74 protein-coding genes and 2 tRNA genes (1 of these 76 running past the window's edge) are annotated in these 85882 nt (G+C 66.4%); 44 read left to right on the forward strand and 32 right to left on the reverse strand.

All coding sequences use genetic code 11. The features are described 5' to 3' along the window. Together AC6A67_RS06110 and AC6A67_RS06115 are read left to right on the forward strand one after the other, a co-directional pair. Positions 1–201, forward strand: the final stretch of a protein-coding gene (locus AC6A67_RS06110) for a TIGR00645 family protein (protein WP_498035658.1). Its footprint begins 405 nt before the window's first position; the window shows 201 of its 606 coding nt (coding positions 406–606); its start codon lies off the left edge, out of view; it ends in the stop codon at positions 199–201. Positions 202–498: 297 nt separating this feature from the next. Further along, a complete protein-coding gene (locus AC6A67_RS06115; protein WP_498035659.1) occupies positions 499–1359 on the forward strand; it encodes a DUF6159 family protein in 861 nt (286 codons plus the stop codon). A 148-nt stretch (positions 1360–1507) separates the two neighbouring features. Here the strand turns inward: AC6A67_RS06115 and AC6A67_RS06120 are convergent, their stop codons facing one another. From AC6A67_RS06120 to AC6A67_RS06130, 3 genes are all read right to left on the reverse strand, one after another. Further along, positions 1508–2686, reverse strand: a complete 1179-nt coding sequence (locus tag AC6A67_RS06120) for a CaiB/BaiF CoA transferase family protein (RefSeq protein WP_498035660.1) — start codon at positions 2684–2686, stop codon at positions 1508–1510. A 114-nt stretch (positions 2687–2800) separates the two neighbouring features. Further along, positions 2801–4021, reverse strand: a complete 1221-nt coding sequence (locus AC6A67_RS06125; protein WP_498035661.1) for an acyl-CoA dehydrogenase — start codon at positions 4019–4021, stop codon at positions 2801–2803. A gap of 222 nt (positions 4022–4243) precedes the next feature. Continuing rightward, positions 4244–4966, reverse strand: coding sequence for an SGNH/GDSL hydrolase family protein (locus tag AC6A67_RS06130; protein WP_498035662.1), 723 nt, complete (start codon positions 4964–4966; stop codon positions 4244–4246). A 756-nt stretch (positions 4967–5722) separates the two neighbouring features. Between AC6A67_RS06130 and AC6A67_RS06135 the strand changes: the two genes are divergently transcribed. Beyond that, positions 5723–7396, forward strand: coding sequence for an AMP-binding protein (locus AC6A67_RS06135; protein ID WP_498035663.1), 1674 nt, complete (start codon positions 5723–5725; stop codon positions 7394–7396). A 290-nt stretch (positions 7397–7686) separates the two neighbouring features. Here AC6A67_RS06135 and hmpA read toward each other — a convergent pair whose 3' ends face one another. Continuing rightward, entirely contained in the window at positions 7687–8898 is a 1212-nt protein-coding gene (gene hmpA, locus AC6A67_RS06140; RefSeq protein WP_498035664.1) for an NO-inducible flavohemoprotein, read from the reverse strand. A 219-nt stretch (positions 8899–9117) separates the two neighbouring features. Here hmpA and AC6A67_RS06145 point away from each other — a divergent pair, with 219 nt between their 5' ends. Next, entirely contained in the window at positions 9118–9579 is a 462-nt protein-coding gene (locus tag AC6A67_RS06145) for an Rrf2 family transcriptional regulator (RefSeq protein WP_498035665.1), read from the forward strand. A 358-nt stretch (positions 9580–9937) separates the two neighbouring features. On the opposite strand, the gene AC6A67_RS06150 is transcribed toward AC6A67_RS06145, so the two are convergent. Next, positions 9938–11179, reverse strand: coding sequence for an aspartate kinase (locus tag AC6A67_RS06150; RefSeq protein WP_498035666.1), 1242 nt, complete (start codon positions 11177–11179; stop codon positions 9938–9940). 307 nt (positions 11180–11486) lie between these two features. Between AC6A67_RS06150 and rplS the strand changes: the two genes are divergently transcribed. Then, the gene (gene rplS / locus AC6A67_RS06155; protein ID WP_498035667.1) at positions 11487–11861 is read left to right on the forward strand and encodes a 50S ribosomal protein L19; all 375 of its coding nucleotides are present in this window, start codon (positions 11487–11489) and stop codon (positions 11859–11861) included. A gap of 215 nt (positions 11862–12076) precedes the next feature. Here the strand turns inward: rplS and AC6A67_RS06160 are convergent, their stop codons facing one another. Further along, the gene (locus AC6A67_RS06160; RefSeq protein WP_498035668.1) at positions 12077–12490 is read right to left on the reverse strand and encodes a hypothetical protein; all 414 of its coding nucleotides are present in this window, start codon (positions 12488–12490) and stop codon (positions 12077–12079) included. A gap of 266 nt (positions 12491–12756) precedes the next feature. Between AC6A67_RS06160 and AC6A67_RS06165 the strand changes: the two genes are divergently transcribed. The 4 genes from AC6A67_RS06165 to leuD all read left to right on the forward strand — a co-directional run bounded on the left by AC6A67_RS06165 (position 12757) and on the right by leuD (position 15622). Further along, the gene (locus AC6A67_RS06165) at positions 12757–12921 is read left to right on the forward strand and encodes a hypothetical protein (protein ID WP_498035669.1); all 165 of its coding nucleotides are present in this window, start codon (positions 12757–12759) and stop codon (positions 12919–12921) included. A 198-nt stretch (positions 12922–13119) separates the two neighbouring features. Continuing rightward, entirely contained in the window at positions 13120–14523 is a 1404-nt protein-coding gene (gene leuC / locus AC6A67_RS06170; protein ID WP_498035670.1) for a 3-isopropylmalate dehydratase large subunit, read from the forward strand. A 74-nt stretch (positions 14524–14597) separates the two neighbouring features. After that, positions 14598–14987 carry a metallopeptidase family protein gene (locus AC6A67_RS06175; protein ID WP_498035736.1) on the forward strand — a complete coding sequence of 130 codons (390 nt, stop codon included), beginning with the start codon at positions 14598–14600 and terminating at the stop codon, positions 14985–14987. 26 nt (positions 14988–15013) lie between these two features. Beyond that, positions 15014–15622 (forward strand): 3-isopropylmalate dehydratase small subunit, encoded by a 609-nt coding sequence (leuD, locus tag AC6A67_RS06180; protein ID WP_498035671.1) that lies wholly within the window; start codon positions 15014–15016, stop codon positions 15620–15622. A gap of 187 nt (positions 15623–15809) precedes the next feature. On the opposite strand, the gene AC6A67_RS06185 is transcribed toward leuD, so the two are convergent. The 4 genes from AC6A67_RS06185 to AC6A67_RS06200 all read right to left on the reverse strand — a co-directional run bounded on the left by AC6A67_RS06185 (position 15810) and on the right by AC6A67_RS06200 (position 18798). Further along, a complete protein-coding gene (locus AC6A67_RS06185; protein ID WP_498035672.1) occupies positions 15810–16361 on the reverse strand; it encodes a disulfide bond formation protein B in 552 nt (183 codons plus the stop codon). Between the two features lie 11 nt (positions 16362–16372). Then, a complete protein-coding gene (locus AC6A67_RS06190; protein WP_498035673.1) occupies positions 16373–16531 on the reverse strand; it encodes a DUF5993 family protein in 159 nt (52 codons plus the stop codon). A 391-nt stretch (positions 16532–16922) separates the two neighbouring features. Beyond that, positions 16923–18059 carry a 3-dehydroquinate synthase gene (gene aroB / locus AC6A67_RS06195; protein ID WP_498035674.1) on the reverse strand — a complete coding sequence of 379 codons (1137 nt, stop codon included), beginning with the start codon at positions 18057–18059 and terminating at the stop codon, positions 16923–16925. 109 nt (positions 18060–18168) lie between these two features. Beyond that, on the reverse strand, positions 18169–18798 hold the full coding sequence (locus AC6A67_RS06200) for a shikimate kinase (protein ID WP_498035675.1): 630 nt from the start codon (positions 18796–18798) through the stop codon (positions 18169–18171). A gap of 552 nt (positions 18799–19350) precedes the next feature. On the opposite strand from AC6A67_RS06200, the gene AC6A67_RS06205 reads away from it, so the two are divergent. The 5 genes from AC6A67_RS06205 (at position 19351) to AC6A67_RS06225 (ending at position 28916) form a co-directional block, all read left to right on the forward strand. Next, positions 19351–20412 (forward strand): site-specific tyrosine recombinase XerD, encoded by a 1062-nt coding sequence (locus tag AC6A67_RS06205; protein ID WP_498035676.1) that lies wholly within the window; start codon positions 19351–19353, stop codon positions 20410–20412. 326 nt (positions 20413–20738) lie between these two features. Continuing rightward, positions 20739–21953 carry an efflux RND transporter periplasmic adaptor subunit gene (locus AC6A67_RS06210; protein ID WP_498035677.1) on the forward strand — a complete coding sequence of 405 codons (1215 nt, stop codon included), beginning with the start codon at positions 20739–20741 and terminating at the stop codon, positions 21951–21953. A 197-nt stretch (positions 21954–22150) separates the two neighbouring features. Beyond that, positions 22151–25300, forward strand: coding sequence for an efflux RND transporter permease subunit (locus AC6A67_RS06215; protein ID WP_498035678.1), 3150 nt, complete (start codon positions 22151–22153; stop codon positions 25298–25300). 106 nt (positions 25301–25406) lie between these two features. Beyond that, the gene (locus tag AC6A67_RS06220) at positions 25407–28139 is read left to right on the forward strand and encodes a DUF3772 domain-containing protein (RefSeq protein ID WP_498035679.1); all 2733 of its coding nucleotides are present in this window, start codon (positions 25407–25409) and stop codon (positions 28137–28139) included. 240 nt (positions 28140–28379) lie between these two features. Next, a complete protein-coding gene (locus AC6A67_RS06225; protein ID WP_498035680.1) occupies positions 28380–28916 on the forward strand; it encodes a CAP domain-containing protein in 537 nt (178 codons plus the stop codon). A 19-nt stretch (positions 28917–28935) separates the two neighbouring features. On the opposite strand, the gene AC6A67_RS06230 is transcribed toward AC6A67_RS06225, so the two are convergent. Further along, positions 28936–29235 (reverse strand): BolA family protein, encoded by a 300-nt coding sequence (locus AC6A67_RS06230; protein ID WP_498035681.1) that lies wholly within the window; start codon positions 29233–29235, stop codon positions 28936–28938. A 491-nt stretch (positions 29236–29726) separates the two neighbouring features. Here AC6A67_RS06230 and AC6A67_RS06235 point away from each other — a divergent pair, with 491 nt between their 5' ends. The 3 genes from AC6A67_RS06235 (at position 29727) to cobT (ending at position 33716) form a co-directional block, all read left to right on the forward strand. Next, the gene (locus tag AC6A67_RS06235; RefSeq protein ID WP_498035682.1) at positions 29727–30329 is read left to right on the forward strand and encodes a J domain-containing protein; all 603 of its coding nucleotides are present in this window, start codon (positions 29727–29729) and stop codon (positions 30327–30329) included. A 355-nt stretch (positions 30330–30684) separates the two neighbouring features. Beyond that, on the forward strand, positions 30685–31671 hold the full coding sequence (gene cobS / locus AC6A67_RS06240) for a cobaltochelatase subunit CobS (RefSeq protein ID WP_498035683.1): 987 nt from the start codon (positions 30685–30687) through the stop codon (positions 31669–31671). Positions 31672–31826: 155 nt separating this feature from the next. Then, entirely contained in the window at positions 31827–33716 is a 1890-nt protein-coding gene (gene cobT, locus AC6A67_RS06245; protein WP_498035684.1) for a cobaltochelatase subunit CobT, read from the forward strand. A 287-nt stretch (positions 33717–34003) separates the two neighbouring features. On the opposite strand, the gene rpmB is transcribed toward cobT, so the two are convergent. Then, positions 34004–34291 (reverse strand): 50S ribosomal protein L28, encoded by a 288-nt coding sequence (gene rpmB / locus AC6A67_RS06250; protein WP_498035685.1) that lies wholly within the window; start codon positions 34289–34291, stop codon positions 34004–34006. An 821-nt stretch (positions 34292–35112) separates the two neighbouring features. Here rpmB and AC6A67_RS06255 point away from each other — a divergent pair. Both AC6A67_RS06255 and AC6A67_RS06260 read left to right on the forward strand, forming a co-directional pair. Next, positions 35113–37419, forward strand: a complete 2307-nt coding sequence (locus AC6A67_RS06255) for an NADP-dependent malic enzyme (RefSeq protein WP_498035686.1) — start codon at positions 35113–35115, stop codon at positions 37417–37419. 206 nt (positions 37420–37625) lie between these two features. Further along, positions 37626–38156, forward strand: a complete 531-nt coding sequence (locus AC6A67_RS06260; protein ID WP_498035687.1) for a hypothetical protein — start codon at positions 37626–37628, stop codon at positions 38154–38156. Between the two features lie 190 nt (positions 38157–38346). Here AC6A67_RS06260 and AC6A67_RS06265 read toward each other — a convergent pair whose 3' ends face one another. The 3 genes from AC6A67_RS06265 to trxA all read right to left on the reverse strand — a co-directional run bounded on the left by AC6A67_RS06265 (position 38347) and on the right by trxA (position 40368). Then, complete coding sequence (locus tag AC6A67_RS06265; RefSeq protein ID WP_498035688.1) at positions 38347–38568, reverse strand: Trm112 family protein; 222 nt, start codon at positions 38566–38568, stop codon at positions 38347–38349. Positions 38569–38676: 108 nt separating this feature from the next. Next, positions 38677–39345, reverse strand: a complete 669-nt coding sequence (locus AC6A67_RS06270; RefSeq protein ID WP_498035689.1) for an LON peptidase substrate-binding domain-containing protein — start codon at positions 39343–39345, stop codon at positions 38677–38679. Between the two features lie 132 nt (positions 39346–39477). After that, positions 39478–40368 (reverse strand): thioredoxin, encoded by an 891-nt coding sequence (gene trxA, locus AC6A67_RS06275; RefSeq protein ID WP_498035690.1) that lies wholly within the window; start codon positions 40366–40368, stop codon positions 39478–39480. Positions 40369–40651: 283 nt separating this feature from the next. On the opposite strand from trxA, the gene AC6A67_RS06280 reads away from it, so the two are divergent. Both AC6A67_RS06280 and AC6A67_RS06285 read left to right on the forward strand, forming a co-directional pair. Then, positions 40652–40726 (forward strand) — tRNA-Gly (locus AC6A67_RS06280). A 327-nt stretch (positions 40727–41053) separates the two neighbouring features. Next, positions 41054–41128, forward strand: a tRNA-Gly gene (locus AC6A67_RS06285). Between the two features lie 174 nt (positions 41129–41302). Here the strand turns inward: AC6A67_RS06285 and AC6A67_RS06290 are convergent. Together AC6A67_RS06290 and AC6A67_RS06295 are read right to left on the reverse strand one after the other, a co-directional pair. After that, positions 41303–42310: a linear amide C-N hydrolase gene (locus AC6A67_RS06290; RefSeq protein WP_498035737.1), complete on the reverse strand. Its 1008-nt coding sequence runs from the start codon at positions 42308–42310 to the stop codon at positions 41303–41305. A 228-nt stretch (positions 42311–42538) separates the two neighbouring features. Next, complete coding sequence (locus AC6A67_RS06295) at positions 42539–42748, reverse strand: heavy-metal-associated domain-containing protein (protein WP_498035691.1); 210 nt, start codon at positions 42746–42748, stop codon at positions 42539–42541. A gap of 372 nt (positions 42749–43120) precedes the next feature. Between AC6A67_RS06295 and AC6A67_RS06300 the strand changes: the two genes are divergently transcribed. Beyond that, positions 43121–45727, forward strand: a complete 2607-nt coding sequence (locus AC6A67_RS06300; RefSeq protein ID WP_498035692.1) for a heavy metal translocating P-type ATPase — start codon at positions 43121–43123, stop codon at positions 45725–45727. Continuing rightward, the gene (gene cueR, locus AC6A67_RS06305; protein WP_498035693.1) at positions 45724–46146 is read left to right on the forward strand and encodes a Cu(I)-responsive transcriptional regulator; all 423 of its coding nucleotides are present in this window, start codon (positions 45724–45726) and stop codon (positions 46144–46146) included. Before AC6A67_RS06300 ends, cueR begins: the two co-directional genes overlap by 4 nt. Before the next feature lie 56 nt (positions 46147–46202). Here cueR and AC6A67_RS06310 read toward each other — a convergent pair whose 3' ends face one another. The 3 genes from AC6A67_RS06310 to AC6A67_RS06320 all read right to left on the reverse strand — a co-directional run bounded on the left by AC6A67_RS06310 (position 46203) and on the right by AC6A67_RS06320 (position 48179). Continuing rightward, the gene (locus tag AC6A67_RS06310; protein ID WP_498035694.1) at positions 46203–46652 is read right to left on the reverse strand and encodes a hypothetical protein; all 450 of its coding nucleotides are present in this window, start codon (positions 46650–46652) and stop codon (positions 46203–46205) included. 53 nt (positions 46653–46705) lie between these two features. Then, positions 46706–47389 carry a DNA oxidative demethylase AlkB gene (gene alkB / locus AC6A67_RS06315; protein WP_498035695.1) on the reverse strand — a complete coding sequence of 228 codons (684 nt, stop codon included), beginning with the start codon at positions 47387–47389 and terminating at the stop codon, positions 46706–46708. A 124-nt stretch (positions 47390–47513) separates the two neighbouring features. Then, positions 47514–48179, reverse strand: a complete 666-nt coding sequence (locus AC6A67_RS06320; RefSeq protein WP_498035696.1) for a TetR/AcrR family transcriptional regulator — start codon at positions 48177–48179, stop codon at positions 47514–47516. A 117-nt stretch (positions 48180–48296) separates the two neighbouring features. On the opposite strand from AC6A67_RS06320, the gene AC6A67_RS06325 reads away from it, so the two are divergent. Further along, complete coding sequence (locus AC6A67_RS06325) at positions 48297–49802, forward strand: MFS transporter (RefSeq protein WP_498035697.1); 1506 nt, start codon at positions 48297–48299, stop codon at positions 49800–49802. Positions 49803–50074: 272 nt separating this feature from the next. Beyond that, a complete protein-coding gene (locus AC6A67_RS06330) occupies positions 50075–50440 on the forward strand; it encodes a YbaN family protein (RefSeq protein WP_498035738.1) in 366 nt (121 codons plus the stop codon). An 80-nt stretch (positions 50441–50520) separates the two neighbouring features. On the opposite strand, the gene AC6A67_RS06335 is transcribed toward AC6A67_RS06330, so the two are convergent. Further along, positions 50521–51780, reverse strand: coding sequence for a Glu/Leu/Phe/Val family dehydrogenase (locus AC6A67_RS06335; RefSeq protein WP_498035698.1), 1260 nt, complete (start codon positions 51778–51780; stop codon positions 50521–50523). A gap of 334 nt (positions 51781–52114) precedes the next feature. Beyond that, positions 52115–52609 carry a peptide deformylase gene (locus AC6A67_RS06340; RefSeq protein WP_498035699.1) on the reverse strand — a complete coding sequence of 165 codons (495 nt, stop codon included), beginning with the start codon at positions 52607–52609 and terminating at the stop codon, positions 52115–52117. A 593-nt stretch (positions 52610–53202) separates the two neighbouring features. Between AC6A67_RS06340 and nspC the strand changes: the two genes are divergently transcribed. The 3 genes from nspC (at position 53203) to tenA (ending at position 56620) form a co-directional block, all read left to right on the forward strand. Next, positions 53203–54303 carry a carboxynorspermidine decarboxylase gene (gene nspC / locus AC6A67_RS06345; protein WP_498035700.1) on the forward strand — a complete coding sequence of 367 codons (1101 nt, stop codon included), beginning with the start codon at positions 53203–53205 and terminating at the stop codon, positions 54301–54303. Between the two features lie 41 nt (positions 54304–54344). Then, on the forward strand, positions 54345–55583 hold the full coding sequence (locus AC6A67_RS06350; protein ID WP_498035701.1) for a saccharopine dehydrogenase family protein: 1239 nt from the start codon (positions 54345–54347) through the stop codon (positions 55581–55583). Positions 55584–55915: 332 nt separating this feature from the next. After that, positions 55916–56620, forward strand: a complete 705-nt coding sequence (gene tenA / locus AC6A67_RS06355) for a thiaminase II (protein WP_498035702.1) — start codon at positions 55916–55918, stop codon at positions 56618–56620. Positions 56621–56629: 9 nt separating this feature from the next. On the opposite strand, the gene AC6A67_RS06360 is transcribed toward tenA, so the two are convergent. Continuing rightward, a complete protein-coding gene (locus AC6A67_RS06360; RefSeq protein ID WP_498035703.1) occupies positions 56630–56920 on the reverse strand; it encodes a helix-turn-helix transcriptional regulator in 291 nt (96 codons plus the stop codon). Between the two features lie 241 nt (positions 56921–57161). On the opposite strand from AC6A67_RS06360, the gene AC6A67_RS06365 reads away from it, so the two are divergent. The 8 genes from AC6A67_RS06365 (at position 57162) to AC6A67_RS06400 (ending at position 65785) form a co-directional block, all read left to right on the forward strand. Then, positions 57162–60152 carry a monovalent cation/H+ antiporter subunit A gene (locus tag AC6A67_RS06365; RefSeq protein WP_498035704.1) on the forward strand — a complete coding sequence of 997 codons (2991 nt, stop codon included), beginning with the start codon at positions 57162–57164 and terminating at the stop codon, positions 60150–60152. Beyond that, positions 60152–60490 (forward strand): Na+/H+ antiporter subunit C, encoded by a 339-nt coding sequence (locus AC6A67_RS06370; RefSeq protein WP_498035705.1) that lies wholly within the window; start codon positions 60152–60154, stop codon positions 60488–60490. Before AC6A67_RS06365 ends, AC6A67_RS06370 begins: the two co-directional genes overlap by 1 nt. Then, entirely contained in the window at positions 60487–62175 is a 1689-nt protein-coding gene (locus tag AC6A67_RS06375) for a monovalent cation/H+ antiporter subunit D (RefSeq protein ID WP_498035706.1), read from the forward strand. The genes AC6A67_RS06370 and AC6A67_RS06375 overlap by 4 nt, the downstream gene beginning before the upstream one ends. Next, positions 62172–62675 carry a Na+/H+ antiporter subunit E gene (locus tag AC6A67_RS06380; RefSeq protein WP_498035707.1) on the forward strand — a complete coding sequence of 168 codons (504 nt, stop codon included), beginning with the start codon at positions 62172–62174 and terminating at the stop codon, positions 62673–62675. Before AC6A67_RS06375 ends, AC6A67_RS06380 begins: the two co-directional genes overlap by 4 nt. A gap of 2 nt (positions 62676–62677) precedes the next feature. Then, positions 62678–62959, forward strand: coding sequence for a K+/H+ antiporter subunit F (locus AC6A67_RS06385; RefSeq protein ID WP_498035739.1), 282 nt, complete (start codon positions 62678–62680; stop codon positions 62957–62959). After that, positions 62956–63378, forward strand: coding sequence for a monovalent cation/H(+) antiporter subunit G (gene mnhG, locus AC6A67_RS06390; RefSeq protein ID WP_498035708.1), 423 nt, complete (start codon positions 62956–62958; stop codon positions 63376–63378). The genes AC6A67_RS06385 and mnhG overlap by 4 nt, the downstream gene beginning before the upstream one ends. A 118-nt stretch (positions 63379–63496) precedes the next feature. Next, positions 63497–64417, forward strand: coding sequence for a sugar transferase (locus tag AC6A67_RS06395; protein WP_498035709.1), 921 nt, complete (start codon positions 63497–63499; stop codon positions 64415–64417). Positions 64418–64462: 45 nt separating this feature from the next. Further along, a complete protein-coding gene (locus AC6A67_RS06400) occupies positions 64463–65785 on the forward strand; it encodes a UDP-glucose dehydrogenase family protein (protein ID WP_498035710.1) in 1323 nt (440 codons plus the stop codon). A gap of 249 nt (positions 65786–66034) precedes the next feature. Here the strand turns inward: AC6A67_RS06400 and AC6A67_RS06405 are convergent, their stop codons facing one another. The 4 genes from AC6A67_RS06405 to rfbA form a co-directional block, all read right to left on the reverse strand. Next, positions 66035–67258 carry an acyl-CoA dehydrogenase family protein gene (locus AC6A67_RS06405; RefSeq protein WP_498035711.1) on the reverse strand — a complete coding sequence of 408 codons (1224 nt, stop codon included), beginning with the start codon at positions 67256–67258 and terminating at the stop codon, positions 66035–66037. Between the two features lie 469 nt (positions 67259–67727). Beyond that, the gene (locus AC6A67_RS06410; RefSeq protein ID WP_498035712.1) at positions 67728–71321 is read right to left on the reverse strand and encodes an ATP-binding protein; all 3594 of its coding nucleotides are present in this window, start codon (positions 71319–71321) and stop codon (positions 67728–67730) included. Beyond that, entirely contained in the window at positions 71321–72631 is a 1311-nt protein-coding gene (locus AC6A67_RS06415) for a metallophosphoesterase family protein (RefSeq protein ID WP_498035713.1), read from the reverse strand. The genes AC6A67_RS06410 and AC6A67_RS06415 overlap by 1 nt, the downstream gene beginning before the upstream one ends. A gap of 273 nt (positions 72632–72904) precedes the next feature. After that, the gene (gene rfbA, locus AC6A67_RS06420) at positions 72905–73813 is read right to left on the reverse strand and encodes a glucose-1-phosphate thymidylyltransferase RfbA (RefSeq protein ID WP_498035714.1); all 909 of its coding nucleotides are present in this window, start codon (positions 73811–73813) and stop codon (positions 72905–72907) included. A gap of 86 nt (positions 73814–73899) precedes the next feature. Between rfbA and AC6A67_RS06425 the strand changes: the two genes are divergently transcribed. Continuing rightward, on the forward strand, positions 73900–74253 hold the full coding sequence (locus AC6A67_RS06425; protein ID WP_498035715.1) for a hypothetical protein: 354 nt from the start codon (positions 73900–73902) through the stop codon (positions 74251–74253). Between the two features lie 29 nt (positions 74254–74282). Here AC6A67_RS06425 and AC6A67_RS06430 read toward each other — a convergent pair whose 3' ends face one another. Further along, positions 74283–74462 carry a hypothetical protein gene (locus tag AC6A67_RS06430; RefSeq protein WP_498035716.1) on the reverse strand — a complete coding sequence of 60 codons (180 nt, stop codon included), beginning with the start codon at positions 74460–74462 and terminating at the stop codon, positions 74283–74285. Between the two features lie 346 nt (positions 74463–74808). On the opposite strand from AC6A67_RS06430, the gene AC6A67_RS06435 reads away from it, so the two are divergent. The 7 genes from AC6A67_RS06435 to rutD all read left to right on the forward strand — a co-directional run bounded on the left by AC6A67_RS06435 (position 74809) and on the right by rutD (position 80971). Continuing rightward, positions 74809–75855 carry an ABC transporter substrate-binding protein gene (locus AC6A67_RS06435; RefSeq protein WP_498035717.1) on the forward strand — a complete coding sequence of 349 codons (1047 nt, stop codon included), beginning with the start codon at positions 74809–74811 and terminating at the stop codon, positions 75853–75855. 232 nt (positions 75856–76087) lie between these two features. After that, positions 76088–76774 carry an isochorismatase family protein gene (locus AC6A67_RS06440; RefSeq protein WP_498035718.1) on the forward strand — a complete coding sequence of 229 codons (687 nt, stop codon included), beginning with the start codon at positions 76088–76090 and terminating at the stop codon, positions 76772–76774. Positions 76775–76931: 157 nt separating this feature from the next. Continuing rightward, positions 76932–77318: a Rid family hydrolase gene (locus AC6A67_RS06445; protein ID WP_498035719.1), complete on the forward strand. Its 387-nt coding sequence runs from the start codon at positions 76932–76934 to the stop codon at positions 77316–77318. Positions 77319–77321: 3 nt separating this feature from the next. Next, positions 77322–78146 carry an ABC transporter permease gene (locus tag AC6A67_RS06450; RefSeq protein WP_498035720.1) on the forward strand — a complete coding sequence of 275 codons (825 nt, stop codon included), beginning with the start codon at positions 77322–77324 and terminating at the stop codon, positions 78144–78146. 72 nt (positions 78147–78218) lie between these two features. Next, the gene (locus AC6A67_RS06455; protein WP_498035721.1) at positions 78219–79079 is read left to right on the forward strand and encodes an alpha/beta fold hydrolase; all 861 of its coding nucleotides are present in this window, start codon (positions 78219–78221) and stop codon (positions 79077–79079) included. Further along, a complete protein-coding gene (locus AC6A67_RS06460; protein ID WP_498035722.1) occupies positions 79066–79860 on the forward strand; it encodes an ABC transporter ATP-binding protein in 795 nt (264 codons plus the stop codon). The genes AC6A67_RS06455 and AC6A67_RS06460 overlap by 14 nt, the downstream gene beginning before the upstream one ends. A 328-nt stretch (positions 79861–80188) precedes the next feature. Next, on the forward strand, positions 80189–80971 hold the full coding sequence (gene rutD / locus AC6A67_RS06465; RefSeq protein WP_498035723.1) for a pyrimidine utilization protein D: 783 nt from the start codon (positions 80189–80191) through the stop codon (positions 80969–80971). A gap of 56 nt (positions 80972–81027) precedes the next feature. Here the strand turns inward: rutD and AC6A67_RS06470 are convergent, their stop codons facing one another. The 4 genes from AC6A67_RS06470 to AC6A67_RS06485 all read right to left on the reverse strand — a co-directional run. Further along, positions 81028–82029, reverse strand: a complete 1002-nt coding sequence (locus AC6A67_RS06470; protein WP_498035724.1) for a 3'-5' exonuclease — start codon at positions 82027–82029, stop codon at positions 81028–81030. A gap of 234 nt (positions 82030–82263) precedes the next feature. Beyond that, positions 82264–83013 (reverse strand): ligase-associated DNA damage response endonuclease PdeM, encoded by a 750-nt coding sequence (pdeM, locus tag AC6A67_RS06475; protein WP_498035725.1) that lies wholly within the window; start codon positions 83011–83013, stop codon positions 82264–82266. Positions 83014–83397: 384 nt separating this feature from the next. Beyond that, on the reverse strand, positions 83398–84483 hold the full coding sequence (locus tag AC6A67_RS06480; RefSeq protein WP_498035726.1) for an NAD(P)/FAD-dependent oxidoreductase: 1086 nt from the start codon (positions 84481–84483) through the stop codon (positions 83398–83400). Then, the coding region (locus AC6A67_RS06485; protein ID WP_498035727.1) for a LodA/GoxA family CTQ-dependent oxidase at positions 84480–85882 on the reverse strand (1403 nt) is incomplete at its 5' end. The genes AC6A67_RS06485 and AC6A67_RS06480, both read right to left, overlap by 4 nt.

Consider the following 85882-nt stretch of genomic DNA (forward strand, 5'->3'; position numbering starts at 1 on the left):
ATCATCGGCATCTCGTCGATCCATCTGCTGCGCACCTTCATTGAGGCCGGCAATCTGGGCGTGCCCGGCAAGGCCAATTACACCGAGACTGGCGTCATCCTGCAGACGGTGATCCATGTGGTGTTCATCCTGTCGGCCATCGGCATCGCCTATGTCGACCGCCTGAGCCACCCGCCCGTACATCACCGCCGCGATCACTGAACCATGGCGCGCAAGACGTCGCGCCTGCGCATGGCGCTACGCTGAACATCACACGCCCGGCGAAAAGCCGGGCGTTTTGCTGTGTGCATAGGGTCCCCCTGGCCCGTCAGGCGGGCTGGGGCAAAAAGACTGGCCGCCCATTGAACCTGACGCGGGGCTTGCGCGACAGCAGCTTGAGCGGTTCATTCTGGACCAGATCGTGCCGGTTTGGGCCTCGTGGGCGGCCAAACCTGGGCAGCACGCATCGTCGCCGGTGAGCAGGCCGGTTCAGCCGGTGACACAAGCGGGGGAAGAGCCATGTCGTTTGGACAACGGATGCGCAACAGTTGGGCCATGCTGAAGGCCTGCATGGACATTCTGAAGAGCGACGTCCGTCTGCTGGTGTTCCCGCTGATGGGCTTCGCCTCCGTGCTGCTCGTCGTGCTGCTGTTTATCGCGCCGCTGTTCATGGCGATGGTGTGGGGCGCCTCGGCCGACCAGGATGGCGACAGCACGCTGCTGTTCTATGCGGTGCTGTTCGTATTCTATGTCGCGACCTATTTCACCGGCAGCTTTTTCTCGGTCGCTTTGGTGGCCACCGTCATGCGCCGGCTGGCCGGCGAGCCCGCAGGTCTTGGCTATGGCCTCGCCGTGGCGCGCAGCAAATGGCGACACATCCTCGGCTATTCGATCGTCGCGGCGACCGTTGGCGTGGCGCTGCGCTTTGTCGCCGAGAAGGCTGGCGTGCTCGGCTCGATCGGGGCCAGCCTCGCTGGCGTGGCCTGGGGACTGGCGTCGTTCCTGATCATCCCCGTGCTGGTGATGCGCGACCTCAGCCCCATGGATGCGGTCAAGGAAAGCGCCAGCCTGTTCCGCCACACCTGGGGCGAAAGCGTCATCGGCGTCGCCAGCATCGGCCTGATGTTTTTCCTGCTGCACGCTTGCGTGTTCGTGGCGGGCGTATTCTTCGCCATCACCATGTTCGCCAATGGCCAAAACGGCGGCGGCATGTTCGTCATCGCGCTGATGTTCTGCGGCTGGGGGCTACTGGCCACCGTGCAGGTGGCGCTGTCGGGAATCTATTCCGCCGCTTTGTATCGCTACGCCACCACCGGCCAGGGCTTTGGCGCCCTCGACAGCAACACCCTCGCCCACGCCTTTGCGCCAAAGAACGCCTGATACCAGAACCCGATGAGCTTCACTCACCGGGTTCTGGCCAGGCCCGTGCGTCGCCTGAGCATTTAAGGATGCGGAAGCGTCAGCATCTTCGCATCCTGGTATGAGCCGCGCGGCCAGCGTCACGACTCCAGCGGCTGATGGGGCGGCGTCAACCGCCCCAGGCCGGATCGGCGAGGATGTCGTCGCCATCGCCACCCAGTTCAGGCGAGGCGCGCATCGCCACGACGGGTTCGCCATCCATGACGATCGGCGAGCGCACGGCGGGCACCATGCCGCCAGCGGCGTTGGCGTGCGGCAGTTCGATGCGCAGGCCGCGATGCAACACCTGCGGATCGGCGAACACATCGTTCAGCCGGTTGATCGGACCGACTGGCACGCCAACCGCCGTCAGCTGCGCCAGAATATCGTCGCGGGAAAAGGTCGCGGTTTTCGCCGCCAGCAGCGCCGCCAGCTCGTCGCGATGCCTGATGCGATCGGCGTTTTTCAGGAAGCGCGCATCGGTGATCAGCTCTGGCAGGCCGAGCACGGCGCAGATGCGGGCGAACTGCAGATCGGTGCCTGAGGCGATGATGAAGTGGCCATCGGCAGCCGGGAACACCTGGTAGGGCGCGACATTGCTGTGGGCGTTGCCAACCCGCGGCGGGTTTTCGCCAGACACCAGATAGTTCATCGCCTGATTGCCAAGCACCGCCACCTGGGTGTCGAGCAACGCCATGTCGATGTGGCAACCGACGCCGCTCTGCGCCCGGCCCTGCAAGGCCGCGAGGATGGCCACCGTGGCGTACATGCCGGTGAAGATGTCAGCGTAGGCCACCCCGGCCTTGACCGGCTCGCCATCGGGCTCGCCGGTGAGCGACATGACGCCGCCCAGCCCCTGGATCATGAAATCATAGCCCGGGCGCGGCGCGTAAGGCCCATCCTGACCGAAGCCAGTCACCGAGCAATAGATCAACGCCGGGTGGCCGGCGCGCAGGCTGGCGTGGTCGAGGCCATATTTTTTGAGACCGCCGACCTTGAAATTCTCGATGACGATATCGGCGTGGGCGGCGAGACGGCGCACCAGCGCCCGCCCCTCCTCCGTCTCGAAATCGACGGCGATCGAGCGTTTGCCGCGATTGGCGGCGTGATAATAAGCGGCGGAGAGGTCGCCGCCGTCAGCCGCGGCGACGAAAGGCGGGCCCCATTGCCGGGTGTCGTCGCCGACGCCGGCGCGCTCCACCTTGACCACATCGGCGCCGAGATCGGCGAGCAATTGCCCGGCCCAGGGGCCGGCGAGCACGCGCGCCAGCTCGAGCACGCGCACGCCCTTCAGGGGTTGTGGAGCCATCAGCCCCTCCATGCTGGGCGCGCCGGCCCCTGTGCCGAGGCCTTTACCCAAGGCCTTTACCGGCGCCTTTACCAGCGCCCTCGGCCCCAGCGCCTGCGCGCGCCGTTGATGAAATCAGTAGAACGCCTGGATGCCGGTCTGGGCGCGGCCGAGGATCAGCGCATGCACGTCATGGGCGCCCTCATAGGTATTCACCGTCTCCAGATTCTGCGCATGGCGCATGACGTGGAACTCCTGGTGAATGCCGTTGCCGCCGTGCATGTCGCGGGCCATGCGGGCGATATCAAGCGCCTTGCCGCAATTGTTGCGCTTGACGATCGAGATCATCTCCGGGGCGATGCGGCCGTCATCGAACAATTTGCCGACGCGCCACGAGGCGAGCAGCGCCAGCGAAATCTCGGTCTGCATGTCGGCCAGCTTCTTCTGCACCAATTGGGTGGCGGCGAGCGGGCGGCCAAACTGCTTGCGGTCCAGCGTGTAGGCGCGCGCCCTGTGCCAGCAGTCTTCCGCCGCGCCCATGGCGCCCCAGGAGATGCCGTAGCGGGCGCGGTTGAGGCAGCCGAACGGACCCTTGAGGCCCGAGACATGCGGCAGCAGCGCCTCCTCGCTGACCTCGACATTGTCGAGCACGATCTCGCCCGTGATTGAAGCGCGCAAGCTGAGCTTGCCGTCGATCTTCGGCGCGGACAGGCCCTTCGTCCCCTTGTCGAGCACGAAGCCCCGGATGTCGCCATTGTGGGCGGCGGATTTGGCCCAGACCACGAACACATCGGCGATGGGCGAATTGGAGATCCACATCTTCGCGCCATTGAGGCGATAGCCGCCGTCGATCTTTTCGGCGCGGGTCTTCATGCCGCCGGGGTCGGAACCGGCGTCGGGCTCGGTAAGGCCGAAACAGCCGACCCATTCGCCGCTGGCCAGCTTCGGCAGATATTTGCGGCGCTGCGCCTCGGAGCCATAGGCATAGATCGGGTACATGACCAGCGACGACTGCACGCTCATCATCGAGCGATAGCCGCTGTCGACGCGTTCAACCTCACGGGCCACGAGGCCATAAGCGACATAAGACGCGCCGGCGCAGCCATAGTCTTCCGGCAGCGTCACGCCGAGCAGGCCCAGCTCGCCCATCTCGTTGAAGATGGCGCGGTCGGTGAGTTCATGCGCGTAAGCGTCGATGACGCGCGGCAGCAGTTTTTCCTGAGCGTAGGCCCGGGCGCTGTCGCGGATCATCCGCTCATCATCGCTGAGCAGATCATCCAGCAGAAACGGGTCTTCCCAACTGAACGCGCCGCGATCACCCGGATTGGCGCCGGCGGCGAAACCATGTGAACCCATTGATATTACTCCAATGCGCAAGCCCGGCGCGCCTTCCGCGCCAGCGACCTTCCCGCGCTCAAAACTGCACGGCGACTCAGGGCAGGACCTGACCACTAGAGCATGATCCGCCCATTCTGAACCTGACCAGGCGGCAATTTTCATCCGCCACCCGCCTCCGTTCCATGCCGCGCGCCTGTTTGACGTCGCCGCGCAGCGAGGCGCCTGACAGGCTAGCGCCAGCTAATGCGCCGCCGTTCCGACGCCCCCGGCTTTGCCACCGCTCCGGGCCGTCAGGGCGAAGGCGTTGTCGATGGCGCTGCACAGCGTCTCGTCATAGCGCCGGGCGTAGCGGCGAAAGTGAAGACCGTCGGCCATGGCGCCCGTGCGGGCCAGACCGAACATCGCCTCCGCCCGGTCTGCGGCGTACAGGTCGATCATCACACAACTGGCCAGATCTGCGCAGGCGCGCCTGATTTCCGCGGTGAACGCCGCCGTCTGCTCCAGCGCCAGAAACCGGCCCGTGGAGGCGGCGGCGGGCGGAATGGCGCTGACCGCGACGACCTCCGCCCGTCCAGCCATTTCGCCGAGCAGCCGCCGGATGTCGGCGGCGAAACGGTCCGGACTGTTGTGGCGTTTGCGCAGCAGGTTGTTGACGCCGATGGTGAGGATGATAGCCCGCGCCCGCGCCATGGTGAGCCCATGCCACAGATCCGCGCACCCCCGGGCCGTGGCGCCGCTGACTCCAGCGTTGAGCACAGGCCGGCCACACAGGCCCGGCAGCGCCGGCGTCAATTCAGCATGGCTATCGCCCGCCACAATGATCGCGCCTGGCGGCGCGCGATCAAGATGCGCCTGGATTACCCGGGCACGTCCCAGGGCATATTGATGCGCGGTGAAGCCGTCGCTGGAGCGCCAACGCATCAGTTCCACGCCCAGAAGGCCGCCCCCTGCGCCCAGCGCCATGCCTGCCACGATCCCCGCGACAAGAAAAATGGCGCGACGCCGGCGCGGCGCACGCCAGGTGCGCAGCCGACGATGGCGCCTGCCCGCGCTGTTCATGTCGCTCCCACCCGGGAGAGGCGTGCATGCCAGGCGCCATCGGGGGTCGCCGACGGGCGCGTTGCTTCTGTCGCCCGCTGCGGTCGGGGGGCGCCATCCTGGCGATGGCGCGAGATTTTCGGACCGACGGTGCGATGTGACAAGAATAGCTGCCCAGTACAATCATATCTATAGTGAACAATCCGGCACATGCGCTGGATTTTGCGACACAGTTCGTGCGCAAATTCATAGACACATCGCCCGGACACCGGCGATTGCCGCCGGGGTTAATTTTATTTCCCTTAAGCTATCGTGGCGCGCCCTGCGGCTGACGACATACCCCCGACGGCGATCGCGCCAGCCCCAAGGGGTGACAAACGGTCACGTAAACCAATTGACTAGAACAGCCATGATTGTGTTGGCCGCTGCTGCGTGGCATCGCACGCCGATCAGGTCGCTGGCGGAGCGGGGCGAGAAAGCGGATGTCTGTCAAGAACTTGTCAGGATATTCCGTTGCATCCGCACCTTTTTGCCAGCGCGGCGCCGGAAAGCAGCCCCATCGAGGGGTGGCCAACTGATGCAAGGACCAGCAAGCTTTGGCGGGGGGGCCGGCGTGACGCAGCCTGCCGCGCCAGGGCCTTGCATGCGCTCCCATGCGGGAGCGGATTACGGGAGACGACGATGACTGCAGCGCGCAGCCAGGCCACGTTCGGCGATTACGCCGGGTTCCTGGACACCTTCAATGCCGAAAACCTCTGGCAGGACGTGACCGCCAATGCGGACGTGGTCAACGCCTGCGTCGCCTGCTGCGACCGCTGGGCCAACGATGGTCGCGTCGCGCTGATCCATGACCGGGGCGGCGTCGTCACCGAATACACCTACGCCGACCTGCAGCAGCGCGCGGCGCGCTTCGCCAATACATTGACCCGGCTGGGCATTGGCAAGGGCGACCGCATCGCCGCCATGATGCCGCGTAACGTCGACATGCTCACCGTGCTGCTGGGCGCGTGGCGGGCTGGCGCGGTCTATGTGCCGCTGTTCACCGCCTTCGGCCCCAAGGCCGTGGAAAGCCGCGTGCATGGCGCCGACGCCAAATTGGTGGTCACCGACGCCGCCAACCGTCCCAAGCTCGACGGCGCCGACCGCATGCCGCCCATCGTCGTCATTGGCGGCGGCCAGAAGGCGATTGACGCCGGCGACGTCGATTTCGCCACCGAGATGGCGCAGAGCTCCGACGTGTTCGCGCCGGTCGCGCTGGAGCGCGACGACCTGATCATGATGCTGTTCACCTCGGGCACCACCGGCTCGCCCAAGGGTGTGCGCGTGCCGATGTTCGCGCTGGCCGGCTTCCTCGCCTACATGCGCTATTCGGTCGACCTGCGCGAAACCGACCGTTACTGGAACATCGCTGATCCGGGCTGGGCCTACGGCCTGTATTACGCCGCCGCCACGCCGCTGCTGATGGGCCAGACCACGCTGTACAGCGAGGACCCGTTCACGGTGGACAATTTCTACCGGGTGCTGAAGCAGCACGGCGTCACCAATCTCGCCGGTTCGCCGACGGCGTATCGCCTGCTGATGGCCGCCGGCGAGGATGTCGCCGCCCAGGTCAGGGGCCAGCTGCGCGCCGTGTCCTCAGCGGGCGAGCCGCTCAACGCCGAGGTGATCCGCTGGTTCGACCGGGCGCTCAACGCCCCGATCCGCGACCATTACGGCCAGACCGAGACCGGCATGGTGCTGTGCAACCATCACGCCCTCGCCCATCCGGTGCATGAGGGCGCTGCGGGCTTCGCCTTGCCAGGCTATCGCATCGTCGTCATCGACACGGATGACAATGAGCTGGCCCCGGAGCAGCAGGGCGAACTGGCCATCGACCGCCACAACTCGCCGCTGCTGGTGTTCGCCGGCTATTGGGGCCGTGAGCCCTTGCCCGAAAGCCAGCGCTATTACCGCACCGGCGACACCGCCGAGATCAACGCCGACGGCACCATCAGCTTCTTTGGCCGCGCCGACGACGTCATCACCTCATCGGGCTATCGCATCGGTCCGTTCGACGTGGAAAGCGCGCTGATCGAGCACCCCTGCGTCGCCGACGTCGCCGTCATCGGCAAGCCGGACCCGGAGCGCACCGAGATCGTCAAGGCCTTCATCATCCTGAAGCCGGGCTTCGACGGCACGGACGCGCTGCGCGAGGAGCTGGTGCAGCACGTGCGCAAGCGGCTGTCGACGCACTCTTACCCGCGCGAGATCGACTTCGTCACCGAACTGCCGAAGACCCCGAGCGGCAAGGTGCAGCGCTTCATCCTGCGCGCCGCCGAAGTGGCGAAGCTCAAGGACGCTGGCGTGCAGCTCTAAGGCCGGGGCGGCTGGCGGGCGCTGTCTGGAAGGCTCGCCGGCGCCGTGGCGCTGGGTTTGTGGCGCTGGGGATTGTGACGCTCGGAAGACGTGGATGCCCGTGACGAGCACGGGCATGACGGCGGGGGTGACCTGGCGCGTGTGGGCCTGGGCGCGAGCGCTTGCGGGCGTGAGCACGAGCGTATGAGACAGGCGGGGCTGGCCAGAGCTTCTGTCTTGCGATGCACCAAAAAAGCAGGCGCGTCCCGGTTGGGGCGCGCCTTTGTCGTTTCACAGGCGTTGGCGGCGCCTCAGGCGGCCAGCGCCTCATCGGCCGGGCCGAAGAACTCGTAATGGATGCGCGCCGTTGGCACGCCAGCCGCCACCAGAGCGGCGATGACGTCGCGCAGCATCTGGCGCGGGCCGCAGATGTAGTAGTCGGCCTCGCGTATGGGCGTCGCGCTGGCCAGCCATTGCGCCGAGATCACGCCGCTCTCGTCGAAATCTGCGCCGGCCACCGAGGCCGGGCTCGGCGCCTCGTGGAAGAAGATCGCCTTGCCATTGGGCAGCGCCGCCACAAGCTCGCGGACGTGGCCAGCCATGGCCTGGGCGGAGGCGTCAAAGGCGCCATGGGCGAACAGCACCTGCTGCTGCGGATGGGTGGCGACGATGCTTTCCAGCATGGCGACCATGGGCGTGAGGCCGACGCCGCCCGACAGCAGCACCACCGGCCGGTCTTGCGCTGGCGACAGGAAGAATTCGCCCGCTGGCGCGCCGACCTTGAGCCGGTCGCCGACCCTGACCCGGTCGTGCAGCCAGCGCGAGGCGAGACCGCGCGGCTCACGCTTCACGGTAATGCGGTAACCGGCGCCGTCCGCAGCGGATGAGACGGTGTAATTGCGCTTCAGCGGCGGATGGCCGGGAATGTCGAGCCACAGGGTGAGATATTGCCCCGGCTTGTTGCGCACCGCAGGTCCACCATCCGCTGGCCGCAGGATGAAGGATTTGATGACGCTGCTCTCGGCGACAATGTCAGCGACGGTGAAATCGCGCCAGCCGTTCCAGCCGCCCACAGAGCCGGCGATCTCCTGATAAATGGCGCGCTCGCGCTCGATCAGCACGTCGGCGAGGAACCAGTAGGCTTCGCCCCAGGCCTCCATGATGGCCGGCGTGGCGGCGTCGCCGAGCACCGTCTTGATGGCCCCGAGCAGCGCATCCGCCACATAGGGGTAGTGCTCCGGCAGGATCTGCAAGCCGACATGCTTCTGGGCGATGCGCTCCACCGCCGCCGCCAGCACGTCGAGATTGTCGATATTCTGGGCATAGGCCAGCACGGCTGCGGCCAGGGCCTTGGGTTGCGAACCGCCATCGCCGTGGTGCGACTGGTTGAACAGGTCGCGGATCGCCGGATTGCGGAACATGTTGGCGTACATTTCGCGCGTGATGGCGAGGCCGTGCACGGCGAGCACGGGGGCGGTGGCCTTCACCGTGGCGATGGTGGCGTCGCTCAATGACCGCGGCATGGGGGTTCTCCAGGAATGAATGGACGACCGTGCGGTCCTGCAGGCCGCCGGGCGACGCCAATTGATGCATCGCAGATACATCTATTCACCGCACCATAAGTCATGCAACAGAAATGCATCTTTCAAATTGTCGCAGGGCATACCGCCACGCTTGAGCCAACGCCTCCCCGGCCATAACTGAGACGGGTGACCGCCACTGGCGCCTTGAAACGGAAAACGATGCGACTGACGCGCTATACGGATTACGCCATGCGCGTGCTGCTCTATCTGGGCGCGCGGCCAGACCGGCTGTGTTCGATCGCCGAAATCGCCACCGCCTATCGCATCTCGCAGAACCATCTGATGAAAGTGGTCAATGATCTGGCCCGCGCCGGCTATATCGCCAGCGTACGCGGGCGCTCGGGCGGCATCCGCCTCGCCCGGGATGCTGCGAGCATCAATATTGGCGCGGTGGTGCGCCATACCGAGGATGGCTTTGACCTGGTCGATTGCGGCAGCTGCGTCATTGCGCCGGCCTGTGGCCTGACCTCAGCGCTGCGCGAGGCGCTGGGCGCCTTCATGGCGGTGCTCGACAGCTACACCCTGGCGGACCTTCTGGCCAAGCGCGCCGATGTGGCGCGGCTGTTGCTCGGCGTCGCCGCGCCGCCTGAGGCTGAAGCCGAACCTTCTGCACCGCCGTAGAGCGTATCCCGATCTCTCATACCAGACCGCGACGATGCTGCCGCATCCGCCGCCTGAAATGCTCCGTCGCCGCACAAGCTTGGCCGGCGCCCGATGTGGCATGCCATCGGGCTCCGGTATCAGGATCGGCTTATGCCCCCAGTCACCTTGCGGCGCGGAACCTGGCCGAAAAGGTCCCGTTTGAACGCAAGGCGTTGCAAACGCAAAACGCCCCGGCGAGCCGGGGCGTTCTGGCGCAATGACTGCTGTGAGCCTTATACCAGGATGCGAAGCTGCTGACGCATCCGCCTCCTGAAATGCTCAGGCGCCGCACGGGCTTGGCCAGAACCCGATGAGTCACGCTCATAGGGTTCTGGTATTAGCCTTCAGCCTTGTCCAGGCCGTAGAGGGTGTGCAGCGTACGCACGGCCAGTTCGGTGTAGGCTTCATCAATCAGCACCGAGAACTTGATCTCGGAGGTGGTGATGGCGCGCAGGTTGATGCCCTTGTCGGCCAGCGCCCGGAAGGCCCTGGCGGCGACGCCCGCATGGCTGCGCATGCCGACGCCGATGGCCGAGACCTTGACCACATTGGTGGCGCCCTCGATCTCGGTGAGGCCGAGCGCTTCCCGACGCTCCTCCAGGATTGTCCGGGCGCGCTCATAGTCGGCGCCGGGCACCGTGAAGGTGATGTCGGTGGAGGCGTTATCGCCGGACACGACCTGGATGATCATGTCGACGTTGATGTTGGCCTCGGCCAGCGGCACGAAAATATCTGCGGCCACGCCTGGCTTGTCAGCGACGCGACGCAGGGTGATCTGCGCCTCATCACGGGAATAGGCGATGCCGGTGACGACCTGCTGTTCCACGATCTCCTCCTCGTCGCAAATGAGCGTGCCGATACCGGGATTGGCCGGATCGTCGAACGACGAACGCACATAGGTGCGCACGCCGTGAACCATCGCCATTTCGACCGAACGCACCTGCAAAACCTTGGCGCCAAGCGACGCCATCTCAAGCATCTCCTCAAAGGAGACGCGGTCAAGGCGGGCCGCCTTGCTGACGATGCGCGGATCGGTGGTGTAGACCCCGTCCACGTCCGTATAAATGTCACAACGATCAGCGCCGATGGCCGCCGCCACCGCCACCGCGCTGGTGTCCGAGCCGCCGCGACCCAGCGTGGTGACCCGGCCGCTCGCCTCATGCATACCCTGGAAGCCAGCGATCACCGCCACTTCGCCCTGGGCGAAGCCGGCGTTGAGGCGGGCGCCGTCGATGCCGGTGATGCGCGCCGCGCTGTGGGCGTCGTCGGTGAGAATCGGTATCTGCCAGCCCTGCCACGAGCGCGCCTTGAGGCCCATGCCCTGCAGGGTGATGGCCAAAAGGCCAGCCGTCACCAGCTCGCCAGAGGCGACCACGGCGTCATACTCGCGCACGTCGTAAAGCGGCGCGGCCTCGCGGCACCAGGCGACCAGCTCATTGGTCTTGCCGGACATGGCCGAGACGACGACGGCGACGTCGTTACCCGCCTCCACCTCGCGTTTGACGTGGAGAGCGACGTTACGGATGCGCTCGATATTCGCGACGGACGTACCGCCGAACTTCATTACCAGGCGGGCCATGGCTCTCAATCACACTCGTCGGGAGGGAGGCGGACGCCCAGGGCGCCCGTCCATGGAAGAACCGCGCGTATAGGAAGCGGCGTTCAGGCTGTCAATTGTGCGCGTCCCCATCTGGCGCCCTGGCCGCTGGCACGCCCGCGACCAAACGCGCCGTCGCCCATAGGGGGCGTCTATCCGGGCCCCAGTCGCCCGGGCCACACGTCAGCCCCTCGACAGCAGGCGCGCGCTGGTGTAAAGGCGCGACTTCAACTGAAAACAGCGTCGCCGAAACGCTGCGATCGTCAGATCGTATCGGCAGGAGCACCATATGAACATTATCGAACAGATCGATCAGGAGCAGATCGCCCGCCTGACCGCCGAACGCCAGATTCCTGTGTTCGACGCCGGCGACACCCTGCAGGTCAATGTGAAGGTTCGCGAAGGCGAGCGTAGCCGCGTGCAGGCCTATGAAGGCGTGTGCATCGCCCGCGCTGGCGGCGGCATCAACCAGAGCTTCACGGTTCGCAAGATTTCTTACGGCGAGGGCGTCGAGCGCGTGTTCCCGCTGTATTCGCCGATCATCGACTCGATCAAGGTGATCCGTCGCGGCAAGGTGCGGCGCGCCAAGCTGTATTACCTGCGCGACCGTCGCGGCAAGTCGGCCCGTATCGCCGAGCGCGTGGAGCGCAAGCCGGGCGCATAAGGCCCACGCCCCGCGCGATCGGGGCGAGTCTGGGATTTGACCCGCCGTAGCTGCTACGGCGGGTTTTTTTGCGTCTCACGCCAGGGGGCTGTTGCGGAAGCGGGCCTTACTGGGGGCAAGAGAGCCAGGCGCAAGCGAGCCAGGGGCGCCAGAGCCGGGCGGGCGCGCCGCCCCCCGGGGAGGCGGCGCCGGGCCGCCTCAGATGCGGGCGCCGCTCAGGCCGCGGCCTCATCCGCCTCATCGGCCAGCGGGCGGAAGCGGGCGGCGCGGATCGAGATGCAATAGCCGGCCAGCACGTCGATGGCGGCGATCAGCGTGATGAACAGGAACGCAGGTTCGCCGCATTTGGGCACGAACAGGAACTCCACCGCGCAGATCAGGAACACCGCCAGCGACAGGGCGTGATTGACCAGCGAGGAGGTGCGGGCGCGGGCGGTGATGATCTCGACGAACAACAGCGCAAAGGCGGCGACCACAAAGGCGTCGCCGGTGGTGATCGGCCACAATTGCCCGGACGGCAGCGTGGTCTGGCCGACCACCGTGCCCGGCGTCGCCGCGCCAAACACCACCAGGCTGTTCCAGGCGGCGAGCACCAGCGCCAGCAGGGGAAATGCACGCAACACAAACATTCACAGCGCTCCTTGTCGCCTGGCCACGCCGCGCAGGGTGGTGCGCGCATGCAGCGGCGTCAATCTTTGCGCCTTTCAAACCTTCGCAGCAAACCTTCCCAGGCATGAAACCTTCCCAGGCATGGCGCTGCGGGCGGCGCGCCATGGCTGCAGCCCCCCAGGCGCCCGCCGGAACGTCATGCGTCAGACGCCCGGCCGGGCCGCGAAGGCGGCGGAACGCCGCCGTTGTCGCCGCAGACTGGATTTGCTACAAAGAGGCCATGAACATGACCCTGATCCTGTCGACGAGCGAAGTGGACCGCCCCCGGCGGCACGCCGCCGTCGCGCGGCTTGCCGAGCCGGGCAGCATCCTGCTGCATGATCACACGCGCCTGCCCGGCCGGTTTTTCGGCCGGATGACGGCGTCTGTCCAGGCGGAACTTAGCCGCTGAGGCTGGCCGCCGTTGCGGCCTGCCTCGCGCAGGGACCGCCCTCGCCCGCCAGGCCCTGCGACTGACCTCAATTGTCAGTCACAAAGCCAGGCCAGGCCCTCCCGGACCACTGCGCCACTCCCCGTTACCGCCCGTCGATGCGGGCGTCGCAATGTCGCGCGAAAGCGCAGCTGATTTTGAACCGAAACGAGGCCTGCCATGGCTCCCCGCACACTGTATGACAAGATCTGGGACGACCACGTCGTCGACACCCGCGAAGACGGCGCCAGCCTGCTGTATATCGACCGCCATCTGGTGCACGAGGTGACCTCGCCGCAGGCCTTCGAGGGCCTGCGCGTCACCGGCCGCAAGGTGCGCGCGCCGCAGAAGACCCTGGCCGTCGTCGACCACAATGTGCCGACCTCCGACCGCTCGCTGCCCAATCCGGATCCGGAGAGCGCCACCCAGATCGAGACGCTGGCCCAGAACGCCCGCGACTTTGGCGTGGAATATTACTCCGAGCACGACATCCGCCAGGGCGTGGTGCACATCATCGGCCCCGAGCAGGGCTTCACCCTGCCCGGCACCACCATTGTCTGCGGCGACAGCCACACCTCGACCCACGGCGCGTTCGGCGCCCTGGCGCATGGCATCGGCACCTCTGAGGTCGAGCACGTTCTGGCCACCCAGACGCTGATCCAGAAGAAAGCCAAAAACATGCTGGTGCAGGTCGACGGCAGCCTGCCCGAGGGCGTGACCGCCAAGGACATCATCCTGGCGATCATCGGCGAGATCGGCACCGCCGGCGGCACCGGCCACGTCATGGAATACGCAGGCCAGGCCATCCGCGAACTGTCGATGGAAGGCCGGATGACCATCTGCAACATGAGCATCGAGGGCGGCGCCCGCGCCGGCCTGATCGCTCCGGATGAGAAGACCTACGCCTATCTGCGTGGCCGCCCGAAGGCGCCGCAGGGCGCAGCCTTCGATGAGGCCGTGCGCTTCTGGGACACCCTGCGCACCGATGAGGGCGCGCATTTCGACGCCGTGGTGCGTCTCGACGCCGCCAATCTGCCGCCCATCGTCTCCTGGGGCACCAGCCCTGAGGACGTCATCTCGGTGGCGGGCGTGGTGCCGGATCCGGACCAGATCGCCGACGAGGCCAAGCGCATCTCCAAGCATCGCGCCCTGGAGTATATGGGCCTGAAGGCCGGCACGAAGATCACCGACATCGGCATCGACCGCGTGTTCATCGGCTCCTGCACCAATGGCCGCATCGAAGACCTGCGCGCCGTGGCCCGCATGGTCGAGGGCAAGAAGGTCAACGCCAATGTCAACGCCATGGTGGTGCCGGGCTCGGGCCTGGTGAAGCAGCAGGCCGAGCAGGAAGGCATCGACAAGATCCTGATCGCCGCCGGCTTCGACTGGCGCGAGCCGGGCTGCTCGATGTGCCTGGCCATGAACCCGGACCGTCTGGCCCCGCATGAGCGCTGCGCCTCGACCTCGAACCGCAATTTCGAGGGCCGTCAGGGCTTCAAGGGCCGCACCCATCTGGTGTCGCCGGCCATGGCTGCGGCTGCCGCGATCGAAGGCCACTTCGTCGACATCCGTAACTGGGGCTGATCGGGGTGAGCGCTGCCGCAACCAGTCATGCTGACGACGACAGCGCTGACGCCAGCCCGGCGTTCGCCAGCCTGATGGCGCCGTCCATCGCGGATTTCGAGCAGATGGCGAACGCTGCGTTCGCCGAGCTGCCCGATGCCTTCCTGCGCATGTGCGGCGACATCGTCATCCAGATCACGGATTTTCCCGATGAGGAAACCCTGCGGATCATGGAGTGTGAGACCCCCTTCGACCTGCTGGGGCTGTTTCACGGCCAGGGGCTGGCGCAATCGGGCATGGTTCCCGAAACCGGACAGTTCCCCAATCTCGTCTACCTGTATCGCCGGCCCATCCTTGATTACTGGGCCGAGCATGAGGAGCGGCTGGGGGACATTGTGACACACGTTCTCGTGCATGAGATCGGCCACCATTTCGGCCTCTCGGACGAGGATATGGAAGCCATCGAGGCGGCGGCCGACGCCTGAGCGCGCCGCCAGCCTGGAGATACGCCATGCAGAAATTCACCACGCTCACGGGCGTCGCCGCCCCGCTGGAAATCATCAATGTCGACACCGACATGATCATTCCCAAGCAGTACCTGAAGACCATCAAGCGCACCGGCCTCGGCACGGGCCTGTTCTCCGAGATGCGCTACAATGAGGACGGCTCGGAAAACTCCGATTTCGTGCTCAACAAGCCGGGTTATCGCGAGGCCACCATCCTGGTCGCCGGCGACAATTTCGGCTGCGGCTCCTCGCGTGAGCACGCCCCCTGGGCGCTGGTCGACTACGGCATCCGCTGCGTGATCTCGACCTCCTTCGCCGATATTTTCTACAATAACTGCTTCAACAACGGCCTGCTGCCGGCGATCGTGTCGCGCGAAGACCTCGACAAGCTGTTCGATGACGCGGGTCGCGGCGCCAACGCCACCATCACCGTTGACCTCGAAGCTGAAGAGATCCGTGGCCCGGACGGCGGCGTGGTCAAGTTCCAGATCGATCCGCAGCGCAAGCACAAGCTGCTGAACGGCCTCGACGATATCGGCGAGACCGTCGCCACCCGTGGCCCGGCGATCGACTCCTACGAGCAGCGCATCGCTGGCGATCGCCCCTGGCTGTGACATCTGGCGGCCCCGGCGGGCGTCGCCTGCTGGCTGGCCGCTGAACTTGCCTCACACCTGCCCCCTGGCGCCCAATGGCGCGCCAGGGCGCCGCTACGCACGAGATTGCCTGCGGCCACGCATGCCGGGCAGGCGCGCCGCGACCCATATGGCGGCGCCCCATCCCCTCTCCCTGAGGCATGAGCGGTCATCCGCTGTTCGGCGCCGGCTGCAGCAGGCGGTAATGCGCCGGGTTGTCGGGGCACAGGCCAAAGCCGCATTGCAACAAGGTCGCGCCTGCCCCGAGCGCCGCCAGCAAGGCCAGCGGGGCCAAAGCCAGACGGGCCAGACGCCTTGACGGGCGGACGTCCGAACTCTCCCCCAGCACCAGCATCACGGCGGTCAGCACAATCGCCAGAACAAATATCGCAAACGCCCAGCTGTAGAGGTGGACGCCGAACAGGGGCGCGCCATAGCCTGGATCGCCCGGCGTGATGTGCAGCAACATCTGGCGGCCCGAGAAGATCGCCCCAAGCACGGCGGCGAGCAGCGTCAGCCCGTAGTGCCGTGGCCGGGCGCCAAAGGCCAGATTGAGCGCAGGACCTGCGGCCATGGCCAGAAACGCCGCCCGCTGCAGGTTGCACAGGGGACAGGGCAGCTCGCCCCGGGCGAATTGCACCACAAAGGCGCCGGTCAGAATGGCGGTTATGCCCGCCAGCGCCAGCAGATTGGCGCAGCGCGCAGCGCGTTGTCCCAGCATGCGACGCTCCATCACAGCGCCAGCGGCAGCCGCTCCGTGGCGTGAAGCAAATATTCCCCGACAAGGGCGAGCAAGGCTGCGCCCCACAGACCAAGCGCCAGCGGCCGCCGGCCAAAGCCCGTGGCGACAATCGCCGCAACCAGAATAATGAAGACGACGACCTGATCCATGTATTTATCCGAATTGAACGAGCGACACCGCGCCAAATGCAGTAACATGCAAGCCGAAATACTACGTCACATCATAATAACACGGGTATTCATGCAATAGTAGCCAGAACGATAGGCGGGACGGCTATTCGTAAATGCTTTACGGCGCCTCCCCGGGCGACCGCGACATGGCCCATACATCTACGACCTGCACGGCGCGCGCGGCGGCACCGGCCGGACCGGGAGCGCGCAGGTCCATCGGCGTCTGGAACAAAAACGCCGCGCCTTGGGGCGCGGCGATCCTTGGGGCGCGGTGATCCTTTGGGGCGCGGCGATCCTTGGGGCGCGGCGATGAGCACAGGACCTGACGGCGGGCTGTGGGCCGTCTACGCCCGAGGCTGCCGCCCCCCTGTCAGGCCATATCTGCTTCAAGAAACGCCCGTACATCGTCGCGGGGCACGTTCTTCGCAATAAAGCTCTGGCCGATGCCGCGCGCCAGGATGAAGGTCAGCGCGCCGCGCGACACCTTCTTGTCCTGGGCCATGGCGTCGAGCACCGCGTCGACCGTGCCGACGCCGCCAGGAATCTGCGACGGATGAATGGGCAGGCCCGCCGCCGTCAGATGCTGCTCGACGCGGTGCGCGTCGGCCTCGGCGCACAGACCGAGCCTGGCCGAGAAGCGGAAGGCCTGGGCCATGCCGATGGCCACGCCCTCGCCATGCACCAGCCGCGTGGAGTCATAGTTGGTCAGCCGTTCCAACGCATGACCGAAGGTGTGGCCGAGATTGAGCAAGGCGCGGTCGCCGGTCTCGGTCTCGTCGCGGGCCACCACCGCGGCCTTGGCGGCGCAGCTGGTGGCGACGGCATGGTCGCGCGCCGCCGTGCCCTCATAGACGCCGCTCCAGTTCTGCTCGCACCAGGCGAAGAACTCCGGCTGGTCGATCAGGCCATATTTGGCGACCTCGGCATAGCCGGCGCGGAATTCGCGGATCGGCAGCGTATCGAGCACCGCCGTATCGGCCAGCACCAGCGACGGCTGGTAAAACGCGCCGACGAGGTTCTTGCCATGCGGGGAATTGATGCCGGTCTTGCCGCCCACCGAGGAATCGACCTGGGCAAGGAGCGACGTGGGAACCTGGATGAAGCGCACGCCGCGGCGCATGATGGCGGCGGCGAAGCCGGTGAGATCGCCGATGACGCCGCCGCCAAGGGCCACAACCAGATCGCCACGCTCGATTTTGGCGGCCAGCAGCGCTTCAACCACATGCTGCAGTTCGGCCCAGCTCTTGGTGGCCTCGCCCGGCGCCAGCACAATGTTGTCAACCCGCAGGCCCGCCGCCGCGAGGCTGTCGCGCACCCGCTGGCCAATTGCGGCGTCGACATTGGCGTCGGTGACGATGGCGACATTACCGCCTGGCGACAGGCGCGCCGCCTCCGCGCCAAGGCTGTCGATGACGCCGCGACCGATGCGGATGTCATAGGAGCGATCCGCCAACGCCACACGGATCACCCGTTCGGCGGCGCCGTTCTGCTGCTGGCCCTGCTGCATGCTGATTTCCTGATGCTGTGTGGCGTCCGCCCTCAGGCGCTGACGCCGCTATATCGCAGGCGGAGCGCCGCGCGCCGCCGCCCGCCCTGTCCCGGCGAACCTGCCAGCCTTACGGCCCCGGCGTCGCCGCGTCCTGCGCTGAAGCGGGGCGGACCGCCGGCAGATGGCCGAGCACGGCGGCGATGACGTCGTCCACCACCACCTCATGCGGGCTTTCGTGCGAATGCACGGTCAGGTCAGCCTCGGCATAGACCGGGTAGCGCTCATCCATCAGCCGGCGCATGGCGCCTTCCGGATCAGGCGTCTGCAGCAATGGCCGGCCGCCACGCTTGCGCACCCGCTTCATCAGCACGTCGAGATCGGCCTTGAGCCAGACGGAGACGCCGCGCGCCCGGATCAGCGCCCGGGTGCTGGGGTCCATGAAGGCGCCGCCGCCGGTGGCCAGCACATGGCCGCCCTCCGCCAGCAACCGGGCGATCACCCGTCGTTCGCCGTCACGGAAATAGGGCTCGCCATGGGTGGCGAAAATCTCGGGAATGGTCTTGCCAGCCGCGCGCTCAATCTCGGTGTCGGCGTCGACAAACGGCATCTCCAGCCGGTTGGCCAGCCGCCGCCCGACGGTGCTCTTGCCGCTGCCCATCAGCCCCACGAGCACCAGCGAGCGACCGCGCAGCCCCTGGCGCACGCGCTCCGCACCGGCTGCGGCCGCACGGTCATCCTGGTTCGGTTGTAACGTCATAAACTGTCGATAACACGACTGCCGGAAACTGTCTCGGTCGTCGCGCCAGCGCCCCCCGGCTTCTGCGCAGAAGTTTGGCCGTGATGGGCGTTGTCGCCAAAGCCGTTGGCGCGTCGGCGTCGCCGCCGCCGTTAACCCATCGGTGGCAAGCCTGGCCTTATGGTCGCCTCACCTGCAGGCGCCGCCCGGACCGGCGCGAGGCGGCGGCGGTCCATGGCTGCGAGCGCCAGCAGGATCAGGCGCGCCTTGGGGGCGGGCGAGGAGCACATGCCGACGCTATTCCGACTCCTGAGTGTTCTTGCCGTTATCGGACTGATAATCGCCGCCGCGATCGTGGCGCTGGCCACGCTGGTGGCGCCTGGCACGCGCGAAATCCGCGCCCCGGTCACCCTGCCCCGCCAGGGCGCTGTGAGCGACGGCATGGGCGAATGGTTAGGGGCCGCAACCGCGTCAGCATCTGTCGCCGCCGCCGCGCCCTGCGCCCGTCAGGCGGCGGTCTGCCCCTCTTGCGGCCTGAGCTCGCCCAGGCAATCAGACGGATGGGAGGCGTAAATGAGCGCTGACGCAGCCACCGCCCTGTTTCTCGACATGCTCGCCTCGGAGCGCGGCGCCGCCGTCAACACGCTCGACGCCTATCGCCGCGACCTCGCCGATTACACCGCGTTTCTTGCGGCGGCGAAGCTGACGCCGCACAACGCCGACGCCGCCGCCGTGCGGCGCTGGCTCGCCGACCTGCACGAGCGCGGCCTCAAGCCGTCATCGGCGGCGCGGCGGCTGTCGGCGGTGCGCCAGTTGCACAAATTCCTGTACAGCGAAGGCGAGCGCGGCGACGACCCGACGGTGGCCATTGAAGGCCCGCGCCAGGGCCGCTCCCTGCCGAAGATCCTGTCGATCGCCGAGGTGGACCTGTTGCTGGCGACGGCGCGCGAGGGCATCGACGACCCACAGCGGCCGCGGCTGGCGCGACTGCGCGCCGCCCGCATGAGTTGCCTGCTGGAGTTGCTCTACGCCACCGGCATGCGCGTCTCGGAGCTGGTAGCGCTGCCGGCCTCGGCGGCGCGCACCCGCGAGCGGTTCCTGGTGATCACCGGCAAGGGCCGCAAGGAAAGGCTGACGCCGCTCACCGACGCCTCGCGCGCCGCCATGCGCCGCTGGCTCGACATGCTGGAGGCCATGCGGCCAGAGGCGCTGCGTCCAGATGGCCAAGACAGGCTGGCTGCAGACAAGGCGGCGGACGCCGGGGCGGGAGAGGCAAAGGCGCCGGCGAAGCGTGGCCGGCCGCGCAAGCCTGCGGCGCCAGCGCCGGCAAGCCCGTGGCTGTTTCCCGCGGACAGCGCCAGCGGCCATCTCACCCGCCAGGCCTTCGCCCGCGATCTCAAGGATGTGGCGGTCGCCGCCGGTATTGCGCCAGCCCGCGTCAGCCCGCACGTGCTGCGCCACGCCTTCGCCAGCCATTTGCTGCACAATGGCGCCGATCTGCGCATCGTGCAGGAACTGCTCGGCCACGCCGACATCGCCACGACCCAGATCTATACGCATGTGCTGGATGAACGGCTGAAATCGGTGGTGCGTGACCTGCACCCGCTGGCCAGAACCGGGGGCGGCCAGGGCTGAACGCCAGCTGGCGCCTGACATCCCGGGCGAACGGCGTCGCCACTGGCGCAACGATCCGCGTCAGCGACGCCCATTGCCGCGACGCCCTTTACCGCGACGCCCCTTGCTGCGGCGCCCATTGCCGCAAGGTAAGGCGCCCATTGCCTGCCGGCGACCATCCGCGCCGCCAGCGTGGGCTGAACCGCTGCAATTATGCCCTGCATTAATAATTGCTCATTTGACATGAAGTCGCCAGATGTAGTGAGCACAATGGTTGAGACGCGGGCTGCGTTTGGCGCCTGCCTCTGTCGACATCCGTGTTTTTCGCCGCAAGGAAGCCCTGTTACATGCGCGCGCGCCCCGTTCTGTTCGTTGTGTTGATCGCTGGCGTCGCCGCAGGCGCATGGTATGTCACCCGTCACCAAAGCGCGCCGTCGGCTGCGCCATCAGCCGCAGCGCGCCAGGCCCGGCCTGCGGTTGCGGTGATCACCGAAACCGCGACGCGCGACGCTTTTCCGGTGCGCCGCCGCGCCATTGGCGTGGTGGAATCTCCTGCCTCAGTGGTGGTGCGCTCGCGTATCGCCAGCCAGATCATCGAGCAGCACGTCAAGGACGGCCAATTGGTGAAGGCCGGCGATCCGCTGTTCACCCTCGACGACAAGGAGGCGCGCGCCGCCGTGGCGCGCGATGAGGCGGCGGTGGCGCGCGACACCGCCCTGCTGGCCCGCGCCAACGCCGATCAGGACCGCACACGGCAACTGGCGGCCCGCAACGCCGCCGCCCAGTCGCAGGTCGATCTGGCGGTGGCCAACGCCCGCAGCGCCGCGGCCGCCCTCGCCGGCTCGCAGGCGGCGCTCGATTCCAGCAAGCTGCAATTGGGCTACACCAAAATCACCGCGCCCATGTCGGGCCGCCTCGGCGCCGTGCGCGTCGCGCCAGGCAATCTGGTCGGCGCTGGCGATCTCTCCGGCCAGGGCCTGGTGACCATCACCCAGATCCAGCCGGTGCGCGTCGCCTTCACTCTGCCAGAGCGTGATCTGCCGGCGCTGCGCCTCGCGGCGCGCAAGGCGCCGCCGACGGTGCAGGTGTTCGCCCCGAAGACCGATGACGCACTGGGCTCAAGCGCCCTCGACTTTATCGACAACGCCGTCGACACCGGCTCTGGCACCATCACCGCCCGCGCCACCTTCGGCAATGAGGACCTGCGCCTGTGGCCAGGCATGTTCGTCGACGTGGTGCTCGACCTCGATCGTCGCCCGGACATGGTGATCGTGCCGGCCATCGCCGTGCAGCAGGGCCAGGAATCGCCCTTTGTCTATGCGGTGGGCAAGGACAATGTGGTGAGCGCCCGCCCGGTCGAGGTGTTCGCCTCGCTCGATGGCAAGACGGCGATCAGCAAGGGCCTCGCCGCCGGTGAGCAGGTGATCGTGGAAGGCCAGCAGCGCGTCGGCCCCGGCGTCGTGGTCAAGCCGACCCTGCGCAATGGCCCAGGCGCCGCCAGCGGCGAGGTCGCCAAGGACGCAGCTGGCGTTGCGCGGCCGCGCAACGGCGACCCGACCTGACGCCAAGGCACGGTGAGCGCCGCGCATCGCGCGCCGCTCAAGAGCTTGTGGAATATGAAGATCTCATGGTGCTGACACGTCAGCATCGCCACGCCCAGGCAGATAGCTGGGTGTGGCCGGGCGCAAGGCCGACGCTATCCGCCCGTCGCGCCAGCCGCGCATGACAACGCCTGCCGACTGAGGCCGAGGACAGCGAATTGAACATTTCCGAATTCTGCATCCGTCGACCGGTGGCCACCATCCTGATGTGTGCGGCCCTGCTGGTCGGCGGCCTGTTCGCCTATCGCAATCTGCCAGTGTCGGCGCTTCCGCGCACGGATTTCCCGGTGATTTCGGTGACGGCCTCGCTGCCAGGCGCCTCGCCGGACACCATGGCCAATTCCGTGGCCACGCCGCTGATCAAGCAATTCGCCACCATCGCCGGCATTGACCAGATCACCACGACCAATTCGCTTGGCTCGACCAACATCAACATCCAGTTCGACCTCAACCGCAATATTGATGCGGCGGCGGCGGACGTGCAGGCGGCGCTGACCACCGCCCAGCGGCGGCTGCCGACCGAGATGACGACGCTGCCGAGCTTCCGCAAGATCAATCCGGCGGATGCGCCGGTGCTGCTGCTGGCGCTGACCAGCGCCAACCTGCCGCTGTCGGAGCTCGACAGCTTCGCCCAGCAGGTGATTTCGCCCGCCGTGTCGACCGTCAATGGCGTGGCGCAATTGCTGGTGTTCGGCTCGCAGAAATTCGCGGTGCGCGTCCAGGTCGACCCCAATGCGCTGGCGGCGCGCGGCATTGGCCTTGACCAGCTGCAGCAGGCGGTGGCCGCCGCCAATTCATCGACGCCCGTCGGCGCCATCGACAACGACCAGCAGAGCATCACCATTCAGACCAACACCCAGATGGTGCGGGCCTCGCAGTTCCGCGACATCATTGTGGCCTACGCCAATGGCAAGCCGGTGCGGCTGCGCGATGTGGCGACGGTGATCGACTCGGTCGAGAACAACAAAACCGCCAGCACCTATGACGGCGTGCGCTCGATCGTTATGGGCGTGTATCGCCAGCCGGACGCCAATACGGTCGAGGTGGTGGACCGGGTGCGGGCGATGCTGCCGGCCTTCCAGGCGCAATTGCCGCCCTCGGTGCAGTTGCATGAGCTGATCGACCGCTCGGTGTCGATCCGCGAGGCGGTGGCCGACGTGCAGTTCACGCTGTATCTGATCATCGGCCTCGTGGTGCTGGTGATCCTCCTGTTCCTGCGCCGCCTGTCGGCGACGCTGATCCCGTCGCTGGCCGTGCCGATCTCGCTGATCGGCGCCTATGGCGCGATGTATCTGTTCGGCTTCTCCATCAACAATATCTCGCTGCTGGCGCTGACGCTGGCGGTGGGCCTCGTCGTCGACGACGCCATTGTGATGGTGGAGAACATCTACCGGCACATGGAGGAATACGGCAAATCCGCATGGGAGGCCGCCATCGACGGCTCGCGCGAGATCGGCTTCACCATCGTGTCGATGACCCTGTCGCTGATCGCCGTGTTCATTCCGGTGCTGCTGATGGGCGGCGTGGTCGGGCGGGTGTTCAACGAATTCGCCATCGTCGTGTCCTGCGCGCTGCTGGTGTCGGCTTTCGTGTCGCTGACGCTGACGCCGATGATGTGCGCCCGCATGCTGAAGCCGCCGCTGTCGCATGAAGAGGCGCGCAAGGGCGTGTTCGGGCTGTTTGAGCGCGGCTTCGACGCCACCCTCAACGCCTATGACCGCACGCTGCAGCTGGCGCTGAAGGCCAAATTCGTCACCTTCCTGGTGTTCATCGCCACGGTGGTCGCCACGGTGTGGATGTTCGTCGCCATCCCCAAGGGCTTCTTCCCGGTCGAGGACATCAGCCAGCTCAATTACAACACGGAGGCCCGCCAGGACATCTCCCTGCAGGAGATGGCCAAGCTGCAGAAGCAGGTCGAGGACGTCTTCCGCAAGTCGCCGCACGTGGCGCATGTCGCCTCGGTGATCGGCGCCTCGGGCGGCACCCTCAACCAGGGCCGCGGCTTTGTCGAACTAAAGCCGAAATCCGAGCGCGCTCATCTCGACAAGGTGCTGGGCGACCTGCGCCGCGAGCTGTCGACCATTCCGGGCATCACCACCTTTGTGTCGCCGACGCAGAACCTGCGCTTTGGCGCCACGCGTTCGCGCAGCCAGTACCAGTTCGTCATGCAGGGGCTGAACAAGGACGAGCTCTATGGCTGGGCGACGAAAATGGCTGACGCCCTGCGGCGCGACCGGCTGTTCCTCGATGTCGCCTCGGACCTTCAGGTCAATGCGCTGCAATCGACGCTGACCGTGGACCGCGACAAGGCGCTGGCGCTGGGCGTCGACGCGGACCGGCTGCGCTCGACGCTCTATGGCGGCTTTGGCGCGCGGCAGATCTCGACGATCTATTCCACCGGCGACAGCTATCAGGTGATGATCGAATTCGACCCGCGCATGCAATGGAGCGATGACCTGCTCGACACCGTGCGGGTGCGCTCATCCAGCGGCAAGCTGGTGCCCGTCGGGGCCTTCGCCCGCATCGACCGCACCGTCGGCGCCCTGTCGGTCAACCAGCTCGGCCAGCTGCCGGCGGTGACGCTGTCGTTCAACCTGCCCGCCGGCGTGTCGCTGGGCGACGCCACCACGCGCATCGACCAGATCAAGCAGGACATGAACCTGCCGATGACCATCTCGACCACCTGGTCGGGCGACGCCAGCATCTTCCAGCAGGCGCTGGCCAATCAGGGCCTGCTGCTGCTGGCGGCGGTGCTGACGATCTATATCGTGCTCGGCATCCTGTACGAGAGCTTCATCCACCCGTTCACCATTCTCACCGGCCTGCCCTCGGCGGCGGTCGGCGCGCTGATCTCGCTGCAGGTGTTCGGCATGGATCTGAGCGTCATCGCCATTATCGGCATCCTGATGCTCATCGGCATTGTGAAGAAGAACGCCATCATGATGATCGACGTGGCGTTGCATCTGCAGCGCGACGGCGAGACGCCGGAGAAAGCGATCTACAAGGCGTCGCTGATGCGCTTCCGGCCGATCATGATGACGACGCTGGCGGCGCTGATCGGCACCCTGCCGATCGCCGTGGGCCATGGCCCGAGCGCCGAACTGCGCCAGCCGCTCGGCGTCGCCGTGGTCGGCGGCCTGCTGCTGTCGCAATTGCTGACGCTATACATTACCCCGGTGCTGTACATTTACATGGAGCGGGTGAGCGCCGCGACCAACGCCGGCCTTGCGCGGCTGACCGGGCGCAAGCCCAGAGCCGCGAGCGATGGCGCTGACGGCGCCGCTCCGCCTGTGGCGCCGGCGGAGTAAGCGCGCCGGCCTGATCAGGGCGGCCAGCGACTGCTCCTGGGGGGCGCTGGCGTTGCGGCCTGATGCGGGGACAGGCGGCGGTCAAAAAAATAGGATGGGAGCACATATGACAGCGCGCGCGACGACAACGGCCACCGCCACGCCAGCCAAAGTAGCTGCATGGCGCGCCGACTGGCGTGGCGCATGGCGCAATGGCCGCCGCGCAGCCGTGCTGGCGCTGTCGCTGCTACTGGCTGGCGCGCCGTTGGGCCTGGTGGCGGCGCAGACGCCGGCGCCCGCCAGTCAGCCTGCCAATCAACCAGCCAGTCAGCCCGCCGCCCCGGCTGCCGCTGCGAAACCGGCCCCGGCTGCGGCGCCCGCTGGCGACAAGCCTGCCCCACCCGCCGCGCCGAGCGAGCAGGCGACGGAGGCGGCCCGGCTGGCCGCCGCCAGTCGGGCCCAGACGCTGGAAAAAGCCCGCACGGTGTTCGACCGGGAAAAGGTGCGGCTCGCCGAAATCGAGACCATCCTCGCCCGCCGCAATCATACTGGCCAGGAACTCAATGATCTGCGCGGCCAATTGGGTGAGGCTACCTCAGCCCTGCAGGCGGCGCTGGCGCCGCTGACCCAGCGGGCCACGGCGGCCAAGGCGTTGCTCGACCAGCTCGGCCCCAGGCCCGACGAGAAAAAGGATGGTCCGGAGACGGCTGAAGCCGCCGCCGAACGCGAGACGCGCCAGCGTAACCACACTGAATATGCCGACACGGTGCGGATCGGCAACGCTTTGCTGCTGCAGGCCAACCAGCTGACCGAACAGGTGACCGCCGAGCGGCGCGACCGCTTCACCCACGCCTTGTTCGATCGCACCTGGAGCATTCTCAGCCCGGAGATGTGGGGCTTTGTGGTCGCGGCCCTGCCCGCCAATCTGAAGGCGCTCGCCGCCCTCGGCGCCGACTGGCTGACGGCGATCGAGACCCGCATCAATGACCGGCGCATGTTGCCGTTCGGCCTGTCGCTGGGCGCGCTGGTGCTGGTATGGCTGGGCCGCCGCCTGGTGCTGCATCGCATCCATGCGCGCGGGCTGCGCCATGAGAAGCCGAGCCCGCTGCGGCGCGCCGTCGTCGGCCTGCTGGTGACGGCGAGCGACACCGCCGCCGTGACGCTGGCTTGCTGGTTTGTCTATCTCGGCCTGCAGGGCAGCAATCTTGTGCCGCCAGCGCTCGAGAAGCCGATCAACGCCGCCCTGTTCGTGGTTGTGCTGCTGGCGTTCGTGCGTGCGCTGATCAAGACGCTGCTGTCGCCTGTGGCGCGGCAATGGCGGGTGCTGGATGTGCCTGACCAGACCGCCGCGCCCGCCGCCGCCTGGCTGATGACCGGCGCCACGGTGCTGCTGGCTGGCAAGGTGCTGGGAGACGTTCTGGAAGCTGCGGGCGGCGACCGCGCCAGCAGCGTGGCGCTGGATGCGCTGACCGCCCTGGCTGTCGCTTTGTGCCTCGCCACCATGCTGCGCGCCATGCGCGACAATGTCGAATGCGCCGAGCAGAGCCTCGGCCCCTATGTGCCGCCAGATGGCGCCGCCTCGGGCATCTGGCGTCTGGCCGGCTGGGCCATTGTGGCGCTGGTGACGCTGGCGGTGCTCGCCGGCTTCGTGCCGCTGGCCTCATTCCTCACCGACCAGACCCTGTGGACGCTGATGCTGCTGGGCTCGGCCAGGCTGCTGCTGGCGGTCATCGACCAGGGCGTCGCTGCGCTGTTCGATGACAACAGCCGCGTTTCGGTGGCGATGCAGACCTCGATCGGCGTGCGCAAACGCTCGCTGAACCAGATCGCCGTGGTGCTGGCCGGCGTGCTGCGCATCGTGGTGATCGCGCTGGCGGTGCTGCTGGCGCTGGCGCCCTTGGGCATCGATTCCACCGATTTCGTCGGTTCGATCCGCAATGTGTTCTTCGGCCTGCATGTGGCCGGCTTCAACATTTCGCTGCTCAGCATCTTCTCCGGTCTTGCCCTGCTGGTGCTCGGCATCGTGCTGACCCGGGCGTTCCAGAGCTGGCTGCGGCACAAATTCCTGCCGGCGACCTCGCTCGATTCCGGGCTGCGCAATTCCATCACCACCGCCGCCGGCTATCTCGGCGTGTTCATCGCCGTGGCGGCGACGCTGGCGAATTTCGGCCTCAGCCTCGATCGCATCGCCATTGTCGCCGGCGCCCTGTCGGTCGGCATCGGCTTTGGCCTGCAATCGGTGGTGAATAATTTCGTCTCGGGCCTGATCCTTTTGTGGGACCGCTCGATCAGCGTCGGCGACTGGATCGTGGTCGGGTCCGAGCAGGGCTATGTCAAACGCATCAGCGTGCGCGCCACCGAAATCCAGACCTTTGAACGCGCCTCTATCATCGTGCCCAATTCGACCATCGTCTCCGGCACCGTGAAGAACTGGCTGCGACACAATCGCACCGGACGCATCAGCATCGTCGTGCCCGTGGGCTTCCAGCAATCGCCGAAGACGATCTCGGATTTGCTGCTGGCCTGCGCCAAGGCGCATCCGGACGTGCTGCGCGAACCGAAGCCGTCGGTGCTGTTCAACAATTTCACCGGCTCGACCCAGGAATTTGAGCTGCGCTGTTTTGGCGACGTGGAATCCATGTCGCGCATCAAGAGTGAGCTGAATTACAGCATCTTCGAGGCCCTGACGGAGGCGGGCGTCTACGCCGCGCCCAAGCCCGCCCTGAGCGAGGTGCGGCTGTTGATGCCCGACGACATGCAGGAATTGCTCAGCCAGCGGCTGCGGGGCGCCGGGGAAACGGAGGCTGAGCAGGGCGCGGCGGCCGACCGCGATCGGGCGGCGGATCGCAGCGGCGACTGACGGGCGACTGAGGGACAACTGGAGGGTGGCTGGGGCTCGCCTCAGCGACTGGCCCCGCGTGCTAACGGCAACGATCTGTTGAGAAATCAGGCGCATGGTGGCGCACCCTGTCGTGCTGCGGCGGCGCGCCGCCATGCAGCAGGGCTCCCCCATCGCGTCCGCCAGGGCAGGTCACAAATACCCCGTCGCGATGCAGCCGCCTTGTGAGCCTGCCGGTCTTTGCGGGCGAGGAGCGCCAAATTGTCCCCGTGCCACACCCTGACGCCGCTGGCCCTGCTGGCGGCGCTCGCCGCCATAGCCGGCTGTTCCGGCAAGCCCGCCGCGCCGCCGGCCCAGATCCAGCCAGCGTTCTACGCCAATCTCGGCCAGGCGGGGGCGCGGCTCGACGCAACTGACGCAGTGGAGACAATCAATCTCTACCGCCGCCGCCATGGCCTTGCGCCGCTCGCCGCCGACGCCGATCTGATGACCCTCGCCCAGGCTGAGGCCAGCGCCATGGCCCGCGCGGACCGGCCGGCCTCCGCCGACAATCTGCGCCGCCAGCTTGGGGCGCGCGGCGTCAGCGCGCCAATGGTCAATATGTCGGCAGGCTATCGCACCATGGCGGAAGCGTTTTCCGGCTGGCGGGATTCGCCCGCCCATAACGCCGCCATGCTCAATGGCCGCGCCACGCGCATCGGCATCGCCGCCGCCAGCGCCCAGCCAGGCTCGAAATATCGCGTCTACTGGACCCTGGTCACCGCCGGGCCCGCCACCGGGGCGGCGGGCGGGCGCTGAGCAAAGGGCCTCGCCCGCATCAGGGGCCGGCGACGCCGCGCGCTGGCGCCGGCTCGTCCGGAGCGCGGGCGCTCACCGCCAGGGCGTGAATGCGGTCTGGCCGGATCTCATCGGCCAGAGCGGCGTTGACCATGCGGTGACGTTCGAGCCGCGACTTGCCGGTGAAAGCCGCCGCGACAATATGAACCGAATAATGGGTCTCACCTTCGGGTCGGGCGCCGCGATGGCCGGCGTGCCGGTGGGAATCGTCGACCACCTCCAGCGTCACCGGCGCAAAGGCGGCCTGCAGCCGGTCGTGGATCAGTTGCTGTCTGGACATGGCTCTTTCCTTTCCACAGATGGCGCCGGCCGAAAGGCCTGTTTAACGGCAGCCCTGGCGCGCGCCCACGGCGGGGCAGGGGCCTGTCAAGGCGCGCCAACATCCCTGAGGCGCCGGTGCGCGCCTTGCAAGAGGTGCGCCGCCAGCCGGTTTCTGCTATAGGTTTGCAGCGCGGCGCGCCGGAGCGGATCCTGCTGGGGCGCGCCGAACCATGCAAGCGGTCGGCAGATTGCTGGCAGATTGCTGGCGACCAACGCGCGACTATCCGGGCTGGCGAGCCTGACTGGCGTGGCGGCCAAAAGGCTGCCTGGGGCCATGCCAGCAGGCGGACACGTCTGGTGGCGCAGCATTCGTGCATAGCCGGGCGGACGCCGGGCGATCCTCTCAATGGCAGCGGATCGCGCCACGGGCCGCGCCGCCAATATACCAGCCGTCGGCCAGGGGCCTCGCCTCCGGCTGGCAGACCTTATCACTCGCAAGACACCTCGCTGATGGACACCAACTCACCGCTCTTCGACCGCATCCGCGCCAGCCGCAAGAAGGACGAGACGCCTGAGCCGAAGGCGCCTGCCTGCAACCATCCCGGTTGTCGCGAGCCAGGGCTGCACCGCGCGCCGAAGGGACGGGAGCAGGAGGGGCAGTACTGGAATTTCTGCCTCGACCACGTCCGCGAGTACAACAAATCCTATAATTACTTCAATGGCATGAAGGACAATGACGTCACCAGCCATATGAAGGCCGACCAGGTTGGCCACCGGCCGACCTGGAAGATGGGCGTCAAGGGATCGGCTGGCATGCGCTCGCGCATCGACACCGATGGCCGCATCGCTGACCCGTTCAATTTGTTCCGCACTGCGGCGGCGCAGCGCAACCCCGCGACCGCCGGCAAGGCCCGCCTCGGTCTGGCCGCCCGCAAGGCGCTGGAGACGCTTGGGCTGGACGAGACGGCGGACAAGGAGGCGATCAAGGCGCGCTACAAGCTGCTGGTGCGCCGCTTCCATCCCGACGCCAATGGCGGCGACCGCAGCATGGAGGGGCGCTTCCAGGAAATCGTCCAGGCGCATGGGGTGCTGCGCCAGCACGGCATGTGCTGACACATCTGCATGGCGCCGCGGTCGCTGCACTGACATTTCGCGCGCGGCGAGAGGGCCAGCGTTCTCCTCGCAGGCGTGGCGGCGCAGGGCGGCATGCGCCAGCATCATTGCCCCGGCGCCAAACCGGTTCTAGAAGTATTGCGTCGCTTTCCGCCATGGCGGCGCGCGCCGCAGGCGAGGCCGCGCCAGCGCGGGTTTCGCCCCTCCTGCTCCCTCTGTTGACGAGGCCAGTCGGGGCGCCGCGCTGATGGCGCTGGTGGAGCGTGACGCCATGCATCGCCGGCCGCATCCGCGTGGCCCGGCGCGACCAGTTCACGCTCCCAGGGCCGTGTCCGGCTGCAGATCGAGGAAGTACATGCAAGCCCCTAGCGCGTCATCCGGCGTTCCGGATGTGAAAGTGTCCGTCCGCAAACTGTTCGGCATCGATACCGATCTGGAGGTCCCGGCCTTCTCCGCCCGTGGCGATCACGTGCCGGAAATTGACCCCGACTATCTGTTCGACCGGGAGACCACCCTCGCGATCCTCGCCGGCTTCGCCTACAACCGCCGGGTGATGATCACCGGCTATCACGGCACCGGCAAATCGACCCATATCGAGCAGGTCGCCGCGCGCCTCAACTGGCCATGCGTGCGCGTCAATCTCGACAGCCACGTCTCGCGCGTCGATCTGGTCGGCAAGGACGCCATCGTCCTGCAGGACGGCAAGCAGATCACCGAATTCCGCGACGGCATTCTGCCATGGGCGCTGCAGAACAATGTGGCGCTGGTGTTCGACGAATATGACGCCGGCCGCGCCGACGTGATGTTCGTGATCCAGCGCGTGCTGGAGGTCTCCGGCAAGCTGACGCTGCTCGACCAGAACCGCGTCATCCATCCGCACCCGGCGTTCCGCCTGTTCGCCACCGCCAATACGGTGGGCCTTGGCGACACCTCAGGCCTGTATCACGGCACCCAGCAGATCAACCAGGGCCAGATGGACCGCTGGTCGATCGTGGTGACGCTGAACTATCTGCCGCACGAGCGTGAGGTCGACATCGTGCTGTCCAAGGCCAAGCATTACGCTGACAGCGCCGAGGGCCGCGACACCGTCGACCGCATGGTCCGCCTCGCCTCGCTGACCCGCAATGCCTTCATGAACGGCGATCTGTCCACCGTCATGAGCCCGCGCACGGTCATCACCTGGGCGGAGAATGCGCGCATTTTCAACGATGTCGGCATGGCCTTCCGCCTGACCTTCCTCAACAAATGCGATGAGCTGGAGCGGGCGCTGGTCGCCGAGTTCTACCAGCGTTGCTTCGGCAAGGAATTGCCGGAAAGCGCCGCCAATCTGGCGCTGGCCTGAGGGCTTGCGCCGCGCTGCCCGGCTCTCGCCAGGGCGCGCGGCGCCGCAGGTTCATGGGCGTCGCCCGCGCGGCGTCCGCATGTTGTTTGATGGGCGCCGCAGGCCAGGTCAGATGACCGGCCTTGCCCCGCCCAGCGCAGCCAGGGCAGGCGATCGTGACGATCCCGAACTCCAGAGCGGCGGGCGCAAAGCCCACCCCTACCGAGCCGCTGAAGCGCGCCGTCGGCGATTGCATGCGCGCCATGGCGGGCAGCCACACGCTTGAGGTGACGTTTGGCTCGGACAAGCCGAGCGTCATTCCCGAGCGCGCCCGCATTCCGGAGCCGCCGCGCAAGATGTCGGCCGCCGATGTGGCGGTGATGCGCGGCCACGCCGATTCCATGGCCCTGCGCCTCGCCTGCCATGACGAGGCGGTGCATCGCAAATTCGCCCCGCAGACACCCCAGGCCCGGGCGGTCTATGACGCGGTGGAGCAGGCGCGCGTCGACGCTTTGGGCAGCCGGCGGCTGACCGGCGCCGGCGACAATATCGCCGCGATGCTTGAGGACCGCTATGTCCGGGCCAATCTGGTCCATGTCACCGACCGCGCCGAGGCGCCGCTGGCCGACGTGCTGGCCATGCTGGCGCGCGAGCGGCTGACCGGCCGCGCGCCGCCGCCGTCCATCACCCAGGCGGTCAATCTGTGGCGCGAGGGCGTGGAGCAGAAGGCCGCCAGCAGCCTCGATGCGCTGCTCGACAGCATTGGCGACCAGAAGAAATTCGCCCGCTCGGTGCGTGAGCTGCTGGCCAATCTCGACATCGCCGACGAGCTCGACGCCGACGAGACCGAAGAGGACGACGACGACAGCCCCGAAGACGCGCCGGAATCCGGCGCCGACCAGGAGCAGGGCGACGGCGACCAGCAGGACGCCGGTGAGCGCGGCGAGGCCGAGCTGTCCGAGGAGGTCTCCGAAGAGATGCTCGACGGCGCCATGGCGGCTGATGACGCGCCGCCTGGCGAATTGCCGGATGAGTCCGATATGGGCGATTCCGACAGCTCCGGCGACACGCCCCGGCCACCGCAGACGCGGCCCGGCGACAATCGCGCCACCGATTACAAGGCCTATGCGCCGCGCTTCGACGAGGTGGTGACGGCGGAGGAATTGTGCGACGCCGAGGAACTGGCGCGGCTGCGCGGCTATCTCGACAAGCAGCTGGCCAATATGCAGGGCGTCGTCGCCCGGCTCGCCAACCGGCTGCAGCGCAAATTGCAGGCGCAGCAGAACCGCGCCTGGGAGTTTGACCTCGAAGAGGGCATGCTTGATCCGGCCCGCCTGCCGCGCGTCATCATCGACCCGTTCCAGGCCCTGTCGTTCAAGCAGGAGAAGGACACCAATTTCCGCGACACCGTGGTGACGCTGCTCATCGACAATTCCGGCTCGATGCGGGGCCGGCCGATCACGGTGGCCGCCACCTGCGCCGACGTGCTGGCGCGGACGCTGGAGCGCTGCGGCGTCAAGGCGGAGATTCTCGGCTTCACCACCCGGGCGTGGAAGGGCGGCCAGTCGCGTGAGCTGTGGCTGCAGTCAGGCAAGCCGGCCAATCCGGGCCGCCTCAATGATTTGCGCCATATCATCTACAAATCCGCTGACGCCCCCTGGCGGCGGGCGCGCAAGAACCTCGGCCTGATGATGCGCGAGGGGCTGCTGAAGGAGAATATCGACGGCGAGGCGCTGGACTGGGCGCACAAGCGCCTGCTGGGCCGGCCCGAGCAGCGCAAGATCCTGATGGTGATCTCTGACGGCGCGCCGGTCGATGATTCAACCCTGTCGGTCAATCCAGGCAATTATCTGGAGCGGCATTTGCGTGAGATCATCGCCGGCATCGAAGACCGCTCGCCGGTGGAGCTGATCGCCATTGGCATCGGCCATGACGTGACGCGCTACTACCGCCGCGCCGTGACCATTGTCGACGCCGAAGAGCTCGGCGGCGCCATGACTGACAAGCTGGCCGAGTTGTTCGACGAAACCCCGGTGCCGCGGGCGCGGCGGGCAGGCCGGCGCTAATACCAGGCCGCGACGATGCTGACGCATCCGCGACCTGAAAGCTCAGTCGCCGCACGGGCTTGACCAGGCGTTGTCGCGAGCCCAGGCAGGCAAGCGAACACAGTTGACGGCACACAAGCTGAGGCATCAGGGCGGCGCGCCAGAGCGTCGCCCTTTTTATTGGCGCTGCGGCAGGTTTGCGTGGTCAGCGAGGCGGCGCGACGAGACGGCGTGACCGGATGCAGACAACAAAAAAGGCGGCCCAGGGCCGCCTTTCAGCAAACGGAAATCCGTTCAGGCCAGTCGCCTCAGTTGGCGGCGGCCTTCTTCTCGATCTCGCGCTTCAGGGCGAGCGCGCCCTGCGACAGCTCGGAAGCCGACGCCTTGGCGAGGAAGCCGTCGAGGCCGCCACGATGCTCGACCGTGCGCAGCGCAGCGGCGCTGACGCGGAAACGGACGGCGCGGTCAAGGGCTTCCGACAGAAGGGTCACGTTGCACAGGTTCGGAAGGAACCGGCGCTTGGTCTTACGGTTTGAATGGCTCACGAGATGGCCGGTCAGAACGGCCTTCCCAGTCAGCTCGCAACGGCGGGCCATGATAGTTGTCCTGCTCAACGGCGAAGCGAGGCAGTCCCGGATCACGGGCGCTTGCTTGACCGACAATTCCATGAAGTGCCGGAGCTATACTGGCGCACAGGGCGCCCGTCAACCCATGCTGGCGGCTCTGGCGGCCAGGATCGCGTCGTTGCGGGCAGATCCGGCGTGAATTGCGCCCGCTGCGCGACGCCTTGAGCGCGCTATCCCCGCCCTTTCAACATGCGACGGACACAACCTTCACTATACGGAAAGGCTATTGTGCCATATTTCCGGGGAAGCTTGCCGCCGGGCCCGGCGCCGACGATGGCTGGCGCCCTGTGAACGGTGCGCCAGCCGCGGTCCGACCGTGGCGATGCGGCGACAGCCAGCTGGCGCGGGGTGCGGTTACCGCAGCCAGCGGTCCTGCGTCTGGCGACGATGACGCCGGGCGCGCGACGCGCGCCGACAACGACGCGCAAAAGAACGATCCGGGAGCAAACGTCGGGAGGACGCCGCCACCGTGCAGACCAGCGCGATCGGCCTGTCCGGTTGCTGCTTGCCCAGAGTTGCTTGCCCAGAGTTGCTTGCCAGTGCTGCTTGCCCAGTGCTGCTTGCCCGGGCGATGGGCGACGCGGCATCGGGTCATGCCTGGCCGGACTGTCCATGGCGGCGCCATCTGGGTCTTGGGGGGGGCGCTGTGTCATGTCAGGCGCATGACGCGGCGCACGCCCAGGGCTCTCACTCTCACTTGACGGGCGTCGCCCTGATCAGGAAAGTTTGCCCTCCCGGACCAGGCGGCGCGTCTGTCGTGTCGCGCCGGCGACCTGTCTGGAGTTTTTGCATTGGCGGCTCATCTTTCGAACGATCTCAAATCTGGCGCGCTCGTCTATCACAGCCACCCAAAGCCCGGAAAACTCGAGATCAAGGCGACCAAGCCGCTTGGCAACCAGCGCGACCTCGCGCTCGCCTATTCGCCAGGCGTCGCCGCCGCCTGTGAGGCCATCGCCGCCGATCCCGCCGACGCCGCCCGCTACACCATCCGCCAGAACCTCGTCGCCGTGCTGTCCAATGGCACCGCCGTGCTCGGCCTCGGCGACATTGGCCCGCTGGCCGCCAAGCCGGTGATGGAAGGCAAGGCGGTGCTGTTCAAGAAATTCGCCGGCATCGATGTGTTCGACATCGAGGTCGCCGAAAAAGACCCCGAGCGGCTGATCAATGTGGTGGCGGCGCTGGAGCCGACCTTCGGCGGCATCAATCTTGAGGACATCAAGGCGCCGGAATGCTTCGAGATCGAGGAGCGGCTGCGCGAGCGCATGGCCATCCCGGTGTTCCATGATGACCAGCATGGCACCGCCATCATTGTCAGCGCCGCCGTCAGCAATGGCCTGGAGCTGGCCGGCAAAAAGATCGAGGACGTCAAGATCGTCGCCTCTGGCGCCGGCGCGGCCGCCCTCGCCTGCCTCAATTTGCTGATCTCCCTTGGCGCGAAGCGCGAAAATATCTGGGTCACCGACATCGACGGCGTGGTCTATGAGGGCCGCCCGACGCTGATGGATCGCTGGAAGGCCAAATTCGCCCAGAAGACAGAGGCGCGCAGTCTCGCCGATGTCATCGACGGCGCCGATATTTTCCTCGGCGTCTCGGCGGGCGGCGTGCTGAAGCCGGAATATCTGGCGAAGATGGCCCCGCGCCCGCTGATCATGGCTTTGGCCAACCCCTATCCGGAGATCATGCCGGACGAGGCGCAGAAGGCCCGGCCCGACGCCATGATCTGCACCGGCCGCTCGGACTTCCCCAACCAGGTCAATAACGTCCTGTGCTTCCCCTTCATCTTCCGGGGCGCGCTGGATGTGGCCGCCACCACCATCAATGAAGAGATGAAGATGGCGGCGGTGCGCGCCATCGCCGAGCTGGCGCGTGAGGCGCCCTCCGACATGGTGGCGAGCGCCTTTGGCGGCGACGTGCAGCCCTTCGGCCCCAACTCGCTGATCCCCAATCCGTTCGATCCGCGCCTGATCCTGCGAATCGCGCCCGCCGTGGCCAGAGCCGCCATGGAGACGGGCGTCGCCACACGGCCGCTGGCCGATCTGGACGCCTATGCCGACAGCCTGTCGCGCTTCGTCTTCCGCTCGGGCTTCGTGATGAAGCCGCTGATCAGCCGGGCCAAGGCTGATCCCCGGCGGGTGATCTATGCCGAAGGCGAGGACGAGCGCGTGCTGCGCGCCGTGCAGGCGATCACCGAGGACGGCTTCGCCCGCCCCATCCTCGTCGGCCGTCCGGCGGTGGTTGAGGCGCGCATCAAGCGCTTCGGCCTGACCATCCGCCAGGGCGTGGACTTTGACCTTACCAATCCGGAAGATGATCCGCGCTACCGCGACTACGTCGCCACTTACATCGAGGCGGCGGGCCGCAAGGGCATCACCCCGGACGCCGCCCGCACCCTGGTGCGCACCAATAATACGGTGATCGCCGCCCTCGCCGTGCGGCGCGGCGACGCCGACGCCATGATCTGCGGCCTCGAAGGGCGCTTCCAGAGCCGCCTGCGCCACATCGCCGACATTATCGGGCTGCGGCCTGGCATCCATGAGATGTCGGCGCTGTCGCTGGTAATCACCTCCAAGGGGCCGTTCTTCATCGCCGACACCCATGTGCGCCATGATCCCAATGCCGAGCAGCTGGCGGAAATGGCCATCGCCTGCGCCAGCCATGTGCGGCGCTTCGGCATGGAGCCGCAGATCGCCATGGTGTCGCATTCTGACTTCGGCTCATCGGATTCGCCGTCCGCCCGCAAAATGCGCCATGCCACCGACATCGTCCGCGAACGCGCGCCGGAACTGGTGATCGACGGTGAGATGGCGGCGGACACCGCCCTGTCGCAGCTGGTGCGCGACCGGGTCTATCCGCATTCGCCGCTGTCGGGCGCGGCCAATGTGCTGATCATGCCCAATCTGGATGCGGCCAATATCGCCTTCCAGATGACCAAGGCGATCGCCGACGCCCTGCCGGTCGGGCCGATCCTGATTGGCCCGGCCCAGCCGGCCCATATCGTCACCCCTTCGGTGACGGCGCGCGGCATCGTCAATATTTCGGCCATCGCCGTGGTCGAGGCCCAGGATCGCGAGCGGGCCGCTCTGGCTGGCCAAGGCTGAACAGACCGGCAGTTCTAGCGATGGCAAGAGGCCCCTGACCCTGGTCAGGGGGCTCTTTCGTTACGGCGCATCCCAACGACAGCGCCAGGCGTAGCGCAGGCGGCGATAACGCCGGCGCAAGCTGTGGCCTGCGTGCAAAAACCGGTGCGAGCCTTGTCTGGAGGTGTTTTAATCTGCCCCAGCAAAAAGGCAGGGGCGCACGGGCGATGAGTTTACTGAACCAGACAGGCAGCGCAGCGGCGCGCAGCTGCGGCCCCTGCACCTTGTGCTGCAAGGTGATGGGCATCACGGCGCTGCAGAAGCCGCGCGGGCGCTGGTGCCCGCATTGCCAGCCCGGCAAGGGCTGTAGCGCCTATGACAGTCGCCCCGACGAATGCCGCAGTTTCGCCTGCCTGTGGCTCGGCGAAGGCTTCCTGGGAGAGGAGTGGCGGCCAGATCGCAGCAAGCTGGTGCTGTACACCGAACATGGCGGCGCGCGCCTCGTGGTGCAGGTCGACCCAGGCGCCGGCAATGTTTGGCGACGTGAGCCGTTCTACAGCCAGATTCGCGCCTGGGCCCAGGCCGCCACGGCTGGCCGACGCCAGGTGCTGGTGGTCACAGGCGACAACACCACCATCGTGCTGCCGGATCGCGAGCAGAACCTCGGCCGGCTACGCGACGGCGACCAGGTGATCGTGCATGAGCGCTATCGCGATGGCCGCGAGGTCTGGGACGTCGAGGTGCAAGGCGCCGCCTGACGCCAGAATGCGATGAGGTTGGCTGATCGGGTTCGTTCAAGGCCGGGCGGCGACTGACCATGGGAGGTCGCGAATGCGTCAGCATTTTCGTGGCCTGGTATGCGCGGGCTCACGGCGCCCGGTAGGCATCACCGCGTCAGGCGCAGCGGCCGTGGCTGGCGGCATGGCCAGCGTCAGGCGCAGCGGCGGCTCAGTCGAGCGGGCGCGCCTCATCTGGCAGCATGATCGGGATGCCGTCGCGGATGGGATAGGCCAGACGCGCCTGGCGGCTGATCAGCTCCTGGCGCTCTGCGTCATATTCCAGCGTCGCCTTGGTCAGCGGGCACACCAGCAGCTCCAGCAGGCGGGGGTCGAGCCGGGTGGCGGCGTTGGCGGGGTTATTGGCGTCAGTGTCTGGCTGTGTGGCCGTCATCGGGGCCTCCATCTGGTTTGCTCCACCGTCCGCCCCGCTGCTGTGGGGGCGTCTGATGGCGCTGCATGCTCTCTCATCGATTTCAAAACGCGCTCAAGTGGCGGCGGCTCATTGCAGCGACGGGTCGGAGCCGGCGCCGCCATTGCCGCGCGCCAGCTCGATCTCGGTGATCGCCACCAGCATTTCGGCGCGGCTCTTCAGATCCGGCGCCTCGAGCAGCGCCTGCTTCTCGCGCAGGCCATAGGGGCTCATCATCGACAGCGCATTGACCAGGGCCTCATTCGACGCCGCCCGGACGCCACGCCAGTCGATGCGCAGCCCCTTGGCCTTGACGAAGGCTTCGAGGGCGGCGAGCACCGCCTGACGATCCACATCGTCCTCACCGGCCCGCGCCGAAAAATCAATCTGGAATGGCGTGTAGTCCACCCTCGCCTGGCGATAGGGCGTGGTGACCTCCAGCTCCTCGACGAGGCGGAAGCGGCCGACGCCCGTCAGGGTCACCAGATAGCGGCCATCGCCGGTCTCCGCGAAATGGGTGACGCGCCCGGCGCAGCCCACCGCATAGAGCGCAGGAGCTTCGGACGCATCCTCCTGCTTCATCGGCTGGATGATGCCGATCACCCGGCGCCCGGCGAGCGCGTCATCGACCATGGCCAGATAACGCGGCTCGAAAATATTCAGGGGCATCTCGCCGCGCGGCAGCAACAGCGCCTCCGCCAGCGGAAACAGCGGAATGGTCAGCGGGCAGTCCTGCGGCCCCCGATATACAGCGTTCATCACCACGGGATAACGCCCCTTTCCCGCCCTTACGGGCGTCCTGGTAGCCATGCCGCATCACCGAAACTTGCGTGCGGCGTGGCCAGCTGCGCGCCAGTCGCCGGCGGCAGATAACGACAGTTGGCTGGCGCCTCAGGCGAACATCATCGACGACAGACGGCGGCGGCCGTGCACGGTCGCCGGGTCCTTGGCGCCCCAGGCGTCGAAGAATTGCACCAGCTGCTTGCGCGCCGCCTCATCATTCCAGGCGCGATCCTTGCGGAAAATCTCAAGCAGTGCGTCCGCCGCGCCCTTGCGGTCGCCCATGGCGTTAAGCGCCAGCGCCAGATCAAAGCGCGCCTCGTGGTCATCGGCATTGGCGGCGAGCCGCGCCTCAAGCTCGGAGGTCGCGCCGAGATCGCCGGCCTGTTCCGCCAGCTCAAGCGTCGAGCGCGCCGAGACGATGGCCGGGTGGGTGGCCTTGTCAGCAGGCGCCAGCGCAAGGAACTGCCGGGCCCCGTCAAGGTCGCCCAGCGCCACGTGCAACTTGACGAGGCCGGCGATGGCGTCGGCATTGTCCGGCTCCTGATCCAGAACCGCCGCGAAATGCTCCGCCGCGCCCTGCACATCGCCCGCCACCTCAAGCGCCGCCGCCTGCTCCAGCAGGGCGTCGACCTCCGTGGGGCCGAGCGGGCCGACGAGACGCTCGATGAAGCTGCGGATCTGCCCTTCCGGAACCGCGCCCATGAAGCCATCAACCGGCTGGCCGCGCTTGAACGCCACCACCGCCGGGATCGACTGAATGCCCATCTGGCCAGCGATGTCCGGATGCTCGTCGATATTCATCTTGACCAGGCTGACCTTGCCGCCGCTGCTGGCGACGACCTTCTCCAGCACCGGCGCCAGCTGCTTGCATGGGCCGCACCATGGGGCCCAGAAGTCCACCAGCACTGGCGCCGTCATCGACGCCCGGATCACGTCATTGGAGAAGCTGGCCGTGGTCACGTCCTTGATGGCGGACGCTGCAGTGGTCGTGTCGGTCATGGTCGGTGACATCCTGGAAGCTGGCGCGGGCAGACCGCGCGCTGGCAGTATTCGTTCCTGCAGCCAAAATGGGGCTTTGCGCGGCAGAAAACAATTGCGCCGCGCTGGCGAAAGCGCCCGTCCGCCCGTGATGGCGCAAGGTCGCCCGCCCTCGCCGTGGCGGCGTTTTCCACATCTGGCGTGACCGCAGCAGTTTTTTCAGCCGCCGGCCGCGCCGCCTCTTGCATCACGCCGCCATCCAGGGCACATAGCGGCCATCGGCGACGGCAAATCGCCGACGGAAGCGGGTGTAGCTCAGGGGTAGAGCACAACCTTGCCAAGGTTGGGGTCGAGGGTTCGAATCCCTTCGCCCGCTCCAAATATGGCCAGCAGGAAGTCGCCGTGAGGCGGCTTTTTTGCGTTTTGGGGCCGGCGTTGTGGACCGACGCTTTGGGCGCGGATCGCGCCTGTGTGTGGCGCCATCTGCGGCGCCTGCCCAGCATCCGCTGTGTGTGCTGCCCTGCGCCCCTGCTTGCATCGCTTCGCACAGGCTTGGCGATCAGGCCGCCGGGCGGAGACACAGCGCGCAACGCCCCAGCCGTCCACAGCCGCCCACAGACGTTGACGCGCCCTTGCGAAAGCTGTTGCGCGCCGGCCGGATTTGAGGCACATAGCGCCCATCGGCGACGACACATCGCCGACGGAAGCGGGTGTAGCTCAGGGGTAGAGCACAACCTTGCCAAGGTTGGGGTCGAGGGTTCGAATCCCTTCGCCCGCTCCAAATATGGCCAGCAAGAAGTCGCCGGAAGGCGGCTTTTTTTGCGTTTTGGGCCTGGCGCTTCGCCGCTTCTGCCCTCGCCGGCTGGCGGCGAGGCCCCGGGGACCGAAGCCTGAGGCGCAGCCGTACCGGCGCGCGAGGCGGCGTCCGGGCGAGGCCCCGACGCCGCGCCGCGGCTTACAGACCGAGGAATTCGAACGGTTTGGTTTCGACGAATTTGTCGTTGGTCGCGCCCGAATAGGTGTTGCGCTGGTCCGGACCGAGATCGAGCTTCAGCACCTTGCCGCTGTCTTTCGAAAAATCGATGCGGTCGAGATCGACCCAGAACACGTTCGGGGTCAGGGCTGAATCGAAGAAATAGCGCAGGTTCTTCTGGTCAGCCACGGTGCGCCAGCGGGTGGAGGAAATGTTGGGCTGGTCGGGCGTGGTGATGCCATAAGGCACCGAGACGTTGCGTATGACGCTGAACACGCTGGCTATCGCCTTGCGCTGGTCTTCGAACTTCGGGATGGCGTTGACGTAAAACGCGGCGCGGGCGAAGCGGTCGGCGGCGCGATTGGTGCCAGGCAGCATCGCCAGACCGCCAATCTCCTTCCAGTAGGCGTTGAGCGCCAGCTGCCGCTTGAAGGTCGGCGAATTGGTCATCACCTGGAAGTCGCGGCTGTGATGGATGATCTGCTTGCCGTCGATATATTCGATGATGGCGCTGTCGCCGCTAGCGTCCGAGATCGACAGATGCAGCGTGGCGAGCCGGTCCTGACCCGGCACCTTGTCGGTGACCAGGGTGAAGGGCTCGCTGCGCAAATGCTTCACCGCTTCGTCGACCGTGGCGAACTGGTCGAGCACATATTGCGCCCAGGCCGAGATCGACAGGCCTGGCGTCTTGCCGTCGTATTTCGGATATTCCGACTCGGCCAGCCACAGCACATTGGCGACGAGGCCCTTCTCGTTCATGCCGTCGGTGGTTGAGATGTCATAGGCCGTGGCGATGACGCTGCCATATTTGGCCGCCCATTTTACCGAGTTGGGCCCCGCCTTGCCGTTGCGCTCCATGCCGCGCGGGAACACCCACAGATTGGTGCCGATCTCCTCCGACCAGTCCATCGACCGAGCGGTGATGTTGAGATTGTTGTCGCCCTGATAGACCAGACGCGTGCAGGCCTCGGCCACGGAAGCGAAGGCCATGGCGCCAGCCAGGGTCCCTGCGAGGCAGGCGCGGGCCAGTGACGTGCGGTAGATGTTCATCGCTTTTCCTGATCTGACGGGCATGGCCCATGGTAGATTTCGCCGGGATGAAGCCATCAGACGGCGTGAATTTTAGCAATATTGCGCAGAATGGCCGGCTCATCGGAGATAGACAACCAACCATTGCACCTGTCAGCCGTGACAATGCGCGTGTTTATCCGGAGGCCCTCAGTCCTGTTTCAGGTGGCGCGCCGGATAACCGGCGACCTCGAGTGCTTTTAACAGACGCTCCGCCGGAACAGCGGCGTCAAGCGTGAGCGTATGCGCCGCAAGGTCCGGGGTCAGCGTCGCCGCCACATCAAGGGCGCGGACCGCCGCCGTGATGGTAGCGACGCAGTGGCCGCAGCTCATGTCTGGCACGTGCAAGTGGATCGCCATGTCAGTCTCCCGTCTGTCACCCTGAAGCTGGGCGGTGGCGGTCACAAGGTCAAGCGTATCGTCAAGCACCAGCTTCGCGTGAGCACTGGCGCGAGGCTTTGAAGCGGGGCCTGGAGAAAGCGCGCCGGGACCGGAAGGCCGGCGCCATATTGGCCCGAAGGCGCCTCACACTTCGCTTGACCTTCCAGTGACTGGAAGGGCTAGCCTCATCGCATTACATGACGGGTGAGGGCTGGCCGCTGGCAGGAACCTGGCGGGAGCCTGGCGGGAGCCTTGAGTGCAGACGCCATCAGGTCCGGTCAGCGCCTGCCGACGAGCCGGTTGCTGGCGGGCGCGATGCGCCCTGCCTCGCGCGGCGACGGGAGATAGGCCATGACAGCGGCGCACGACAATATCCAGCTAACTGGTCAAGGCGGAGCGTCGGGCGAGCGGCTGCGCCAGGGGGCGAACAATGCGCCAGGCGCAGCTCCCGGCGACGCGCCGCGCGCCGATGGGCGCTGGCTTGTGCCGGTCAACGGCATGAGCTGCGCCTCCTGCGTGCGACGGGTCGAACAGGCAATCCTCGCCGCGCCAGGCGTCGCCGAGGCGGCGGTCAATCTGGCCAGCGAGAGCGCGACGGTGCGGCTTGCGCCCGGGGGCGCCGTCGCAGATGTGGTCGCCGCCATCCATGGCGCCGGCTATGAGGTTCCGCAGCAATCCGTGGTTATCGATGTGGACGGCATGAGCTGCGCCTCCTGCGTCGGGCGGGTGGAGCGCGCGCTCAGCACAGCGCCAGGCGTCACCGCCGCCAGCGTCAATCTGGCGACCGAGCAGGCGCGCGTCAGCTTCATCGCCGGTCTCAGCAGCCGCGCGGCGCTGGAGCAGATTATCGCCAAAGCAGGCTATACGCCGCGTCCGGCGGCCGATAATCAGGCGACGGCGGCGAGCCTGTCAGAGAGTCGCGCGGCAGAGCGGGCCCGCGACATGGCGGCGCTGCGACGGGATCTGCTCATCGCCGCCGTGCTGACCGTGCCGGTGTTTGTGGTGGAGATGGGCGGCCATCTGGTCCCGCAGTTGCATCATTGGCTGGCCGATCAGTTCGGCGGCCATACGCTGCATGTGTTCAGTTTTGTGCTGACGACACTTGTGCTGTTTGGTCCCGGCTTACGGTTTTTCACCAAGGGCTTTTCTGCGCTGGCCCGGCTGGCGCCCGACATGAATGCGCTGGTGGCGCTCGGGGCCGGCGCCGCCTGGGCCTATTCCACCATCGCCACCTTTGCCCCTGCCTGGCTGCCGCAAGGCTCGGCCCATGTCTATTTCGAAGCGGCGGCGGTGATCGTCACGCTGATCCTGCTGGGGCGCCTGCTGGAAGCGCGCGCCAAGGGGCGCACGTCAGAAGCCATCCGTCGGCTTGTTGGCCTGCAGCCGCGCACGGCGCGCGTGATGCGCGATGGCGGCTACGCAGATATCGCCATCGACGCGGTGATGGTCGGCAATCTGGTGCAGGTGCGGCCCGGCGAGCGCGTGCCCGTCGATGGCGCGGTGGTCGAGGGCCGCTCTTACGTCGATGAGGCGATGATTTCCGGCGAAAGCGCGCCGGTGCTGAAGCAGCCTGGCGATGAGGTGATCGGCGGCTCGGTCAATCAGGCCGGCGCCCTGACATTCCGCGCCGCCCGGGTGGGCGCCGACACCGTGCTGGCGCAGATTATCGCCATGGTGGAGCGGGCCCAGGGGGCGAAATTGCCGATCCAGGGCGTGGTTGACCGCATCACCATGTGGTTTGTGCCGGCGGTGATGGCGGCGGCTGCGCTGACCTTCATGGTGTGGCTGGCGTTTGGCCCGCAGCCGGCGCTGGGCCTTGCGCTGGTCAATGCGGTGGCGGTGCTGATCATCGCCTGCCCCTGCGCCATGGGGCTGGCGACGCCGACCTCGATCATGGTGGCGACGGGCCGCGCGGCGGAGCTGGGCGTGCTGTTCCGCAATGGCGAGGCGTTGCAGTCGCTGGGCGACGCCAGGGTCATCGCCTTGGACAAGACCGGCACGCTCACCGCCGGCAAACCTGCGCTGACCGATCTGGTCAACGCCGGCGCGTTCAGCCGGGCGGAGGCGCTGCGGCTGGCGGCGTCGGTCGAGGCGCTGTCTGAACACCATCTGGCCAAAGCAGTGGCCGAGGCGGCGGAACGCGAGGGCGTGACGCCCGCGCCGGTGCAGGACTTCATCGCCGAGCCAGGGCGCGGCGTCAGCGGCGTGGTCGACGGGCGCAAGGTGCTGGTGGGCTCGCAACGTTTCGTACAGGCGGCTGGCGTCGACACCAGCGTGCTGGAGGCGGTTGCGGCGCAGCTGGCGGCGGAGGCCAGATCGCCATCCTGGGTGGCGGTGGATGGCGCCCTCGCCGCCGTGCTGGCCATCGCTGATCCGCTGCGGCCGACGACGCCGCAGGCCATCGCCGCGCTGCGCGCCATGGGCTTCAAGCTGGCGATGATCTCCGGCGACAATCGCCGCACCGCCGACGCCATCGCCGCCCGGCTCGGCATTGACGATGTCGAGGCCGAGGTGCTGCCCGACGGCAAGGTGGCGGCGCTGGAACGGTTGCGCGCCGCCCATGGCCCCGTGGCCTTCGTGGGCGATGGCGTCAATGACGCCCCGGCGCTGGCGGCGGCGGAGGTGGGCGTCGCCATCGGCACGGGCACGGATGTGGCGATCGAGAGCGCCGACGTGGCGCTGATGTCGGGCGATCTGATGGGCGTGGTCAACGCCGTGGCGCTGTCACGGGCCAGCATGCGCAACATCAAGGAGAACCTGTTCTGGGCCTTTGGCTATAATGCAGCGCTGATCCCGGTGGCGGCGGGGCTGCTTTATCCGGCCTGGGGGGTGCTGCTGTCGCCAATGCTCGCGGCAGGCGCCATGGCGCTGTCCAGCGTGTTCGTGCTCGGCAACGCACTGCGGTTGCGGCGCTTCACGCCGGCGCAGGCCGCCGACGCCAGGGGAGGCGCAGCATGAATATTGGCGCAGCGGCGCGGCGCTCCGGCCTGCCCGCCAAAACCATCCGCTATTACGAGGACATTGGACTTCTGACACCAGGGCGGGCCGGGAACGGCTATCGCGATTACGACGAGGCGGACGTGCACCGGCTGCGCTTCGTGCAGCGCAGCCGCAGCCTCGGTTTCTCGGTGGAGGAATGCCGCCAGCTGCTGTCGCTGTATGACGACCGCGACCGGGCCAGCGCCGATGTCAAACAGCTCGCCGAGAGCAAGCTGGCCGAAATCGACCGCAAATTACGCGAGCTGACCAGCCTGCGCGACACGCTGCGGCTGATGGCGCGCGATTGCCATGGCGACGCCCGCCCCGACTGCCCGATCCTCGATGGCATTGCAGGCGACGGCCCCTGTCGGGGCGGCGCAGGCGCAGGCGCAGATTGAGGCAATTGGCGCGGTTTTGTCTGGCGCGCGTCGGCCTGGCCTTAGGGGTCGGCCAATCAGCGGTCGCCCGGCAGGCCGCTGCAACGGCCGATAATGCGCTGCGCCTGCAGGCGTCCGCCCGACCAGCGACCCTGCACCCGCAAGCACTCGCCCTTGCGCCAGGAGGCGCGGATATGGGCGCGCATGGCGGCGTCAGCGTCAATGGGCGGATCGCCATCGCCCCACCACAGCGGCCAGCGCGCACGTTCGCCCGGCAGCGCGGTCTCCGCCATCACGCCCGTGGACGGACACGGCGGCCTGACGCACATGATGCCGGTGAAGCCGATACGAAAAACGCGCAGCGGCGGCGCGGCGTCTGCCGGGGCGGCTGCTGGCGGAGGCGTCGTCGACGCGGCGGCGCAGGCGTGGCCCGCGTCCGCCATGAGCACAAGGGCTGACAGCAGCATGAGACAAGAGGCCGGAGGCGCCTTGCGTCGGGGGAAGCCAGAATACGACAATCGCGCCATGGGCTGTCTCCCTCGGGCTACTGTTCGCGCACCCTGGCCGGGGACAGGCCCCGTCAAGGCGTGGCGGGCGGCGTCAGCGCGCTGCGGAAGGTGAGATTATAGCGCAGCGCGCCCGTGGCGGGGTGCATGCCGTCCTTCAGGCGCAGCACTCCGTGATAGAACAGCCGCGAGGGCCCGCCCCACACCACCACATCGCCGTGGCGAAGCTCATATTTCGCCACCGGGTCAGCGCGTTTGGCGCCGCCGAACTGGAACACGCAGGGCAGCCCCAGCGACACCGAGACGATGGGCTGGGTGAAATCCGCCTCATCCTTGTCCTGGTGCAGCGCCATGCGGGCGCCGGGGGCGTAGCGATTGATCAGGCAGGCGTCGGGCGCAAAACCGGCGAACCCGGCCTCAGCGGCGCAGGCGCTGGCCAGCTGGCGGAACAGCGCCGGCATGGCCGGCCATGGCGCGCCGGATTGCGGGTCGTTGCGCTCGTAGCGATAGCCGCGCCTGTCGGTGGTCCAGCCCGCCGCGCCGCAGCTGGTCATGGCCACCGACATCTCAAAGCCGCCGGGCGTCTGCATGTGGCGGAACGGGGCCGCCGCAGCCACCGCATCAATGGCGGCGATGAGCGCCCCGGCGTCCTGAAGCGCCCGGCGCCGCAACAGAATGGCGCCCGGCGCCATGGTCTCGATTGGCTGCGCCTGGCCAGGGTCGCCGCCAGAGGCATCCGCCGCATAGAACAAATCCATCGGGGCCTCCTCGCGCCGCTGGGGCGCCGCGGGTCCGCGCTGGCCGACGCTCGCCGGTGCAGCGGCAAACCTTCATCCCACGATCAACGCGTGAAGGGCGCGCGTGGTTCGCGGCGTATCAGGCTCAGTCGGCGGGATCCTGGCCAGCGGCTGGCGCCGCCAGCGCGGCGATGTCGCCGAAAATGTCATCCCATTCGCCGTCTGTCATGTCGAGCAGGCCGAAGGAGCGCAACAGGAACACCCCTTCCGTCGCCAGAAACGCCAGGCGCAGACCATCGCGATCCGGTTTTGGGCTGGCGGCGATCTCGCGCAGGCGGCTGGTGTACCAGGCGCGCGCCTCGGTCCGCTGGTCGGCGCTGGCCGACATGGCGGCGAGCATCACCGCCGCCCGGTCGGCGGAGGCGAGGCCCGATTGCGCCGTGGCCGCCACATGCGCCCGCACCTGCCCGGCCACCGAGCCGTCATTGCCGGGGATCGCCGCCACCTCGGCGTCGAACTCCCCCTCCCAGCGCTGCACCATGGCGCGGACCATGGCGTCGCGCGAACCAAAGCAGTACTGAACCCCGCCCTTGCTGATTCCGCCAGCACGGGCAACGGCTTCGATTGTCAAACCATTGATACCTTTGTCGCGTATCACTGCCTCCGCGGCGTCAAGAACCGCGTTTCTGTCGATGGTTTGCCTGCGCCCCATAGCCCCTGATCCTTCGGATCGCCTGATCCCAGGCGCTGACCCAAAACCCTTACGCCCGGCGCCTGTGTTTGCGTCAATCGGCCAGACTTTCAAGTCCATCACGACGGCGTGACGACGGACCCTCTTTTCAATCCATACGTATGGATTTATAAGACGACCACATTTAGCGCAACCTCCGGAGGCTGTAAGAGGAAGCCCCGGACACAATGGTGACCCATGTCTTCCCCCAATCGCTGGATCGTCCTTGCGATCGCATCCAGCGCGCTACTGCTTGTCGTTGTCGACATGACAGTGCTGTATACGGCCCTTCCCACCCTTACCCATGATCTGAACGCCACGGCGACCCAGAAGCTCTGGATCATCAACGCTTACGCGCTTGTGGTCGCTGGCCTGTTGCCCACCGCCGGCGCGCTCAGCGACCGCTTTGGCCACAAGCCGATGCTGCTCGCCGGCCTCGGCGTGTTTGGCGTCGCTTCGGCCTTCGCCGCCTTTGCCCCCAGCGCCGGCGCCCTGATCGCCGCCCGCGCCCTGCTGGCGGTCGGCGCGGCGCTGATGATGCCCACCACCCTTGCGATCATCCGCATCACCTTCACCGATGAGCGCGAGCGCGCCCTCGCCATTGGCGTCTGGGCGGCCATCGCCTCGGGCGGCGCGGCGCTTGGCCCGCTGGTCGGCGGCCTGATGCTCACCTGGTTCTGGTGGGGCTCGGTGTTCCTGATCAATCTGCCGATCGTCATCATCGCCCTGGCGGCGGGCATCCGGCTGATCGCGCCGTCGCGCCCCAATCCCGCCCGGGTCATCGATCTGATCGGCGCGGCCCTGGTGATGGTCGGCGTCATCGCCCTCGCCGTCGGCGTCAAGGAGATTGGCGCTGGCGCCCGTGCGCCAGGCGTGGTCCTGGCCGCTTTCGCCATCAGCGCCATCGCCCTCACCCTGTTTGTGCGGCGCCAGCGCGGCATGGCGGCGCCGTTGATCGATTTCGCCATGTTCCGCAAGCCGGTGATCGCCATTGGCGTTCTCGTGGCGATGCTCAGCTCCATGGCGATGATCGGCATCGAGCTGGCCTATAGCCAGCGGCTGCAATTGGTGCTGGGGCTGACGCCGCTGCAGGCGGGCCTGATGATCCTGCCGCTGCCGCTCGGCGCCCTCGCCGCCGGTCCGGCGGCGGGCTGGCTCACCGGTCGCTTTGGCGCCACCCGCATCATGTGGATGGGCATGGCCATCGCCGGCGTGGCGCTTGGCCTGTTCATCGCCTCGCCATCTGGCCAGCATGTGGCGCACGCCATCCTGCTGGCGATAGCCAGCGGCGGCATGGGCGCCGCCATGACCTCCGCCTCGGCGGCGATCATGGGCGCGGCCCCGCCTGACAAGACCGGCATGGCCGCTTCGGTTGAAGAAGTGTCGTTCGAGCTTGGCGCGGCGATTGGCGTTGCGGCCATCGGCGGCGCCCTCTCGGGCCTGTACAGCAGCGCCATGGGCGGCGTGGCCGGCGCGCCCGCCGCTGCCCGCGACAGTCTCGATGGCGCCCTGCGCGCCGCCGAAGCGCTGTCGCCCGACGTCGCCGCCGGCCTGCTCAGCCAGGCGCGGCTGGCGTTCGACACCTCGTTCAACGCTGTGATCGCCATGGCCGCTGGCCTGGTGCTGCTGACGGCGCTGCTCATCCGCATCGCGGCGCGCCACGCCCAGCGCGGCGCCGTCGCGCCGCTCAGGGCGCATCGCTGACGAAGGTCAGCCGAGTTTTCCGCCGACTGAGCGGAGATACGCGCCGGCTGAAGGCTGGGACCTGCTCCCGTGATCGCCGGGCGCCAATGCGACGCGCCGCTATGGTGCGTCGCATTGGCATGGCTGCGTCCTTCAAGGCGTGCGGGCTGACGTGGCTTGACGCTGGGCACGTACGCCGCCACAGCAAGGAGTAGCTGGCCGCCCTCGAGCGCGGCGCGTGACGGCCGGGGGCGCGACGGGTGCGAGACGCAACGATCTACCGCTTCGCCTGGATGGGCCTTGGCCTCGTGTTCGTGGCGCTGGGCGCTGTGGGAGCCGCCCTGCCGCTACTGCCGACGACGCCGTTTCTCATCCTCGCCGCCGGCTGTTTCGCCCGATCTTCGCCGCGCCTCGAAGCGTGGCTGCTGGCCCATCGGCGCTTTGGGCCATTGCTGGCAAATTGGCGCGCCCACCGGGCCATTCCCCCCTACGCCAAGGCCATGGCCTGCGCCGGCATCTGCATCAGTTTCGTATCATTTTATCTCGGCGCACGGCCTGGCTGGCTGGGCGCAGGCGCCATGGCCGTGGTGCTGCTGGCGGCGGCGCTTTACGTGTTGTCGCAGCCGAACGGGCCGCCGCGCCCGCCGCCGCCGCGCTGACGCCGCCAACAAAAAACGCGCCCCCCGATGCGGGGGACGCGCCATGATCTGCTCAAGGAGCTTTCGCCGTGCGCGCTGGCTCAGGAGGCGAAATAGGACTGGGTGCCGTGCGCCTCGATGGCGGTGGCCAGACGCTGCAGGGCGTGGACATAGGCGGCGCTACGGACGCTGATGCCCTTCTCCTTCGCCAGCAGCCAGATCGCCCGGCCCTCGGTCTCCATATTGGTCTTGAGACGCTGGTGGATTTCGCTGACCGTCCAGTAGAAGCCCTGACGGTTCTGCACCCACTCATAATAGGACACGGTGACGCCGCCGGCGTTGGCCAGAATGTCAGGCAGCACCACGACATTCTTGCGGAACAGGATCTCGTCGGCCTCCGGAGTGATCGGGCCATTGGCCAGCTCGACCACGACGCGAGCCTTCACCTGCTCGGCGTTGCCGGCGTTAATCAGGTCTTCCATGGCGGCCGGGACCAGCACGTCACAGTCGATGCCGACGATGGCGTCCGGCGGCAGGGCCTCCACGCCATTGGCGCCCGCCAGCGAGGTCAGCTTGCCGGCGGCCTTGGCGTCGAGCACGGCGTCAACGTCGAGGCCGGTCTTGCAATACAGCGTGGCGCGCGAGTCAGACACGGCCACCACCTTGTAGCCGACGTCGGCCATCAGGCGGGCCATATGGGTGCCGGCGTTGCCGAAGCCCTGGATGGCGACGGTGGAGCCAGGCGCCACGCCCAGATCGCGCTCAAGGTGCCGCACCAGATAGAAGCCGCCGCGGGCGGTGGCGTCATCACGGCCGAGCGAGCCGCCCAGAGCGATCGGCTTGCCGGTGATCACCGCCGGGGCGTTCTTGCCGATGATGTTGGCGTATTCATCCGCCATCCAGCCCATGATCATGGCGTTGGTGTAGACATCCGGGGCCGGGATGTCGCGGTCGGGGCCGATGACATTGGAGAAGGCCTGCATGTAAGCGCGCGACAGGCGCTCCAGCTCACCCTTCGACAGCGCATGCGGATCGACCTGCACGGCGCCCTTGCCGCCGCCATAAGGCAGGTTCATCACGGCGCATTTGAAGGTCATCCAGAAGGCCAGCGTCTCCACCTCATCCATGGTGGAATGCGGATGGAAGCGGATGCCTCCCTTGGTCGGGCCGCGGGTGTCGTCGTAGCGGCAGCGCCACGACATGAACGATTTGCGCGAGCCATCGTCCATGCGGACCATCAGGCGCATCTTGGTGGTTTCGCGCGGGTATTTCAGCTTTTCCAGGACGTCCGCATCGAGATCAAGATGCCGCGCCGCGTCATCCAGACGGGTCAAGGCCTGTTCAAGTTGGGACTTTTGCATGTTCTCAGATCCTGAAAGCTGTCTGGCGCTGACCGCTGCTCGACCGCATCCTGCATCGTCGGACACACGCCGGTCGTTACTGCATGCGATCGATGCAGCACAGGCGCTGTGCCCGATTCCGCCCTGATGTGTTTACGTCTTGCGCGACCCCGCGCCAGCCGGTCACGCGACTGGGGGGTGTTTTGGATACATGCGCCCGCCATCCGCGCGCACGCCATCAGACCGCGGATGTTTAAAGCCGCTGCGCGCAATTTTCCAGCAGTTTTCATTGTTTTTGAGCATTATTTGCCCAGGCGACAGCAGGTCGCAGGCAACGCGCCCAATAAGCAGGCAACTAGCCGCCCTGCTTGCGCCAGCGGGCGATCGCCCGGTCACGCTTGAGTTTTGACAGGCGCTGGAGCCAGAACACCCCATTCATCTGGTCGACCTCATGCTGCACACAGGCGGCGCGAAACCCGTCGAACCACGCCTCGTGGGTTGCGCCGTCGAGGTCCTGCCAGCGCATCAGCGCCCGCGCCGGACGCTGCACCACGGCGCTGGCCCCGCGCATGGCGATGCTGCCTTCCGTATGCGACGCCATCTCGTCTGAAGCGTCGACGATCTGCGCATTGACATAAAACTGCGGCGCCGGGTCCTCCGGCAGTTCCAGCACGAACAGCTTGCGCATCAGGCCGAAATGCGCCGCCGTAGCGCCGACGCCGGGCGCGGCGCGCATGGACGCCAGCACGTCGGCGGCCAGTTCTCTTAACGCTGCGTCAAATTCTGTCACCGGCGCCGAGACGTTGGCGAGGCGGGGATCAGGCCAGGAGAGCGGCGGATAGATGGCCATGGCGGCGGCTCCAGCAGGGCAAATCAGTCAGGACGCCGCGTGTGTAACGCGGTTTGGCAGGCAATGGGCAAATCCGTGGGGCGACCGGCGTCCTTCCATCTCCACGGCAAGTTTGACTTGAGTTTTTTGCGGCAGAAGGCTATGGCGTCGCCATCCGCGTCATGCGGAATGCATCTGCTGGTTGGGGAGGACGCCATGTCACAAGACGGCCTCTTCCAATTGGGGATGGGCGCAGTTCTGCTGAAAGCCTCCCAAACGGAAGACATGATCGCCCGCCGCGTCTGTGGAATGACAGCGCGAACGGCCGCCCGGATACGAGGCTTGCGAGACGCCGACAGCGTCTGGACTGCCAGCGCCGCATGTGCCCGGCGCAGCACTTTCACCTTGATGTAACTGATCCGCGCGACGCGGCGCATGTGCCCGCGTCCGTCGCTGTGATCCCGGTGACATAACTTAGCGGCAAAATGGGCTGGCGCATGAGATGCGCCACAGGCCCCTGATCTGGCGTCGTCGCCAGGACGTCGTGACGTTGCTGCCGGCTGAGTGCAGAGCGTGCAACGGGCCGCGCCGCCCATCGCCACAGGATATCGCAATTGACCTTGCAGACGCCGTATTACCTGATCGACAAGACCGCGTTGCTGCGCAACATGGAGATCATCCGGCGCGTGCGCGCGCAATCCGGGGCCAAGCTGCTGCTGGCGCTGAAGTGCTTCGCCACCTGGTCGGTGTTTGACCTGATGAACCAGTATCTCGACGGCTCCACCTCGTCGTCGCTGTATGAGGTGCGTCTTGGTCGCGAGAAGTTCGGCGGCGAGACCCACGCTTATTCCGTCGCCTACGCTGATCACGAGATCAACGAGGTGATCACGCACGCCGACAAGATCATTTTCAATTCGCTCGGCCAGTTCGAGCGCTTCGCTGAGCGCGCCGTCGGCATCCAGCGCGGGCTGCGGCTCAATCCGGGCGTCTCGTCCTCCAGCTTCGACCTCGCCGATCCGGCGCGTCCGTTCAGCCGTCTGGGCGAGTGGGACGCCGACAAGGTGCGTCCCTACATGGATCGCATCGACGGCTTCATGATCCATAACAATTGCGAGAACGGCGACTTCGCCCTGTTCGACGCCATGCTCGGCCAGATCGAGGAGCGTTTCGGCGACCTGCTGCGCCAGGTGAAGTGGGTCAGCCTCGGCGGCGGCATTCATTTTACCGGCGAGGGCTATGACCTCGACGCCTTCTGCGCGCGGCTGAAGGCGTTCGCCGAAACTTATGGCGTGCAGGTCTATCTTGAGCCGGGCGAGGCCTCGATCACCAAAACCACCACGCTCGAGGTGACGGTGCTCGACATTCTCGACAATGGCAAACAGCTCGCCATCGTCGATTCCTCGGTCGAGGCGCACATGCTCGACCTGCTGATCTATCGCCAGCACGCCAGGGTCGAGCCCAATCGCGGCCCGCACCCTTACATGGTGTGCGGCAAGTCCTGCCTTGCCGGCGATATTTTCGGCGAGTTCAGCTTCGAGCAGGAACTCAAGGTCGGCGACCGGATCTCCATCCAGGACGCCGCCGGCTACACCATGGTCAAGAAAAACTGGTTCAACGGCGTGAAGATGCCGTCGATCGCCATTCGTGAACTGGACGGCTCGGTTCGCGAGGTGCGCACGTTCAACTATGACGATTTCGCCGCAGCGCTGTCCTGACCCTGCGGTCCTTTTCTCCAGCCTTGAGGTTTTCGCGTGAAATGAAGAAAAACGTCCTTGTCATCGGCGCCGGCGGCGTCGCCCAGGTTACTGCTCACAAATGCGCCCAGAACAACGATGTGCTTGGAGACATCCACATCGCCTCGCGCACGGTCAGCAAGTGCCGCGACATCATCGCGTCGATCCACGAGAAGAAGAGCATGAAGGTCGACGGCGTCCTTGAGGCGCACGCGCTGGATGCTCTCGACGTTGAAGCGACCAAGGCGCTCATTTCGCGCACCGGCGTTGAGATCGTCATCAATCTCGGCTCGGCCTTCGTCAACATGTCGGTGCTGCAGGCCTGCATCGAAACCGGCGTCGCTTACATCGACACCGCGATCCACGAAGACCCGCTGAAGATCTGCGAAACGCCGCCGTGGTACGGCAATTACGAGTGGAAACGCGCCGAGGCCTGCAAGGCCGCCGGCGTCACCGCCATTCACGGCGCGGGCTTCGATCCGGGCGTGGTCAACGCCTATGCGGCGCTGCTGACCCAGCGCTGGCTCGATGAGACCCACGAGATCGACATCATCGACATCAACGCCGGCAGCCATGGCAAATGGTTCGCGACCAATTTTGATCCGGAGATCAATTTCCGCGAATTCACCGGCCAGGTGTGGTCGTGGCAGAACAACCAGTGGACCTCGAACCAGATGTTCGAGATCCGCAAGGAGTGGGATCTGCCGGTGGTTGGAACCAGCACCACTTACATGACCGGCCATGACGAGATTCATTCGCTGTCGAAGAACCTCGGCGTGCCGAATGTGCGGTTCTGGATGGGTTTTGGCGATCACTACATCAATGTCTTCACGGTGCTGAAGAACCTCGGCCTGCTCTCCGAGCAGCCGGTGCGCACCGCCGAAGGCATCGAGATCGCCCCGCTGAAGGTGGTGAAGGCCGTGCTGCCGGATCCGTCGTCGCTGGCGAAGGATTACACTGGCAAGACCTGCATCGGCGTGCTGGCGAAGGGCAAGAAGGACGGCAAGGACGCCGAAGCCTTCCTTTACCAGATCTCCGATCACGCGGAGGCCTTCGCCGAGGTCGGCAGCCAGGCCATCTCCTACACCGCCGGCGTGCCAGCCGCCGCCGCCGCCATGCTGATCGCCACTGGCGAGTGGGATGTGAAGCGCCAGGCCAATGTTGAGGAACTGCCGGCTGAGCCGTTCATCAATCTGCTGAACCGCATCGGCCTGCCGAGCCGCGTCAAGGACGCCGAGGGCGATCGCGACCTCAGCTTCTGAGCCTTGTTGCATCGAGAACCTGAAAGGGGCTGGCGCATGCGCCAGCCCTTTGCATATGTGCCGTCCTGACGCACGTTCCGGTCAACAGCGATCGGCGCGCGCCGCCCTTTTTTGTGCAAATTGAGCGCGTTCTGAGCGGTCTGATACCAAAGTGCGGTGAGCACTCACTCATCGCACTTTGGTCAAGCCCGTGCGGCGCCTGAGCAATCCAGGATGCGGATGCGTCAGCATCTTCGCATCCTGGTATCACGACGCCGTTTGAACAAAACGCGCTCTGTAGCTGCAACGATGGTCTGACCACATCAAAACAGCCGCCGCACCGGGAGAGAAATGTGAGCGCAAACCAGGCTAACGCCGCCGCCCATCTGGCCAACACCACCCCATTCGATCGTATGGTCGACGCCTGCCATGCCGACTGGCGCGCCTATATCGAGCACCCTTTCGTGCGCGGCATGGGCGACGGCACGCTGCCGGAGGACGCCTTCCGGCACTACCTCAAGCAGGACTATCTGTTCCTCGTGCATTTCTCCCGCGCCTGGGGGCTGGCGGTCTACAAGTCGCGCAATATCGGCGAGATCCGCCAGGGCCTCGACATATTGAAGGCGATTGTCGATGTGGAGATGGGGCTGCACATTGGTTGGTGCGCCGAATGGGGCGTCAGCGAGGACGATCTGGCGCAATTGCAGGAATCGCGCGCCAATATGGCCTACACCCGCTATGTGCTCGATGCGGGCGGCAGCGGCGACCTGCTCGACCTGCATGTGGCGCTGGCGCCCTGCGTCATCGGCTATGGCGAGGTGGCGCGCTGGCTGTTGCAGCAGCCGTTCCTGAAGCGCGAGGGCAACCCCTATATGCGCTGGATCGAGATGTACGCCAGCGAGGAGTTCCTTGACGCCGCCAACGCCGAACGCGCCTGGATCGATGCGCGCATGGCCAGCGCCACGCCGGAACGGGTCGCCGCGCTGACACGCATCTTCCGCGACGCCACGCGGCTCGAGGCGGATTTCTGGCAGATGGGCCTGACGCTGGCGGACTGACCGCCGCGGTCAGCCGGCGTCGCCGGACTGCGGCGACGGCTGGCCCGGCGCGGACCTGAGGTCGGGCTCGCGCCCATTGCTGGCGAGGCGCACCCCAGGCCCTGCGTCGCCGGCCGCGATAAAGCGCACGCCGGCCTTCTCAAACGCCTCAATAATCTGCGCCGCGCTGCCGCGCTGCAGGCCGTGGCGGCTGCTCTCGAAATCCCGGACGGTGCTGCGCGACACGCCCGCGGCCTCCGCCAGATGCTCCTGCGTCCAGTCGAGCAGGCCACGCGCCGCCCGACATTGGCCAGGGCTCATGCCGCAATCTGATTTCAGCGCAGTCCCCATCAGCACCGAGCACCCTGTAGCCGGAAAACATCACTCATCCGGCGCCGTCAAAAAATGACGCAATTTACAGACAGGAAAGGCGTTCTGCGCCTTCAATCCAATTGCCTTGAACAGCTAAAATCAACCATAATGGGCGAACGGGAGCAAGCTCGGCCTGATCGGGGCGAATTTCAGGGCGTTTCCGGTCATCTGAAAGGTCCCTCAATCGCTGATGCCTGATGCTTCGCTGCTTCTGACGATCATGTTGCTTCTGCCCTTCGTCGCCTCTGTGGTGGCGGCGGCCCTTCCATCCGGGCGGCGGAATCTGGAGGCCTGGCTGGCCGGGCTGACCGCGCTTACGGTGTTTGGCATCGGCCTGTGGTGCAGCCCGGCGATTTTCGACGGCGCCATCCTGCGGGCGCAATACGCCTGGCTGCCTGATTACGGGCTGAATTTCAGCATCAGGCTCGACGGTTTCGCCTGGGCCTTCGCCATGATCGTCTCGGGCATCGGCGCGCTGGTGGTGCTGTATGCGCGCTATTACATGTCGCCGGACGATCCGGCCGCGCGCTTCTATTCGTTCCTGCTCGGCTTCATGGGCGCAATGCTCGGCGTCGTGATCTCGGGCAATCTGATCCAGCTGGTGTTCTTCTGGGAGCTGACCAGCATCTTCTCCTTCCTGCTGATCGCCTATTGGCACCACAAGGACGCGGCCCGCGACGGCGCCCGCATGGCGCTGACGGTCACCGCCGCCGGCGGGCTGTGCCTGTTCGCCGGCATGCTGATCATCGGCCACATTGTCGGCAGCTATGAGCTCGATGTGGTGCTGACCTCTGGCTCGGCCATCGTTGAGCATGCGCTGTATCTGCCGGCGCTGCTGCTGGTGGCGGCCGGCGCGCTGACGAAGAGCGCGCAGTTCCCGTCCCATTTCTGGCTGCCACGCGCCATGACGGCGCCGACGCCGGTCTCGGCCTATCTGCACTCCGCCACCATGGTGAAAGCGGGCGTGTTCCTGCTGGCGCGCATGTGGCCGGTGATGGCGGCGAGTGATTACTGGTTCTGGCTGTTCACGCCGATTGGCGCGGCGACGCTGGTCATCGGCGCCTTCCTCGCCATGTTCCAGCAGGATCTGAAGGGGCTTTTGGCCTATTCCACCATCAGCCATCTCGGGCTGATCGTGCTGCTGCTTGGTCTTGGCAGCCCGCTGGCCGCCGTGGCGGCGATCTTCCACATGATCAACCACGCCACATTCAAGGCGTCGCTGTTCATGGCCGCCGGCATCATCGACCATGAGGCGGGGACACGCGACATTCGCCAGCTCGGCGGGCTGTATCGCGCCATGCCGATCACCGCGACGCTGGCCATGGTGGCCGCCGCCGCCATGGCGGGCGTGCCGCTGCTCAATGGCTTCCTGTCGAAGGAAATGTTCTTCGCCGAAACCATTGAAGCCCACGTTGATTCCTTCTTCGACCACGCCCTGCCCTATATCGCCACCCTGGCCGGCATGTTCTCGGTGGCCTATTCGCTGCGCCTGATCGACCAGGTGTTCTTCGGCCCCAAGGCGACCGACCTGCCGCGCAAACCGCATGATCCGGCCCTGTGGATGCTGGCGCCGGCGGCGCTGCTGGCGCTGATCTGCCTTTTGGTCGGCGTGTTTCCCACTTTTGTCATCGGCGCCTTCCTCTCCGCCGCCGTGCATGGCGTGCTCGGCGGCCAGACGCCGGAATACAGCCTCGCCGTGTGGCATGGCCTCAACCCGGCGTTGCTGATGAGCGTCGTGGCGCTGGGCGGCGGCACGCTGACCTATCTGGGGCTAAAGGACTATCTCTCGGGCGAGGTCGAGGGCCCGCCGCTGTTGCGAAGGCTCTCGGGCCGCCGGCTGTTCGAGCGCGCCATCGCCATGCTGTCGTGGCGCTGGGCCCGTGTGCTGGAAGATCTGCTCGGCACCCACCGGCTGCAGACGCAATTGCGCGCCCTCGTTGTCGTCATGGTGCTGGCCGGCTGCTGGCCGCTGATGGCCGGCGCCGGCTTCTCACCGGCCCAGGCGCTCGCCAATGTCGGCGCCTGGCTTGGCGACACCTGGCTCTCCACCGCGTGGCTGACCTCCTCTGCGCCGATGGTCGGCATGTTTGATCCGGCGTTGCTGCTGGTGTGGATTGTCGGCGTCGCCTGCGCCGTCGGCGCCGCCTGGCAGGCCAAATACCATCGGCTGGTGTCGCTGATCCTGATGGGCGGCTCCGGCCTCGCCACCAGCATCACCTTCGTGTGGTATTCCGCCCCGGACCTCGCGCTAACCCAGTTGCTGGTCGAGATTGTCACCGTGGTGCTGATCCTGCTCGGGCTGCGCTGGATGCCGCGCCGCGACGAGCTGATCTCCGGCGACATGCAGACCTCTGCCCGCATGCGCCGCCTGCGCGATCTGTTCATCGCCATCGCCGCCGGCGCCGGCGTGGCGGCGCTGGCCTTCGCCATGATGACCACCCCGCAGGGCCCGACTATCGGCGACGATTTCATTCGCCGCGCCTATCCGGAGGGCGGCGGCCAAAATGTGGTCAATGTCATTCTGGTGGACTTCCGTGGATTTGATACGCTTGGCGAGATCACGGTGCTTGGCGCCGTCGCCATCACGGTCTTCGCCCTGCTGCGCCGCTTCCGGCCAGCCCGTGACAGCTTCGTGGTGCCGGACCAGAAGCGCTTCCAGATCGACTATGACCGCACGCGTTTTGCGCCGGTGAAGGCGTTCATCGACAGCCACATCATGCTGGTGCCAGGCATCATCGTGCGGCTGCTGTTCCCCGTCGTCTGCGCCATGGCGGTGTTCCTGCTGATGCGCGGCCATGACATGCCGGGCGGCGGCTTTATCGGCGGCCTGACCTTCGCCATCGCCTTTATCCTGCAATACATTGTCGGCGGCGCCCGCTGGGTCGAAGACCGCATCGTGGTGCTGCCGATCCGCTGGATCGGCGCCGGCATCCTGCTGGCGGCGCTTACCGGGCTCGGGGCGGTGTTCGTCGGCTACCCGTTCCTGACGACATTCTTCCGCTACGTCTATCTGCCGGTGTTCGGCAAAACGCCGGTGGCCAGCGCCCTGGTGTTTGACCTTGGCGTGTTCGCCCTGGTGTTCGGCGCCACGGTGCTGATGCTCATCGCCATCGCCCACCAGTCGATCCGCGTTTACCGCACCATGGAAAAGGCGGCGGCGCGCACCAAGGGAGAACAGTGATGGAACCGGTGATTGCTCTCGCCATCGGCGTGCTCACCGGCTCTGGCGTCTGGCTGGTGCTGCGTCCGCGCACGTTCCAGATCCTGGTCGGCCTGTCGCTGATCTCATACGCGGTGAATCTGTTCATCTTCTCCATGGGCCGGCTCAAGGTCGGCGCGCCGGCCTTCTCCGATGGCCTGATTTCGCCGCGCGATCTGGCTGACCCGGTGCCTCAGGCGCTAGTGCTGACTGCTATCGTCATCAGCTTCGCCATGACGGCGCTGTTGCTGGTGGTGACGCTGGCCTCACGCGGGCTGACCGGCACCGACCACGTCGATGGCCGGGAGGACGGCCTGTGAGCTGGAGCGAACACCTCATCCTCGTTCCCATCATTCTGCCCATGCTCATGGCGGGCCTGATGCTGATGATCGACGGCCGCAACGGCAACGTCACCGCCGGACTGAGCGTGGCGACCACTTTCGCGCTGCTGCTGATCGCCATGGCGCTGCTGGCCCAGGCGTCTGCGGGCGGCGCCCAGAGCGCCGTGCAGGTCTATCAGGTTGGCAACTGGCCATCGAACATCGGCATCGTGCTGGTGCTTGACCGGCTCGCCGCCATGATGCTGGCGCTGACGGCGCTGCTCGCAGCAGCAGCGCAGGTGTTTTCGCTGGTGCGCTGGCAGAAGGCCGGCAGCTTTTTCCACCCCTTGTTCATGATCCTGCTGGTGGGGCTCAACGGCGCCTTTCTGACCGGCGATCTGTTCAATCTGTTCGTATTCTTCGAGATCATGCTGGCGGCGTCCTACGGGCTCGCCCTGCATGGCTCGGGGCACGCCCGCGTCAAGGCGGGCCTGCATTATGTGGCGGTCAATCTCGTCGCCTCGTCAGCATTCCTGATTGGCGTCAGCCTGATTTACGGCGCCACCGGCTCGCTCAACATGGCCGACATCGCCAGCCGCATCAGCGCGCTGGACGCCGACGGCATGCGGCTGTTCCGCGTCGGCGCGGCGGTGCTGGGCGTGGCGTTTCTGGTGAAGGCGGCGGTGTGGCCGCTGGGCTTCTGGCTGCCCACCACCTATTCGGCGGCCGGGCCGCCGGTGGCGGCCATGTTCGCCATCATGACCAAGGTGGGCATTTACGCCATCATGCGTCTTGGTCTGCTGTTCTCGCCCGATGGCCAGACCAACGTGATCGCCGCGGGCGGGCTGCTGCTGACTGGCGGCGTCATCACCATCGTCTATGGCATGCTGGGCATGCTGGCCTCCCAGGCCATGGCGCGCCTCGCCGGTTTCAGCGTGCTGGCATCGTCCGGCACCATCCTCGCCGTGATGGGCGCGGGCAACGCCAATGTGTTCAGCGCCACGCTGTTCTATCTGTTCAGCTCCACCATGGCGATCGCCGCCTTCTTCATGCTGATTGAGCTGGCGGAGCGTGGCCGGGCCCGCGCCGATGACGTGCTGGCGGTGACGCTGGAGGCCTATGGCATCGTCTATGACGAGGACAAGGACGACCAGCAGGACGCCCGCGTGGCGGTGCCCGCCATTCTTGCGCTTCTCGGCGTGGCCTTCATCGGCTGCGCGTTGATGCTCGCCGGCCTGCCGCCTCTGGCCGGGTTCATCGCCAAATTCGCCATGCTCGACGCCCTGCTCGACCAGGCGCGCAACGTCAATGCGCCAGGGTCATCATGGTCCGCATGGCTGCTGGTGGGCGTGCTGGTGGTCTCGGGTCTCGCCACGCTGATCGCCATGATGCGCGCTGGCATCCGCACCTTCTGGCCATCGTTTGAGCGTGAGGCGCCGCGGGTTAGCGTGCTGGAGTTCGCGCCAGTGCTGGTGTTGCTGGGACTGTGCGTGGCGCTGACCGTGCAGGCGGGCCCGGCGATGCGCTTCGTGCGTGACACCACTGACCAGCTGACCGAGCGTAAGCTCTATATCGACGCGGTGATGAAAAAGCCCGTGGTGATGGCGGTCCCGGCGGCCGCCGCCAAGACTGGCGCCAGTCCGGCCTCGCCAGTTCCAGCCAGCCAGCAGCGAGCGGCGAAATGAAGCTCCGTCGCTTTATGGCCTGGTTGCTGCCGTGGCCGGTGATCTCGGCGCTGACGCTGGCGGTGTGGCTGCTGCTTAACCAGAGCGTCTCGCCCGGGCAGATCGTGCTCGGGCTGGCGGTGGCGCTGACGGCGCCCCGGCTGCTGACCCAGCTCGACCTGCCGCCGTTGCGGCTGCGGCGGCCATGGGGCGTCATCCGGCTGCTCGGCAATATTCTGCCGGACATCCTACTCTCCAATTACAAGGTGACGCGGGCTATCCTGTTCAGCGGCGCCGAGCGCGAGAGCGGCCATGTGCTGGTGCCGCTGACTATCCGCTCGCCCTATTCGCTGTCGGTGCTGGCCTGCATCCTGACCGCGACCCCAGGCACTGCGTGGGTGGCCTATAATCCGCACACCGGCGTGCTGCTGATGCATGTGCTGGACAAGCAGGACGCAGACACGCTCGCGGAGGCCATTACCCGCCGCTACGAATACTGGCTGCTGGAGGTGTTCGAATGAGCCTGAGCATGACCCTCCTGACCTGGTCGCTGATGGCCGCCCAGTTCATGCTGGGCCTCGCCATGGTGCTGTCCTCGGTGCGGATGTTCCGGGGACCCCGCGCCCAGGACCGGGTGCTGGCGATGGATTCGCTTTATATGAACGGTATGATGCTGATGCTGGTGTTCGGCATCGTCTCCGGCAGCACGCTCTATTTTGAGGCGGCGCTGGTGATCTCGCTGCTCGGCTTCGTCTCCACCGTGGCGCTGGCCAAATTCCTGATGCGTGGCGAGGCCATCGAATGATCGCCATCAAGGATCTGCCCGACTGGGCGGCGCTGCTCACCGCTTTGCTGGTGTTCGCCGGCGCCGCTCTGACCCTGACCGGGACCATCGGCCTTGTGCGGCTGCGCAATTTCTATGAGCGGGTGCATGCGCCGACCCTCGGCGCGACGCTTGGCCTGGGCTGCGTGCTGCTCGGCTCCATGCTGTATTTCTCGGTCAGTGAAACCCGGCCAGTGGTGCATGAGGTGCTGATTGGCATTTTCGTCACCATCACCACGCCAGTCACCATGCTGATGCTGACCCAGGCGACGCTGTATCGCGATCGCGCCGAAGGCAAGGCGCCGAAGTTCACCGACGCGCCGCCGCTGGTCAAGGATAGCGCTCCGGCTCTGGAAGACATTCTGCCGGTCGCCGCGCCGCCGCCCAAGGATTTGGCCTGAAGCGCAATCCGCTTCATTTAAAACGTGTGTGCATAACTCTGGCTTGAATTAACCATATCTACTTGAAACTACTTTCACCTCCCTGCTTGAATGGCGGCATCCGCACAGGAGCGCCGTCATGCCGAACGTCGATCTCCGCCTGCCCGCCACTGTCACCGTCGCTGCCTGGCCTGGGTCGCCCGGTCGGGCGTCGCCGGGGCGACAGCTTTGGGCCAGGCGCGCTCTGGACCTGTGCCTTGCAGCCTGTCTGCTCCTCCTGCTCGGCCCGCTCCTCGCCGTCATTGCGCTGCGCATTCGGCTTGATAGCCCAGGACCTGTCCTGTTCCGGCAAGTCCGCACCGGATTTCGCGGCGCGCCCTTTGTGATCATCAAATTCAGGACGATGCGGCGCCGACCGCGGTCAGCGATGCACAGCGCCCTGGAGAACGGTAGCTTTGAGCAGCGCCTGCGCCTGATCCAGGTAGCGCAGGATGATCGCGACATCACCCGCTGCGGCCGTTTGCTGCGCGCCAGCCGGCTGGACGAGGCCCCGCAGCTTCTGAATGTGCTGAAGGGCGACATGGCGTTGGTCGGCCCGCGTCCTCACATGCCGGCGCTTGACGAATTGTTCCGCGATGCGCTGCCCGACATTGGGCGCCGCTACAGCGTGAAGCCCGGACTGACGGGGCTGGCACAGGCGCGGGGCCAGGTCGGCGCGACGCCTGACGCCGCCAGCATGGCCGCGCGCCTTGCGAGTGATCTTGTCTATGTCGAGCGGCAGAGTCTTTGGCTTGACCTGAAAATCCTTCTCAAGACGGTCGCGTTACTTTGTGGATACATGCAGATACAGCAAGGCGCCGGCCAAAAAACGCCAGGCGCTCTGACGATCCGCTCTACCAAATGCCAGTCGACACCGTTACATAGGGATTCTGCGCGGCGGCTCTCACGAGCGACGTCGACGCGCGCGGCTCCAGCAACGGAGCCGCATATGCCGCGCGCCGCCTCCTCTCAATCCGGAGGCGGGGGCAAAGACAGACTATTGGGAGGCAATTCGGCCTGACGGCTGGAGGGGCAGTCTCCATGTTAGAGCGACTGGCGAGGTACAATGCGTGTTGCGATGATCGGCGCGGGCTATGTGGGCCTCGTTTCCGGAACCTGTTTCGCTGATTTTGGTCACTCGGTGGTATGTGTCGACACTGACGCCACGAAGATCGCCAATCTGCACGCCGGCAAGCTGCCGATTTACGAGCCTGGGCTTGAGCAACTGGTCGCCTCCAATGTGCGCCAGGGTCGCCTAGAGTTCACCACCGATCTGGCCAGCGCCGTCGCAGGGGCCGAAGCGGTGTTCATCGCCGTCGGCACGCCCTCCCGTCGTGGCGATGGCCATGCCGATCTGAGCTATGTCCGCCAGGCCGCCGCCGATATCGCCGCCGCCATCGACGGCTATACGGTCGTGGTCAACAAATCGACCGTGCCAGTCGGCACAGGCGATGAGGTGGCGCGGATCATTCGTGAGGCCAGGCCTGAAGCGGAGTTTTCCGTCGTCTCCAACCCGGAGTTCCTGCGCGAGGGCGCGGCGATTGAGGATTTCAAACGGCCCGACCGCATTGTCATCGGGGCCGAGGATGAACGGGCGCGCGAGGTGATGCGCGACCTGTACCGGCCGCTGTTCCTCAACCAGGCGCCGCTGGTGATGACCGGGCGGCGCACGGCCGAGCTGACCAAATACGCCGCCAACGCCTTCCTCGCCATGAAGGTCACGTTCATCAATGAAGTCGCTGATCTGTGCGAGCAGGTCGGGGCCAATGTGCAGGAGGTGGCGCGCGGCATCGGGCTCGACAAACGCATCGGGGCCAAGTTCCTGCATGCTGGCCCGGGCTATGGCGGGTCGTGTTTCCCCAAGGACACGCTGGCCATGGTCAAGACGGCCCAGGACGCCGGCAGTCCGGTGCGGCTGGTGGAGACCACCGTCGCCATTAACGACGCCCGCAAGCGCGCCATGGCGCAGCGGGTGATCGCCGCCTGCGATGGCGCGGTCAGCGGCAAGCGCATCGCCCTGCTCGGCCTGACCTTCAAGCCCAATACGGACGACATGCGCGACGCGCCGTCGATCGACATCATTGAGGAGTTGCAGGCGGCGGGCGCACAGATCGTCGCCTATGACCCCGAAGGCGTGGAGCAGGCGCAGCGCGTGCTGCGCGACGTGACTTACGCCAGCGATCCTTATGCCTGCGCCATGGACGCCGACGCGCTGGTGATCGTCACCGAATGGGACGCCTTCCGCGCCCTCGATCTGCATGAACTGAAACGTCGCCTGCGTCAGCCCATCCTTGTCGACCTGCGTAACATTTACCCGCCTGAGGACGTGGCCGAGGCCGGGCTGCGCTATGTCAGCGTAGGGCGGCCGGTGGCTCAACCGGCGGCATAAGAGCCCAGGCCGCGCGGCTCACGAGGCTTGCACGAGGCATCCAGGAGGCTGATGCGTCAGCATCCATGCGCGTAGTGACCGCTCGCCCTGCGCGTCAGCCGACGCCGGGCTTCCGCCTTCGTGGACTTGCCCGCAGGAGCACAAACGACAAGGGGCGCAGCCTGGCTGCGCCCCTTGAACTTTTTCTGTCGCCGCAACCCCGGTCCCAGGCTCGATCGCCGGTCCGGGGCTGACGCCGCCCGCCCGCGCTTACTTGCCGGCGTTGACGTATTCCTGGATCTTCATCTTGCCGAGCTGCGACATGTGCACCTCGTCCGGACCGTCGGCGATGCGCAGGAAGCGGTTCAGGGTGAAGAAATAGGCCAGCGGGGTGTCGTCGCTGACGCCCATGCCGCCGTGCGACTGGATGGCGCGGTCGATGACGGTCTGGGCCATCTGCGGGGCGATAATCTTGATGGCGCCGATCAGGTCCTTGGCGACCTTGTTGCCATACCGGTCCATGGCGTCTGCAGCCTTCAGGGTCAGCAGGCGGGCCATTTCGACCTCACAGAACGAACGGGCGACGTCCTGGCGGATCGAGCTCTGGTCCGAGAGCTTCTTGCCGAAGGCGACGCGGCTGTCGACGCGGCGCGCCATGATCTCCAGGGCGCGCTGGGCCTGGCCGATCGAGCGCATGCAGTGATGGATGCGGCCCGGACCAAGGCGGCCCTGGGCGATCTCAAAGCCCTTGCCCTCGCCCATGATGATGTTGGACTTGGGGATGCGCACGTTCTCGAGGCGCAGCTCCGCCTCGCCGCCCGGCGAATGCAGATTGCCGAACACCGTGGTGGTGCGGACGATGTGCACGCCGGGGGTGTCGCGCGGAATGATCACCGTCGACTGCTGCTGGTGGCGCGGGTTTTCCGGATTGGTCTTGCCCATCAGCAGCAGCAGCTTGCAGCGCGGGTCCATGATGCCGGAGATCCACCACTTGCGGCCATTGATGACATAGTCATCGCCGTCAGCAACGATCGAGGTCTCGATATTGGTGGCGTCAGACGACGCGACCTGCGGCTCGGTCATCAGATAGGCCGAACGGATGTCGCCGTTGAGCAGTGGGGTCAGCCACTCGTCCTTCTGCGCCTGGGTGCCGAACTTGGCCAGCACTTCCATGTTGCCGGTGTCAGGCGCGGCGCAGTTGAACACCTCGGACGACCACGGCACGCGGCCCATGATCTCGGCGAGCGGCGCATATTCGAGGTTCGACAGGCCAGGCGAGTACTCGCCATATTCATGCGGCAGGAACAGGTTCCACAGGCCCTCGGCCTTGGCCAGCGCCTTCAGCTCGTCAAGCTTGGGCCAGTGCACCCACAGATTGGCCGGATCGCGAACCCACTCATGATGCGCATGCTCATTCGGGTAGATGTGCGCGTCCATGAACCGCTCGAGCTTGGCCTGCAGTTCACGCACCTTCTGGGTGGGTTCGAAATCCATGTCTCTTCCCTCGTGTTGCGGGCGCAGGGCGCGGTCAGCCGCTGTCCGTGCGTCCGGTTATTGTGTGCGCAGCCCTGTGGGGCAGCGCATGGCGTGACGGATTGCTGCGTCAAAGCGGCGCGACGCAGGCCGTCGTAAAACGTATCGGGGGGCTGTCCACACGCAGTCCCGCCGCCAGACCGACGCATCGCGGCGCTACAGGGATCATCGCTGTGGGTGAAACACTGCGCCGGGGGCGACGCGAAACCGCGCCGGGGCGCGCAGCCTGGAGGAGCCGCACAGGGCCCCGCATCTGGCAGATTGGCCCCAGGCGCGACGGGCACGGCGTCATTCTATCGCGACGCCTTATGCTCACTGTTCGCGCCCGGAGGCCGCCGTCCTGTTTATTTTCTCCCCGTCTGAAAGCTTTATCGCATGGTTTCCGGCGCGCGGTCCAATAGGTGTTTTTTCGACAAATATGTGGTTTTGGTTATGGATCGTCGCCCGACGGCGCGCCAGAAAGCTTATGAATCAACACATCCGGGCAACGGGTGCGGGCGATCTCGCACAGATGAGCGTGATGGGTGAGATAGATCACCTGGCCATGCCCGGACATGGCGCCGAGCAGGTCGAAAGTGGCGGCGGCGCGGTCGTCGTCGAAGGTCTCCAGAATATCGTCGGCGACAAAAGGCGGCGGCGTGCGGGTGGCGGCGAAGTCCTCATAGGCGGCGATGCGCAGCGCCAGATAGAGCTGGAAGCGCGCCCCCTTGGACAGATGCTCGACCCTGCGGGCGATGCGGTTGTGATCCACCGCCATCAGCATCTCGCCATTGGGTCCCGGATGCGCCTCCAGCCCGGCCCAGGCGCCGCAACTCATATGGCTGAACGCCGCTGAGGCGTGGCGCAGCAAGGCGCTGCGATGGTTCTCGCGCCACAGCGACAGGCCGCGCTCCGCCGCCGCCACGCCGAGGCGCAGGCGCAGCCAGGCCTGCGCCTTGTCCGCAATCTCCAGCAGCAGCGCCTGACGCTGGGCGTCCAGCTGCGCCACGGCGCTGTCGGGGGCAATGGCGGCCAGCGCCTGCTCGGCCTTGCGCTTCTCCGCGAACAGCTCCTGCATCTGGGCCTGCACGGCGCGGCGCTCCTCGCTGAGGGTCGCCTGCTCGGCGGTCAGGGCGGCCCGGTCGGCGTCGGCCAGCAGACGGTCCGCCTCGTCTGGCGATGGCGCCCCTGTGAAGGCCATCAGTTGCTGCTCGATGTCGGCGACCTGAGCCCGGAAGCCTTCGCGTCGGTCGCTGGTCTCGAGCGCGCTCTGGATCTCCACAATACTGTCGACGCCGAAATGCCGCGCCATCTGACTCACCTCGGCGTCGAGCCGGGCGCGCGCCTGCATCACCTCGCGCAGCTCCTGCTGGTTGCGCTCGACCGCCTCCTGCAGCGTGTCGCGCTGTCTCGCAGCGTCGCGGGCGGCCTCGGCGCGGGCTTCCAGCTTGCGGAACAGGGAGGCGGCGTCAGTGGACGCAAGGCTCATCGCGTCCGGGCCCTGCGTGACGCCAGATCGGTCAGGGCCAGCGTGCTGAGGCGCAGGCGCCGTGGCCTCCGAGCTGGCAAGGGCGCTTGCAGGGGTGCTGGCGGGTTGAAGCCGCTGCGCCAGCGCCGTCACTGCGTCGGCAAACAGTTTCTGGTCGCGCTCCATTTTGCCGATGCGTGTCGCCAGATCTTGCCGCTGCAGCAGCAGCTTCTCCAGCGTACCTAGCAAATCGAGCGCCGCCCGCACCCGTGTCGGCGTTGGCGCAACTTCGCCCCCCCCGGCGTCGCGGCCCAGCCAGCAGGCGCCGCAGACGGCGCGCCAGCGCGCGTCCCACGCCGCCACCGCATCGGCGATACGGCTGGCGGCGCGACGGCGCTGCTCCAGGGCTGTGGTGGCGCGGGCGATGGCGTCGCGGCGCTGCCGCCGGCTGGATGCGGCGCCAATCAGGGTCTGCGCCGCATCCAGCAATTCGGGCAGATCGGCCTCGTCTGTAGTTTCTGCGGGCAGGAGCCGGCGCAGGGCGGCGACGGCTATGGCGCGTTGCGCCTCGGCTTCCGCAAGTTCATGGGCTGCGTCGAGCGCCGGGCCGCGCGCGTCCAGCGCCGCTGCGCGACGCTGCAGCCAGGCGGCCAGATCATCGGGCGCGGCGAAAGCGCCGAGCGCCGGCGAAACACCTGCCGCCAGCGCCCTGACGCGCGCCTCCAGCTCAGCGATGGCCTCCTCGGCCGCCAGCCGTCGCGCCAGCAACTGCTCGCGCTGGCTGGCCCGCTTGGCCTGCTGTTGACGCAACTCCGCCGCTTTGGCCAGCTCGGCCTGCCGGGTCAGCCGGGTCTCGGCCACCATGTCATCGTGGCGCATGGCGTCGGCGAAAGCGTCGGCGGTTTCTGCGGTCAGCGCGCTGCGATGGACGGCCCAGGCCTGCTCGCGTTGCGCCCGTGCCCGCACATGGGCGCCGTCATCCGTCGCGCCAGTGACGGCGGCGATGCCGTCCAGTTCGGCGGCCAGCCGTTGCAGCTCGTCGTCGGCAGCGGCAATGTGCTCGTTGAGCGCCGCCATCTGGCGCGCGGCGTCGGCGCGCGCGCGGCTCAGGTCATCCAGAACCGACGCCGCCGGGGTCGCCAGCGCGGCGAGTTCAGCGGCATCGCCGCGCCAGGGCGCCAACAATTGCAGGCGTTGGGCGAGGCTCTGGTCGGCGTGCGCCTTGTTGCGCTGCGCCACGCTGATCCTGCGGTCGAACGCCTGCTGCCGGATGTCGTCCACCAGCGCGGAGAGCCGGGCGATGTGGGCGTCATCATCCGTTTCAGGCGGCAACGTGTCGCCAGCGGCCAAATCGGCCAGCGCCAGCCGTGCCTCTTCCAGCTCGCGCGTCGCGTCGCCCGACTGGGCGTCGAGCACCGTGCGGCTTTCGATGAGTTCGCGCAGGCTGACGATGACATGGTTGGGCAGCCGCAAGGCGGCGGCGTCGACATCGGCTGGCTGGTCGAGCTGGCGCACCAGCTCCGCCAGCTGGCGATCCGTAAGCTCCAGATCATGGCGCAGCCGGGGGATGTCGGGGATCGCCGCGGCGTGGCGGATTTGCAGCAGGCGGGCCTGCTCCAGATCATCAGCCAGCGCCAGCCCGACCGCATCGCGGGGTAGCGCCGCCAGCCTGCGCGCGAGGTCAGTCTCCCGCTCGCGCAGCGCCTGCAGTCGCGTGCGGGTTTCGGCGTCGGCCACCAGCAATTGTCCGGCGCGTTTGCCCCAGTCAGCCGGGGCGGGCGGAAACGCCGGCAGCGCCGCAAGCCCCGCCCGGGCAACGGCGAGCTTGGGAGCGACGACCAGAGCCGACAGCAGATCACCCGCCAGCTTCAGGCGCTGCTCAAGCTGGCCCATGCGCGCCGCTGCCTGCTGATAGCTGGCGTCGGCGGCCTCCAGCTCCTTCTTGCGGCGGGAATACATCGCCTCGGTGGTGTCGATCCCGGCGCGTTGCTCGCGCAGCTCCAGCAATTGGGCCTTCAACTGGGCCAGGGCGGACTTGCGCGAGCGCGGCTTCCAGAAGCCGTCGGCCTTGTCCTGCAGCTCCGTGAGCGTTGTTGACACCGCGCCAATGCCAGCGCTCGCCGCATACAGCATCTCGCCCAATTGGCCCCGGCTCTCCAGCGCCTCGCGGCCACCTTCCTCCAGCGCGCGGGAATCCATCGAAAACATGTTGGCGTAAGCGGCGCGGGACAGGCCATTCATCGCCTGCAGCAGCGCCTCATCTGAGACCGGGCCGCCGCTTGCGTCGAGCAGGCTGTTCTTGTTGCGCTTCAGCCGCACATAGTCGTGCGTCGCGCCATTGATAGCGAAGCGGGCGCCGACGCGCATCGCGTCATAACCATGCAGATATGCGTAAGCGTTGGTGAGGCCCATGCCATAGAGCAGGTCGAGCCAGGCGTTGAGCGTGGTGGTCTTGCCGGCTTCATTGGGACCGAGCACCAGATGCAGATCGGGCTTGCCGGGCCGGGCCGGGCCGAAATCCAGCGTCTGGTCGGTGAACTTGCCGTAACGGTCGAGGCGGAGCTGTTCGATGCGCATCAGACCTCGCCCTCAGCGTCTTGCCCCTGGAGGCTCGCCAGCACCTCGGCCACGCCCTGTTCAGCCAGCTCAGCGAGCAACGCCTCACGCAAGGCTTCCGTTGGCGGGTCGAAGGCGTCGCGTAACTCCGCCGGTAGCTGGCCGATCAATTCGCTCAATGTGTCGCGCGCCACCTGGGCGAAGGCGGCGGAGGGCAGCACGCGATCGGTGATCAGCCCGGCCAGCTCATGGCGCGGGTCGGCGTCATCGCTGACGGTGACGGCGGGCTCACGCAGGTCAGCCGCCAGTTCGAGCTTGTCGATAAAGCACTGGTCCAGCCGTTGCGACGCCTCCTGGGCTTCGCCGAGCAGACGATCGGCGTCGCGCCGCACCCAGCCCGCCATGGCGGTGGCGCCGCCAAGCCGCAGCCGCGCCAGCAACGCCGGGCTGGCGACAGCGTCGCGCAATTGCGCCAGAGCGCCATACAGTCGCGCATTGACCTCGGCCCGGCTCGCGGCGCCGGTGAGGTCGACGTCCATGCGGGCGAACTCGGCCTGGCTGGTGATGCGCTCTTCCAGCGTAACGTTGTGGTCGTCATCGATGGCGACGAGGGTGGCGGAGCGCGGGCCTGGCTCATTGATGTCGCGGCCCTGCGGATTGCCGGGCATGACGATGGTGCTGCGGCCCCGGTGCACGGCGCGCTTGTGAATGTGGCCCAGCGCCCAATAGTCGAAGCCATGGGCGTCGAGATCGGCGACAGAACAAGGGGCGTAGACGTCGTGACCCTCCACGCCGCCGAGGCTGGTGTGCATGACGCCGATATTGATGGCCCCGGCGACAGGCTGCCGGTACTTGGGCAGCAGCGATTCCGGCGCGTGCGGCCTGGCGAAACTGAGACCGTGAACGTACACGGGGGTCGCGCCATCCGGGCGCGGATGTTCCACCGGCGTGGCGTGGCCGCTGAACAGATGCACATTGGCCGGCAGGGTGAGTTCACGGCTGATGCGTGAGGCGGCGTCGTGATTGCCGCGGATCAGATAGACCCGGATTGCGGCCTCCTCCAGCCGCCGCAATTGCGCGGCGAGAAACAGCGCCGTCTTCATCGAGGTCTGGTCGCTGTCATACAGGTCGCCGGCGAGGATCAGGGCGTCGACCTGCTCGTCCAGGCACAGATCGACAATGCGCCGCAACGCCTCGCGTGAGGCGTCGCTGATCAGCGCCGCAGCGTCGGCGTCGCGCAGGGCGAGGGTGCGCAGGGGTGAATCGAGATGAATGTCTGCAGCGTGGACGAAACGGAACACCAACTGCCCCCAGAATTGGCCAGCCGCCATGCGTCGGGCCGGATACGCCAGACCAGAGACCTGCGCCGGCTCAGGGCCGCCACGCGGGTTTCCGAGGGCGGCAGTCCTGGCAGAGGCGCGCGGATGTGAGGGAGAAAATCGCCCAGGTTCGAGAGCAAGGCAAATGGGACCTGGGCGCCTGGCGTATGACGAAGCGGATAGGCCCATGGCGCTTGTCAGGCCGTAGGGCGCAACGACCAGCAGCCCGTTCCGCGGGACGACGCCAGACTGTTGCGCCGCCAGGTTGCACGAACCACGGACTGGTCAGGCGGTGCGACGTGAGCCGACGATGGATGTGACGACGCCGCCTTCATGCGCCCGGCGCACCAGATACTGGCCATAGCCGCTTTTGCCGAGTTCGACGCCGAGACGCTCCAGCTGCTGTGCGTCGATAAAGCCCTGCTCGTACGCCACCTCTTCAGGGCAGGCGATGCGCTGGCCCTGACGCTTCTCAAGGGTACGCACGAAATTCGCGGCGTCGACGAGGCTGTCATGGGTGCCGGTGTCGAGCCAGGCGAAGCCACGGCCCATCTGCTGCACATTGAGCTTGCCGGCCTCGAGATAGGCGCGGTTGACGTCGGTGATCTCGAGTTCGCCGCGGGGCGACGGCTTGAGGTTGGCGGCGATGTCGACCACGTCCTTGTCGTAGAAATAAAGGCCCGTGACCGCCCAGTTCGAGCGTGGCCGGGCCGGCTTCTCCTCAATGCTCAGGGCGCGCCCGGCCTTGTCGAACTCGACGATGCCATAGCGCTCCGGGTCGGTGACATTGTAGGCGAACACGGTGGCGCCATCCTGCTGGGCGCGGGCTTGGCCGAGCAGGTCGGTGAGACCGTGGCCATAATAAATGTTGTCGCCGAGGATCAGGGCAGAATTGCTGTCCTTCACAAAATCCGCACCGATGACGTAGGCCTGCGCCAGTCCATCCGGGCTTGGCTGCTCGGCGTACGAGAACTCGACGCCCCAGCGCGCGCCGTCGCCAAGCAGGCGCTGGAACTGCGGCAAGTCTTGCGGCGTGGAAATAATGAGAATTTCGCGAATACCCGCCAGCATCAGCACGCTGAGCGGATAGTAAATCATCGGCTTGTCATAAACCGGCATCAGCTGTTTTGAGGTGACGAGGGTCAAGGGATGCAGGCGCGTGCCCGAACCACCTGCCAGAATAATGCCCTTCATCTTCTCTCCAAGCCCTTGTCAGTTAGGTCGCGTGTCGCGGGACAATGGTGAAAGTGATTCTAATTGGCAAGAGGCAGGACGCATCTGTGAAACACAGTGAGCCCTGTGGGCGCGTCGGCAATTCATCGCTCAGGCGAGGCGCCGGATATGAATTGGGGCGGCTGCGCAAGCTTCGCGCGACCGCGCCGCCCCGCCGTCGTGACGGCCATGGCGGAGGCATGCAAACCGCCCAACAACGCCCCAGAGAAGCACGCAGAGTCAAGCGGCCGGCGACCGCCCGGAAAAGGCTGGCAAGGCCGCAGATCAACGTGTCACGACGCGTAAACCAGCAGATACAGGGCGCCCGCCAGCGGGAAGACGATGCCGACAAGAAATGGAAGCAGATTTCTGGCCATGGGCAATCCTGTAATCTCGTCACCGACCACTGGCTGCGTTTCTGACGTTTCGGCTGCAACTATTTAACCTTTTATTAAGCTTTTGCAAAGCGGGAATCTATTGCCAAGCTTTGCAGCGCCATCAGCCGTTCAAGGGGGCGCGGGGTCAAAGTAACCGGGATACGCGGCTTGCCGCAGGCCTCGCCACCTGACGACAGATGGGCGCGCCATGTGTTGCGCAAGCGCAGCACGAAACTCAGCAAACCGTCGTTCATGTTTCCGCGCGCATGCTCCCTCCGCCATCGGCCCCTGTGTCAAGCAGACGCCGCTGCCGTCGTCGTGCCAGACCGGGATCGACCCGCCTCGATGGCGCGGCCCTCCTCGACGTCCCTTGCCTGACTGGCGCAAGACGCCGTTGATCGCAGGCGACGCCTCGCCCAGGCGCAACCGCTGCGATGACGCCAAATGCCAGGCGCTGCGCGCACGTTTTGTGCAGAATTGACGCAAGGGCGCCCAGCATGAGTGCGTTGCCTTTTCGGCAATCTGGCATGACAAAAATGCTTCTTTTCAGAACGCAAGGCGGCGCCCTAGCCTGCGGATATCGAACCTGAGGAGAGACAGATGGTTGACCGCGCAGGGCCGCATTTTCCCAAGCCCAACATCATTTCAGTCAATCGTCGCACCATTCTGTTGGGCGGCGCTGCGGCTGCGGCCGCCACCGCCCTCGGCAGCCTCGGCGCCGTCGCCCAGGGTCTGAAGCAGATCAAGGTTTCTGAAGCCATCCACCTCGGCATTTACGCGTCGCTCTATGCGGCCAAACATGGCGGCTATTTCAAGAAGAATGGCCTCGATGTCAGCATCGCCTCCGCCGGAGGCATCGCAGCCGCTGTGCCGGTGTTGCTGTCTGGCAACGCCACCTTCGCCGTCACTGGCACGGGCATGTCGGTGAACGCCGCCAGCGAAGGCGCGAGGGTGATGAATGTCGCCAAGGTGGTGGGCGGCATGGCGCTGTGGGCGGTGGCCAGGCCGGGCGTGAAGATCGCCAGCGCCGAAGACTTCAAGGGCAAGACCATCGCCACGCTGAAGTTCCCGTCCTCGACCCTGCAGGTCATCAACCAGCTGCTCAAGCAGGCAGGCATGACGGCGGAGACGGCGGGCGTGAAGTTCCTGCAGTTGCCGCCAGGCGCCCAGGCCCAGGCGGTGCTCGACGGGCGCGCCGATTTCGCCTCAATGTTCGAATGGGACGTGTCGATCGCAAAGGAAAAGTTTGGTCTCGAGGCGCCGCTGTCGCTTGGCGCCATGCTGCCCGAGATGGCGCTGACCACCACCATCGCCAGCCAGTCGCTGGTGGAGAAGGACCCGGGGCTGATCCAGGCCTATGTCAACGCCCTCGCCGAGGCGCAGAAGGCGTTGCACGCCGACCGCGATCTGTTTGTCTCGACGTCCGCCAGGGAGTTCCCGCAGGTGAGCGAGGCGGTTATTCGCGCCGCGGCGGAGAACCTGCTGGTTCATACAAAAGCCATTCCGCATAACCCGCTGATCAGCCGCAAGGACTGGGACGAGGTGATGGCGTTTGAGCTCGACGGCGGCTCGATCAAGAAGACGCTGCCCTTCGACCAGATGGTCAACAACAGCTTCTCCGAGAAGGCTGTCGCCGCCCTGAAGTAAGGCTGCGACTCTCCCGGAGCGCCGGCCGCTGCGTCTGGCGGATCAGACAGCGGCGGACAAGTTTGAGCCAGGGAGCAAGGCGCCGTTCAGCTGAACCGTGCCTGTTCCAGGCGCGGCGCGGACGGCGGCCGCCCTCCGAACGTCCAGACACCCTTACATGTCGATGCGTAACCCACCGGGGCGCCGCCGCGCCCCGCACCGGGGCGCGCGTCCAGTTTTCCCGGAGCGGACCATGACGACCACCCTAACCGCCCAGCCGGAAGCCATCAGCTTCGACCCACGGCGCGCCGCGCTGATCATCGTCGACATGCAGAACGGCTATTGCAGCGAAGGCGGCTATTTCTCGCACCTTGGCGTTGACCTGTCCGGGACGGCGCGCGTCGCGCCTGTCATCGCCACCCTCGCCAGCGCCATGCGCGCCGCCGGCGCCCAGATCATCTGGCTGCAGAATGGCTGGGACGCAGAACAGAAAGAGGCTGGCGGCCCCGGCTCCGTGAACCAGCTCAAGGGCAATTCGCTGAAGCTGATGCGGGCCCGTCCGGAACTGGCCGGCAAACTGCTGACCAAAGGCGGCTGGGACTACCAGATCATCGACCTGCTGACGCCGGACGCCGCTGACATCATCGTGCCGAAGCCCCGTTACAGCGGCTTCACCAGCACGGCGCTGGAAAGCATCCTGCGCAGCCGCGGCGTCGAGACGCTGTTTGTCTGCGGCGTCGCCACCAATGTCTGCGTGGAATCGACCATCCGCGACGCCTTCTTCAAGGAATTCTATCCAGTGCTGGTCACCGACGCCTGTTTCCAGGCAGGGCCAGACTTCATCCAGCAGGCGACCATCTACAACGTCGAGAAATTCTTCGGCTGGACTTCGACGTCGGCCGACGTCAGCGCCGCCTGCGCCACGGCCGTAGCTGCATGACGCAACGTAATGGCGCCGAACTTGCGTAGCCGCCGCCAGTGATCGCGGCGCTGCAGACGACGCAGGGGCAAGGGGCGGGCGCCGCCCGAGGCGCCCTGCGCGTCACACAGGCAAAATGCTGTTTTCGCGGGCAACTGCACCCGAGAGGAACCACACCATGCCGATCCAGACCCTGATCCCCCCGGGCTCCCCCGCTCCCGCAGCCCCTTACACCCCAGGCTGCAAGGCCGGCGGCTTTATCCATGTCGCAGGCATGCTGGCCTTTGGCCCCAACAATGAATCGCTGGGCATTGGCGATGTCCGCGCCCAGACGCGCATCGTGCTGGACAGCATCAAGGGCGTGCTGGAGGCCGGCGGCGCCACGTTCAGGGACGTCGTGTTCAACCAGGTGTTCATCAAGGATCTCAATGACTATGCGGCGATGAACGAGGTGTATCGCGAATACTTCCCGGAGAACCCGCCGCCGCGCTTCTGCATCCGCGCTGATCTGGTGCGCCCGGAACTGCTCGTCGAGATCGCGACGACTGCTTACGTAGGGGAATAACCCATGACCTCCCTGGACGCGGCGCCCATGGCGCAGACCGCGCTTCCTGCCGGAGCCCGCCGCAAGGCGCGGCGTCCAGGCGCGCAACGTGGACGCATTCTTGCCTGGCAGGCCCTGCTGCTGCTGCTGTTCTTCGGCCTGTGGGAATTGTGCATCCGCAGTGAGGTGCTGCCGGTCTATCTGTATGGCCAGCCATCTGGCGTGTGGCGTGAGCTGGTCAATGGCATAGCCAGCGGCGTGCTGCTGGGCCATGGCTGGATTACCGCGCAGGAAACCATCATTGGCTTCCTGATCGGCAGCATCCTCGGCTCCGCCGCCGGCCTGCTGCTGTGGCTGTCGCCCACCGTCTCGGCGGTGTTGCGCCCGGCGCTGATCGCGCTGAACGGCCTGCCCAAGATCGCGCTGGCGCCGCTGATCATCGTCTGGTTCGGCGTTGGCATTGAATCGAAGATCGCTGTCGCCGGCATCATCACTTTCATTGTCGCCATGATCACCAGCGCCGCCGGCGCCCAGGAGGTCGACCATGACTATGTGCGGATGCTCAAGGCGCTGGGCGCCAGCCGCTGGCAGATCTTCCGCATGGTCATTGCCCCAGGGTCAATCCCGTGGATCGCCTCGGCGTTTCGCCTCAACATCGGCTTCGCCATGATTGGCGCGGTGGTGGGCGAGTATATCTCGGCGGAATCCGGCCTTGGATACTTCGTCTATTACTCAGGCACGCTCTACAATCTCAATGCGGTCTGGGCGGGCATTTTCGCCCTGATGATCCTCGCCCTCATCCTCGACTACCTTGTCGGCAAGGTCGAGAAGCGCATTACCTGGAAGTAGCGCCACACCGTTCGCCCGTTGCATGGCCAGGCCGCAGACCTAGCTGTGGAACCTGCTCCGAGGAGACATCCGGTGCCCATTGCACATCTTCCCGACACTGACATTCACTATGAGATCGTCGGTTCCGGCGCGCCGCTGCTGCTGGTGGCTGGCCTGGGCGGATCGGCCTCCTATTGGGGCCCTAACGTTGAGGAACTGGCGCAGCATTACCAGGTGATCCTGCATGATCATCGCGGCACGGGGCGCAGCAGCCGCTTTGAGGGCGACTACAGCGTCGAGATGATGGCCGACGACCTGCTCGGCCTGATGGACTGCATCGGCGTCGACAAGGCGCATCTGGTTGGCCACTCCACTGGCGGGGCTATCGGCCAGGTGCTGGCGGCGAAGGCGCCGGAACGTCTGATCTCCATGGTGCTCTACGCCACCTGGATGGAGCGCGATCCCCAGATGCAGCGCTGCCTCGAATTGCGCCGCGACATCGCCGTGCAGATGGGCGCCGAAGCCTATCACCGCGCCACGCCGCTGTTTCTGTATCCGCCCTGTTTCGTCCGCAACAACGAGGCGCGCATCGCCGCCGAGATCGCCGCAGCCGTAACCCACACCACCAGCGCCAGCATCCTCAGGGCGCGCGTCGACGGCATCATCCGCTTTGATGGCAAGCCTTACCACGCCGCCATCCGGTGCCCGACGCTGCTGCTGGTGAGCGAGGACGACATTCTCACACCGCCCTATTGCACCGACGCCATCGCGCCGCGCATCGACGGGGCCGAGGTGATCAAGCTGCCGCAGGGCGGCCACGCCGTGTCCCGTGTTGATCCGGCCGGGTTCAACCGCATCATCCGCGCCTTCATGGCGCAGCACACTGCCGTAAAGGCATCTGGTTTCCCCTGCGGCGCAACACCCTCCACGGAGAACAGCCATGGCAGCCTCTGACGACGTCGTCCTGCGCGCCCAGAATGTGGGCATGACCTTCAATGAAGACAGCGATGAGCCTGTTTACGCTATCGGCGACGTCAGCTTTGACCTGCACCGCGGCGAGGTGATCGCCATTGTCGGTCCCTCTGGCTGCGGCAAGACCACTTTGTTCAACATTATCGCAGGCCTGCTTGAACCGACACGCGGCTCCATCCAGGTCAATGGCAAGCCGGTGACCCGGGCCACTGGCCATGTCGGCTACATGTTGCAGAAAGACCTGCTGCTGCCCTGGCGCACGGTGCTCGACAATGTCATCATCGGCCTGCAGATCCGGAATGTCGCCCGCAGGGACGCCGAACCCATCGCCCGTGAACTGATCGCCGCCTACGGCCTGAAGGGCTTCGAAGATCGTAAGCCGGCTGCTCTTTCTGGCGGCATGCGCCAGCGCGTCGCCTTCATGCGCACCCTCGCCTTCAGCCCGGACGTGATCCTGCTTGACGAGCCATTCTCGGCGCTCGACAGCCAGACGCGGCTGGTGCTGCAATCGGACATGGCGCGCGTCATTCGCGAGCGGAACTGTTCAGTGGTTCTGGTGACCCACGACGTTGGCGAAGCCATCACCATGGCTGACCGCATCGTGGTGATCACCAACCGCCCGGGCCGGGTGAAGGCGGTGCACAAGGTCGGCATCGCCGCCGACCAGCGCCACCCCTTGCAGATTCGCCAGCTGCCGCGGTTCAACGCGCTGTATGAGACGATCTGGGGCGAGCTCGGCATTGATCTGGACAAGGCGGCCTGACGCGCCGCGTCCCTCTCAACACCGAGGCGGCAGGGGGAATTGACGCCTCCTCCCCGCCTTTCACCAGACCGCTGCGACCAATGGATCCCCAGCTGCGCGGCGCAGCGACGCCAGGCGCCCACCGGTTTTTTCCGGGTCGGATCGCGCCGGTGGACCGGCCCAGGCCGAGGATCATGTGCTGGACCGCGTAAGCGCCCCAGCACCACACCCGCGCTGATATCCAGGCGTCCCGCCCGCCTCGCCCTCCCTTACCTGCGTCGGGGCGCCTTTGCGGCAGCTGGCGGTCGCGGGCGCAACAGCCTCAGCCCCGACGCCAGAAAGCGACGCCATGAATTACGACATCTATCGCAGCTCCCGCCCTGAGGCCGAGACCATTGTCCTGGCTGCGGGGCTTGGCGGGACCTCGGGGTTCTGGACCCCGCAGATTGACGCGCTGCGGGCGCAGTTTCAGGTGATTGTCTATGATCAGCGCGGAACCGGGCGCAATGCCGTGCCGCTGCCGCAGCCTTATAGCATCGGCCATATGGCCGGGGATGTGCTGGCGATTCTGGACGATGCGGGCGTCAGCGCCTGCCATTTCGTTGGCCATGCCCTCGGCGGCCTCATTGGCCTGCAACTGGCGCTGGAGGCGCCGCAGCGCCTGAGCTCGCTGACCCTGGTCAACGCCTGGGCGCAGGTGGACAGCCACACCCGCCGCTGCTTCGACATGCGCCTTGCGCTGCTCGACCATGTCGGGCCTGAAGCCTATGTGCGCGCCCAGCCCATCTTTCTTTACCCGGCGGCCTGGCTATCGGAACATGCCGCGCGGCTTGCAGAGGATGACGCCCATGGCGTGGCGCATTTTCAGGGGACAGACAATCTGAAGGCCCGGATCGGCGCCCTGCTGGCCTTCGACGTCAGCCAGCGTCTCGCCGCCATCACCACCCCGACACTAGTGGCGGCGTCGCGTGACGACGTGCTTGTGCCGTTCACCGCTTCAGAGCAACTGGCCAGCCATTTGCCACATGCGACGCTATGGATGACCACCGAGGGGGGCCATGGCTTCAGCGTTGTCGATCCCACGTCGTTTAACCAGCGCCTGATCGCTTTCGTCGCGGCGCAGGCCGCCTGACGTGGAGGCGCCGCAGCGCTGACCGCCAGACTGCGGCCATTGCTACGCGCGTTGTCCTACGCCTCGCGATAACGGTCGTGGGCGCTGCGCAGCTGGCGGAATGGCGACGCCTCGGGCCATTGGTAAATCTCGTCGCGGAGGAAGCGCAGTTCCTCTTCCGCCTCCGCCTCGGCCACCTCGATCCACCAGGATTTCGGGCGACCGTCGGAGCCGTCGTTCCAGCGATAGCCGCGGGCTTTCAGCTGATCCTTCATGTCGAATGGGCTGCGCTCGGCCCAGATGCAGACGCTGACGCCGGAACTCGCCGCCAGCAAGGCCGCAAACGGCGTTTGCCCATCAGACCCGACAGGTCGCGCCAGCACCTCGAGCAGGGCATGACAATCGTCCACCGCCCGGTGGCCGTCGTGAAACAGCCCGGCCTGGCCGACCAGATAGCCCAGCTTGTTGCCCTCGAAGCCATAGTCACGCCATGGCGCCTCCTTGACGGAGCAGGCCCACGCCTTTTCGGCGAAGACGGGCGTGAGCTTTTCACAAAACGGACGATCGAAGGCGGCGTTATGGGCGATGACCAGATCTGCCGGGGCGATGATCGCTTCCAGCGCCGCAACGTCAATGCGCTGGCCCGCGACCATGGCGTCGGTGATGCCGGTCAGGCGGGTGATCTCGGCTGGAATCGGACCTGATGGCTCCTGCAACGCGCCATAGACGCCGACGACATCGCCCAACGTCCCGTCATCACCATAGGTAAAGGCGACGACGCCGATCTCGATCACCTCATCGAGATCGTGGCGTAGACCCGTGGTTTCGGTGTCGACAATCACACCCAGGCGCTGAAAAGCGCTACGGTCGCGCGCGATCACCGGACGCGGCTGCAGCCGCCGCAAAATGCGATAATCGCCATGGGCTTCCAGCGCCAGGGCCATGGCTTCCATATCCCTTGCAGCCGCGCCGCCCGCCCGACGGCGAGATTGCGCGGCCGGCGACGCAACCGGACGCGGCGTCTGCCGGAAACCTGGATCGTCCTCAAAGAGGTCGAACTGACCCAAAGCCTTGCGCATTGATGCCTCCGGCGCCCCATCCCCGCCACGCCAGCGCTGCGGGGCCACGTGCTGATAGCAGACCAGGGCGCCGGAGGCACCTTCGCTGCAGACACTCGACTGGCTGGGTGAAGCGTGCGGCGCCTTTGCAAACCCCATTGTCAGACGTGCCCGCCTGATGGCGAAACGTCCGCGCCCGACGCGACATGACGCGTGGCGCAAGAGGGTGCGACGACACGCGGGTTGGGATCCCGTTCAGTCCGCGATCAACACAGCGCTCGCCGCGGCGAACACCCGCTGTTCGCCCAGCACGCGCACCTGCATGCCATCAGGAAACAGGCTGGCGATCGCCTGATCCTGCACATTCAATCCCCCGGCATAGGCGCCGAAGGCTGGCAGGATGCAACGGCGCGCATCGGCCACGAAGCAGCGGCGGCGCAGCGTGCGGCCGCGCAGCCGCAGACGCGCGGCGGGGTGCAGATGGCCGGCGAATTCTGCCCCAGCGTCAAAGGCTGGCGACGGAATATGCCGCATGGCGACGTCACCAAGCGTCAGAACTGACTGGCGATCGCCGCCCAGGGTTGCGGGCAGGTGCGGGTCATGGTTGCCGGTGATCCAGATCCAGTCGCGCCCGGCCTGCAGACCTGCCAGCGCAGCGCGATCTGTCGCGGCGAGCCGGTCTGGCCCGCCCGCATCATGGAAACTGTCGCCAAGCGCCACGATGACGCGTGGCTGCAGGCGGGCGACAACCGCGGCGAGCCGCGCCAGGGTCGCGGCCGTGTCCCAGGGCGGCAGCAACGCCCCGCGCGCCGCAAGCGCCGAGCCCTTTTCCAGATGCAAATCGGCGACAACCAGCGTCTGGCTCAGCGGCTCAAACAGCACGCCGGACGCATCCGCCACAAACCACGCGCCGCCGAACGCCAGCCAGCCAGCGTCGCGGCGCTGACTGGCGTTGGCGAGGGTTTGCGCCGCATGCTGGGAGCGGCTGGTGATGGTGTCGTTCATTGCGTCGCCGCCACCCGTAAACGTCAGACAGCCCATACGCAGACATCGTCTCCTGCGACATATCAAGGGGCGGTTGGTCAATCGCAGCGGACTGTGGCTGGATTGCGCCGGACATGGGCCTGGCCGAACTTTTTTGCGATTGTGCGACGTGTAACTGCGCCACATCAGCAGCCTCAAAACTCTGATTAAATGGTCTGCTTTGCACAATGGCGCTGTCCGCAGGCGCGCAGGCGCAAGCATGGCAAAGACCTCCTCAGAGCTGCAAGGATATTCACCAGCGCGTGGCGCAACCGTCGCCAGCATGCGTTTGCGCCATCTGCTCGCTACGGCGATGGTCGGGCAAAAACGTCAGCCCATGACGACAGACGCCGGGCCTGCCAGCCTTCAGCCCGACACGCCGTAGAGCCCTGGATCGGCGCGGTCACGATAGAACGCCGCGTCCCACCGCGCCTCCTGCGCATAGAGTGCGCAAATGTCTGTCACATACTGGCGACGCTTTTCATCAATCTGCGCATCAAGGATAGCCAGCTCCGCATCCGCCCCATTCAGGCTGGCCACCAGAGCCTGGCCGCCAAACCACGCATGCGCCATCGCATTGACGATGCCATGCGCCGACAGTGGATCGAAGGTCATGGCGGCGTCGCCGACAGCCATCCAGTCGCGCCCGCGCCAGTGCGTGAGGCGAGAGCCTCGGGCGTCCACTGCTTGCAGGCGTGTCAAAAGCCGCTGGGAATCGAAAAACGCGCCGATATAAAGCGTATCGCGAAGCAGCTGGGCAAAAAGTGTCGCATCAGTGATGAGGGATCGCGCCAGTTCGGGGGTGGCATGCAACGCGCAAACGCGTTTGCCTCCGGGAATGGGGGCGGTGTACCACCACCCTTCTGGCCGGGCCTCCACGACAGTGCGGCGATCTGGGGCAACGTCCTCGCCCCAGCAGTAAATGGCGATGAGGGGCGGGTCATAGGTGCGCTTGATCCCCATCCGACGCGCCAGCAGCCCCCGACGGCCGCTCGCGTCGACAACGCGGCGGCCGCTGATGCAGCCCCCGCGCCATGTTACCCGCCAATTGCCGTCGACCGCGCGGTCAATACTGCTGACACGGCCATCGTAAAAGCGGGCGCCGCGCTCGGTAGCCGCTTGCCGCAAGGCCGCGTCGAACGCCGCCCGGTTGAGGTGCCAACCGCCCCCCCAGGCCTCAAAGATAAAATCCTTGGCGTGGCTGGCGTTATCACCCCAGCACACGAGGTCACCCGGGTTGTCGATTGGCCCGGTGCGCAAGGCATGCCCATATAGCCCCGCCCGGCGGAGCAAATTTAGCCCCTGCCCGGACAGACTTTCGCCGACCTTCAACGCGGCATATCGCGCCCGATCGTCGATGATCGCAACGTGGGCGCCGAGACTGGCGCAGGTGAACGCCGTGACCGCCCCACTGCAACCAGCCCCGACAACAACGATGTCGTAACTGGTCACACCGTCATCTCCACATAGAGGACCGTTGGCAGCGCGTCTCCGGGACGACCGACCGTCAAGTCTACAGGCGTCTGAATCTGCATGACGATGCCCATCGAGGCGAAATGGGCGATCATGTACTGCGCCTGCGTTTCTTCCTCATCAGGCATCCGACTGTCGGCGTCGGTCGAGAGCTTACGCCACCATTTTTCACGCTGGCGAAACGCGTCCAGCCTCTGGCTCCTGGGAAGCTGAGGATTGAATATGACAGCGGCGGTGTTGGTCGAGAGAACGGAATTAGGCACCCTCGCAGGCCAATAAGTTGGCGTAAAGTCACCAAAACCGAAGGCTGCGTCATATCCCGCCCAGCAGCGAGACGTATCGCCATGCCACGGCAGCGCCATCCAACGCGTCAGGCCGCCCGGAGGTTGTGGTCCCAGTGCGCGGCCTGGCGTATTGGCCTCAGCGTAACCAAACGTCTCACCCTTCACAGGGACATAGATCTGCTCTGTAGTTGCCTCGCGAATGCGGAACGGCGCGCGATACAGTCTCGCGTGCCGCATGGGCCATGTCACCTCGCATCCAGGATGAAAGGCGTCAGCCAGACAGAAATGCAGCGCCGCCTTATCGAGAAGCGCCGGCTGGTCTGTCACCGGGCAGTCCGCAATTGAGGCGTAGCTCGGCGGAGGCGGCTCGTCTACGAAATCACCATTGGCCCAACGCGTGAACCAGGACAAGCGTAACGGCGACAGTGCGCCCATGTCCGACACTTCATCCTCATTCAGATAGGGCCCTCCGCCTTCTGGCACATCCTCGCCGAAGGAATCTCCGTAAAGCAACGGCCATGCCGCATGGTTACTCGTAATTGCAAACGGGTTTTGAAACGCCTTCAGAATCCTCTGCCGGAGCGCGAGATTATCATCCCGACCACTTGACGGAGGCGTGCGGAGTCTTTTCACCAGATCAAGATCGCGGAAATTGTAGCTATTTGGGACACCGTCCCCGAAAATATTGAAAAAATCCGAATTGACCCATGCCAAATCGGTTAGTCGCTGCAGATAAGGCAGTATGTGCTCGGAAAAGGAGATTTTTTCCGGAGCCGACAACATCCCGGCGTCAATGTAAGTCTCCTGCAGCAATTCCCAAAGCGTGCGGAAACCTGCAAAATCCGGCCCATAATTCGGCGGCGCGACGACGACCCACGCCGGATCCGCATCGAAGGTCTTTCCGTCTATTGTCACTTTCGCATGAACGGGACCGTCAGATGTATCATCATACCACTGATTGGCGTTGTTGAACGAACCCGTATTTCTTGAAATAACTGTCGCATCAGGGTCCCCTGGGCTCGCGGTACTTGCGGCGCGCCCACGGCCGCCAAGCACGAGTAACCGCCCATGCTTGTCGGTCCGCGCCTCTCCAA

The sequence above is a fragment of the Camelimonas sp. FR25 genome, assembly GCF_059740505.1.

Coding starts and splice junctions, on each gene's coding strand:
- AC6A67_RS06270 (WP_498035689.1), bottom strand. CDS start 39,345: ATGAACGCTGTATATCGGGGGCCGCAGGACTGCCCGCTGACCATTCCG.
- AC6A67_RS06450 (WP_498035720.1), top strand. CDS start 77,322: ATGACCTCCCTGGACGCGGCGCCCATGGCGCAGACCGCGCTTCCTGCC.
- AC6A67_RS06120 (WP_498035660.1), bottom strand. CDS start 2,686: ATGGCTCCACAACCCCTGAAGGGCGTGCGCGTGCTCGAGCTGGCGCGC.
- mnhG (WP_498035708.1), top strand. CDS start 62,956: ATGATCGCCATCAAGGATCTGCCCGACTGGGCGGCGCTGCTCACCGCT.
- leuD (WP_498035671.1), top strand. CDS start 15,014: ATGCAGAAATTCACCACGCTCACGGGCGTCGCCGCCCCGCTGGAAATC.
- AC6A67_RS06165 (WP_498035669.1), top strand. CDS start 12,757: ATGACCCTGATCCTGTCGACGAGCGAAGTGGACCGCCCCCGGCGGCAC.
- AC6A67_RS06300 (WP_498035692.1), top strand. CDS start 43,121: ATGACAGCGGCGCACGACAATATCCAGCTAACTGGTCAAGGCGGAGCG.
- AC6A67_RS06200 (WP_498035675.1), bottom strand. CDS start 18,798: ATGACGTTACAACCGAACCAGGATGACCGTGCGGCCGCAGCCGGTGCG.
- AC6A67_RS06380 (WP_498035707.1), top strand. CDS start 62,172: ATGAAGCTCCGTCGCTTTATGGCCTGGTTGCTGCCGTGGCCGGTGATC.
- cueR (WP_498035693.1), top strand. CDS start 45,724: ATGAATATTGGCGCAGCGGCGCGGCGCTCCGGCCTGCCCGCCAAAACC.
- AC6A67_RS06150 (WP_498035666.1), bottom strand. CDS start 11,179: ATGGCCCGCCTGGTAATGAAGTTCGGCGGTACGTCCGTCGCGAATATC.
- AC6A67_RS06415 (WP_498035713.1), bottom strand. CDS start 72,631: ATGGCGGCTGGCCAATTCTGGGGGCAGTTGGTGTTCCGTTTCGTCCAC.
- AC6A67_RS06145 (WP_498035665.1), top strand. CDS start 9,118: ATGCGACTGACGCGCTATACGGATTACGCCATGCGCGTGCTGCTCTAT.
- AC6A67_RS06265 (WP_498035688.1), bottom strand. CDS start 38,568: ATGACGGCCACACAGCCAGACACTGACGCCAATAACCCCGCCAACGCC.
- AC6A67_RS06220 (WP_498035679.1), top strand. CDS start 25,407: ATGACAGCGCGCGCGACGACAACGGCCACCGCCACGCCAGCCAAAGTA.
- AC6A67_RS06130 (WP_498035662.1), bottom strand. CDS start 4,966: ATGGCGCTGGGCGCAGGGGGCGGCCTTCTGGGCGTGGAACTGATGCGT.
- AC6A67_RS06295 (WP_498035691.1), bottom strand. CDS start 42,748: ATGGCGATCCACTTGCACGTGCCAGACATGAGCTGCGGCCACTGCGTC.
- AC6A67_RS06405 (WP_498035711.1), bottom strand. CDS start 67,258: ATGGATTTCGAACCCACCCAGAAGGTGCGTGAACTGCAGGCCAAGCTC.
- rfbA (WP_498035714.1), bottom strand. CDS start 73,813: ATGAAGGGCATTATTCTGGCAGGTGGTTCGGGCACGCGCCTGCATCCC.
- AC6A67_RS06175 (WP_498035736.1), top strand. CDS start 14,598: ATGGCGCCGTCCATCGCGGATTTCGAGCAGATGGCGAACGCTGCGTTC.
- AC6A67_RS06370 (WP_498035705.1), top strand. CDS start 60,152: ATGGAACCGGTGATTGCTCTCGCCATCGGCGTGCTCACCGGCTCTGGC.
- aroB (WP_498035674.1), bottom strand. CDS start 18,059: ATGCAGCAGGGCCAGCAGCAGAACGGCGCCGCCGAACGGGTGATCCGT.
- AC6A67_RS06445 (WP_498035719.1), top strand. CDS start 76,932: ATGCCGATCCAGACCCTGATCCCCCCGGGCTCCCCCGCTCCCGCAGCC.
- AC6A67_RS06160 (WP_498035668.1), bottom strand. CDS start 12,490: ATGTTTGTGTTGCGTGCATTTCCCCTGCTGGCGCTGGTGCTCGCCGCC.
- hmpA (WP_498035664.1), bottom strand. CDS start 8,898: ATGCCGCGGTCATTGAGCGACGCCACCATCGCCACGGTGAAGGCCACC.
- AC6A67_RS06350 (WP_498035701.1), top strand. CDS start 54,345: ATGAAGAAAAACGTCCTTGTCATCGGCGCCGGCGGCGTCGCCCAGGTT.
- AC6A67_RS06235 (WP_498035682.1), top strand. CDS start 29,727: ATGGACACCAACTCACCGCTCTTCGACCGCATCCGCGCCAGCCGCAAG.
- AC6A67_RS06400 (WP_498035710.1), top strand. CDS start 64,463: ATGCGTGTTGCGATGATCGGCGCGGGCTATGTGGGCCTCGTTTCCGGA.
- AC6A67_RS06190 (WP_498035673.1), bottom strand. CDS start 16,531: ATGGATCAGGTCGTCGTCTTCATTATTCTGGTTGCGGCGATTGTCGCC.
- AC6A67_RS06185 (WP_498035672.1), bottom strand. CDS start 16,361: ATGCTGGGACAACGCGCTGCGCGCTGCGCCAATCTGCTGGCGCTGGCG.
- AC6A67_RS06325 (WP_498035697.1), top strand. CDS start 48,297: ATGTCTTCCCCCAATCGCTGGATCGTCCTTGCGATCGCATCCAGCGCG.
- AC6A67_RS06410 (WP_498035712.1), bottom strand. CDS start 71,321: ATGCGCATCGAACAGCTCCGCCTCGACCGTTACGGCAAGTTCACCGAC.
- AC6A67_RS06360 (WP_498035703.1), bottom strand. CDS start 56,920: ATGAGCCCTGGCCAATGTCGGGCGGCGCGTGGCCTGCTCGACTGGACG.
- alkB (WP_498035695.1), bottom strand. CDS start 47,389: ATGGATTTGTTCTATGCGGCGGATGCCTCTGGCGGCGACCCTGGCCAG.
- AC6A67_RS06260 (WP_498035687.1), top strand. CDS start 37,626: ATGAGTTTACTGAACCAGACAGGCAGCGCAGCGGCGCGCAGCTGCGGC.
- AC6A67_RS06365 (WP_498035704.1), top strand. CDS start 57,162: ATGCCTGATGCTTCGCTGCTTCTGACGATCATGTTGCTTCTGCCCTTC.
- AC6A67_RS06395 (WP_498035709.1), top strand. CDS start 63,497: ATGCCGAACGTCGATCTCCGCCTGCCCGCCACTGTCACCGTCGCTGCC.
- AC6A67_RS06330 (WP_498035738.1), top strand. CDS start 50,075: ATGGGCCTTGGCCTCGTGTTCGTGGCGCTGGGCGCTGTGGGAGCCGCC.
- AC6A67_RS06205 (WP_498035676.1), top strand. CDS start 19,351: ATGAGCGCTGACGCAGCCACCGCCCTGTTTCTCGACATGCTCGCCTCG.
- leuC (WP_498035670.1), top strand. CDS start 13,120: ATGGCTCCCCGCACACTGTATGACAAGATCTGGGACGACCACGTCGTC.
- AC6A67_RS06230 (WP_498035681.1), bottom strand. CDS start 29,235: ATGTCCAGACAGCAACTGATCCACGACCGGCTGCAGGCCGCCTTTGCG.
- AC6A67_RS06335 (WP_498035698.1), bottom strand. CDS start 51,780: ATGCAAAAGTCCCAACTTGAACAGGCCTTGACCCGTCTGGATGACGCG.
- AC6A67_RS06115 (WP_498035659.1), top strand. CDS start 499: ATGTCGTTTGGACAACGGATGCGCAACAGTTGGGCCATGCTGAAGGCC.
- AC6A67_RS06430 (WP_498035716.1), bottom strand. CDS start 74,462: ATGAACGACGGTTTGCTGAGTTTCGTGCTGCGCTTGCGCAACACATGG.
- rplS (WP_498035667.1), top strand. CDS start 11,487: ATGAACATTATCGAACAGATCGATCAGGAGCAGATCGCCCGCCTGACC.
- AC6A67_RS06210 (WP_498035677.1), top strand. CDS start 20,739: ATGCGCGCGCGCCCCGTTCTGTTCGTTGTGTTGATCGCTGGCGTCGCC.
- pdeM (WP_498035725.1), bottom strand. CDS start 83,013: ATGAACGACACCATCACCAGCCGCTCCCAGCATGCGGCGCAAACCCTC.
- AC6A67_RS06135 (WP_498035663.1), top strand. CDS start 5,723: ATGACTGCAGCGCGCAGCCAGGCCACGTTCGGCGATTACGCCGGGTTC.
- AC6A67_RS06440 (WP_498035718.1), top strand. CDS start 76,088: ATGACGACCACCCTAACCGCCCAGCCGGAAGCCATCAGCTTCGACCCA.
- AC6A67_RS06310 (WP_498035694.1), bottom strand. CDS start 46,652: ATGGCGCGATTGTCGTATTCTGGCTTCCCCCGACGCAAGGCGCCTCCG.
- AC6A67_RS06460 (WP_498035722.1), top strand. CDS start 79,066: ATGGCAGCCTCTGACGACGTCGTCCTGCGCGCCCAGAATGTGGGCATG.
- AC6A67_RS06125 (WP_498035661.1), bottom strand. CDS start 4,021: ATGGGTTCACATGGTTTCGCCGCCGGCGCCAATCCGGGTGATCGCGGC.
- AC6A67_RS06320 (WP_498035696.1), bottom strand. CDS start 48,179: ATGGACTTGAAAGTCTGGCCGATTGACGCAAACACAGGCGCCGGGCGT.
- trxA (WP_498035690.1), bottom strand. CDS start 40,368: ATGACCGACACGACCACTGCAGCGTCCGCCATCAAGGACGTGACCACG.
- AC6A67_RS06435 (WP_498035717.1), top strand. CDS start 74,809: ATGGTTGACCGCGCAGGGCCGCATTTTCCCAAGCCCAACATCATTTCA.
- rutD (WP_498035723.1), top strand. CDS start 80,189: ATGAATTACGACATCTATCGCAGCTCCCGCCCTGAGGCCGAGACCATT.
- rpmB (WP_498035685.1), bottom strand. CDS start 34,291: ATGGCCCGCCGTTGCGAGCTGACTGGGAAGGCCGTTCTGACCGGCCAT.
- AC6A67_RS06290 (WP_498035737.1), bottom strand. CDS start 42,310: ATGGCCTTCGCTTCCGTGGCCGAGGCCTGCACGCGTCTGGTCTATCAG.
- cobS (WP_498035683.1), top strand. CDS start 30,685: ATGCAAGCCCCTAGCGCGTCATCCGGCGTTCCGGATGTGAAAGTGTCC.
- AC6A67_RS06340 (WP_498035699.1), bottom strand. CDS start 52,609: ATGGCCATCTATCCGCCGCTCTCCTGGCCTGATCCCCGCCTCGCCAAC.
- AC6A67_RS06470 (WP_498035724.1), bottom strand. CDS start 82,029: ATGCGCAAGGCTTTGGGTCAGTTCGACCTCTTTGAGGACGATCCAGGT.